Origin of the sequence: Palleronia sp. THAF1 (assembly GCF_009363795.1) — a bacterium.
In the GTDB taxonomy this organism is placed as follows: domain Bacteria; phylum Pseudomonadota; class Alphaproteobacteria; order Rhodobacterales; family Rhodobacteraceae; genus Palleronia.
In genome coordinates, this window is record NZ_CP045420.1 from 1,110,692 (window position 1) to 1,222,908 (window position 112,217).

Annotated in this window: 117 protein-coding genes, 3 tRNA genes and 2 pseudogenes (2 of these 122 running past the window's edge); 83 read left to right on the forward strand and 39 right to left on the reverse strand. The window is 63.8% G+C overall.

All coding sequences use genetic code 11. The features are described from left to right. The 8 genes and pseudogenes from FIU81_RS05560 to FIU81_RS05590 form a co-directional block, all read left to right on the forward strand. Positions 1–171: the end of an MBL fold metallo-hydrolase gene (locus tag FIU81_RS05560; protein ID WP_124112582.1), read on the forward strand. 729 nt of this gene lie to the left of the window's left edge; 171 of the gene's 900 nt are visible here — the last part of the coding sequence; its start codon lies off the left edge, out of view; it ends in the stop codon at positions 169–171. 168 nt (positions 172–339) lie between these two features. After that, positions 340–522, forward strand: a pseudogene (locus FIU81_RS17150) (GntR family transcriptional regulator); the annotation flags it as partial. Between the two features lie 3 nt (positions 523–525). Next, a complete protein-coding gene (locus FIU81_RS16940; RefSeq protein ID WP_254696011.1) occupies positions 526–858 on the forward strand; it encodes a FadR/GntR family transcriptional regulator in 333 nt (110 codons plus the stop codon). Positions 859–860: 2 nt separating this feature from the next. Beyond that, complete coding sequence (locus tag FIU81_RS05570; protein WP_172971407.1) at positions 861–1,064, forward strand: FCD domain-containing protein; 204 nt, start codon at positions 861–863, stop codon at positions 1,062–1,064. Beyond that, positions 1,061–1,942 carry an SMP-30/gluconolactonase/LRE family protein gene (locus FIU81_RS05575; RefSeq protein WP_124112584.1) on the forward strand — a complete coding sequence of 294 codons (882 nt, stop codon included), beginning with the start codon at positions 1,061–1,063 and terminating at the stop codon, positions 1,940–1,942. Before FIU81_RS05570 ends, FIU81_RS05575 begins: the two co-directional genes overlap by 4 nt. Positions 1,943–2,076: 134 nt before the next feature. Then, positions 2,077–2,877, forward strand: coding sequence for an NAD-dependent epimerase/dehydratase family protein (locus FIU81_RS05580; protein WP_172971408.1), 801 nt, complete (start codon positions 2,077–2,079; stop codon positions 2,875–2,877). A gap of 53 nt (positions 2,878–2,930) precedes the next feature. Further along, positions 2,931–4,667, forward strand: coding sequence for an L-arabinonate dehydratase (gene araD / locus FIU81_RS05585; RefSeq protein ID WP_124112585.1), 1,737 nt, complete (start codon positions 2,931–2,933; stop codon positions 4,665–4,667). Positions 4,668–4,806: 139 nt separating this feature from the next. Beyond that, entirely contained in the window at positions 4,807–5,517 is a 711-nt protein-coding gene (locus tag FIU81_RS05590) for a ribonuclease activity regulator RraA (protein ID WP_124112586.1), read from the forward strand. A 429-nt stretch (positions 5,518–5,946) separates the two neighbouring features. Here the strand turns inward: FIU81_RS05590 and FIU81_RS05595 are convergent, their stop codons facing one another. Genes FIU81_RS05595 through coxB form a run of 5 tightly spaced genes read right to left on the reverse strand, consistent with a single transcriptional unit; the run spans position 5,947 to position 11,534 of the window. Next, complete coding sequence (locus FIU81_RS05595) at positions 5,947–7,023, reverse strand: c-type cytochrome (protein WP_124112587.1); 1,077 nt, start codon at positions 7,021–7,023, stop codon at positions 5,947–5,949. Next, on the reverse strand, positions 7,020–7,586 hold the full coding sequence (locus FIU81_RS05600) for a cytochrome c oxidase assembly protein (protein WP_124112588.1): 567 nt from the start codon (positions 7,584–7,586) through the stop codon (positions 7,020–7,022). Before FIU81_RS05600 ends, FIU81_RS05595 begins: the two co-directional genes overlap by 4 nt. Beyond that, entirely contained in the window at positions 7,583–7,975 is a 393-nt protein-coding gene (locus tag FIU81_RS05605; protein ID WP_124112589.1) for a hypothetical protein, read from the reverse strand. Before FIU81_RS05605 ends, FIU81_RS05600 begins: the two co-directional genes overlap by 4 nt. After that, complete coding sequence (locus FIU81_RS05610; RefSeq protein WP_124112590.1) at positions 7,972–10,560, reverse strand: cbb3-type cytochrome c oxidase subunit I; 2,589 nt, start codon at positions 10,558–10,560, stop codon at positions 7,972–7,974. The genes FIU81_RS05605 and FIU81_RS05610 overlap by 4 nt, the downstream gene beginning before the upstream one ends. Beyond that, positions 10,557–11,534 (reverse strand): cytochrome c oxidase subunit II, encoded by a 978-nt coding sequence (gene coxB / locus FIU81_RS05615; protein ID WP_124112591.1) that lies wholly within the window; start codon positions 11,532–11,534, stop codon positions 10,557–10,559. Before coxB ends, FIU81_RS05610 begins: the two co-directional genes overlap by 4 nt. A 468-nt stretch (positions 11,535–12,002) precedes the next feature. Here coxB and urtA point away from each other — a divergent pair, with 468 nt between their 5' ends. The 6 genes and pseudogenes from urtA to FIU81_RS05645 form a co-directional block, all read left to right on the forward strand. Further along, positions 12,003–13,286, forward strand: a complete 1,284-nt coding sequence (urtA, locus tag FIU81_RS05620; RefSeq protein WP_413816224.1) for an urea ABC transporter substrate-binding protein — start codon at positions 12,003–12,005, stop codon at positions 13,284–13,286. Between the two features lie 57 nt (positions 13,287–13,343). Next, positions 13,344–15,272, forward strand: a complete 1,929-nt coding sequence (urtB, locus tag FIU81_RS05625; protein WP_124112593.1) for an urea ABC transporter permease subunit UrtB — start codon at positions 13,344–13,346, stop codon at positions 15,270–15,272. A gap of 85 nt (positions 15,273–15,357) precedes the next feature. Further along, positions 15,358–16,602, forward strand: a complete 1,245-nt coding sequence (urtC, locus tag FIU81_RS05630) for an urea ABC transporter permease subunit UrtC (protein WP_124112594.1) — start codon at positions 15,358–15,360, stop codon at positions 16,600–16,602. Further along, positions 16,599–17,330: an urea ABC transporter ATP-binding protein UrtD gene (urtD, locus tag FIU81_RS05635; protein ID WP_124112595.1), complete on the forward strand. Its 732-nt coding sequence runs from the start codon at positions 16,599–16,601 to the stop codon at positions 17,328–17,330. The genes urtC and urtD overlap by 4 nt, the downstream gene beginning before the upstream one ends. A gap of 2 nt (positions 17,331–17,332) precedes the next feature. Further along, complete coding sequence (urtE, locus tag FIU81_RS05640) at positions 17,333–18,028, forward strand: urea ABC transporter ATP-binding subunit UrtE (RefSeq protein ID WP_124112596.1); 696 nt, start codon at positions 17,333–17,335, stop codon at positions 18,026–18,028. A gap of 134 nt (positions 18,029–18,162) precedes the next feature. Continuing rightward, positions 18,163–18,343: pseudogene (locus FIU81_RS05645) on the forward strand (transposase); the annotation flags it as partial. 541 nt (positions 18,344–18,884) lie between these two features. On the opposite strand, the gene FIU81_RS05650 reads toward FIU81_RS05645, so the two are convergent. Next, a tRNA-Ile gene (locus FIU81_RS05650) sits at positions 18,885–18,961 on the reverse strand. A gap of 39 nt (positions 18,962–19,000) precedes the next feature. Next, positions 19,001–19,246, reverse strand: coding sequence for a hypothetical protein (locus FIU81_RS05655; RefSeq protein ID WP_124112597.1), 246 nt, complete (start codon positions 19,244–19,246; stop codon positions 19,001–19,003). 91 nt (positions 19,247–19,337) lie between these two features. Between FIU81_RS05655 and purM the strand changes: the two genes are divergently transcribed. The 11 genes from purM to FIU81_RS05710 all read left to right on the forward strand — a co-directional run bounded on the left by purM (position 19,338) and on the right by FIU81_RS05710 (position 29,119). Beyond that, on the forward strand, positions 19,338–20,381 hold the full coding sequence (purM, locus tag FIU81_RS05660; RefSeq protein WP_124112598.1) for a phosphoribosylformylglycinamidine cyclo-ligase: 1,044 nt from the start codon (positions 19,338–19,340) through the stop codon (positions 20,379–20,381). A gap of 57 nt (positions 20,382–20,438) precedes the next feature. Continuing rightward, positions 20,439–21,029 (forward strand): phosphoribosylglycinamide formyltransferase, encoded by a 591-nt coding sequence (purN, locus tag FIU81_RS05665; RefSeq protein WP_124112599.1) that lies wholly within the window; start codon positions 20,439–20,441, stop codon positions 21,027–21,029. 73 nt (positions 21,030–21,102) lie between these two features. Beyond that, positions 21,103–22,260, forward strand: coding sequence for a ribonuclease D (gene rnd / locus FIU81_RS05670; protein WP_124112600.1), 1,158 nt, complete (start codon positions 21,103–21,105; stop codon positions 22,258–22,260). A gap of 66 nt (positions 22,261–22,326) precedes the next feature. Beyond that, positions 22,327–24,042 (forward strand): arginine--tRNA ligase, encoded by a 1,716-nt coding sequence (gene argS / locus FIU81_RS05675; RefSeq protein WP_124112601.1) that lies wholly within the window; start codon positions 22,327–22,329, stop codon positions 24,040–24,042. A 70-nt stretch (positions 24,043–24,112) separates the two neighbouring features. Then, the gene (locus FIU81_RS05680; protein WP_124112602.1) at positions 24,113–25,072 is read left to right on the forward strand and encodes an SPOR domain-containing protein; all 960 of its coding nucleotides are present in this window, start codon (positions 24,113–24,115) and stop codon (positions 25,070–25,072) included. Beyond that, entirely contained in the window at positions 25,069–26,061 is a 993-nt protein-coding gene (locus FIU81_RS05685; protein WP_124112603.1) for a glycoside hydrolase family 3 N-terminal domain-containing protein, read from the forward strand. The genes FIU81_RS05680 and FIU81_RS05685 overlap by 4 nt, the downstream gene beginning before the upstream one ends. Continuing rightward, positions 26,054–26,833 carry a segregation and condensation protein A gene (locus FIU81_RS05690; RefSeq protein WP_124112604.1) on the forward strand — a complete coding sequence of 260 codons (780 nt, stop codon included), beginning with the start codon at positions 26,054–26,056 and terminating at the stop codon, positions 26,831–26,833. The genes FIU81_RS05685 and FIU81_RS05690 overlap by 8 nt, the downstream gene beginning before the upstream one ends. Continuing rightward, the gene (gene scpB, locus FIU81_RS05695) at positions 26,826–27,470 is read left to right on the forward strand and encodes an SMC-Scp complex subunit ScpB (RefSeq protein WP_124112605.1); all 645 of its coding nucleotides are present in this window, start codon (positions 26,826–26,828) and stop codon (positions 27,468–27,470) included. The genes FIU81_RS05690 and scpB overlap by 8 nt, the downstream gene beginning before the upstream one ends. 2 nt (positions 27,471–27,472) lie before the next feature. After that, positions 27,473–27,682: a hypothetical protein gene (locus tag FIU81_RS05700; RefSeq protein ID WP_124112606.1), complete on the forward strand. Its 210-nt coding sequence runs from the start codon at positions 27,473–27,475 to the stop codon at positions 27,680–27,682. Between the two features lie 112 nt (positions 27,683–27,794). Next, the gene (locus FIU81_RS05705; RefSeq protein ID WP_124112607.1) at positions 27,795–28,355 is read left to right on the forward strand and encodes a fasciclin domain-containing protein; all 561 of its coding nucleotides are present in this window, start codon (positions 27,795–27,797) and stop codon (positions 28,353–28,355) included. A 98-nt stretch (positions 28,356–28,453) separates the two neighbouring features. Beyond that, on the forward strand, positions 28,454–29,119 hold the full coding sequence (locus FIU81_RS05710) for a nitroreductase family protein (protein WP_254696012.1): 666 nt from the start codon (positions 28,454–28,456) through the stop codon (positions 29,117–29,119). A 114-nt stretch (positions 29,120–29,233) separates the two neighbouring features. Here FIU81_RS05710 and FIU81_RS05715 read toward each other — a convergent pair whose 3' ends face one another. After that, complete coding sequence (locus FIU81_RS05715) at positions 29,234–29,818, reverse strand: HNH endonuclease (protein ID WP_124112609.1); 585 nt, start codon at positions 29,816–29,818, stop codon at positions 29,234–29,236. Between the two features lie 182 nt (positions 29,819–30,000). Beyond that, a complete protein-coding gene (locus tag FIU81_RS05720) occupies positions 30,001–30,639 on the reverse strand; it encodes a fumarylacetoacetate hydrolase family protein (protein WP_124112610.1) in 639 nt (212 codons plus the stop codon). 171 nt (positions 30,640–30,810) lie between these two features. On the opposite strand from FIU81_RS05720, the gene rpmF reads away from it, so the two are divergent. The 10 genes from rpmF to pgi all read left to right on the forward strand — a co-directional run bounded on the left by rpmF (position 30,811) and on the right by pgi (position 39,526). Next, positions 30,811–31,017, forward strand: coding sequence for a 50S ribosomal protein L32 (gene rpmF / locus FIU81_RS05725; RefSeq protein ID WP_124112611.1), 207 nt, complete (start codon positions 30,811–30,813; stop codon positions 31,015–31,017). Between the two features lie 14 nt (positions 31,018–31,031). Then, positions 31,032–32,132 carry a phosphate acyltransferase PlsX gene (gene plsX / locus FIU81_RS05730; protein WP_124112612.1) on the forward strand — a complete coding sequence of 367 codons (1,101 nt, stop codon included), beginning with the start codon at positions 31,032–31,034 and terminating at the stop codon, positions 32,130–32,132. After that, positions 32,129–33,103 (forward strand): beta-ketoacyl-ACP synthase III, encoded by a 975-nt coding sequence (locus FIU81_RS05735; protein ID WP_124112613.1) that lies wholly within the window; start codon positions 32,129–32,131, stop codon positions 33,101–33,103. Before plsX ends, FIU81_RS05735 begins: the two co-directional genes overlap by 4 nt. A gap of 92 nt (positions 33,104–33,195) precedes the next feature. Beyond that, on the forward strand, positions 33,196–33,495 hold the full coding sequence (gene ihfA, locus FIU81_RS05740; protein ID WP_124112614.1) for an integration host factor subunit alpha: 300 nt from the start codon (positions 33,196–33,198) through the stop codon (positions 33,493–33,495). 1 nt (position 33,496) lies between these two features. Beyond that, positions 33,497–34,378, forward strand: coding sequence for a MerR family transcriptional regulator (locus FIU81_RS16945; RefSeq protein WP_254696013.1), 882 nt, complete (start codon positions 33,497–33,499; stop codon positions 34,376–34,378). A 66-nt stretch (positions 34,379–34,444) separates the two neighbouring features. Next, positions 34,445–34,521: transfer RNA gene (locus FIU81_RS05750), tRNA-Pro, on the forward strand. A 27-nt stretch (positions 34,522–34,548) separates the two neighbouring features. Further along, entirely contained in the window at positions 34,549–35,619 is a 1,071-nt protein-coding gene (locus tag FIU81_RS05755; protein ID WP_124112615.1) for a 2'-deoxycytidine 5'-triphosphate deaminase, read from the forward strand. An 86-nt stretch (positions 35,620–35,705) separates the two neighbouring features. Then, positions 35,706–37,160, forward strand: coding sequence for a glucose-6-phosphate dehydrogenase (gene zwf / locus FIU81_RS05760; RefSeq protein WP_124112616.1), 1,455 nt, complete (start codon positions 35,706–35,708; stop codon positions 37,158–37,160). Between the two features lie 74 nt (positions 37,161–37,234). Continuing rightward, a complete protein-coding gene (pgl, locus tag FIU81_RS05765; RefSeq protein WP_124112617.1) occupies positions 37,235–37,900 on the forward strand; it encodes a 6-phosphogluconolactonase in 666 nt (221 codons plus the stop codon). Between the two features lie 6 nt (positions 37,901–37,906). Then, positions 37,907–39,526: a glucose-6-phosphate isomerase gene (pgi, locus tag FIU81_RS05770; protein WP_124112618.1), complete on the forward strand. Its 1,620-nt coding sequence runs from the start codon at positions 37,907–37,909 to the stop codon at positions 39,524–39,526. Positions 39,527–39,541: 15 nt separating this feature from the next. Here pgi and FIU81_RS05775 read toward each other — a convergent pair whose 3' ends face one another. Beyond that, entirely contained in the window at positions 39,542–40,609 is a 1,068-nt protein-coding gene (locus FIU81_RS05775; protein ID WP_254696014.1) for a Hint domain-containing protein, read from the reverse strand. Between the two features lie 375 nt (positions 40,610–40,984). Between FIU81_RS05775 and FIU81_RS05780 the strand changes: the two genes are divergently transcribed. Genes FIU81_RS05780 through grxD form a run of 3 tightly spaced genes read left to right on the forward strand, consistent with a single transcriptional unit; the run spans position 40,985 to position 41,833 of the window. After that, positions 40,985–41,227, forward strand: coding sequence for a BolA/IbaG family iron-sulfur metabolism protein (locus FIU81_RS05780; protein ID WP_124112619.1), 243 nt, complete (start codon positions 40,985–40,987; stop codon positions 41,225–41,227). Beyond that, entirely contained in the window at positions 41,224–41,469 is a 246-nt protein-coding gene (locus FIU81_RS05785) for a hypothetical protein (RefSeq protein WP_124112620.1), read from the forward strand. Before FIU81_RS05780 ends, FIU81_RS05785 begins: the two co-directional genes overlap by 4 nt. Positions 41,470–41,473: 4 nt before the next feature. Continuing rightward, entirely contained in the window at positions 41,474–41,833 is a 360-nt protein-coding gene (gene grxD, locus FIU81_RS05790; protein WP_124112621.1) for a Grx4 family monothiol glutaredoxin, read from the forward strand. Between the two features lie 76 nt (positions 41,834–41,909). On the opposite strand, the gene FIU81_RS05795 is transcribed toward grxD, so the two are convergent. After that, the gene (locus tag FIU81_RS05795; RefSeq protein WP_124112622.1) at positions 41,910–42,314 is read right to left on the reverse strand and encodes a cell division protein ZapA; all 405 of its coding nucleotides are present in this window, start codon (positions 42,312–42,314) and stop codon (positions 41,910–41,912) included. Continuing rightward, entirely contained in the window at positions 42,315–42,812 is a 498-nt protein-coding gene (locus FIU81_RS05800) for a hypothetical protein (RefSeq protein ID WP_124112623.1), read from the reverse strand. Between the two features lie 180 nt (positions 42,813–42,992). Here FIU81_RS05800 and tkt point away from each other — a divergent pair, with 180 nt between their 5' ends. Beyond that, positions 42,993–45,008, forward strand: coding sequence for a transketolase (gene tkt, locus FIU81_RS05805; RefSeq protein ID WP_124112624.1), 2,016 nt, complete (start codon positions 42,993–42,995; stop codon positions 45,006–45,008). Positions 45,009–45,097: 89 nt separating this feature from the next. Here tkt and FIU81_RS05810 read toward each other — a convergent pair whose 3' ends face one another. The 5 genes from FIU81_RS05810 to FIU81_RS05830 form a co-directional block, all read right to left on the reverse strand. Beyond that, positions 45,098–46,057 carry a putative zinc-binding metallopeptidase gene (locus tag FIU81_RS05810; protein WP_124112903.1) on the reverse strand — a complete coding sequence of 320 codons (960 nt, stop codon included), beginning with the start codon at positions 46,055–46,057 and terminating at the stop codon, positions 45,098–45,100. A gap of 54 nt (positions 46,058–46,111) precedes the next feature. Beyond that, on the reverse strand, positions 46,112–46,915 hold the full coding sequence (locus FIU81_RS05815) for a crotonase/enoyl-CoA hydratase family protein (protein WP_124112625.1): 804 nt from the start codon (positions 46,913–46,915) through the stop codon (positions 46,112–46,114). A gap of 59 nt (positions 46,916–46,974) precedes the next feature. Further along, entirely contained in the window at positions 46,975–49,137 is a 2,163-nt protein-coding gene (purL, locus tag FIU81_RS05820) for a phosphoribosylformylglycinamidine synthase subunit PurL (RefSeq protein WP_124112626.1), read from the reverse strand. A 62-nt stretch (positions 49,138–49,199) separates the two neighbouring features. Beyond that, entirely contained in the window at positions 49,200–49,766 is a 567-nt protein-coding gene (locus FIU81_RS05825) for a DUF6151 family protein (protein ID WP_152460905.1), read from the reverse strand. Positions 49,767–49,957: 191 nt separating this feature from the next. Then, entirely contained in the window at positions 49,958–50,881 is a 924-nt protein-coding gene (locus FIU81_RS05830; RefSeq protein ID WP_124112628.1) for a LysR family transcriptional regulator, read from the reverse strand. Positions 50,882–51,032: 151 nt separating this feature from the next. Between FIU81_RS05830 and FIU81_RS05835 the strand changes: the two genes are divergently transcribed. The 12 genes from FIU81_RS05835 (at position 51,033) to FIU81_RS05890 (ending at position 62,843) form a co-directional block, all read left to right on the forward strand. Then, entirely contained in the window at positions 51,033–54,443 is a 3,411-nt protein-coding gene (locus FIU81_RS05835; RefSeq protein WP_124112629.1) for an indolepyruvate ferredoxin oxidoreductase family protein, read from the forward strand. A 1-nt stretch (position 54,444) separates the two neighbouring features. Beyond that, the gene (locus FIU81_RS05840) at positions 54,445–55,341 is read left to right on the forward strand and encodes a lysophospholipid acyltransferase family protein (protein ID WP_124112630.1); all 897 of its coding nucleotides are present in this window, start codon (positions 54,445–54,447) and stop codon (positions 55,339–55,341) included. After that, positions 55,319–56,131: a glutamate racemase gene (gene murI, locus FIU81_RS05845; RefSeq protein ID WP_124112631.1), complete on the forward strand. Its 813-nt coding sequence runs from the start codon at positions 55,319–55,321 to the stop codon at positions 56,129–56,131. Before FIU81_RS05840 ends, murI begins: the two co-directional genes overlap by 23 nt. Beyond that, positions 56,131–57,159 carry an N-acetyl-gamma-glutamyl-phosphate reductase gene (argC, locus tag FIU81_RS05850; RefSeq protein WP_124112632.1) on the forward strand — a complete coding sequence of 343 codons (1,029 nt, stop codon included), beginning with the start codon at positions 56,131–56,133 and terminating at the stop codon, positions 57,157–57,159. Before murI ends, argC begins: the two co-directional genes overlap by 1 nt. A gap of 7 nt (positions 57,160–57,166) precedes the next feature. After that, positions 57,167–57,625 (forward strand): cytochrome c maturation protein CcmE, encoded by a 459-nt coding sequence (ccmE, locus tag FIU81_RS05855; protein ID WP_124112633.1) that lies wholly within the window; start codon positions 57,167–57,169, stop codon positions 57,623–57,625. Positions 57,626–57,667: 42 nt separating this feature from the next. Continuing rightward, on the forward strand, positions 57,668–58,279 hold the full coding sequence (locus FIU81_RS05860) for a holin-associated N-acetylmuramidase (protein ID WP_124112634.1): 612 nt from the start codon (positions 57,668–57,670) through the stop codon (positions 58,277–58,279). Next, positions 58,270–58,755 (forward strand): holin family protein, encoded by a 486-nt coding sequence (locus FIU81_RS05865; RefSeq protein WP_124112635.1) that lies wholly within the window; start codon positions 58,270–58,272, stop codon positions 58,753–58,755. The genes FIU81_RS05860 and FIU81_RS05865 overlap by 10 nt, the downstream gene beginning before the upstream one ends. Then, a complete protein-coding gene (locus FIU81_RS05870; RefSeq protein ID WP_124112636.1) occupies positions 58,745–58,927 on the forward strand; it encodes a hypothetical protein in 183 nt (60 codons plus the stop codon). Before FIU81_RS05865 ends, FIU81_RS05870 begins: the two co-directional genes overlap by 11 nt. Before the next feature lie 136 nt (positions 58,928–59,063). After that, positions 59,064–59,477 carry a hypothetical protein gene (locus FIU81_RS05875; RefSeq protein WP_124112637.1) on the forward strand — a complete coding sequence of 138 codons (414 nt, stop codon included), beginning with the start codon at positions 59,064–59,066 and terminating at the stop codon, positions 59,475–59,477. Between the two features lie 47 nt (positions 59,478–59,524). Further along, complete coding sequence (locus tag FIU81_RS05880) at positions 59,525–61,495, forward strand: heme lyase CcmF/NrfE family subunit (protein ID WP_124112638.1); 1,971 nt, start codon at positions 59,525–59,527, stop codon at positions 61,493–61,495. Continuing rightward, entirely contained in the window at positions 61,492–61,941 is a 450-nt protein-coding gene (locus FIU81_RS05885) for a cytochrome c-type biogenesis protein (protein ID WP_124112639.1), read from the forward strand. The genes FIU81_RS05880 and FIU81_RS05885 overlap by 4 nt, the downstream gene beginning before the upstream one ends. A 125-nt stretch (positions 61,942–62,066) precedes the next feature. Continuing rightward, entirely contained in the window at positions 62,067–62,843 is a 777-nt protein-coding gene (locus FIU81_RS05890) for an enoyl-CoA hydratase-related protein (protein WP_124112640.1), read from the forward strand. Here the strand turns inward: FIU81_RS05890 and FIU81_RS05895 are convergent. Continuing rightward, positions 62,840–63,616: a transglutaminase-like domain-containing protein gene (locus tag FIU81_RS05895; protein ID WP_124112641.1), complete on the reverse strand. Its 777-nt coding sequence runs from the start codon at positions 63,614–63,616 to the stop codon at positions 62,840–62,842. The two genes, FIU81_RS05890 and FIU81_RS05895, sit on opposite strands and share 4 nt — an antisense overlap. Before the next feature lie 117 nt (positions 63,617–63,733). Between FIU81_RS05895 and FIU81_RS05900 the strand changes: the two genes are divergently transcribed. Then, a complete protein-coding gene (locus FIU81_RS05900) occupies positions 63,734–64,834 on the forward strand; it encodes an alkene reductase (protein ID WP_124112642.1) in 1,101 nt (366 codons plus the stop codon). 57 nt (positions 64,835–64,891) lie between these two features. Here FIU81_RS05900 and gltA read toward each other — a convergent pair whose 3' ends face one another. After that, positions 64,892–66,190, reverse strand: a complete 1,299-nt coding sequence (gene gltA, locus FIU81_RS05905; protein WP_124112643.1) for a citrate synthase — start codon at positions 66,188–66,190, stop codon at positions 64,892–64,894. Between the two features lie 56 nt (positions 66,191–66,246). After that, positions 66,247–67,686: a glutamate--tRNA ligase gene (gene gltX, locus FIU81_RS05910; protein WP_124112644.1), complete on the reverse strand. Its 1,440-nt coding sequence runs from the start codon at positions 67,684–67,686 to the stop codon at positions 66,247–66,249. Between the two features lie 64 nt (positions 67,687–67,750). On the opposite strand from gltX, the gene FIU81_RS05915 reads away from it, so the two are divergent. Then, positions 67,751–69,814: a ComEC/Rec2 family competence protein gene (locus FIU81_RS05915; protein WP_254696015.1), complete on the forward strand. Its 2,064-nt coding sequence runs from the start codon at positions 67,751–67,753 to the stop codon at positions 69,812–69,814. Here FIU81_RS05915 and lexA read toward each other — a convergent pair. The 5 genes from lexA to tyrS all read right to left on the reverse strand — a co-directional run bounded on the left by lexA (position 69,811) and on the right by tyrS (position 74,245). Continuing rightward, positions 69,811–70,506 (reverse strand): transcriptional repressor LexA, encoded by a 696-nt coding sequence (lexA, locus tag FIU81_RS05920; protein ID WP_124112645.1) that lies wholly within the window; start codon positions 70,504–70,506, stop codon positions 69,811–69,813. The genes FIU81_RS05915 and lexA overlap by 4 nt on opposite strands. 66 nt (positions 70,507–70,572) lie before the next feature. After that, positions 70,573–71,739, reverse strand: a complete 1,167-nt coding sequence (locus FIU81_RS05925) for a molybdopterin molybdotransferase MoeA (RefSeq protein ID WP_124112646.1) — start codon at positions 71,737–71,739, stop codon at positions 70,573–70,575. Continuing rightward, on the reverse strand, positions 71,736–72,212 hold the full coding sequence (gene moaC / locus FIU81_RS05930) for a cyclic pyranopterin monophosphate synthase MoaC (RefSeq protein ID WP_124112647.1): 477 nt from the start codon (positions 72,210–72,212) through the stop codon (positions 71,736–71,738). Before moaC ends, FIU81_RS05925 begins: the two co-directional genes overlap by 4 nt. Continuing rightward, a complete protein-coding gene (trpC, locus tag FIU81_RS05935) occupies positions 72,209–73,003 on the reverse strand; it encodes an indole-3-glycerol phosphate synthase TrpC (RefSeq protein WP_124112648.1) in 795 nt (264 codons plus the stop codon). The genes moaC and trpC overlap by 4 nt, the downstream gene beginning before the upstream one ends. Continuing rightward, entirely contained in the window at positions 73,004–74,245 is a 1,242-nt protein-coding gene (tyrS, locus tag FIU81_RS05940) for a tyrosine--tRNA ligase (protein WP_124112649.1), read from the reverse strand. 65 nt (positions 74,246–74,310) lie between these two features. Here tyrS and FIU81_RS05945 point away from each other — a divergent pair, with 65 nt between their 5' ends. Beyond that, entirely contained in the window at positions 74,311–75,435 is a 1,125-nt protein-coding gene (locus FIU81_RS05945; RefSeq protein ID WP_124112650.1) for an anhydro-N-acetylmuramic acid kinase, read from the forward strand. A gap of 93 nt (positions 75,436–75,528) precedes the next feature. Here FIU81_RS05945 and FIU81_RS05950 read toward each other — a convergent pair whose 3' ends face one another. Continuing rightward, a complete protein-coding gene (locus tag FIU81_RS05950) occupies positions 75,529–76,008 on the reverse strand; it encodes a Hint domain-containing protein (RefSeq protein ID WP_124112651.1) in 480 nt (159 codons plus the stop codon). 182 nt (positions 76,009–76,190) lie between these two features. Between FIU81_RS05950 and FIU81_RS05955 the strand changes: the two genes are divergently transcribed. Together FIU81_RS05955 and tig are read left to right on the forward strand one after the other, a co-directional pair. Then, positions 76,191–76,275 (forward strand) — tRNA-Leu (locus tag FIU81_RS05955). Positions 76,276–76,298: 23 nt separating this feature from the next. Continuing rightward, a complete protein-coding gene (tig, locus tag FIU81_RS05960) occupies positions 76,299–77,639 on the forward strand; it encodes a trigger factor (RefSeq protein WP_124112652.1) in 1,341 nt (446 codons plus the stop codon). Positions 77,640–77,744: 105 nt separating this feature from the next. On the opposite strand, the gene FIU81_RS05965 is transcribed toward tig, so the two are convergent. The 5 genes from FIU81_RS05965 to rpsF all read right to left on the reverse strand — a co-directional run bounded on the left by FIU81_RS05965 (position 77,745) and on the right by rpsF (position 81,359). Further along, on the reverse strand, positions 77,745–78,632 hold the full coding sequence (locus FIU81_RS05965; protein WP_124112653.1) for a lytic transglycosylase domain-containing protein: 888 nt from the start codon (positions 78,630–78,632) through the stop codon (positions 77,745–77,747). Positions 78,633–78,673: 41 nt separating this feature from the next. Further along, positions 78,674–79,822 (reverse strand): DcaP family trimeric outer membrane transporter, encoded by a 1,149-nt coding sequence (locus FIU81_RS05970; protein ID WP_124112654.1) that lies wholly within the window; start codon positions 79,820–79,822, stop codon positions 78,674–78,676. Positions 79,823–80,087: 265 nt separating this feature from the next. Continuing rightward, entirely contained in the window at positions 80,088–80,744 is a 657-nt protein-coding gene (gene rplI, locus FIU81_RS05975; RefSeq protein WP_124112905.1) for a 50S ribosomal protein L9, read from the reverse strand. Positions 80,745–80,762: 18 nt separating this feature from the next. Further along, positions 80,763–80,990: a 30S ribosomal protein S18 gene (gene rpsR, locus FIU81_RS05980; protein ID WP_005608650.1), complete on the reverse strand. Its 228-nt coding sequence runs from the start codon at positions 80,988–80,990 to the stop codon at positions 80,763–80,765. A gap of 12 nt (positions 80,991–81,002) precedes the next feature. Further along, a complete protein-coding gene (gene rpsF / locus FIU81_RS05985) occupies positions 81,003–81,359 on the reverse strand; it encodes a 30S ribosomal protein S6 (protein WP_124112655.1) in 357 nt (118 codons plus the stop codon). Between the two features lie 250 nt (positions 81,360–81,609). Between rpsF and FIU81_RS05990 the strand changes: the two genes are divergently transcribed. Continuing rightward, positions 81,610–82,179 carry a YceI family protein gene (locus tag FIU81_RS05990; protein WP_124112656.1) on the forward strand — a complete coding sequence of 190 codons (570 nt, stop codon included), beginning with the start codon at positions 81,610–81,612 and terminating at the stop codon, positions 82,177–82,179. A gap of 47 nt (positions 82,180–82,226) precedes the next feature. Here FIU81_RS05990 and alaE read toward each other — a convergent pair whose 3' ends face one another. Next, a complete protein-coding gene (gene alaE, locus FIU81_RS05995; protein ID WP_124112657.1) occupies positions 82,227–82,640 on the reverse strand; it encodes an L-alanine exporter AlaE in 414 nt (137 codons plus the stop codon). A gap of 46 nt (positions 82,641–82,686) precedes the next feature. Beyond that, positions 82,687–83,859, reverse strand: coding sequence for a cytochrome b/b6 domain-containing protein (locus tag FIU81_RS06000; RefSeq protein ID WP_124112658.1), 1,173 nt, complete (start codon positions 83,857–83,859; stop codon positions 82,687–82,689). 138 nt (positions 83,860–83,997) lie between these two features. Here FIU81_RS06000 and fabD point away from each other — a divergent pair, with 138 nt between their 5' ends. From fabD to FIU81_RS06015, 3 genes are all read left to right on the forward strand, one after another. Then, positions 83,998–84,936: an ACP S-malonyltransferase gene (gene fabD, locus FIU81_RS06005; RefSeq protein ID WP_124112659.1), complete on the forward strand. Its 939-nt coding sequence runs from the start codon at positions 83,998–84,000 to the stop codon at positions 84,934–84,936. Positions 84,937–84,938: 2 nt separating this feature from the next. After that, positions 84,939–85,676, forward strand: coding sequence for a 3-oxoacyl-ACP reductase FabG (gene fabG, locus FIU81_RS06010; RefSeq protein ID WP_124112660.1), 738 nt, complete (start codon positions 84,939–84,941; stop codon positions 85,674–85,676). Positions 85,677–85,850: 174 nt separating this feature from the next. Further along, positions 85,851–86,090 carry an acyl carrier protein gene (locus FIU81_RS06015; protein WP_124112661.1) on the forward strand — a complete coding sequence of 80 codons (240 nt, stop codon included), beginning with the start codon at positions 85,851–85,853 and terminating at the stop codon, positions 86,088–86,090. A gap of 59 nt (positions 86,091–86,149) precedes the next feature. Here the strand turns inward: FIU81_RS06015 and FIU81_RS06020 are convergent, their stop codons facing one another. Next, positions 86,150–86,992, reverse strand: a complete 843-nt coding sequence (locus tag FIU81_RS06020) for a PilZ domain-containing protein (protein WP_124112662.1) — start codon at positions 86,990–86,992, stop codon at positions 86,150–86,152. 128 nt (positions 86,993–87,120) lie between these two features. Between FIU81_RS06020 and fabF the strand changes: the two genes are divergently transcribed. The 19 genes from fabF to FIU81_RS06115 all read left to right on the forward strand — a co-directional run bounded on the left by fabF (position 87,121) and on the right by FIU81_RS06115 (position 104,931). Next, the gene (fabF, locus tag FIU81_RS06025; protein WP_124112663.1) at positions 87,121–88,377 is read left to right on the forward strand and encodes a beta-ketoacyl-ACP synthase II; all 1,257 of its coding nucleotides are present in this window, start codon (positions 87,121–87,123) and stop codon (positions 88,375–88,377) included. 1 nt (position 88,378) lies between these two features. Continuing rightward, positions 88,379–89,560, forward strand: a complete 1,182-nt coding sequence (gene mltG, locus FIU81_RS06030; protein ID WP_124112664.1) for an endolytic transglycosylase MltG — start codon at positions 88,379–88,381, stop codon at positions 89,558–89,560. Positions 89,561–90,013: 453 nt separating this feature from the next. Further along, a complete protein-coding gene (locus FIU81_RS06035; RefSeq protein ID WP_413816225.1) occupies positions 90,014–91,390 on the forward strand; it encodes a DNA-packaging protein in 1,377 nt (458 codons plus the stop codon). 96 nt (positions 91,391–91,486) lie between these two features. Then, entirely contained in the window at positions 91,487–92,656 is a 1,170-nt protein-coding gene (locus FIU81_RS06040; RefSeq protein ID WP_124112665.1) for a phage portal protein, read from the forward strand. Further along, positions 92,646–93,170: an HK97 family phage prohead protease gene (locus FIU81_RS06045; RefSeq protein ID WP_124112666.1), complete on the forward strand. Its 525-nt coding sequence runs from the start codon at positions 92,646–92,648 to the stop codon at positions 93,168–93,170. Before FIU81_RS06040 ends, FIU81_RS06045 begins: the two co-directional genes overlap by 11 nt. A gap of 33 nt (positions 93,171–93,203) precedes the next feature. Further along, positions 93,204–94,388 (forward strand): phage major capsid protein, encoded by a 1,185-nt coding sequence (locus FIU81_RS06050; RefSeq protein WP_124112667.1) that lies wholly within the window; start codon positions 93,204–93,206, stop codon positions 94,386–94,388. Between the two features lie 141 nt (positions 94,389–94,529). Further along, positions 94,530–95,114: a head-tail connector protein gene (locus FIU81_RS06055; RefSeq protein WP_172971409.1), complete on the forward strand. Its 585-nt coding sequence runs from the start codon at positions 94,530–94,532 to the stop codon at positions 95,112–95,114. 13 nt (positions 95,115–95,127) lie between these two features. After that, a complete protein-coding gene (locus FIU81_RS06060) occupies positions 95,128–95,463 on the forward strand; it encodes a head-tail adaptor protein (protein ID WP_124112669.1) in 336 nt (111 codons plus the stop codon). Continuing rightward, positions 95,460–95,873 carry a DUF3168 domain-containing protein gene (locus FIU81_RS06065; protein ID WP_124112670.1) on the forward strand — a complete coding sequence of 138 codons (414 nt, stop codon included), beginning with the start codon at positions 95,460–95,462 and terminating at the stop codon, positions 95,871–95,873. The genes FIU81_RS06060 and FIU81_RS06065 overlap by 4 nt, the downstream gene beginning before the upstream one ends. A 14-nt stretch (positions 95,874–95,887) precedes the next feature. Then, positions 95,888–96,307, forward strand: coding sequence for a phage major tail protein, TP901-1 family (locus tag FIU81_RS06070; RefSeq protein WP_124112671.1), 420 nt, complete (start codon positions 95,888–95,890; stop codon positions 96,305–96,307). 5 nt (positions 96,308–96,312) lie between these two features. Continuing rightward, positions 96,313–96,618, forward strand: coding sequence for a gene transfer agent family protein (locus FIU81_RS06075; protein WP_124112672.1), 306 nt, complete (start codon positions 96,313–96,315; stop codon positions 96,616–96,618). Further along, a complete protein-coding gene (locus FIU81_RS06080; protein ID WP_124112673.1) occupies positions 96,615–96,812 on the forward strand; it encodes a rcc01693 family protein in 198 nt (65 codons plus the stop codon). Before FIU81_RS06075 ends, FIU81_RS06080 begins: the two co-directional genes overlap by 4 nt. Before the next feature lie 13 nt (positions 96,813–96,825). After that, the gene (locus FIU81_RS06085; protein WP_124112674.1) at positions 96,826–97,479 is read left to right on the forward strand and encodes a phage tail tape measure protein; all 654 of its coding nucleotides are present in this window, start codon (positions 96,826–96,828) and stop codon (positions 97,477–97,479) included. Positions 97,480–97,504: 25 nt separating this feature from the next. Further along, positions 97,505–98,140: a DUF2460 domain-containing protein gene (locus FIU81_RS06090; protein ID WP_124112675.1), complete on the forward strand. Its 636-nt coding sequence runs from the start codon at positions 97,505–97,507 to the stop codon at positions 98,138–98,140. A 77-nt stretch (positions 98,141–98,217) separates the two neighbouring features. Next, complete coding sequence (locus FIU81_RS06095) at positions 98,218–99,036, forward strand: DUF2163 domain-containing protein (RefSeq protein ID WP_124112676.1); 819 nt, start codon at positions 98,218–98,220, stop codon at positions 99,034–99,036. Beyond that, positions 99,033–99,473, forward strand: coding sequence for a peptidase (locus FIU81_RS06100; RefSeq protein ID WP_124112677.1), 441 nt, complete (start codon positions 99,033–99,035; stop codon positions 99,471–99,473). The genes FIU81_RS06095 and FIU81_RS06100 overlap by 4 nt, the downstream gene beginning before the upstream one ends. A 71-nt stretch (positions 99,474–99,544) precedes the next feature. Next, positions 99,545–103,528, forward strand: a complete 3,984-nt coding sequence (locus FIU81_RS06105; protein WP_124112678.1) for a glycoside hydrolase/phage tail family protein — start codon at positions 99,545–99,547, stop codon at positions 103,526–103,528. 81 nt (positions 103,529–103,609) lie between these two features. Further along, complete coding sequence (gene cysE, locus FIU81_RS06110) at positions 103,610–104,416, forward strand: serine O-acetyltransferase (RefSeq protein ID WP_124112679.1); 807 nt, start codon at positions 103,610–103,612, stop codon at positions 104,414–104,416. A gap of 65 nt (positions 104,417–104,481) precedes the next feature. Next, complete coding sequence (locus tag FIU81_RS06115; protein ID WP_124112680.1) at positions 104,482–104,931, forward strand: globin domain-containing protein; 450 nt, start codon at positions 104,482–104,484, stop codon at positions 104,929–104,931. 149 nt (positions 104,932–105,080) lie between these two features. Here FIU81_RS06115 and FIU81_RS06120 read toward each other — a convergent pair whose 3' ends face one another. From FIU81_RS06120 to FIU81_RS06135, 4 genes are all read right to left on the reverse strand, one after another. Then, positions 105,081–105,383 (reverse strand): FtsB family cell division protein, encoded by a 303-nt coding sequence (locus tag FIU81_RS06120; protein ID WP_413816226.1) that lies wholly within the window; start codon positions 105,381–105,383, stop codon positions 105,081–105,083. Between the two features lie 132 nt (positions 105,384–105,515). Beyond that, positions 105,516–106,445 carry a class I fructose-bisphosphate aldolase gene (locus tag FIU81_RS06125; RefSeq protein ID WP_124112681.1) on the reverse strand — a complete coding sequence of 310 codons (930 nt, stop codon included), beginning with the start codon at positions 106,443–106,445 and terminating at the stop codon, positions 105,516–105,518. A 66-nt stretch (positions 106,446–106,511) separates the two neighbouring features. After that, positions 106,512–107,255 carry an SDR family NAD(P)-dependent oxidoreductase gene (locus FIU81_RS06130; RefSeq protein ID WP_172971410.1) on the reverse strand — a complete coding sequence of 248 codons (744 nt, stop codon included), beginning with the start codon at positions 107,253–107,255 and terminating at the stop codon, positions 106,512–106,514. Between the two features lie 58 nt (positions 107,256–107,313). After that, positions 107,314–108,492, reverse strand: coding sequence for a phosphoglycerate kinase (locus FIU81_RS06135; RefSeq protein ID WP_124112683.1), 1,179 nt, complete (start codon positions 108,490–108,492; stop codon positions 107,314–107,316). 157 nt (positions 108,493–108,649) lie between these two features. Between FIU81_RS06135 and FIU81_RS06140 the strand changes: the two genes are divergently transcribed. From FIU81_RS06140 to rpiB, 3 genes are all read left to right on the forward strand, one after another. Then, a complete protein-coding gene (locus tag FIU81_RS06140) occupies positions 108,650–109,156 on the forward strand; it encodes a peptidylprolyl isomerase (protein WP_124112684.1) in 507 nt (168 codons plus the stop codon). Beyond that, entirely contained in the window at positions 109,149–109,688 is a 540-nt protein-coding gene (locus FIU81_RS06145; RefSeq protein WP_124112685.1) for a peptidylprolyl isomerase, read from the forward strand. Before FIU81_RS06140 ends, FIU81_RS06145 begins: the two co-directional genes overlap by 8 nt. An 84-nt stretch (positions 109,689–109,772) precedes the next feature. Further along, positions 109,773–110,207: a ribose 5-phosphate isomerase B gene (gene rpiB, locus FIU81_RS06150; RefSeq protein WP_124112686.1), complete on the forward strand. Its 435-nt coding sequence runs from the start codon at positions 109,773–109,775 to the stop codon at positions 110,205–110,207. On the opposite strand, the gene FIU81_RS06155 is transcribed toward rpiB, so the two are convergent. Beyond that, positions 110,204–111,622: a protein adenylyltransferase SelO gene (locus FIU81_RS06155; RefSeq protein WP_124112687.1), complete on the reverse strand. Its 1,419-nt coding sequence runs from the start codon at positions 111,620–111,622 to the stop codon at positions 110,204–110,206. The genes rpiB and FIU81_RS06155 overlap by 4 nt on opposite strands. 104 nt (positions 111,623–111,726) lie before the next feature. Here FIU81_RS06155 and FIU81_RS06160 point away from each other — a divergent pair, with 104 nt between their 5' ends. Continuing rightward, positions 111,727–112,217: the 5' portion of a CBS domain-containing protein gene (locus FIU81_RS06160; RefSeq protein ID WP_124112688.1), read on the forward strand. The gene runs 49 nt beyond the window's last position; the window shows 491 of its 540 coding nt (coding positions 1–491); its start codon is at positions 111,727–111,729; the stop codon falls past the right edge of the window.

Here is a 112,217-nt window from a genome sequence, read left to right on the forward strand (position 1 = left end):
GGCGGAACGCCCGAAGACAAATACGTCGAGATCAGAGAGGCGCGGGACGCGACGCTGGGCCTGCCCAAGCAGATGCTGCACGCCTTGCAGGTCAATCTGCGCGGTGGGCGCTTGCCGAAACCCGAAGCCGACGGGAACAGCTACTTCAAGATCCCCGCGAACCGCTTCTAGGTGTCGGCGATCTAGAATTCGGCTTTGCGAAGACCAATCGGGCCAGCCAGAGCGGTCGTCGGCCTGAACGTAATCAACACATTGATGAAAATACGACGGGGCACTTCCACTTGTTTAACAACTGACCTTCACTTGTAAGGGTATTCATGGCCTTGCTAGGGTCGCACAATGAACGGTCGCGACCCATTCATCGCTGCACACTCCACCTCTCGGCCAGCCCGATTGGAGGACCGGGTATTTTCCGGCTTGTTGGATGATATCCGGCTGGGAAGGTTCAGCCTGGGTGAGAAGCTTCCCAACGAAATACAGCTTGCGGCGCAATACGATTGCTCGCGACCCGTAGTTCGGTCAACCTTGGCAAAGCTCAGGAAGACGGGGCTTATCGAGTCGCGGCAAGGGGCGGGATCTTTCGGCAACAGCGGGCCGGGGGATCGGACGTCCGGCTACGGGGCGTTGGACCCGGTCGCCAATATCTCGGGCTACTTCGTTTTCAGAAAAGTGATCGAGGCCGAGGGTGCGGCACGGGCGGCGCAAAACGTCCAGCCCGCCGACATCGACACGCTGCGCAGCATCGTGGAGGGGATCGAAACGCGGATCGAAGCGGGTCAGGCGACGGCGGCGTTGGACGCTGAGTTTCACACATCATTTCGATGTTGTCTGACAACCGCTTCCTTGGCGAAACCTTGATCATGTTGAAATCCAGCTGGCTGTTCGTGGGCAGGTTCGTCCGCTCGCTGGGACGAACCGGCTATCGGCTGGGCGGGCAGAACATGAACGCCGAGCACCGCGCCATCCTTGCGGCCCTGGAAGCACGCGATCCCAAGGCGGCCCGCGCGGCCATGATCGCCCATATCGACGGATCGGAACGGCGCGTCTTCAAGGGTGAACGATGAGCATCCAGATCACATGCGTCGCACCCACCCGCAGCCTGATCGGCGAGGGTGCCGTTTGGGACGACCGGGACCAGTGCTTGTGGTGGGTCGATATCGCGGCGGGTCTGATCCACCGCTTCGACCCTGAAACGGGTGACAATGCCACGCATGACTTCGGCGAGCCGGTGGGCTGCTTGGCGGTGCGCGAGCAGGGCGGGCTGGTGTTGGCGGCGAAGTCGGGGTTCTGGTTCTACGATCCGGACACGGACGCACGGACGCATATCGCGGACCCCGAAGCGCACTTGCCGGACAACCGCTTCAACGACGGTGGCACGGACCTTCAGGGCCGATTTTGGGCCGGCAGCATGAAGGACGGCGGCGATCCGGAAGCGCGCGGCACGTTCTACAGGCTGGACCCGGATTGCTCAATCACGGCGTGGAAAGACGGGTTCTGGACGACGAACGGCTTGGCGTTTTCCGTTGATGGGCGGCGGATGTATTGGTCCGACAGCAATCCCCGTGTGCGCACCATCTACACCGCCGAATACGACACCACCACCGGCACACCGGGACCGCCACAAGTCTTTCTGGACACGCGCGACATGCCCGGCAGACCCGATGGCGGCACCGTCGATGCCGAAGGACATTACTGGCAGGCGGGGATCGAGGGCTGGCAGTTGTATCGCATCTCTCCGGCAGGCGAGGTCGTGCAAACCATCGAGGTTCCGGTCGAAAAACCAACCAAGCCGCAGTTCGGCGGGCGTGATCTGAATACGCTCTACTTCACCTCGCTCAGTCTTGGTCTGACAGAGGGGCAGCCACAGCCCGAAGCGGGGAGCCTGTTTGCGGTGACGGGTCTTCGTATCCGTGGCACACGACAGGCTCGGTTTCGGGGGTAGGCAGATGCAGATCATCGGTCCGCGCAGTCTCATGGCTGCCGAGAGCGGCCACGCCATGGCACCCGACACGCGCAGGGCCGTGTTCGATTCCCTGCGGCCCATGCAAAACGAACAGATCAGATCATGAGGATGACATGCTGAAAAAACTGCTGATCACGGGGGCCTCGGGAAATCTTGGCGTCATGTGCCGCACCGGCCTGAAGCCGCTGGCAGAGACCATCCGCTTAAGCGACCGCGACGGCGTGACGGATGCCGCGTCCCACGAAGAGATCGTGCATTGCGATCTGGCCGACAAGGACGCGGTCGAGGCGTTGGTCGAGGGGTGCGACGGGATCGTTCATCTGGGCGGTCAATCGGTCGAAGCCCCTTGGGACACGGTGCGCAGCTCGAACATCGATGGCGTGTTCAACCTGTACGAGGCCGCGCGCAAGTCATCTGTTACGCCCCGCATCGTCTTTGCCAGTTCGAACCACGCCATCGGCTTCCACCCGCAGACAGAACGACTGGACGCCAAATCCCTGACCCGCCCGGACGGGCTTTACGGCGTGTCCAAGGTCTTCGGAGAGGCGATGGCCAGCATGTACCACGACAAGTTCGGGATAGAGACTGCCTGCATCCGTATCGGTTCGTGCTTTCCCGAACCCAAGAACCACCGGATGCTCGCGACCTGGATGAGCGACAGGGATTTCTTCGCCCTGATCGAGCGCATCTTCCTTGTGCCGAGTCTGGGCTGCCCGATCATCTACGGCGCATCGGCCAACAGCGGATCGTGGTGGGACAATCGAGAGGTCGCCTATCTTGGCTGGCAGCCGCAAGACAACGCCGAGGCGTTTCGCGCCAAGCTGGATGCGCAGATGGACCCGCCGGGCAAGGATGACCCGAACGCGGTCTATCAGGGCGGGGCCTTCTGTGCGGATGGCATCCATGAGGAATAAACCGGGGGCGGCGTGCGCGCGTGGCGAACCTATCCATTTCACGGGGTGATCCGATGCCGACCAAGAAGAACCCGAACGACCTTCGATCCTCTCGGTGGTTCGGCCCTGATGATCTGCGCAGTTTCGGGCATCGCAGCCGGATGATGCAGATGGGGTATTCCGAGGAGGAGTTTCGCGGCAAGCCGGTCATCGGCATCCTGAACACCTGGTCCGAGATCAACTCCTGCCACGGTCACTTCCGCGAACGGGCGCGGGATGTGAAGCGGGGCGTGTTCCAGGGCGGGGGCTTCGGGGTCGAGATGCCGTCGCTGTCGGTGGACGAAAGCTTCACCAAGCCGACCAGTATGCTCTACCGCAACATGCTGGCGATGGAGACGGAAGAGATGATCCGCAGCCACCCCTTCGACGGCGTGGTGTTGATGGGCGGTTGCGACAAGACCACGCCGGGGCTGGTCATGGGGGCGATCACGGCGGGCATTCCGTTCATCTACCTGCCCGCCGGGCCGATGCTGCGCGGGCATTACGCGGGCAAGATCCTGGGCTCAGGCTCTGACGCGTGGAAATACTGGGATGAACGTCGCGCGGGCAACATCACAGACGCCGAATGGCTGGGCGTGCAGGGCGGTATCGCGCGCTCGGTCGGCACCTGCATGACGATGGGGACGGCATCGACCATGACGGCGATCACCGACGCGATGGGTCTGACGCTGCCGGGCGCGTCGTCGATCCCCGCAGCCGACTCTGGCCACCAGCGCATGGGCGCCGATTGCGGCCGCCGCATCGTGGACATGGTGTGGGAGGACCTGACGCCGGACAGGATCATCACCGACGCATCCGTCAGGAACGCTGCCATCATCGCCATGGCCACGGGCTGCTCCACCAACGCCGTCGTCCACCTGATCGCCATGGCCCGCCGCGCGGGCGTTGATCTGGCGCTCGACGATCTGGACGCGCTGGGCCGCACCACCCCGCTGATCGCCAACGTCCGCCCGTCGGGCAAGGACTACCTGATGGAAGACTTCTACATGGCGGGGGGCTTGCGCGCCCTGATGAAGCAGATGGAGGAGCGGCTGGACACCAGCTGCATCACCGTCACCGGCAAGACCATGGGAGAGAACCTCGAAGGGGCCGTGGTCTACAACGACGATGTCATCCGCCCGCTGTCGAACCCGGTCTACCACGAAGGCTCTCTGGCGCTGCTGCGCGGCAACCTGTGCCCCGACGGTGCGGTGATCAAGCCCGCGGCTTGCGATCCGAAGTACCACGTCCACGAAGGCCCCGCGCTGGTCTTCGACAGCTACCCCGAGATGAAGACGGCGGTGGATGACGAAAACCTGGAGGTCACGCCCGACCATGTGATGGTGCTGCGGAACGCAGGCCCGCTGGGCGGTCCGGGCTTCCCGGAATGGGGGATGCTGCCGATCCCCAAGGCGCTGATCAAGCAGGGCCACCGCGACATGCTGCGGATCTCGGACGCGCGAATGTCGGGCACGTCCTACGGGGCCTGCGTTCTGCACGTGGCCCCCGAAAGCTTCGTGGGCGGCCCGCTGGCGCTGCTGCAGAACGGCGACATGGTGCGGATGGACCTGCCGAACCGCACGCTGGATATGCTGGTGGAGGAGGACGAATTGGAACGCCGCCGTGCCGCGTGGCAAGCGCCCGAGCCGAAGTTCCAGCGCGGCTGGGGCTACATGTTCTCCAAGCATGTGGGCCAAGCCGACACAGGCTGTGACTTCGACTTCCTAGAGCGATCCTTCGGCGAAGCCGCGGGTGAGCCGGATATCTTCTGATGGCCCATGATCCAGTCACGGTTCCGCTGATTACTGGCCGCTGACGGATGCCACGATGACGACGATTCGGACGTTCCTGTCCGAAAACGACCTGATTTGAAAGAAGCCGATATCTTTTCCAGTGTGAATAGGACCTATCATGAAAGATGAGACCCGCGAAAAGCTGATGGATGTGTCGGTCGCCACGCTGGCGACCGCGCTCTACAAGCGTGGCCTGCGCAGCCAGGTGGTCCAGGGCGCCAATCCGCTGGGCTGGAAGGGCAAGAACATGGTCGGTCCGGCCTATACTCTGCGCTACATGCCCGCCCGCGAGGATCGCAATCAACTGGTGGAGTTCCGCAATCCCGAACACCCTCAGCGTGTCGCGATCGAGCAATGCCCCGCGGGCCATGTGCTGGTGATGGACAGCCGCAAGAGCGCCGCTGCCGCCTCTGCCGGGGATATCCTGATCACTCGTCTGATGAAGCGCGGCGGGGCGGGGATCGTCACCGACGGCGGGTTCCGCGACGCCGCCGTGATCGCCGAACTGGACATCCCGGCCTACCACACGCGCCCCTCCAGCCCCACGAACCTGACCCTGAACGAGGCCATCGGCATCAATGAACCCATCGGCTGCGGCGACGCACCGGTCTTTCCGGGCGACGTCATCGTCGGCGATGCGGACTGCGTCATCGTCATTCCGCAAGACATCGCGGACGAGGTGGCCGACGAGGCCGTCGAGATGACGGCCTACGAGGACTTCGTGGTCGAGCGCGTGAAAGACGGCGAATCCATTATCGGCCTGTATCCCTGCACCAAGGACGAGCACCGCGCCGCATTCGAAGACTGGCGCAAGGAGCGTGGCCGCTGAGCGGTCTGGTCTATGATATCGTCGGCATGTGCCTTGCTTTTAAACTTGTAGGTCGCCGTGTCTGGACTTGCCCCGGCTTCGTGGAGATCGTTCAGCTAACGTCCGTTGCCTTTCGTTCGAAGGCGATGGGGGCTTTGGGAGTCGAGCGATGAATGTCGCCGAACAGGATTGTAGAAGCCATCGACAAATGCGGCGACAGCGGTTTCGGCCTGCGGGCAGGATCGCAGGGCGGCTGGCCACATCAGCTTCGACTTTAGGGTCTTGAAGACCGCGTCGACCATCGGGTTGAAGCTCCTATAGCTTTGTGTGCGCAGATGACTTTCGACAGGTCGTGCCGCAGCATCCTGATTCAAGGCTGAAGGGCCGCAAGAAAGATCAAGGAAGATTGCCTGCGCGGCAACGACAAAGTTGCGTGAGGCTACTCCGGCACTACTGAGCTGAAAGCGGCTTCGTCGGGACCTGTGTCGCGTACCAGGCCGATAGCGCGGCGATATCGTCGTCCGTCAGGTCTTGGGCCGATTTGGTCATCAGGTTCGATGTGTCGCCACCTCCACGCACCCCGCTGCGCCAGAGCCGAAGCTGCTGTGCAAGGAACGTCTCGCTTTGCCCCGCGAGGCGCGGAAAGCTGGCGGCGCGGGGCTGGTCGGCTTTCGGACCGTGGCAGGCAGTGCAGGCGGGAACGTCGCGGGTGCCGTTCGTCGCCAGTGCCTCGCCTGTGGCGATCAGGTCCGGATCGGCGGCTTCCGTTTCAGCAGACGCCGCGACGTCCTGCTCTGCGAACCAAGCGGCCAGTTCCATCAGCGCCTCTGAGCTGACGCGGGTCGCGGCGACATGCATGATGCCGCTTTCGCGCTCGCCATCAGCATAGGCCTGCAAGGTCTGTTCCAGATAGGCCTGGGGCTGGATATCGAGCCTTGGGATCAAGGGATTATTACTGAGACCGGAAACGCCATGGCACATGGCGCAATAGGGCAGATCATCCGGCGCTCCTTCGGGGGCAGGGGGATGCAGCGTCAGAGCGTCGTATTCGCCAGCGGCCATATCATCCACGCGCTGCAGGAAGGCGACGACCGGCCAGATGTCATCGGTTCGTTCGGCGGGCCAATAGGGCATACCGGACATCTTGACGCCTTCATCCACGATCCAGTGCAGTTCGTTCGGCGCCCAAGAGCCAACCGCTTCGACTATGTGGGGCGGGTGGGGGACCATGGCGGTCGGCACGGCCCAACGCTCTTCTCCTGGCCCGGCATGACAGGTCTTGCAGCCGCCATCGAAATGCTTGGCTCCCAAGGCGACCATGCCCGCTTGCGTCAGATCCGGGACCTCGCTTTGTGCGGGCGCGCGCAATTCCACCGAGTTGCGGAAGGTGGTGTGCAAAACCCACGGCGTTATCGACCAATGCCCCTCGCGCGCGGATACGTTGTAAAGCCCGCCGAACACGACAGCCGCGCCGCCAACGGCGCCCAGCGCGGCAAGCGCGGCCAAGGTCTGAAGGATACGCTTCATGCAGGTTCATCCTTGGTGAAATCCAGCGCGCCACCGACCAGCCACAGCCCGGCGATCAGGTAAACGGGCGTGCCGATGGCCAGCATCAACATGCCGCCCGTCTGCTGTTCGGCAAGCGAGCCAACGCAGCCTTGCGCGTAAAGGACGCGGGGGGCGAGCGTCAGCAGCGCGCCCAGAAGCGTCATGTGCATCGAGGTCAGCAACAACCCCCCGGCCCCGGCCAAGCCGCCCGTGCGCAGGCACCCAGCCCAGACGATCACGCCCACCAACAGGAAGGTTGCCTGCTCGACAACAAAGGCCAGCGGGCGGAAGGCGGCAGCTTCATGCAGGACCGGCATGTGAAAGCCCCACACCGCGATGAACTCCAGCACCGCCCCGATCAGTGGGGATAGCGCCAGTGGGGATACATACGCCGGAAAGCCAAGCACGATGACGGGGGCCAGGATCGCGACCAGCCCCATGTGACGCACCATATGGGCAGGGAACAAACCGACCCAATCGGCCCAGGGCAAGGCCCAGATCACGACCATCAGAGGCGGCGCAAGAAGGCACCACCGGGTCATCGGCAGGATCCGATCAGCAGGATAGGCAGCAGCACGTAGACGACACCGATGGCCGACACGACCGCCAGCAGGACCGATACGTGGCCCAAGAAGCGATCGCGGCTTTCGACATCGTCGATCCCAGGCTGTGCGCCATCTTCGCCGTAGCCGCCCTCTGTCCAACTGCGCCAGCCGATCCAGCCGCTGGCGATGATGCCGGCAAGGGCGATGCCGGTGACGAGCAGCAGGAACAGATACAGTGGGGCGACATCGCCGTCCGCTGCCAGTTTCTCGCACCAGATCGCCGCAGAGCCGTAGCAGATCACGAAGTGAAACGCCCAGATCCACGGGGCGATGGTGATCTTCATCAGGATGCCGACGCCGACACCGAACTCGTTGGGCCGGTTCATGCCATCCACCCCGGCAGCAGTCCGATGACCGCGCAGGTCACCAGCGCCTGCAGCGCAAGGAAGTGCCACATCAGCGTGACGTTGGTGATGTCAGCGTCGTAAAGTGGCGTCATCCGCCCGGCGATACTGCGGGCTAGGCAGTAGCCCTGCGAGATCAGGCCAAGGCAAAGGTGGGCCAGAAGCCAAACCGATATACCGCAGACCATGGCGGGATAGACGTGCTCGGTCGGGTTCAACTCTGCGATGGCAAGATAGACCGACGCGCCGCCCAGAACGGTGCAGGCGATGGCCCCGCCCAAAATGACCTGTGCCAGCCGGACGTTGCCATGGCGGTTAATGGAGTGGGCCGTGCGCGTGGCCGCCCACGACGCCACCAGCAGAATGGCCGCCGCAAGAACGGCGACGCCGTTGGCATGTTCAGCACCCGTTGGCGGGAAGTCGGGGCTGGCCGTCCAGTAGAAGAAGAAGCCGAAGACAAGGCTGGCGAAAGCCGTGGCGTCGCCCAGCATGGTAATCCAAACAGCCCACCACCCCGGCGCGTTGGCCCCGGACGCATAGCGCGGAAGGGTCAGACCCAACCCCACGTCGCTGACGGGCTTCTCTGGTATCTGTGCCGTGCTGGTCCATAGCCAATAGAGCACGCAGGCAATCGCGCAGGCGCCGCTGATGATCGCGGGTAAATACCAGCTGAACGTCGGGAAGATGAACGCGCCGCCGGTGAATGCCGCTGCCAGAAGTGTTATGTAGGCCGGGCCGGTCACGCGCTGAATATGCTGCGGGCGCGCGTCGAGGACCGATGTGACGATGGTTTCGCGATGGCCGTACTCTGTATCGGGCAGGTAGTAGCGCCCCGCGTCCATACGTTCGACGATATGCGGCTGATCCCAAAGGGGATAGCGCGAAGTGACGAAGGGGATGGACCGCACGCCCCACTGTTCCTCTGGCACGTTATGAGACCACTCCAGCGTGCCCGCGTTCCAGGGGTTGCGCACGGGCGGTTCCGTTGCCTTCTTGGGCCGCAACAGGTCGTAGACGAACACAAGAAAACCTGCCGCGATCACGAAGCTGGCCACGGTAGACAGCATGTTCAGCCAGCCCCAGTCGATCCCGTCTCCGTAGGTATAGACCCGTCGCGGCATCCCGATCAGGCCGGTGTAGTGCATCGGCAGGAAAGCCGCGTTGAAGCCGATGAAGATCAGCCAGAACGCCCAGCGGCCCAGCGTCTCGGACATCATCTTGCCCTTCCGGAAGAACGGGAAGAAGTAATATACGCCCGCGATCACCGGGAAGATCATGCCGCCGAACAGCGTGTAGTGCAGGTGGGCGACGATGAAGTAGCTGTCGTGGACCGCCCAGTTGAACGGAGCAATGGCCAGCATCACGCCCGTAAGCCCACCCAGCACGAAGATCGCCAGTGCGCCCGCGATCCAGAGCATCGGCAGCGACTTCTTGACCTTGCCGACCATCAACGTGGCCGCGAAGACGAAGATCTGGATCCCCGTCGGAATCACGACGGCCTCTGACGCGGCCGAGAAGAAGCCGAGCGAGATGTTCGGCAATCCGGTCGTGAACATGTGGTGGACCCACAGCCCGAACGACAGGAAGCCGACGCCCACGGCCGACAGCACGATCCACGAATAGCCCACGATGGGACGTTGCGCGACGGTGGGGATGACCATGGCGGCGATGGCGATGGAGGGCAGGAAGATGATGTAGACTTCTGGATGCCCGAAGATCCAGAACAGGTGCTGCCACAGCATCGGATCGCCGCCGCGCGTCGGATCGAAGAACGGCCAATCGAAGCTGCGCTGCATCTCGAACAGGAAGTCGCCCGCGATCAGGGGCGGGAAGGCGAACAGGATCATCCCTCCGACAACCAGCACGTACCACGCGTACAGCGGCATCAGGTTCACGCGCATTCCGGGCGGTCGACACTTCAGAACACCCACGATCAGTTCGACCGCCGCCGCGATGGAGGCCACTTCGATGAACGACAGTCCCAAGAGCCAGATGTCGGCGCCGATACCCTCGTCCAGCGTCGACAGGGGCGGATACATGAACCAGCCGCCGCGCGGTCCGCTGTCGAACAGGACCGACCCCATGACGAAGATGCCGCCGATCAGGAAACACCAGTAACCGTAGGCCGACAGACGCGGGAACGGCATGTCGCGCGCGCCAAGAAAGGCGGGCAGCACAAGGATGCTGATCGCCTCGAACATGGGCACAGCGAAGAGGAACATCATGGCAGAGCCATGCATCGTGAAGAACTGGTTGTAGCGATCCGCATCGAGGAACGTGTTGTCCGGCACCGCCAACTGCACACGCATCAGCAGAGCCAACACACCCGCGGCCAGCATGAAGAACAGCGCGGTCAGCGAGTACCACGCCCCGACCTTGTCGTTATTGACGGCTGTAAAATAGAAGATGCCCTTGGGTTCGACCCAAGCCTTGCGCAAGCGATCCGCGTTCGCGGCCTGCCGCTCGTCGTCGACGGGCTGAGACAGCATTTCCTCCGTCGGGGGGAACGGCCCCTTGGGTTGCGGGCGGTTGGTGCCGGAATAGGGGGCGAACGGGTCGTCGGTCATTTCAGCCCCTCCAGATAGGTGGCGAGCGCCGTAAGATCGGCTTCCGGCAGATCGTCGTAGGCTGGCATGTCGACCTCTGGTTTCAGATCGCCCGTGTGGTCGATCCAGGCCGCGAAGTTCTCTGCCGTTGGGGCAAGGATCCCCGCCCCGATGCTTAGGCGGCTTCCCACGTGGGTCAGGTCCGGGCCGACCTGGCCAACAGCGGGCGTGCCCCGAACGGCATGACACGCGCCGCAACCTTGTTCGGCGAAGACTATTGCGCCCCGCGTCGCAGCGGCTCCGTCGGGCGCTACCGCGGGCGCTGCCTGTTCTTCCAACCAAGCTGCGAAATCATCCGGCTCCATCGTCACCACTTCGAACGCCATCAGCGCGTGCGAGGCGCCGCAGAACTCGGCGCATTGACCGCGGAAGGTGCCGGGCTGTGTCGGCTCTAGCGTCAGTATGGTTTCGCGACCGGGAAACATGTCCATCTTGCCGCCTAAGGCGGGGATCCAGAACGAATGGATCACTTCTGCGCTGCTCAGCTGGAACGTCGTGCGCTGGCCGACCGGCAGGCGTATCTCATTGGCAGAGATCACGGGCGCGTCGGCACCTTCGGGCAGGTAGGCGACACGCCACCACCACTGCTCTCCCATCACCTCGACCCGCAATCCCGATCCCGGAGCGCGCTGGTCGGGCATCATCGACAAGCCCCATGCCAAGAGCGCGGCGATCACCACCGTGGGAAACACGATCCCGCCGCCGACGATCAGCTTGCGAGCGATCCCTTCGTCGTAGTGGCGAGGGCTGAGATGGTGGAAGAACAGCATCATCCCGTTGACCAGCAACCAGATGACGACAAGACCGACGAGCATGACCCAGAACAGCGTCAGCAGCGAGGTCGAGTCTGCGCCGGCGGGGGCAAGAACGGACTGTCGGCCACTGCACCCCGATAGAAGAATGCCAGCAGCAGCCGAAAGGATCAGCCGCTTCATAGAACGCCTTCGCCCAAGGCAATGCGGTATCCGGACCAACTCATGGCACTGTTCTCTCTTCACTCGGCCGTGATATAGGACCATCGCTGCTGCCGACGACTTTTTTTAGTTGCCAACCTTTCCCACCTCCCGTCAACGCAGTTTGAGGTGGCGTTCGGCGGTGTTGGTCGCCACGGAGCACGGTGCCACCGTCGGGCGTGGCAGCCGTGATCGCCTTGAACTGCGTCAATCATCACTTCGATAGATTAATATTTGAGCACCTGCGACCTGCGCTCGGAAATTCACCTATCCAAGAATGACTCCCCAAAGTGCCCCGCGCAGCCTGTGCGGGCCGCGGGGACATGCGGCTCGCCTCTTCGATCAGCGGCAATTCCTTAAGTTGTCGCGTCGCTCATTTCGCGCAGGGTGCCCGGCTGTTCGGGCGGGCCGTCACCAGCGGATTTCCTGCGCCAGAACCAAGGACTTCTGATGATGTCGAAAAATCTTCTGATCACCACCGCCCTATGCGTCGCCGGTTTGCCAGCGCTCGCCCAAGACACGGAATGCCCGGTGAAGGTCGGCGTGCTGCACTCCCTGTCGGGCACGATGGCCATTTCCGAGACGACGCTGAAAGACGCCATGCTGATGCTGGTGGAAAAGCAGAATGCCGATGGCGGTCTGCTAGGGTGTCAGATCGAGACGGTCGTCGTCGATCCGGCGTCCGACTGGCCGCGCTTTGCCGAACTGGGCCGCCAGCTTCTGACCGAGGATGAGGTTGACGTGATCTTCGGATCGTGGACCAGCGTCAGCCGCAAATCGGTTCTTCCGGTTCTGGAAGAACTGAACGGATTGATGTTCTACCCTGTGCAGTACGAAGGCGAAGAGTCGTCCAAGAACGTCTTCTATACAGGCGCCGCGCCCAACCAGCAGGCCATCCCGGCGGTGGACTATTTTCTGGAAGAATTGGGCGTCGAGAAATTCGCCCTGCTGGGCACCGATTACGTCTACCCGCGCACGACGAACAACATCCTCGAATCCTACCTGCAAGAGCAGGGCATCGCCGAGGAAGACATCTTCGTGAACTACACCCCCTTCGGCCACTCTGACTGGTCGACCATCGTGTCCGACGTGATCGAGCTGGGATCGGACGGCAGCCAGGTCGGCGTGATTTCGACCATCAACGGCGATGCGAACGTGGGCTTCTACAAAGAGTTGGCCGCGCAGGACGTCAGCGCCGACGACATTCCCGTCGTCGCCTTCTCGGTGGGCGAAGAAGAACTGTCCGGCCTCGACACCTCGAACCTCGTCGGTCACCTTGCCGCGTGGAACTACTTCCAGTCCGCTGAATCACCTGAGAATGAAGAGTTCATCGCCTCGTGGAAAGAGTTCATCGGTGACGAGAACCGCGTGACCAACGACCCGATGGAAGCCCACTACATCGGCTTCAACATGTGGGTGAACGCGGTCGAAGAGGCTGGAACCACCGACGTGGACGCCGTGCGCGAGGCGATGTGGGGGCAGGAATATCCGAACCTGACCGGCGGCACCGCTGTCATGGGCACCAACCACCACCTCGCCAAGCCCGTGCTGATCGGTGAGATCACCGAGGACGGCCAGTTCGACATCATCTCGGAGACCGATCCGGTGCCGGGCGATGCCTGGACCGACTTCCTGCCAGACAGCGCGGTGCTGGAGTCCGATTGGTCCGAACTGGATTGCGGCATGTACAACACCGAGACCGAAAGCTGCGTGCAGCAGACCTCGAACTACTGATCGCATGACCTTGGGGGGCGCGGTCTGCGCGCTCCCCCTCCCAATCTCGGTGACCCGATGCTGCGCCTTCTTCTCGCTCTCGCACTGACCTGCCTTGCGGCCCCAGTCGCCGCGCAGGACGATCTTCAGTCGATCTTGCAGATCCACGCGGAAGAGGTCGCCTCTCCCGGTCGCCGCAGCGTTGGTGTGGTGGTCGAGGACCTGCTCGCCTCCGGCCTTCCCTCGGTGCCGATCTTCTTGGAGGCGTGGCAGGACCGCGACATCGTGCAGAACACCGAAGACGGTTTGTTCTACGTCGAAGGGGACGAACAGGATGGCACGGTAACGCTTCTGGATATCGCCTCGCGCGAACCCGCCGCGACCGCCCCCGAAGATGCCGTTGAAGAAGTGCGCCCCAACGGCGGCGTGCGCCGCGTCATCGGGGCTGCCTTGGTACAGTTCCGTCTGTCCGACCCCGATCCAGACGCCCGCCGCGATGCACTCGCCTCCATCGCGCGGCGCCCCGACGCCGACCAGATCGACCCGCTGCGTGGCTCTATCGAAGGCGAGGAAAATGCCCGCATTCGGTCCGAGAAAGAGCGCCTGCTGAACATCCTCGTCGCCCGCTACGGCGCGACGACCGAAGCCCGCGTCGAAGCCATCGAAGCTCTGTCGGGCGTCATCACCTCCGACGCGCGGGCGGCCCTGTCGCAAATACTGGAAACCGAAGACTGGGTGTCGGCGGACGCCCCGGGTGGCAACGTCGCAGGCCCGCTGACCCTGCCGCGCGCCGAGGCCTACGCCCGGCTGGTCGATGCGGACTTGGCCCCGCCCATCGTCACCCCCGCGGCCATTCGCGACGCGCTGCTCGCGAACGTCGAGGGCGACTCGGTCGCTGGTACACCGCTGGTCACCCTGAACACCGACGCCGCCCGCCGCGCCGCCTACGACCGGCTGGCCGCCGATGGCCGCGCCGATCCCTTCGTCACCGACGCGCAGATCGACGACAGCATCGCCGCGCATCGCTTCGATACGGTCTACGCCGAGGCCGACACTGCCGTTACCGCCGCTGCCTTGCAGACCCTGCAATCGGTGGACCGGCAGGTGACGCTGAACCAGACGGCGGACCTGACGCTGGACGCGCTCAGCCTTGCCTCGATCTACTTTCTCGCCGCCATCGGCCTTGCCATCACCTTCGGCGTCATGGGCGTTATCAACATGGCCCATGGAGAGTTCATCATGATGGGCGCCTACACCGGCTACGTCGTCCAGCAATTCGTGACCGACTACACGCTGTCGCTGGTCATTGCGCTACCGCTCGCCTTCGTCGTGACCGCCGTCGCCGGGATCGCGATGGAACGGCTGGTCATCCGCCACCTCTACCACCGCCCGCTGGAGACGCTTCTGGCGACCTTCGGCATTTCCATCGCGCTGCAACAATTGGCCAAGAACATCTTCGGCACGCAGGCCCGCCCCCTGACCAGCCCCGACTGGCTCAGCGGTCAGCTGGTCATCAATGAACTCGTATCGATCAGCTACATCCGCATCGCGATTTTCGTGCTGGCGCTGGGCTTTCTGGGCCTGCTGCTCTTCATCCTGAACCGCACGCGTCTTGGACTAGAGGTTCGCGCCGTCACCCAGAACCCGGGCATGGCGTCGTCCATGGGGATCGACCCCGACCGCATCAACATGCTGACCTTCGGCCTCGGCTCCGGCATCGCGGGGATCGCGGGCGTGGCCATCGGTCTCTACGCGCAGGTCACGTCAGAGATGGGCGCGAACTACATCGTGCAAAGCTTCATGACCGTGGTGGTCGGTGGCGTCGGCAACGTCTGGGGCACGCTCGCCGGCGCTGGACTGATCGGCGTGCTGCAAAAACTGATCGAAGGGTTCAACCCGTCGAACACGCTCGCCGCCCAAACCTACATGATCCTCTTCATCATCCTGTTCATTCAATTCCGGCCACGCGGCATCGTCGCGCTTAAGGGCCGGGCCGCAGAGGGCTGAGGATGTTTCTTCATCGTTCAGAAAATACCTCGGGGAGCGCGAGGGGCTGGCCCCTCGCTCCTCGCCTTCAATCAGGTGCCACCCCATGACCGACGCCGCCCTTCCGACCCGCACCGGCAAACCGCCGATCAAGGCGACCTCCACGGTGATCTTCCTGGCCGCTCTGGCGATCTTCGTGGCGCTCATCACGGTCCTTGCCGGGGCGGACTTGATCTCGACCTCCTTCGTCAAGCTTTTGGGAAAGACGCTTTGTCTGGCTCTGGCAGCCGTCGCGATGGACGTGGTCTGGGGCTACACGGGCATCCTGAGCCTTGGTCATATGGCCTTCTTCGGCCTCGGCGGCTACGCCATCGGCATGTGGCTGATGTGGGCGCGGACGGAAGCCATCGTGCAGGCCAACCTTGCTTCCCAGATCCTGCCGGCGACCCCGCAGGAGCTGCGCGATGCCATCGGCACGCAGATCTTCGGGGTGGTCGGCACGTCGGACATTCCGCTGGTCTGGATGTTCGCCCATTCCCTGCCGCTGCAACTTCTGATGATCGTCCTGATCCCTGGCCTTCTGGCACTGGTTTTCGGCTGGCTGGCGTTCCGCAGCCGGGTCACGGGCGTGTATCTGTCGATCCTGACGCAGGCGATGACCTTGGCGCTGTCGCTCTACTTGTTCCAGAACGACAGCGGTTTGCGGGGCAACAACGGCTTGTCGGGCCTGCAGAACATCCCCGGCTTCGACGGCTCTTCCCAAGCCGCTATCTCGCTCGCCTTCTTCTGGGCCTCGGCCCTTGCGCTGGCCCTCGGCTATCTGCTGTTCGCCTGGGTCGTCTCTGGCCGTATGGGCAGCGTTCTGCGCGCCATCCGCGACGACGAGGCGCGCGTGCGCTTCCTTGGCTACCACGTCGAGTCGTTCAAGCTCTTCGCCTTCACCCTGACAGCCATCGTCACCGGTATCGCGGGCGCGCTCTATTATCCGCAGGCGGGCATCATCAATCCGGGAGAGATCGCGCCTATCGCGTCGATTTACCTTGCCGTTTGGGTGGCCATCGGCGGGCGCGGGCGGCTCTACGGCGCGGCCATCGGCGCCATTGCGGTGTCGCTTTTGTCCAACTGGTTCACCTCTGGCGGCGCGCCCGACATCGACCTTGGCATTTACGAGGTTCGCTGGACCGAATGGTGGCTGGTGCTGCTGGGCGTCAGCTTCGTCTGCGTCACGCTCTTCGCCCCAAAGGGTCTCGGCGGGCTGGTGGACCTGTGGACCGACCGCCGTCGCGCGGACCGGCAGGGCGACTACGGCCCCAACGACGGCGCGAAACGCAATGTGGAGGGTGCGGAATGACCCTGCTGGAAGTCGATGGCATCTCTGTCTCTTTCGACGGGTTTCAGGCCATCAACGGCCTGTCCTTCGTAATCGGAGAGCCGGAGCTGCGCGCCGTTATCGGCCCCAATGGCGCGGGTAAGACCACCTTCATGGATATCGTCACCGGCAAAACCCGTCCTGATGCGGGCAAGGTTCTTTGGGGGGATGAGAACACGAACCTCATAGGCCGGTCCGAATCCGACATCGCGCGGGCGGGCATCGGGCGGAAATTCCAGAAGCCAACGGTCTTCGAGGATCAAACTGTCCGTGAAAACCTCGCCATGGCGCTGAAAGACCGGCGTGGCCCCTTCGCGGTGTTGTTCGGCGACGGCGGCAACACCGAGCGGCTGATGGAGGTCGCGATTGAGGTCGGTCTGGACGGGCAGATCGACCGACCTGCCGGTGCGCTCAGCCACGGGCAGAAGCAATGGCTGGAGATCGGGATGCTGCTGGCGCAAGAGCCGCGCCTGCTGCTTGTGGACGAACCCGCCGCTGGGATGACGCCGGCGGAGCGTGAGCACACGACCGATCTGCTGAAGCGTCTGGCCAAGCGCCATGCCGTTGTAGTGGTCGAACACGACATGGAGTTCGTGCGCCGTCTCGATTGCCGGGTCACCGTGCTGCACGAGGGGCGCGTGCTGGCCGAAGGCAGTCTTGATCACGTCACGCAAAATCAGGACGTCATCGACGTTTATCTGGGGCGATAGCCATGTTGGAAGTCCAAAACCTGACCCTGCGCTATGGCCAAAGCCAGGTACTTCACGGCATCGACCTGACCGCGAAGGTCGGAGAGGTCACCGCCATCATGGGCATGAACGGCGTGGGCAAAACATCCCTGATGAAAGCCATCGCCGGTCGCCATCCGTTCAGCGGCGGCACGATCCTGCTGGACGGCGCCGATCTGGGCCATCCCAACGCGGCGCAGGCCGCTAAGGCGGGCATCGCCTACGTCCCACAGGGCCGCGAAATCTTCCCGCGCCTGACCGTGACCGAGAACATCGAGACCGCCTTCGCCTGCCTGCCCCGTTCCGAACGCACGATCCCCGACCGCATCTATGAGCTGTTCCCGGTCTTGGCCGAGATGCGTGCGCGACGCGGCGGCGATCTGTCGGGCGGGCAGCAACAGCAACTCGCCATCGCCCGCGCGCTTGTCACACGCCCGCGCGTTCTGTTGCTCGACGAGCCTACGGAGGGGATCCAGCCCTCTGTCATCAAGGACATTGGCCGCGTCATCGCGGCCTTGCGCGACGAAGGCGAAATGGCTGTCGTTCTGGTCGAACAGTTTTTCGACTTCGCGGTGGCAGCCGCCGATGAAATGTATGCCGTGCGCGGTGGTCGGGTCGTACTGCAAGAGCACGCGTCCGACTTGGACCGCGAGACGCTTCTCCAAGAGATTTCGCTTTAGGACTTCTCGGGGTAAAGCATACGATCGATAGAAGAGGCCGTCTGTCGCAATTGATCCGTGGCGTGGTTCAGACGCTAGGGTCAGACCCCACTGATTTCCGCAAACGAGCGGTAAACATGACTGAGCTTTTCTGACTGACGGATGCGCAGACGGCGCGTCTGGTACCTTTCTTCCCCAAGTCCCACGGCAAACCACGTGTTGATGACAGGCGCGAACTGAGTGGGATCGGTTTCATCAATTGCAATGGCTTGCTGGCGCCACGGACCCGTCGCTTTCGGCCCACACAAGACGCTGCACGCCCGGTGGAAGCGCTGGCGACGGGTCACGACACGCTATGACCGCTGTCCAAAGGTCTTCCTGTACGCAATCGCCCTAGGTGCACTCTTCATTTACGGGCTATGAATACTGACACCAAGGCGCACGAGCGACCGTTATTGTCTTTCCGAACTGGTAGGGGTCGCAATGTAGGTCCTGGTGACGCGTACCAAGGTGTAGTCATCTTTCTTAATCGGAAATCTCCTGAGGATTGACAGATCTGGGCTGCCTTGCTGGTGAGGCACCCGCAGAGAGTGACTGCCGACACTCTCCGGAGGTACGGGCCTCATGGCTGGACGGTGGTCCATTGGCCGTGTCGACCCCCCCTGAGCACAGTCAGGCACGTCGGGCGTGGCAGGCGCGAGCCGGAAGAACGTAGCGTCCGATTCTGTCCCTGTTCGAAGAAGATGACAGCCGACAAAACGATTGTCCGAAATCCGGTGGGGTAGCAGGCAGGCCAACGCATCGACGTCATTTAAGCGAGAGATTGCCCCCTGTGGGGCAATCAAATGCAGAAATATCAATATGTTAGGGTGATTTCTGGTAGGCCCGGCAGGACTTGAACCCGCAACCAAAGCGTTATGAGCGCTCTGCTCTAACCAATTGAGCTACAGGCCCGACAACGTCCGTCTAGCAAAGCGTGCGCCGGGGGAAAAGTCATTCCGGCACAGGAAGCTCTGCATCGAGGCCAAGAAGTTGGCCGAGGATTGCGAACTTCATCTGTTCGTCTTCGGTGAAGGTGTCGGGGTCGCCATCGATCTCTGCCAATGCGCGCAGTTGTTCGGGATTTTCTACGACAAGGGGCGCGTCATCGAGGCCTTCACCGGGATGATCGTGGTCGTCATGTGTATTCTGCGCCCAAAGGGCGGTCGGAAACAGGATAAGGGCGATGAGGCGATACATATGCATGACCTAGCGCGGTGAGGACCGGCTTGCCAGTTGCCCATGTGCCGTCCCTGCGGTAACGCGCCGGTACGCGGATGCGGAGGGCACGATGACCGACAAAAAATCAGGGATGAGCTACGCCGAGGCGGGAGTCGATATCGACGCGGGTAACGCGCTGGTGGATCGCATCAAGCCAGCTGCCAAGCGCACCGCACGATCCGGCGTGATGTCGGGGCTGGGCGGGTTCGGTGCGCTATTCGATTTGAAGGCCGCTGGCTACGCGGATCCGGTGCTGGTCGCCGCGACGGACGGCGTGGGCACCAAGCTGCGCATCGCCATCGACACGGGAGAGGTCGGCGGCGTCGGCATCGACCTTGTCGCCATGTGCGTGAACGATCTGGTCTGCCAAGGGGCAGAGCCGCTGTTTTTCTTGGACTATTTCGCTACGGGCAAGTTGGAGATCGAGGCGGCGGCACAGGTGATCGAGGGGATCGCCACGGGCTGCGAACGCGCGGGCTGCGCGCTGATCGGGGGTGAGACCGCCGAGATGCCGGGCATGTACGACGGCGCGGATTTCGACCTTGCGGGCTTTGCCGTCGGCGCCATGGAACGTGGCGGGGCGCTGCCCGATGGCGTGGCTGAGGGCGACGTGCTGCTGGGCATCGCCTCGGACGGCGTGCATTCCAACGGCTACTCGCTGGTGCGGCGGATCGTCGAGCGGTCTGGCCTGGGCTGGGGCGATCCATGCCCGTGGTCGGACGACACGCTGGGCGCGGCGCTGCTGACGCCGACGGCGCTTTATGTGAAGGGCGCGCTGGCCGCGATGGGGCAGGGCGCGCGGGCCTTCGCGCATATCACCGGCGGTGGTCTGACCGAGAATCTGCCGCGCGTGCTGCCAGAGGGGCTGGGCGCGGACATCGACCTGAAATCATGGACCTTGCCGCCGGTCTTCGCGTGGCTGCGCGACGCGGGCGGGCTGGACGCGACCGAGATGCTCAAGACGTTCAACTGCGGCATCGGCTTCGTTGCCGTGGTGCCAGAGGACGCCGTGGATGCAGCCGCGGCGGCGTTTGCCGAAGCCGGGCATGATGTCGTGCAGATCGGCAGGATCACCAAGGGCGAAGGCGTGCGGTATCGCGGTACGCTGGCGTGACGCCGCTTTGAGTGCATGGCTCTTGAGTATTTGTGAAAACAAAGAAGGGGCGCGGGAATGAATCGGGTGGCGATCCTGATTTCGGGCGGCGGGTCGAACATGCTGCGCCTGGTCGAAAGCATGGCGGGAGATCACCCGGCGCGGCCCTGTCTTGTGCTGTCCAACGACCCGGGGGCAGGCGGTTTGGCGCGCGCGGCGGAGATGGGCATTCCCGTGGCGGCGGTGGATCACCGTCCCTTCAAGGGCGACCGCACGGCATTCGAGGTGGCGCTGGTGGAGCCGTTGGAGGCCGCGAAGCCGGATATCGTGTGTCTTGCGGGCTTCATGCGCATCCTGACGGCACCGTTCATTGAGCGGTTTCAGGGGCGGATGCTGAACATTCACCCTTCGCTTCTGCCAAGGTATCGTGGGCTGAAGACTCACGCACGCGCCATCGAGGCAGGCGAGGTCGAGGCTGGCTGCACCGTGCACGAGGTTACCCCCGCGCTGGATGACGGCCCGATTCTGGGGCAGGCGCGGGTGCCTGTAATGTCGGGCGATACGCCGGATGCCTTGGCCGCGCGTGTGCTGGAGATGGAACATCGGCTTTACCCGGCAGTACTGCGCAGGTTTGCCGAAGGGGACCGGACGCCGATTTCGCTGCCCTAAGCGCCCCTTTCCATATGGTCGCCAGCGGAATATCACCGGCGGACCCTGATCTGGCCCCGACCCGAGGACCTTTATGATAACGATCACCGACACCGCCGCATTGGCCGATTTCTGCACCCGTGCACGGGCGCATCCCTATGTGACGGTCGATACCGAGTTCCTGCGCGAGCGGACCTATTATTCCAGGCTGTGCCTGATCCAGATGGCCGTTCCCGGCGACGCCGAGGAAGACGCCGTGCTGGTCGACCCTTTGGCCGAGGGGCTGTCTCTCGATCCGCTGTACGAGCTGTATCAGGACGAAAGCGTGGTAAAGGTCTTCCACGCCGCGCGGCAGGACGTGGAAATCTTCGTGCATGATCGGGGCATCGTGCCGACGCCGCTGTTCGACACGCAGGTCGCCGCCATGGTCTGCGGGTTCGGCGAGCAAGTCGGCTATGAGACGTTGGTGCGCAAGATCGCCAGGGCGCAGATCGACAAGTCGTCGCGCTTCACAGACTGGTCGCGGCGTCCGCTGACGGATGCCCAGAAGACCTATGCTTTGGCCGACGTGACGCATTTGCGCGATGTTTACGAGTATCTTGCCGCCGAATTGAAGAAGTCGGGCCGCACCGAATGGGTCGAGGAAGAGGTGCAGGTTCTGACCGATCCGGCCACCTACATCGTAACCCCGGAAGAGGCATGGCGGCGGGTCAAGACGCGCACCCAGTCGGGCAAGTTCATGGCAATCGTGCGCGAGTTGGCCGCCTTCCGCGAAAGCTATGCGCAAGAGCATAACGTACCGCGCACGCGGGTCTACAAGGACGACGCGCTGGTGGAACTGGCATCAACCAAGCCGCAGTCCGAGAAGGATCTGGGCCGCTCGCGTTTGCTGCTGCGTGAGGCCCGCAAGGGCGAGATCGCGGATGGCATCCTTGCCGCGATCCAGCACGGGATGGCCGTCGATCCGAAGAATTACCCGGCCAGCAAAGATCCGCGCGACCAGTTGCAGGTGAACCCCGCGTTGGCTGATCTGCTGCGCGTATTGCTCAAGGCCAAGGCCGATACGGCGGGCGTGGCGCAGAAGCTGATCGCGACGAGTTCCGAGTTGGACCAGATTGCCGCCGGAGAAACCGACGTGGCCGCCCTGACTGGCTGGCGCAAGACGGTGTTCGGCGCCGACGCGCTGCGGCTGATGGCCGGAGAAGTGGGCTTGCGCGCCGATGGGCGCGACGTGGTGGTCTTCGATATCTAGCGCGCGTTGACGGCTGCCGGACGGGGGCGTAGGTCGCGGGGTGTTATTCAGCCTGGAGCCGCCCCCATGAACCTTTTCGCCGACATGCGCACCCACGTGATTGCTGCCCTCGACGACATGGTGCGCGCGGGGCAATTGCCAGAGGGGCTGTCGTTCGACAATGTCGCGGTCGAACCTCCGCGCGAAGCCGCCCATGGCGACATGGCCACGAACGCCGCGATGGTGCTGGCGAAACCTGCGGACATGAAGCCACGTGATCTGGCGCAGAACCTCGCCGCGCGGCTTGGATCGCTGAACGTCGTGGAAAGCGCGGACGTGGCCGGGCCGGGGTTCCTGAACCTGCGGCTGTCGTCGGCGCTGTGGTCCGATGTTGTCAGTCGCGCGCAAGAGGCCGGTTTCGGTGCGTCGAAGCTGGGGGCCGGGGCGAAGGTCAACGTGGAATACGTGTCGGCCAACCCCACCGGGCCCTTGCACGTGGGCCACACGCGCGGTGCCGTCTTCGGGGATGCGCTGGCGAACCTGCTGGCCTTCGCGGGCTACGACGTCACGCGGGAATACTACATCAACGATGGGGGCGCGCAGGTCGATGTGCTCGCCCGGTCCGTCTACCTGCGGTATCTGGAGGCGCACGGGCAGGAGGTGAGCTTCCCCGATGGCACCTATCCCGGCGACTATCTGAAGGACGTGGGTGAGGGGCTGAAGGCACGCGTGGGCGACGCCTACGTCGGCCAGCCAGAGGATGCGTGGCTCGCCGATGTGCGGGAGTTCGCAACCGAAGCGATGATGACCCTGATCCGCAATGATCTGGCGTCTCTCGGCGTGAAGATGGATGTCTTCTATTCCGAAAAGTCCCTGTATGGCACGGGCCGGATCGAAGAGGCTCTGAAGGAACTGGACGGCAAGGGGCTTATCTACAAAGGCACGCTGGAGCCGCCTAAAGGCAAACTGCCTGACGATTGGGAGCCGCGCGAACAGACTCTGTTCCGCTCGACCGCCTACGGCGATGACGTGGACCGGCCCGTGATGAAATCGGACGGCGCGTGGACCTATTTCGCGCCCGATATCGCCTACCACTGGGACAAGATCGACCGGGGCTTCGACCAGCTGATCGATGTTTTCGGCGCCGATCACGGCGGCTACGTCAAGCGGATGAAAGCGGCTGTGGCTGCCTTGTCGGATGAGCGGGTGCCGCTGGACGTCAAGCTGTGCCAGCTTGTGCGCCTGTACGACAAGGGCGAGCCGTTCAAGATGTCCAAGCGCGCGGGCACCTTCGTGATGCTGTCGGACGTGGTCGAGCGGGTCGGCAAGGATGTCGTCCGCTTCCTGATGTTGACGCGCAAGAACGACGCGCCGCTGGACTTCGACTTGGCGAAAGCGGTCGAGGAAAGCCGCGACAATCCGGTGTGGTACGTGCAATACACCCATGCCCGTATCCGGTCGGTGATGCGCAAGGCGGACGGCATGGGTGTGGCCCCCGGTACGCCGAACCTGACCCATCCGGCCGAGATCGAGGTTGCCAAGAAGCTGGCCGAGTTCCCCCGGATCGTCGAGATCGCAGCCAAGGCGCACGAGCCGCACCGCATCGCTTTCTACCTTGGCGAACTGGCGCAAGTGTTCAACTCGCTGTGGAATGCGGGCGACGGCGACCATGCGATCCGCTTCCTGCACGATAGTGACTCCGATGCGACAGCGGGCAAGATTCCTCTGCCGCTGGCCGTTTCCGTTGTGATTGCGGCAGGATTGGGTATCCTTGGCGTCGATCCGGTGGAAGAGATGCGCTGAGCGCACGGGACCGGACAGAGGCAGAGCAACAGACGCGGCGCAGCGAACGACGTCGCGGATCGAGGCAGGCATGACGGAATATGGTTACGACACGGGCGAGTATCGCTCGGCCGGAGGTATCGGTGGCGCCGCTAGGGCCCAGACTTTGGTCAACGTCACGGGGGCTGCCGTTTCGGCGGCGCTGGTGATTGGCATGGGTGTGTGGGGCTACAAGCTAATGGTGCGCGACGTCAGCGGTGTGCCGGTGATCGAGGCGATAGAGGGCGCGTTCCGCACCCAGCCCGATGATCCCGGTGGCATGACCGCCCCGCATCAGGGCCTTCAGGTGAACGAAATCGCGGCCGTCGGTACGGCTGCCGGTCCGGTGGACGAAGTGCGGCTGGCGCCCGAAGTTGCGACCTTGGCCGAAGATGACGCACCGTGGGGCGACCTGATCGGACGGGCGCGCGTGGCAGAGGCCGAAGCCGCAAAGGATGATGCGCCTGACGTGCTGGTCGTGGAGGAGACAGACGATCGGGACGGGTCAAATGGAGCGTTGGAAATCGTGGATGCCGCCCCCCTCGACGACCGCCCGGAAGACGCCGATCCTATCGACATCGCCATTGCCGAAGCGTTGACGGCAAACGACGCGCCGCCGTTGGTCGAGGATGCGCCCTTTGTCGCGCTGCGCCCCGCGCCGCGCCCCGAGTGGAACACCATCGCCCAGACGACCCCGGTATCGGTGACGAATGCCGTTCAGACCAGCGCCACGGCGGAAGTCTCGATCGACGAGCTGCCGAAGGGGACGCGTCTGGTGCAGTTGGGTGCCTATGCGTCGACCGATGTGGCCCGCTCTGAGTGGGCGCGGATCGGTGGCAAGTTCACCGACTTCTTCGCCGGCAAGCGCATGGTGATCCAGGAAGCGGTATCGGGCGGCAAGACCTTCTTCCGGCTGCGCGCCGAAGGGTTCCAGGACTTGGCTGAAGCGCGTCGTTTTTGTTCGGCCCTGACGGCGGCACAGGCCGACTGTATCCCGGTCGAAGTGCGGTGACGTCCGCCGCGATCCTTGGCTGCGCGGGCACGACGCTCGGGCGCGGGGAAGCGGCCTTCTTTGCCGAGGCGGACCCGTGGGGCTTCATCCTGTTCGGGCGCAATGTCGAAGATCCCGACCAGCTGTTGCGTCTGACCGATGCCTTGCGGGATGCGGTTGGCTGGCGTGCGCCGATCCTGATCGATCAAGAGGGCGGGCGCGTGCAGCGGCTGAAGGCGCCGCGATGGCGCAGCTGGCCGCCGCCTTTGACCCACGCCGATACCGCCGCAGATCCCGTCCGCGCCATGTGGTTACGCGCGCGGCTTCAGGCGATGGAGCTGCAGGCCGTCGGTATCGACGTGAACTGCGCACCCACCTGTGACGTGGCGCGGCCCGAGACTCATCCCTTCCTGCGCAACCGCTGCTTCGGGCGCGACCCAGAGACTGTTACTGCCAACGCCCGTGCCACCGCCGAAGGACTGCTGGCGGGCGGTGTGTTGCCCGTGATGAAGCATATGCCCGGTCATGGCCGCGCGCAGGTCGACAGCCACAAGGACCTGCCGCGCGTCGATGCCGACAAGACCGCGCTAGAGGCTGATTTCGCGCCATTCCGCGCGCTCTCCGACCTGCCCATGGGGATGACCGCGCATATCACCTACACCGCGCTGGGTGGCAAACCCGCCACGCAGGACGCTGGGCTGATCTGGCTGATCCGTGAGGAAATCGGCTTCGACGGTCTGCTGATGACCGACGATATCTCGATGGAAGCGCTGGGTGGCTCTATCCCCGACCGCGCCGCCGCGTCGATCGAGGCCGGCTGCGACGTGGTTCTGCATTGCAACGGCAACCGCGCAGAGATGGAAGGCTGCATCGACGCGTGTGGCCCGATGACAGACGCCGCCGCGCGCCGCGCAGAGGCCGCCTTGGCCCGCCGCCGTCTGCCGGAACTCGCCGATCCAGAGCGGCTGGCGTTCGAGTTGAGCGAGCTGGACGGGAACCTGAGTGGCTGAGGTCGAGCACCTCGCCACCCATGTGGCCGAGCGCGTCGCGGCAGAGGCGCTTATCGTCGATGTGGATGGGTTCGAAGGCCCGCTGGACTTGCTTCTGACCCTCTCTCGCACGCAAAAGGTCGATCTGCGCCAGATCAGCGTTCTGGCCTTGGCGCGGCAGTATCTGGCCTTCGTCGAAAAGGCGAAAGAACTGCGGATCGAACTGGCTGCCGACTATCTGGTCATGGCCGCATGGCTCGCCTTTCTGAAATCCCGCCTGCTGCTGCCCCCCGATCCGGCGGACGAAGGGCCATCGGGCGAAGATCTTGCTGCGCACCTTGCTTTCCAGTTGGAACGGCTGGAAGCGATGCGCGACGTTGCCGCCAAGCTGATGGCCCGCGACCAGAAGGGCCGCGACTTCTTTCCGCGCGGCATCCCTGAACGGGTCGAGCGGGTGCGGAACGTGACTTACACCGCGACGCTGATGGACCTGATGCAAGCCTATGCCCGCATCCGCACAAAGGACGAGTTCCGCCCCTTCGTCATGGACCGCGACCGCGTGATGACGATGGAAGAGGCGCTGGACCGGATGCGTGGCCTGATTGGCTTCGCGGGCGCGTGGACGGACCTGTCCAGCTACATGCCCGACGGTTGGGATGCCGATCCGGTGCGCCGACGCTCTGCCACGGCGGCGAACTTCGCGGCCTCGCTGGAACTGGTGAAGGCCGGCAAGATCGCCATCCGACAGGGCGAAACCTTCGCCCCCATCCAGATTAAGCGCCGCGATGACTGACGAACGCCCCCTTTTCGACGCGCCGGAACTGGCCGAGCAGGAGCGCATGGTCGAAGCGATCCTCTTTGCCTCGTCCGACCCTGTGACGGTCGCCGACATGAACGCCCGGATGCCCCACGGCTGTGACGCCGCCGCCGCGCTTGAGCAGATCCGCAAGCGCTACGAAGGGCGCGGCGTGCAGGTGGTGCGTGTGGGAGAAGCCTGGGCCATTCGCACTGCGCCAGATTTGGGTTTCCTGATGGCGCGCGAGACGACCGAAACGCGCAAGCTGTCGCGCGCGGCCATCGAAACATTGGCCATCGTCGCCTACCACCAGCCGTGCACCCGTGCCGAAATCGAAGAGATCCGCGGCGTGGCCGTGTCGCGCGGAACGCTGGACCAACTGCTGGAACTGGAATGGATTCGCTTCGGCAGGCGTCGTCAGACCCCCGGTCGGCCTGTGACCTTCGTGGTCACGCAGTCCTTCCTGGACCATTTCGGCCTGGAAACCGCGCGCGACTTGCCGGGCCTGAAGGACCTGCGCGCCGCCGGACTGTTGGAAAACCGTCCTTCGCCGGATACCGCCCCAGAGGGGGATGACACGGAGGCCGAGCAGACCGATATGTTCGTTGACCCCGATGCGGAGGATGCACCTTGAACATGAACTCGATCATTTCGATGGCAGGACGGATGCTGGTCCGCACCCTGATGAAGCGCGGCATCAATGCCGGGCTGAACAAAACGCTGGGACCGGGCAATGCGCCTGACCAGATGACGCCGGAGGACCGCGCAAAACGTCAGCAATCGGCGCAAAACGTGAAGCGCGCCCGCAAGGGGATGCGCATCGCGAGACGCTTCGGGCGGTTCTGAGCTTGGTTCGGCGAACCTGCGCTGATCACAGCACCGTGTCCTTCATGTGATGAAACAATCCGTCTACTGACACGTGACTCCTTCAGGCAACCAAGCCAACTGGGAGAGAACTATGTTTATCAAGTCACTTACCGCCGCAGCCGCCATCGCCGTTGCAGGCACCGCCTACGCGCAAGACAACCCGATGGTCGGAGGCGCAGAAATGATGCCCGACATGACCATCGCCGAAAACGCATCGAACGCGAATAACCTGACCACGCTGGTGGCCGCCGCCGCGCAGGCCGGGCTGGTAGAGACGCTGGGCAGCGAAGGTCCCTTCACCGTCTTCGCGCCGACCGATGACGCGTTCGGCATGCTTTCCGATGAATCGCTCGAGCAATTGATGATGGACGAAAATCAGGATCAGCTTGCACAGATCCTCACATGCCATGTGGTTTCGACCAATGCCGATTCGACGGCCATCATGGGGATGATCTCCGACGACGGTGGCGAGCATCCCGTGGAAACCGTGGGTGGCTGCACGCTGACGGCCTACATGGAAGGTGACACCCTGATGCTGCGCGATGAGAACGGGCGCGAGGCCAGCGTCATTCAAGCTGACGTCACGCAATCGAACGGTGTCGTTCATGTGATCGACCGGGTCCTTCTCCCGGCTGGCCAAGCGGCTAACTAAAGACCAAGATCACTGATTTCCCTCATGATCGGGCAGGGGCCGTCCTTCGGGGCGGCCTTTGCCTTGCGCAGGCGGCCGATCCGGGGATGATCGCGGCCATGAGCTATATTCCAGAACCTCTACCCGTCCGCGATCGCCCCGCTGATCCAGTCTCTGCGTTGGAGGATCTACGTGACCTGATGTCCAAGCGCCGAACCGTACGCGACTTTTCGGACCGCGCAGTGCCGCGGGACGCTATCGAGCAGGCCATCGCCATCGCGGGCACGGCGCCTTCGGGGGCCAATCACCAACCTTGGCATTTCGTGGCGATCCAGAACGCTGATCTGAAAGCGCGTATCCGGCAGGCGGCGGAAGAGGAAGAGCGCGCCTTTTACGACGGGGCTGCAGGCGACGCATGGCTGGACGCGCTGGCCCCCATCGGCACCGACGCCGACAAGCCGCATCTGACAGATGCCGCTTGGCTTATCGTCGTCTTCGCGCAGCGCTACGGGATCGACGCGACGGGTGAGCGGTTCAAGCACTACTACGTTCCCGAAAGCACGGGCATCGCCTGCGGCTTCCTGATCGCGGCGTTACATCAGGCGGGGCTGGATTGTTTGACGCACACGCCTGCTCCCATGGGGTTCCTGCGCGAGATTTGCGAGCGGCCCGAGCATGAGAAGCCGATCATGATTCTCGCTGTGGGCTATGCGGCAGACAATGCGCAGGTCCCGAAGCACGCGGGCCAGAAGAAGCCTTTGGGCGAGATTTTGACGGTGCGGTAGGGGGCTTGTTTTGACGCGCGACAACATCTTTTTTTCGTAGTTGAAAAAGTCAGCTACGAAAAAAAGATGTTAATGGGCCGATGAGCCATCCAACATCGGGCACTCCGTCGGACTTCAAGCTTCTAGTTCCGCATCCCAATACAGGAAGTCCATCCAGCTGTCGTGCAGGTGGTTGGGCGGGAAGCGTCGGCCCATGTTCTTCAGCTCTTCCGCGCCGGGAACGCGCGGGGCCTTTCGCAGCGATAGGCCAGAATCGCGCAGGTTCTTGGAGCCTTTGGACAGGTTGCACCGCGAACAGGCGGCGACCACGTTCTCCCAGCTTGTCCGCCCGCCGCGTGCGCGCGGCACCACATGGTCGAAGGTCAAATCGCCGGTAGAGCCGCAGTATTGGCAGCGGAATTCGTCGCGCAGGAACAGATTGAACCTAGTGAAGGCGACGCGCTTCTGCGGTTTCACGTAGTCTTTCAGCACCACGACGGACGGGATGCGCAGCGTGGTCGTTGGCGACCGCACCACCGCGTCGTATTCGGCAACGATATCCACCCGGTCGAGGAACGCGGCCTTCACGGCGTCCTGCCATGGCCAGAGTGACAGGGGATAGTAGCTGAGCGGACGGTAATCGGCGTTGAGCACAAGGGCAGGGTGGTGCCTAAGGCTGTTGGGTTCGCGAACGAAGCTCGTCCTGAAGTCTGGGCCCATGCAATATGTTCCTCGCCTCGTAACCTGCCGGTCCGGGGCGGAGGATCCGCCCCACGCTTGGCTCGACTATATGTGCGACTTGAAACCGCGCAAGGCCTATATGGTGTGGCATGTCGAGCAGGTTGAGGATCGCACGTCTGCATGACGTATATGTGACGACATGATGCGCGGCAGGGCGCTCTTTAGACGACCGTGATCTGCAAGTCCGGCAGTCCGTCGATCCGCCCTGTCAGCCGGTCGCCACGCACCACGGGGCCAACCCCTGATGGTGTGCCGGTCATCACCAGATCGCCCGGGCCAAGTTTGTATAGCGCCCCCAGATACGACAGAATCGCTGGGATCGGTTGGATCAGGTCGCGCGTGTTGCCGGACTGGCGCGCCTCTCCGTTCACGTCGAGTGCGATATCCAGCGCATCCAGATCATCCACCACGCGCATCGGCGCAAGAATCGCCGCGCCCTCGAAATCTTTTGCCACGTCCCACGGGTGACGCTTGTCCTTGCAGGTGGCCTGCAAATCGCGGCGCGTCATGTCGAGCCCGACGCCCGCTGCGAGTACGCCAGAGCCGCCCATGGCGATCACCAACTCGACCTCGTGATGCACATCGCCGGATCCGGGCGGGTAGCGCCAGTCGCCGGGATGCACGGCGTGGGCGGGGGATTTGGTGAAGAAGAAGGGGTTCTCCTGGTCCACCACATTGCCCATTTCAGCGGCGTGGGCGGCGTAGTTGCGTCCGATGCAGAATATACGGCGGACGGGATAGGCGCCGCGCCCCTCGACCGGTAGAACGAACGGGGTAGGGGCATCGAACAGAAGGGCCATGGCGGTGTCTTTCCTGGACTGCGGTTGATGAAGCGTAACGCTCGGCTGCCCTGTGCAAAAGCCCGCGCGGCAGGGCTTGATCCCTCCCGTGGTTAGGCGTATTGCGCGGCCTCAATCCGTTTTCCCTGCAGGGCCGCAACGCGCCCCTCCCAGACCTGCGAAGGACCTGTCATGGCAGTCCCCAAGAGTAAGATCACCAAGTCGCGCCGCGGTATGCGCCAGTCCCACGACGCCTTGGTTGCGGCCAACCCGGCCGAATGCCCGAACTGTGGCGAGCTGAAGCGCCCGCACCACGTTTGCGGCGCCTGCGGTCACTACGCCGAGCGTGAGATCATCGCGCAGGCCGACGAGATCGATCTCGACGACGACGCAGCGTAAGGCCGGCGCAGCCGATGGCTGACGTCGCCTCTCAAGCATCCAGATTTGACGGGGTCGGGGATCGCACCGGCCCCATAGTGCTGTCCGTCGATGCGATGGGCGGTGATCAGGGGCCGGCCGTAGTTGTGGCCGGGCTTGAGAAATCGGCTGACAAAAATCCCGACATCCGCTTCCTGTTGCACGGTCCCGCCGATGTGCTGGAGCCGTTGGTGAAGAAGCGCAAGCTGACCGACCGGGTCGAGCTGCGCGATTGCCCCGACACCGTGTCCATGACCGACAAGCCGTCGAACGTGCTGCGTAACGGGCAGAACACGTCCATGTGGTCTTGCATCGAAGCGGTGAAGAACGGTGAAGCCGCCGTTGCTGTGTCTTGCGGGAACACCGGCGCGTTGATGCTGCTGTCGATCATGCGCTTGCGCAAGCTGCCGGGTGTGCATCGTCCTGCGATCGCCTGTCTCTGGCCCTCTCGAAATCCGTCGGGCTTCAACGTGATGCTGGACGTGGGGGCCGACATCAAGGCCGACCCCCGCGACCTGCTGCAATACGCCCTGATGGGCGCGTCCTACGCGCGCAACGGGCAAGAGCTCGACCGTCCGCGCGTCGGTCTGCTGAACAACGGCACCGAAGAGCACAAGGGCCGGACGGAGATGAAGGAGGCGCATGCGCTTCTGGCCGAACACGCGGGCAACGCGGATTATGACTTCGTGGGGTTCGTCGAAGGCGGCGACATCCCGTCCGACCGCGTCGATGTGATCGTCACCGACGGTTTCACCGGCAACATCGCGCTGAAGACGGGCGAGGGGACGGCGGCCCTGATCCGCGACCTGCTGCGCGAGGCGTTCAATTACTCGCCGCTGTCGAAGCTGGCCGCTCTTCTGGCACTCACCTCTCTGAAGCGTTTGCAAAAGCGGATCGACCCGCGTCGGGTGAATGGCGGTGTGTTTCTTGGCCTGAATGGCACGGTCGTGAAAAGCCATGGGTCGGCAGATGCCACGGGCGTGTCGGCGGCGATCAAGTTGGCGTTCCGGCTGGCGCAGCGCGACTTCAACAGCCGCTTGGCTGCACGAATCGCGGCCGTGTCGACACCAACAAAAACGGGTGGGTCGGCCGAATGAGTGTGACACGCGCGCGAATTATCGGTGTCGGCCACTACCTGCCAGAACGGGTGGTCGCGAACGCCGAGTTCGAACAGTGGGTCGAGACCAGCGACGAGTGGATTCGCTCACGCTCTGGCATTGAACGCCGTCATTTCGCCGCGGACGAAGAGATGACATCCGACCTTGCCGCCCACGCCGCGCGGGCCGCTTTGGCCGATGCGGGGCTAGAGGCCGACGCGGTGGACGCGATCGTGGTCGCGACCTCGACCGCCGATCTTACCTTTCCCTCTGCCGCGACCATGGTGCAGGCCAAACTTGGCATGACGCAGGGCTTCGCCTTTGACATACAAGCCGTCTGCGCGGGCTTCGTTTTCGCGCTGTCCACCGCCAACGCGCTGATCGTGGCGGGACAGGCGCGGCGTGTTCTGGTCATCGGCGCAGAGACATTCAGCCGAATCCTCGACTGGAGCGACCGCAGCACCTGCGTGCTGTTCGGTGACGGCGCGGGCGCTGTTGTGCTGGAAGCGGGTGAGGGCGAGGGTACCAGCGACGACCGGGGCATCCTGGCAGCCGATCTGAACTCTGACGGGCGGCACCGCGATATTCTGTATGTCGATGGCGGCATCACCACCCAGAGTACCGGCTTTCTGCGGATGGAGGGCAAGGAAGTCTTCCGCCACGCCGTCGAAAAGCTGGCGGCGACGGCCCATACCGCTTTGGACAAGGCCGGTCTGGGCGCAGATGATGTGACATGGGTCGTGCCGCATCAGGCGAATATCCGCATCATCAAGTCGACCGCCCAGCGGATGGGCGTTGGCATGGACCGTGTGGTCGTTACCGTTCAAGATCACGGCAACACCTCTGCAGCGTCGATTCCGCTGGCTCTGTCGGTCGCGTATGCTGAAGGCAGATTGAAGCGTGGCGATCTGATCGTGACCGAAGCGATCGGCGGCGGACTGGCTTGGGGCTCTGTCGTCCTGCGCTGGTAAGCTAAGCTTTCACCTCAACCGTCACGCGCAAGTCGTTGGATTGACTTGGCATAGACCCTGCGGCATCCTGATCCCGAAATCGGGGGATTGAAATGTCGAAGACGTTGACGCGGATGGATCTGTCCGAAGCCGTGCATAGTGAAGTCGGGCTAAGCCGCAACGAAAGCGCGCAGCTTGTCGAATCGGTTCTGGGCCATGTGTCCGACGCATTGGCGAGTGGCCAGTCGGTCAAGATTTCGTCCTTCGGCACCTTCGCGTTGCGCGACAAGGCCGCGCGCGTGGGCCGCAATCCGAAGACCGGAGAAGAGGTGCCGATCTCTCCGCGTCGCGTGCTGTCCTTCCGTCCGTCTCATCTGATGCGCGACCGGATCGCTGCCGGTAACAAGGCCTAGAATGCCCAAATCTCCCGACGCTTTCCGCACCATCAGTGAGGTCGCGGAATGGCTGGACGTCCCGACCCATGTCCTGCGCTTCTGGGAAAGTCGCTTCACGCAGGTGAAGCCGGTCAAGCGTGCGGGCGGTCGGCGGTACTATCGCCCCGCCGACATGGAACTGCTGGGTGGCATCAAACGCTTGCTTCACGATGAAGGCCTGACAATTCGCGGTGTGCAGAAGCTGCTGCGCGAAGAAGGCGTGCGGCACGTCTCGGCCCTGTCCCCGGCGTTGGACAGCGATCTGGCAGAGGTGAGTGGCAAGGTCATCACCCTGGTGCCGAATACCGGCAACGGCGGACAGGTGCACGAGTGGAAGCCGGACGACGCCGCCGCAGAAGCGGTCCAGACGTTGACCGGCCAGATCGAAGGTGAGACGTCGGAACGCGAAGCGGCTGAATCTGTGATAGACGGGCCGCCTGCTTCGGCGGTGGCAGACAACGCCGACGATGCTGAGCCTGCGGTTCAGAAACAGGAAGAGAGCCCCGTGTCGCCCTCCGAAGGCGCGGATGTCACGGGCGACGGGTCGCTTCCGGAGATTGTGGACACCGAAGCACCGCTCGACCCCGCTTCCGAGGCACCCGCGCCAGTCGAAACGAATCCACCGCCGGGCGAGACCAGTGTCGATGTGCCGATCCCGGTTGTCGCAGAGGGGGATGATGTGGCTGGGTCGAAGCTGGCCGATATCCCCATGCCCGACCTCGACGCCCTGCCAAATCAGCCGTTGTGCATCGCGCCGCTGATCGCAAAAGGGCGCGTTGCCCGCCAGCGAGAGGCCGAGACATTCGCCCCCATTGCCGCGCGCGCCAAGGCTTTGCTGCGTGATCTTAACGTTCGGATGTAGAGGGCGATGAAAATGCCCCGCGCCCCCTTGCCCCTGCTGTGCATATCGGTAGAACGCAGGTCTAGTCGGGCTATGGCGCAGCCTGGTAGCGCGTCCGTCTGGGGGACGGAAGGTCGCAGGTTCGAGTCCTGCTAGCCCGACCAGCTACCGGCGATCAGAAGGGAACCACCATGCAAGGCGTGCTCCCATCACAGGCAATCGAAGGCCTGATCGCCGATGGCATCCTGACAGCCGATCCCCCCATCATTCCCGAACAGATCCAGCCCGCATCGCTGGACCTGCGTCTGGGTCATGTGGCCCACCGCGTGCGTGCCTCTTTCCTGCCAGGTCGCGGCAAAAAGGTCGCTGATCGGCTGACGGAATTCTCGATGCACCGTGTCGATCTGTCGGAGGGTGCGGTGCTGGAGAAGGGCTGTGTTTACCTTGTGCCACTGATGGAGCGCCTGACCCTGCCGTTGGGTCTGCGGGCTGTGGCGAACGCCAAAAGCTCCACCGGACGACTGGACCTTCTGACGCGCGTCGTGACTGACGACGGAACAGAGTTCGACCGGATCCCCGACGGCTACGATGGCCCGCTCTACGCCGAAATCTGCCCGCGTTCGTTTTCGGTTCTGGTCCGGCCCGGCATGCGGCTAAATCAGGTGCGATTCCGGCAGGGCGATGCCGTGCTGGATGATGACGCCCTGCGCGCTCTCCACGCCGATCAGCCGTTGGTCGATGGCGAGGCGGTCATTGATGCCGGGTTGGGCTTTTCCGTCGATCTGCGTCCCGCAAAAGGCGATCTGGTCGGTTACCGCGCCAAGCCCCATACCGGGGTTATCGACCTTGATCTGATCGGGGCCTACCCCGCGCAGGAGTTCTGGGAAGATATCCGCACTACCGAAGGCCGTATCATCCTTGATCCCGGGGCATTCTACATCCTCGTCAGCCGAGAGGCTGTGACGATCCCGCCCGCCTATGCCGCCGAAATGGCGCCCTATCTGGCGATGGTCGGCGAATTCAGAGTCCACTACGCTGGCTTTTTCGATCCCGGTTTCGGTCATTCGGACGCTGGCGGGGCAGGGGCGCGCGGCGTGCTGGAGGTGCGCTGCCACGAGGCGCCGTTCGTGTTGGAACACGGGCAGGTCGTCGGACGGCTGCTGTATGAGCGCATGTCCGAAGAGCCGCAGCGCCTGTACGGACGAGAGATCGCGTCGAACTACCAGGGCCAGGGGCTGAAGCTGGCCAAACACTTCCGGTAGACCATACGCGTGTTAGCGCATGACATTGGCCTTGACGCGCGGCGCTTGTAGGGCAACTGAAGGCGCGAACCGCAAAGGAGCAGTCCATGGTCTCTCGCGTCATTCCCGTCGATCCGTTCGACCTGACCATCTTCGGCGGCACCGGCGATCTTGCCCGCCGCAAGATCCTGCCGGGCCTGTTCCGCCGCTTTCGCGCAGGCCAAATCCCCGAGGGCAGCCAGATCATCGGCGCGGCCCGCACCGATCACACGGATGCCGAGTTCCGCGACGAGGTGAAGACCGCGTTGGAAGAGTTCGTGGACGCTGACAAGCTGGACGACAACTCCGTCGCGGGCTTTTTGGAAATGATCCGCTATGTCTCGATCGACGCGAAGGGCACCAAGGGTTGGTCCGAGCTGAAAGAGCACATCCGCGACGACCACATCAGCGCCTTCTACTTCTCTGTCGCGCCGTCGCTGTTCGGTGATCTGGCAGAGCGTCTGCATTCCAACGGCATCGCAGATGACAGCACGCGCATCGTCGTGGAAAAGCCCTTCGGTCGCGATTTGGAAAGCGCCAAGGCGCTGAACGCCACGCTGGCCGAGCATTTCGACGAGACGCAGATCTACCGGATCGACCATTATCTGGGCAAGGAAACGGTCCAGAATCTGATGGCCCTGCGCTTCGGCAATGTATTGTTCGAGCCGCTGTGGAACGCGCAGTACGTGGACCACATTCAGATCACCGTGGCCGAAACCGTGGGTGTCGGCGGGCGCGGCGAATACTATGACAAGTCCGGCGCGATGCGGGACATGGTGCAAAACCACCTGATGCAGCTTCTGTGCCTGATCGCCATGGAGCCGCCGTCGCAATTCGAGCCCGATTCGGTGCGCGACGAGAAGCTGAAGGTTATCCGCGCGCTCGACCCCGTGGCCCCCGACGACATCGTGCGCGGTCAGTACGAGGCCGGCAAGAACACAGACTCCTACCACGCCGATGTGGAAGACGACGAAAGCCGTACCGAAAGCTTCATCGCCATGAAGCTCAACATCTCGAACTGGCGGTGGGCGGGCACTCCGTTCTACCTGCGCACGGGCAAGCGCCTGAAGGCGCGGCAGTCCGAGATCGCGGTGGTCTTCAAGGACGCGCCACACTCGATCTTCGGCGCGGAAGCCGGGCGACACCGTAATATCCTGACGATCCGTTTGCAGCCGAATGAGGGCATGACGCTGGGCGTGACGATCAAGGAGCCGGGACCGGGCGGTATGCGCCTGATCGACGTGCCGCTGGACATGACATTCGCGGACGCTCTGGGGGCCGACAACGACAACGTGACCGAAGCCTATGAGCGATTGGTGATGGACGTGATCCGCGGCAACCAGACCTTGTTCATGCGTGGCGACGAGGTCGAAGCGGCGTGGGCTTGGACCGATCCGATCATCGAACGCTGGCAGGACAAGGGCGACAAGCCCTGCGCCTACGATCCAGGCAGTGCCGGGCCGGAGGAGTCGGCCATGTTGCTGCATCGCGAGAACCGCCGCTGGCGTGAGATCAAGGCGTAGGGCGCGCGTCGGTTGGTTGCGGTCGCCGTTGCGGTGCCGCACCCTATGTGACGGCACGAACCCGGAGGTTGGCCATGGACTTTATCGAATATCCCGACAGCGATCTGATGATGATGGAGTTGGCAGACCGGCTGACATCCGAGATCTCGAATTGTCTGGCCGCGCATGACCACGCCTCTCTGGCCGTGCCGGGTGGCACGACGCCGGGGCCGATCTTCGACATTCTGTCGGGCGCCAGGCTGCATTGGGACCGCGTGCACGTCATGCTGACCGATGAGCGTAAGGTGGCACCGGACCATGAGCGCTCTAACGAACGGCTGTTACGTGAGCGGTTGTTGAAGGAGCACGCAGCGAAGGCACACTTCGTGCGGCTGGTGCCGGGGCCGGGCGTCGGGATGGACGATTTGCAAAAGCGCATCGCGCCCGAATTGCCGCTGTCGATCCTTCTGCTGGGCATGGGCGCGGATATGCACTGCGCCTCGCTCTTCCCCGGCGCGCCGCAGCTGGCCGACGCGCTGGACCAGCGCGCGCCGTCGGTGATGGAGGTCGACGCACCAGAGGGGCTGGAACCACGGATCACGCTGACCGGCCCGGTGCTGCGCGGCGCGATGTCGACCCACGTTCTGATCATCGGCGACGCCAAGCGCGAGGCGCTGGAACGCGCGCAATCCATGAAACCCGAAGACGCGCCCATCGCACTGGTCCTGAAAGAAGCGACCGTGCACTGGGCCAAGGAGTAGCCCCGAATGCCCGCAGACAAAGCCGTGACCAAAGCCGATTGGAAGGCCCTTCAGGACCGAGCGAACTCCGTGGCCGACCGGTCGATCATGGACCTGATGACAGAGGGTCGCGCGGACGATTTCAGCGTCGATGCTCTGGGCATGCGATTCGATTACGCCAAGACGAACATCGACGCGGACACGCGCGACATGCTGTTGGGCCTGTGTGACGCCGCCGATCTGGCCGCGCGGCGCGACGCGATGTTCACGGGCCAACGCATCAACGAGACAGAGGGCCGCGCCGTCCTGCACACCGCGTTGCGCAACCTGGATGGTCGGCGGATCATGGTGGATGGCGAAGACCAGATGCCCCCCGTCATGGGCACTCTGGCCCGTATGGAAGGCTTCGCCCGCTCGGTGCGTGAGGGCAATTTCCGTGGCGCGGGCGGCGATATCACCGACGTCGTCAACATTGGCATCGGCGGCTCGGACCTTGGCCCCGCCATGGCGACGCTGGCCCTGGCCCCCTTTCACGATGGACCGCGCGTGCATTTCGTGTCGAACGTGGACGGCGCGCATATCCATGACGTGTTGCAGGGGCTCGATCCGACGACCACGCTGGTGATCGTCGCCTCGAAGACCTTCACCACTATCGAGACGATGACGAATGCCGAAACCGCGCGTGCGTGGATGGCGGAAAAGGTGCGCGACCCGGCGGCGCAATTCGCGGCGCTGTCGTCCGCCACCGACAAGACCGCCGATTTCGGCATCGCCGAGACCCGTGTGTTCGGGTTCGAAGACTGGGTCGGCGGGCGTTATTCCATGTGGGGACCGATCGGCCTGTCGCTGATGATCGCCATCGCCCCCCGCAACTTCCGCGCCTTCTTGCGCGGCGCACAGGCCATGGATCAGCACTTCCGCGAGGCCAAAGGCGCGATGAACATGCCCGTGATGCTGGCGCTGACCGGCATCTGGCACAACCAGGGCTGCGGCTACGCCACCCGCGCCGTGCTGCCATATGAGCAACGCTTGTTGCGCCTGCCCGCCTATCTTCAGCAGCTGGAGATGGAGAGCAACGGCAAGCGCGTGTCGATGGACGGCGAAGACTTGCCTGTCGACAGCGGCCCGGTGGTCTGGGGAGAGCCGGGGACGAACGGCCAGCACGCCTTCTACCAGCTTATCCACCAAGGCACCCGCGTCGTGCCGTGCGAGTTCATGGTGGGTCGACACGGGCATGAAGAGGGGTTGGAGCATCAGCACCGTCTGCTGATCGCCAACTGCTTGGCACAGTCCGAAGCCCTTCTGCGCGGCCGCGATCTGGATGCCGCACGAGAGTCCGTGAAATCGAAGTTTTCCGGCGACGAACTGGAGCGGCAGGCGCTCCATCGGGTGTTCCCTGGCAATCGTCCGTCGACGACTCTGCTCTACGACCGGCTGGACCCGGAAACGCTGGGAAAGATCGTGGCGCTGTATGAGCATCGCGTCTTCGTGGAAGGCGTTCTGCTGGGAATAAATTCCTTCGACCAATGGGGCGTGGAGCTTGGCAAGGAATTGGCCGTGGCATTGGAGCCGGTGATCGCCGGGGAAGAAAGCGTGGAGGGCAAGGATGCCTCGACCGCCGCGCTTGTGGGGTGGCTGCGCCGGTAGGGCATTCGCTTGCCGTCAGTGCAACTGGTGCGCGCAGAGGGCCATGTCGTTCTTCGCATGACGCTCGATCAAGCGACGGCCCTTGGCGCCTTCGGCGAAGGTGCGTGCGCCAATCGCGCGGTAGTCGATGTCGTTCAATTCGGGAAAGAGCGTCCTGATCTCACAGATCGCGTCAGCGGGCAGTGATTTCAGGGCCTCCGGGCCGGTATGCAGGCTTTCCGCCTCGCACCCGTTCGCAAAAACAATCTCATGGCGGTCGAACAGGATATGGTAGTAGACGACGCCGGTGATTGTGCTCTTCGCGTCGACGCTCACGCCATCCAGCCCCAGCAGAAATTTAGCGGGCAAAAGCACTTCTTCCTCGCCATACATACGGCTCGCGATCCGCGACCGGACCATGACGCGGTGCTGCGGTGAGACGACCAGATCGTCTTCCGGCTGCCCGTCGCCCAGGCTGCCGCGCGCGATCCGGATCGGCTGCAGGTGCGGGTGGTCGACAAGGTCTTGACCGGTCATCTTGCGGCAGCCGATCCAGCGCACTTCCTGCAATCTGTGATCGGCCGTCTGAACCAGATCACCGTGAGCCATTCGTTCGACGGGCGTTTGCACTCCATTCGGGCCTTCGATCAGGGTTCCGGCGGCGAAACAGACGGTCTGCACATTGTTGTTTGTCGTGCCGATCACAGCGGCATCACTACCGCCGACGTTCTGGATCCCGCCGGTACGCACGGCTTGAACGTTCATGTCGCCGAACCTGTCGTTCGGGATGATGAAGCGACGCGTGGTTCCACCGCTTGATACGATCAGAAAGACGACGTCGAGGTTGCTTTCCGAACCGGGGCTGAAAGTGGTTTGTGTATTGTCGCCTTCTAGGAAAAAACCGTTCGAAGACGGTTCTCCGATGGCGTCGATCCTGTAATTGACGCCCTGAATGTTCATAAAGTCGCCGACATCGAACTCACCATCGTCCAGTGAGGTGCCGAAGGCCCCGTCCACGACGCCCAACACGTTTCCGTTGGCCGTAGAGTAAGTGGTGTTAGAAGCGATCGAGGTAACCTCGATCATATCATAGATCGTTGCCATGTTCGCCTGCGGAGGGCAACACTACTCGCCCTGCCTCCTGTTTACCTTAATTCTTCAGCTTTAATTTAAAAATGGGCCGTATTGTGACGATGATTGGGGAATAAGTCGGGCTGACCGCCGATGTCCTTTCGACGTTGTATGCAAAATCTATGAAGCAACGCTTAATGAAAGCTTCTTCTTAGAATTTTTCTGCGTGTCCGCGGGGCCTTTACCTTCTGTTGGCGATTTCCGAGCGCCTTGCCCATAACTTTTCTTTTCGAACGAAGCGCTGTGATTTTGCGGCGTTCGGTCCAGGCGCCGGTACGGAACAAGGACGCCTTGCGCGCAGGGCGTCGCGCTCTTACGTTCGTTGTGCCCACGCAGACGAGGACGCCCATGCCCATCGAAGCCCGCGAGATCGAGGATTTGATCCGCGCCTCTTTTCCGGACGCGCAGATTACCATCACGGACCTGGCCGGCGACGGAAACCACTACGCCGCAGAAGTCGTGGACCCCAGTTTCGTGGGTAAGAACCGGGTGCAGCAGCAGCGCGCCGTCTATGCCGCGCTGAAAGAGAAGATGCAGGGCAGCCATGGCGATCTGCACGCGCTGGCGCTGACGACGCGAGCGCCTGAATGACCTGGCTGATGGTCGGACTGGTCGCGGCCATCGCCGGTCTTGTCGTCTGGCAAGCCCTGCGCGTCATGCGCGCCGAGGCCGACGCCGAGCGCGGCAGCCTGCCCGGCAGCGGCCATCATACCCTGCGGTCCGAGTATTTCTCGGGCGGTGGGGGTGGCGGAAACGCCAGTGAATACACCGTACCGAAGGACCCGCAGGCCTATGCGCGGCTTTTCGTACCCAAGGACAAATCGAAGGATTAACGCGATGAGCGCCGAAGAGCAGATCAAGAAGACCGTGACCGGCAACGATGTTGTGCTGTTTATGAAAGGCACCAAGTCCATGCCGCAGTGTGGCTTTTCCAGCCGCGTGGCAGGGGTGCTGAACTTTATGGGCGTGGATTATGCCGATGTGAACGTGCTTGAGGACGAGGACGTGCGTCAGGGCATCAAGGACTACTCCGACTGGCCCACGATCCCGCAGCTTTACGTGAAAGGCGAATTCGTCGGCGGCTGCGATATCATAACCGAGATGACGCTATCGGGCGAGTTGGACCAGATGTTCGAAAAAGAAGGCATCGCCTTCGACAAGGATGCCGCCAACAAGATCCGGGAAGCCAACGGCTGATCTAAGCCGCTTGCGACGCGGGCGTGTCGCACTGAGTTGAAGGAAGGGGACGCGATGATGCGTCCCCTTTTTACGTTCAGCCCGTGGCGTCTTTCTGCGCGCGGGATTCCGTCTCGTCCGCGAGCGCCTCGGCCCGGTCGGCGAACTGCGCGAGTTGATCCAGCACGGCGTTGGGGATCACGGGCACTTCGACTCGTTCGGTCTGCGCGGGCGCGCTGCGCAGATGAGCGATCGTGCGCTCCAGCTCTGCCACGCGGCTTTCGGCGACGCGCAGCTGTTCTTCGATCCCGGCAGTCTTGTCGGCCAGCATCAGGCCCGCCATCAACAGCATCCGCGTTTCTGGCATACGCCCGATCTGGGACAGAAGCGTCTGCGCCTCGGCGTCGATCAGGCTGGCGGCGGAGTGCAGGAAATGCTCCTCGCCGGGCTGGCAGGAAACTTCGTAAGAGCGTCCGCCGATGGTGATTTCTTCATCGGGCATCTAGCGTCCCCCTTCGTCGGTGGCGTCGCCGATCATGGCCACGATGGCTTCCAGTTCGGCCCGGTCAGAGGCGCGCATGGCATGGAGCGCCTCGATCTCTGTCGCCATTGCGGTGTTGATCAGATCGCTGTCACCCAAGCCTTCCTCATTGGCTGTGCGCAGCGCTTCGCAGGTGTCGCGCAAGGCCGTCAGCATGGCCTTTAGGCGCACGCGGTCGGCTTCGATTTCTGCCAGCTGATCCTGCGCGGTTTGCAGGTCGCTTTCGACTTCGGCGATGCGGGCATCCGCACGTTCCCGGCTGGTTTTCAGCCGTTCCTGAAGCTGCGCGGTCACTTCGCGTTCCGACGCAAGCTCTGCCTCCAGCTCGGCGGGATCGGGGCCTTCGGGTTGGGGCGGAACCTCTGGTTCGGTCTGCAGCGGGCCCAGATCGGACAGGCCGCGCCCGATCCGTGTCAAAGCCGCGTCCAGCCGATCCTGAAGCGTGTTGATGTCTTGCATGCGCTCGATCCGGTATCCTGCGGGCAGGGCAACATGATTCGCGCCCTTTGCGTCAGTAAATCGCAATCGGGCGCATAATTCAGCCCCTCGATTTACCAAGGGCCGTGCACGGCCTGCGTTGACCTTGGCCGGGGGGCTGGTATCACGCCTTCAACGCATGTTTTCCGAAGGATTTGCCCCATGGACATCGCCACCCTGCGCGAGCGCGACCCCGATCATTGGATGCGCTCTACCGCGATCCGCACCCTGACGCTGGACGCTGTGGCGGCCGCCAATTCGGGCCACTCCGGAATGCCCATGGGCATGGCCGATATCGCGACGGTCCTGTGGTCCAAGCACCTGAAGTTCGACGCCAGTGCCCCCAATTGGGCCGACCGGGATCGCTTCGTCGTGTCGAACGGTCATGGCTCTATGCTGCTCTATTCGCTGCTGTACCTGACCGGGTACGAGGATATGACGCTGCAACAGCTGCGCAATTTTCGTCAATGGGGCAGCAAGACGGCGGGCCACCCGGAAGCGGGCCACGCGGGCGGGATCGAGACGACGACCGGCCCGCTGGGGCAGGGTCTGGCAACCGCCGTGGGCATGGCTATTGCCGAGGAATCGCTGCGTGCGCGCTTCGGCAAAAAGGTCGTGGATCACCACACCTACGTCTTCGCCGGTGACGGCTGCTTAATGGAAGGCGTCAGCCATGAGGCCATCGCCATGGCCGGGCACCTGAAACTGTCGAACCTGATCGTCTTCTTCGACGACAACGGCATTTCCATCGACGGCGATATCTCCAAGACAGACAGCACCGATCAGGTGAAGCGTTTCGACGCCTGCGGGTGGCATACGCAAGAAATTGACGGCCACGACGCCGATGCCATCGACGCCGCGATCGAAGCTGCGAAGAAGGCGGGCAAACCGTCGATGATCGCCTGCAAGACGCACATCGCTCTGGGCTCCAGTGCTCAGGATACGGGTAAGGGCCACGGCGCGTTGACCGACGCCACGCTGATGGCGGACACGCGCACGGCCTACGGCTGGAAGCATGAGGCCTTCCATATTCCGCCCGAGATCAAATCTTGGTGGGAAGAGGTTGGCGCGCGCGGTGCCGCCGAGCGTGAGGCCTGGAACGAACGGGTCGAGCAGCTGGGCGCTGGTAAGCGCAAGCAGTTCGATGCCGCGATGACGGGCGAGATGCCGAAGAAGCTGTCTTCGACCATCCGCGCGTTCAAGAAGCAGATGAGCGAGAGCGCCCCCAAACTGGCGACGCGAGCCTCGTCCGAGAAGACGCTGGAAGTGCTGAACCCCATCGTGAAGGAAACGCTGGGCGGATCGGCGGACCTGACGGGTTCGAACAACACGTTGACGCCCGATCTGGGCATCTTCGACGCCGACAACCGTGACGGGCGGTACATCCACTACGGCATCCGAGAGCACGGCATGGCCGCGGCGATGAACGGCATGGCGCTGCACGGCGGCATCCGTCCCTACGGCGGCACGTTCTTCGTGTTTACCGACTACGCGCGTCCCGCCGTTCGCCTGTCGGCGCTGATGGGTGCGCCGGTGATCTACGTGATGACCCACGACTCCATCGGTCTGGGCGAAGACGGCCCGACGCACCAGCCGGTCGAGCATCTGGCGATGATGCGTGCCACGCCCAACGTGCAGGTGATCCGTCCCGCCGATACGATCGAGACGGCAGAGGCTTGGGAAGTCGCACTGAACACGACCCACGCGCCGACCTTCCTCGTCCTCACGCGCCAAGGCCTGCCGACTGTGCGCACCAAGCATCAGAACAAGAACATGGTTTCTCAGGGGGCGTATGTTCTGGCCGAGGCCGAGGGCAAGCGTCAGGCCGTTCTCATGGCGACCGGGTCCGAAGTGTCGCTGGCGATGGAGGCCAAGGCCACGTTGGAAGCGGAAGGCATCGGTACGCGCGTCGTCTCTATGCCCTCGTTCGAGCTGTTCGCGCAGCAGGACGAAGCCTACCGCCGCCGGGTGCTGCCCGCCGGAGCCGTGCGCGTGGGCATCGAAGCCGCCGCGCGTCAGCCGTGGGACCGTTGGCTTCTGGGCGAGCGGGGCCGTGAGGCGAAGGCCGGTTTCGTCGGCATGGACAGCTTCGGCGCGTCCGCACCTGCTGGAGAGCTGTTCAAGCAGTTCGGCATTACCGCGGACGCGGTGGTCAGCAAGGTGAAGTCCCTGCTGTAGCAAGCGCTATGCCGGGCCGCGATAGCGGTCCGGTGAGTATCTTAGACAAGATGAAGACGGGGGCGGGGGAGAACTCCCGCGCCCGTTTTTCATATGCGCCGCATGTGGCCGTGGGCGAAGGACAGCTTTTCCCGCACAGGTCCCGTCAGCACGAAGGGATACAGGTCCGGAAGATCCATAGCACGGTTCACGTGGTTGGCGCGGATCGAGACATCGACGGCAAGGCCAAGCAGGCGGTGGGGATCGCTCTCTTGATAGGCATCATAGCCGGGCGCGTAGCCATCGGGGATCGACAGTTGCGCCGCCGCCGCGCTGTCGAGCAGGTCGGTCAGGTGCAGAAGATGGGCGATGGTCTCGGCCCAATCTTCGTGCGGGTGGGCGGTCGCGTAGCTGGTGACGTGGCTTTCGCTGGCGGGTGAGGGCGCGGCATAGTGCTTCTTCAAAGCCTCTCCGTAGTCGGCGCGTTCGTCGCCGAATAGGTCGCGGAAACCAGCCAGGAATTCGGCATCTTCGGACAGACGCAGATGCAGGAAATGCGCCATCTCGTGGCGCATGTGGCCCAGCATCGTGCGGTAAAGCTCTCCCATGTTGTCGCGGCGGCGCGTCCGCTCGGCCTCTGACGCCTCAGACACGTTGATGGTGATCAGGCCAGAGGCGTGACCCATCACGACCTTCGCGTTGCCAAGGGACGTATGCTCGGACAGCATCCGAAACGAAGGGCGGTCACCGGGGTCAGAGGGGCCGAACCAGCCCCAGCGCGCCAATCCCGCCAGCATCCAGCGTTTGGCCGCCTCTGTCTGGATCCAAAGCTGCAGGTTTTCGTCCGAGCCAAGGTCGGGCACCGTGCGCGTCATCGCGCAGGACCGGCACCAGCCGTCGGCACTCTCGGCCATCCAGTTGCAGGAGATACGTTCGCGGTTGCGGCACGGCGTGGCGTCGGTGCGCATAGCCTGCGCGTCGGGATCGAATTGCACGGGCTGACCGCAGCGGCAGGCGGTGTTGTGCAGGTAGAGCGGGCGGTCGCAGGCGGGGCAGCGGAAGACTTGCATGATACTCACGATAAGCAGGCCATGGGAAACCCGCTACGCCCAGTCAGGTTCCGCCTAGTCTTGCTGCGGACGGATGCGCGGGCCGGACTTGTCGGCAAAGGCGGCCAGTCGCGCACGGGCGTCCGGCTGCGTGTTCACGACACCTGCGACGCAAGCCTCTGCATAAGCCGCGTCCAGCGCGCTCATGTTGCTCATGTGGCTGACGGCAGAGCAGATGGCGAAGTTGGTCAGCGGCAGATTCTCGGCGATCTTGTGGGCCAGGTCCATGGCATGGGCGCGGCTGTCGTCGGCGAGGTACTGCGCAAGGCCAAGGTCGATCGCCTCTTGCCCCTGATAGACGCGGCCGGTCAGCATCATGTCGATCATGCGCGCCTTGCCGACCAGATCGGTGACGCGGATCGTGGCGCCGCCGCCGGTGAACAGGCCGCGCTGGCCTTCGGGCAGGGCGAAGTAGGTGGATTGGTCCGCAACGCGGATGTGCGCGGCACTGGCCAGTTCCAATCCGCCGCCCACGACAGCGCCGGTCAGCGCGCAGATAACCGGGACGCCACCGTATTCCATTTTGTTGAACGCTTCGTGCCAGCGCAGGCAGACCTGCCAGAACTCTGCCGGGGAACGGTCTGCCTTGTGATGCTCGACCAGATCGAGCCCTGCGCAGAAGTGATCCCCGGCGCCCGACAGCACGACAGCGCGCGCGTCTTCCCGTGGAGCGGCAGTGAAGAGGTCGATCAGCGCGTCGACCGTGTCGAGGTTCAGAGCATTGCGCTTTTCGGGACGCGACAGGACCACATCCCAGATGCCGTCGTCGGTGACGGTGACGGAGAGGTTGGTGAAGCGGTGGGAATCGGCTGTGGTCATCGTGTCCTCCCTGACGGTCCGGCGCACCCTGCGGCACGCCGAAGCGTTTGCAAAGAGGGTCAGCCCAGAGATTTTTCGAAGCTGGTGCGGTAGATGTCGAACAGCTCTTCGGCGGGGGCGCTTGCGGTGCCCAGCGTGATTTCATCGCCGCCGAACTTGCCGACGAGCGCGACGGTGAGGCCCGCATTGTTGGCCTGCAGCATAAGGAATTCGCACAGGTCGAATCGGCAAGCGATCAGGTAGCGTCCCTGGTCTTCGCCGAACAGGCTGGCGGTTTTCTTCTTGCGGTCGATGCAGACGCCGATTCCGGCGGCTTCCGCCATCTCGAAAGCGGCCAGCGCCAAGCCGCCGTCGGACAGGTCGGTACAGGCGCTTAGATGCTCGGCGTGTTCCAGGATGAACGCACCGTTCTTGCGTTCGACCTCCAGATCGACGGGCGGCGGGGTTCCCTCATCGCGGTCGAAGACCACCGATAGCAGTGCGGAGCGGCCCAGATGCCCCTTGGTGGCACCGATCACCAGCGCGATATCACCGGGCTGGGCGGTGCCGGTGATGGCGTTGTTCAGGTCGTCGATCAAGCCGACCGCGCCGATGGTGGGAGTGGGCAGGATGCCGGTGCCGTCGGTCTCGTTGTACAGAGACACGTTGCCGGAGACGATAGGCATGTCGAGCGCGGCGCAGGCCTGACCGATGCCGTTTATCGCGCCGACGATCTGGCCCATGATCCGGGGCTTTTCGGGATTGCCGAAGTTCAGATTGTCGGTCGTGGCAAGGGGACGCGCGCCGACGGATACGAGGTTGCGATAGGCTTCCGCGACCGCTTGCTTGCCGCCCTCGACGGGGTCGGCGAAAACGTAGCGGGGGGTCACGTCGGACGTAAAGGCCAGCGCCTTGTCGGTGCCGTGAACCCGCACGATGCCCGCACCTGCGCCGGGGGCGCGGACGGTGTCGGCCATGACTTGGCTGTCGTATTGTTCATAGACCCACTTCTTCGACGCGTAAGCAGGGTGAGAGATCAGGGCCTTCAGCCCCTCGATCGGGTTCATCCGTGGCGCGTTTTCCAGCGGCGCGGGGGCGGGGGTCGGCTCCCACGGGCGGTCGTATTCGGGGGCGGCGCCGGACAAGGTAGAGAGCGGCAGGTTCGCCACCTCTTCGCCCTTGTGCATTACGATGAAGCGGTCTTCCGCAATGGTCTCGCCCACGATGGCGAAGTCCAGGTCCCACTTGTCGAACACGGCGCGGGCCTCGGTCTCTTTCGACGGGTCCAGCACCATCAGCATGCGCTCTTGCGACTCGGACAGCATCATCTCGTAGGCGGTCATGTTGGTTTCGCGCTGGGGCACGTCATCCAGCGTCAGTTTCACGCCCAGCCCGCCCTTGTCGCCCATTTCGACGGCGGAACATGTCAGACCAGCGGCCCCCATGTCCTGGATCGCGATGACAGCGCCGGTTTGCATCAGTTCCAGACAGGCTTCCATCAGACGCTTTTCGGTGAACGGGTCGCCGACCTGAACGGTGGGGCGTTTGTCCTCGATGGTGTCGTCGAATTCGGCGCTGGCCATGGTGGCACCGCCGACGCCGTCGCGGCCGGTTTTCGCGCCCAGATAGACGACCGGGCGACCGACGCCAGAAGCTGCCGAGTAGAAGATATTGTCGGCGTCGGCCAAGCCCGCCGCGAAGGCGTTCACAAGGCAGTTGCCGTTGTAGGACGGGTCGAACCGCACTTCGCCGCCGACGGTCGGTACGCCGAAGGAATTGCCGTAGCCGCCAACGCCGGCCACGACGCCGTGGACCAGCTGGCGCGTCTTGGCATGGTCAACGTCACCGAAGGACAGCGCGTTCATCGCCGCGATAGGGCGCGCCCCCATGGTGAACACATCGCGCAGGATGCCGCCCACGCCTGTGGCAGCGCCCTGGTAGGGTTCGATGTACGACGGGTGGTTGTGGCTTTCCATCTTGAAGACCACGGCCTGACCGTCGCCGATATCCACCACGCCCGCGTTCTCTCCGGGGCCGCAGATCACTTGCGGGCCGGTCGTGGGCAGGGTGCGCAGCCACTTCTTCGATGACTTGTAAGAGCAATGCTCGTTCCACATCGCCGAGAAAATGCCCAGTTCGGTAAAGCTTGGGGTCCGCCCGATGATATCGAGGATGCGCTGGTATTCGTCAGGCTTCAGGCCGTGCGCATCAATGAGTTCGGGCGTGATCTGCGGCTGTGTCATGTCGGTCCCCCGTCCGGTTGGGCGGCGTCATACGGTATCGCTGGCACGCGTGGAAGGGGCAGTCAGCCGGGGCGCGCGGCGGCGCGTTCTTCGCGCGTCAGAACTGTTGGCGTCGCGATGGGTGAGCCGTCGGGTGTCACGAAAGGCGATCGGCGATGCGCGCCCGCGATCCGTCCCAGAAGGGCGCGGCGTAGAACGCCAAGCCCGGCCCGGGCCATACCATACGTTTCCACGGGCCTTTTGGCGGACTCGGTAAAGGCGCGGGCGGTGACCTTGCCGAAGTCTTGTGTCTCTGGCGGCAGAACGAGTCCGACGAACGGAATGCCTGGTCGGGGCAGTGTATTGGCCACCGGCGTGCGGCAGCAGGTCGTATACCAGCGCATCAGTGCCTTCGGGGACAGGCGCAGGCAGCCAAGGTTTTCGGTACCCTTCAGGAAAGTCACATGGTCCGGCAGTGTCTGCAGGAGATGGGTGCCGCCTGCGGGATCGGTCGGCACTTGATCAGGTGAGAGATGGGTGGCGAAGGTCTGGCAGTCCGCGCAATGACAAACCACGTGCGTGCCTCCGGCGGTATTGATCACCCACTCCGTTTCACCGCATCGGCAGGTCAGCGTCCGGTCATCGGTCATGCGCGCATCCGTTGTTTTCAGGATCATATCACGCCTGCAGACGTGCGAATGAAAAAAAGGCCGGGCACAAAGGCCCGGCCAGTCCAACAGGGAGGTAAAGCGACGGACGCATGTCAACGCCGCTTCACGATCGACTTAGTGCTCGAATATCGGGCATTCAATAAAGATCGCGGCGCGACAGCGCACACCCGCTATGCGCCCTGTGCAACCCTCTGGCTTTCAACGGCGCTGATGCTTTTCGCCGTTTCCGACAGTTCGCGCAGCACGAAGTCGCGGAAGGCGGCGATGCGTTGGGAGTGACGCAATTCCTCGGGGTAGGCGAGGTAGACGGGGATCTGTGCGGATTCCACGTCAGGCAAGACGCGTTCCATCGTGGGCGTGTCTGCGACAAGGTAGTCGGGCAGTACGCCGATCCCCAGCCCCGATTTCACGCCCTGCAGCACACCGAAGTAGTTATTCACCGTCAGGGTTGACGGAATGCCGACCGACAGCAGGCTTTCGATCAGAGACTGTCCCGATGACACCTGATGCGCCGTCACCGCCTGACTGATGAGGCGGTGGTTCGGCAGATCCTGGATGGATTGCGGGCGCCCGTGCGCTTCCAGATATTCCGGCATCGCGTAAAGGCGCATCCGCACGGTGTTCAGGCGCTTGCGTACCAGATCGGCTTGGCTGGGTTCCTTCATGCGGATCGCCACGTCGGCTTCGCGCATGGGCAGGTCGAGCACGCGCTCTTCCAGCATCAGGTCGATCTTGAGGTTGGGGTATTCCTCGTAAAGCTTGGCCAGACGGGGGACCAGCCACAGCGTGCCGAAGCCGGTGGTGGTCGTCACGCGCAGGTCGCCGAACACTTCCTCTCGGCTGTCGCGGATGCGCGCCGATGCTGTATCCAACCGCTTGTTCATGGCCGCCGTCGCGTCGTGCAGCAACTCGCCTTGCTCGGTCAGTATCAAGCCGCGCGCGTGACGGTGGAACAGCACCGTCTCCAAGCTTTCTTCCAGCCCGCGGATCTGGCGCGACACGGCGGATTGCGACAGGTGGAGCGATTCGCCCGCCGCCGTCAGCGATCCAGCTTCTGCCACCGCGTGAAAAACCCGCAGTTTGTCCCAGTCCATGATCGTGCCTCTGTTTCTTGGTATGTCTTACGCCGACAATAGATCACGTAAGCATACATTCCCTGTTCTCATAGCAGGAGAGAACGAAAGAATTGTGAATTGTTGCTTCCGTCGTTTCCGTTAGGCTCTTTGGAAAGCACGGAGCTTACAAATGTCGCGTCAAGATGTTCGCCTGTCCGATAAATACGATCTGGATGCCTCGCCCGTTCTGTTGAACGGCACGCAGGCGCTGGTGCGGCTGATGCTGATGCAAAAGGCGCGGGATCGGGCCGCTGGATTGAACACCGCAGGCCATGTGACCGGCTATCGCGGCTCCCCGCTGGGGGCCGTGGACATGAACATGGCCAAGGCCGACAAGCTTCTGTCGCAGAACGATATCCTTTTCCAGCCTGGATTGAACGAAGACCTGTCGGCCACCGCGATCTGGGGCGCGCAGCAGGCCGGTCTGCGCGGCGATGGCAAGTTCGATGGCGTGTTCTCGCTCTGGTATGGCAAGGGGCCGGGCGTCGATCGCTCTGGCGACGTGATGCGCCACGCCAACATGGCAGGCTCTGCGCGCTTCGGTGGGGCGATCATGGCGATGGGCGACGATCACACCGGCGAGTCCTCGACCACCTGCCACCAGTCCGACTGGGCGATGGTGGACGCGTACATGCCCGTCTTGTCGCCCGCGGGTGTGCAGGAAATTCTGGACTACGGCCTCTATGGCTTTGCGCTAAGCCGGTTCGCGGGCGTCTGGGCCGGGCTGAAGCTGATGAAGGATACCGTAGAGGTCACATCCGTCGTGGACGGCAGCGTGGGGCGCATGCAGTTCGCGACGCCCGATTTCCCGATGCCGGAGGGCGGCGTGAACATCCGGCTGGGCGATCACTGGGTCGCGCAGGAAGCCCGGATGATCGACTACAAACGCTTCGCGGCAGAGGCGTTTTCACGAGCCAACGGCATGGACAGGCGCGTTTGGGGCAAGCCGGGGGCCAAGATCGGTTTCGTCGCCGCGGGCAAGAACTGGCTGGATCTGGTCCACGCGCTGTCCTTGCTGGGGATTGACGAAAGCCGGGCCGAAGCACTGGGTATCACCACCTACAAGGTCGGCCAGACCTTCCCGCTGGACATGCAGGGCTTCCACGATTGGGCCGAGGGCGTCGAACTGATCGTCGTGGTCGAGGAAAAGCGCAAGCTGATCGAGGTGCAGATCAAAGAGGCGATCTTCGATGACCGCCACGGCCGCCGCGTCTACGGCTGGTACAAAGGCGGAGCGGGCCAACTGCACAAGGAAGAGCTGTTCCCCACCAAGATGTCTCTCGACCCCGTGTTCATCGCCGAGCGTCTGGGTGAGATTCTGGTGGAAGAGGGGCGCGGGTCCGAGGAACTGGAAGGCCGCCTGCGAAAGCTGGCAGAGACGCGCCGCGCCGACAACGTGGAAGAAATCGCGGTGCGTACGCCCTATTTCTGCGCCGGGTGCCCGCACAACAGCTCTACCGTCGTGCCGGACGGCTCTCGCGCCTATGCCGGGATCGGGTGCCACATCATGGCGATGTGGATGGACCGAGAGACCAGCGGCTACACCCATATGGGCGCGGAGGGCGCGAACTGGGTCGGCGAAGCGCCGTTTTCCACCACGCCGCACGTCTTCCAGAACATCGGGGACGGGACGTACAACCATTCTGGCCTGCTGGCGATTCGCGCGGCGCTGAGTGCGGGAACGAACATCACCTACAAGATCCTGTATAACGATGCCGTCGCCATGACCGGGGGGCAGACAAACGAAGGCGGACTGGGCCCCGACCGCATCGCGCAGGAACTGGCGGCGATGGGCGTGAATGCGATCGAGGTCGTCTACGATCCCAAGGAAGAGCCGATCCGGGACGGGTTCCCGAAGTCTGTGGGCTGGCATGAGCGGAGTGATCTGCCGCAGGTCATGGAGCGACTGAAGACGGTGCAGGGCGTTTCCGCCATCATCTTCGTGCAGACCTGTGCCGCCGAAAAGCGTCGCCGCCGCAAGCGTGGCACCTTCCCGGACCCCGAAGAGCGCATCTTCATCAATACCGATGTCTGCGAAGGCTGCGGCGACTGCGGTGTGCAGTCGAACTGCGTCGCTATCGTCCCGGTGGAAACCGAGCTGGGCCGCAAACGCGCCATCGACCAATCCACCTGCAACAAGGACTACTCTTGTGTAAAAGGGTTTTGCCCGTCCTTCGTGACCGTCACCGGTGGCACGATCCGCAAGGAGGCGACGGCTCAGGTGGACACGGGCGACCTGCCTAACCCCGATCTGCCGTCCATCGACGGCACGTGGAACGTGGTCATCACCGGCGTCGGCGGCACCGGCGTTGTGACCATCGGCGCGGTTCTGGCGATGGCCGCGCATCTGGACGGGCGCGGGGCGGGCATGATGGAGATGGCTGGTCTGGCGCAGAAGGGCGGGGCGGTCGCGGTGCATTGCCGGATCGGAAAGACGCCCGGCGACATCAGCGCGATCCGCGTCGCGACCGGAGAGGCCGACGCCATCATCGGCGGTGATCTGGTGGTCAGCGCCGGCGCCAAGACCATCGGGTTGATGGCGCAAGGGCGCACCGGCGCGGTGGTCAACAGCCACGACATCGTCACCGGTGACTTCACGCGCAACACAGAGTTCCGCATTCCATCGGAAGACCTGTCGCTAGCGCTGAAACGGCGTTTGCGCGACCGCCTGGTCCTGTTCGACGCGACCGATCTGGCGCGCGCCGTCATGGGCGACACGATCTTTTCCAACATGATCACCTTCGGCGCGGCGTGGCAGGCGGGGTTGATCCCGGTCACGCTGGACGCTTTGCAACAGGCGATCTCGCTGAACGGTGCCGCCGTCGACGCCAACCTGCGCGCGTTCGAGATCGGGCGCTGGGCGGTTCACGCACCGGACGACGCCGCCCGTGCCGCAGAGCCGCGCATCGTGCAAAAACCGCGCAGCCTGGATGAAAAGATCGCCTTCCGCGCCGATCATCTGACGCAGTATCAGGGTAAGCGACTGGCGAAACGGTATCGCAAGCTGGTGGATGGTATCGAAGACACCGACCTGAAACTTGCGGTGGCCGAGGGTTATCACAAGCTATTGTCCTACAAGGACGAATATGAGGTCGCGCGCCTTTTGAAACAGACCCGAGACAGGGCGTCCGAGACGTTCGATGGCGACCTGACGCTGACCTACCACCTTGCGCCGCCGACGCTGACCAAGACCGAAGGGCGGCCCGACAAGAAGCAGTTCGGGCAATGGGTGGAACATTTCTATCCGATGCTGGCAAAAGGGCGGGTTCTGCGGGGCACGGTGTTCGATCCGTTCGGACGGTCCGCGGAACGCCGCATGGAGCGGGCGCTGATTACGCAGTATGAAGCGGATATGAAGGATGCGATTCCAAAACTGGATCAGGCCCGCGATGCGGTGATCGCCTTGGCGCGTTTGCCGTTGGACATCCGCGGTTTCGGCCCGGTGAAGCAGGCGAATGCCGAGAAGGCTGCCAAACGTCGCGAGGAATTTCTGGCCGCGATTCGCAGCGGTCCCAGTGCAACTGCGCAGGCGGCGGAATAGCATGACCCGAGAGATCACGCGCGATATCTCTTACGCCAGCTCGGCCAGCTCACGGTCTGGTCGCGCGTTGATTCGCGTGATGGAGAACGCGACGGGCCGCCTGTCGCTGATCCGCCGTGCGGCCGGCTACGACGCCGAAGTGGGGCAGGGGCGTGAATTTTGGGAAGTGATGGTCGAACGCTATGGCCTGACGCTGGACCTGATCGCCGGATCGCTGGATCACATCCCGCGCGAGGGGCCGCTGATCGTCGTCGCGAACCATCCATACGGTATCTTGGACGGGCTGACGCTGGGGCATATCCTGTCCACCCGGCGCGGCGACTTCCGCATCCTTGCCAATTCCGTCTTCCGGCGCGCGGAAGAGTTGAACCGCATCGTGCTGCCGGTGTCTTTCGATGATACGAAAGAGGCCATTCAGCAGAACATCGAGACGCGAAAGACGGCGCTCGCCTATCTGAACGAAGGCGGGGCTATCGGGGTCTTTCCCGGCGGCACGGTCGCCACCGCGCCCAAGCCGTTTGGTAAACCCTTCGATCCGCAATGGCGCGGCTTTACCGCCAAGATGATCGCGAAGTCCAAGGCCACTGTCGTGCCGATCTTCTTCGAAGGCCATAACTCGCGCCTGTTCCAACTGGCCAGCCACCTGCACGTGACCCTGCGCATGGCGCTTTTGATCAAGGAATTCGGCAAGCGCGTCGATGCGCCCGTCCGGCTTGCGGTGGGCGCGCCCATTGCGCCCGAAGAGATGCGCCCCCACGCCCACGACCCCCGCGCGCTGATGGACTTCCTGCGCGCGACGACCTATGCGCTGTCCCCAAGGCCGCTGGGCGATATCGCCTACGGCTACGAGTTTGAGGACAGGTACAGGGCACAAGATGGCGGTCGGCGTATTCGATAGCGGGCTGGGCGGGCTGACCGTCTTGAGGGCCCTGGAAAAGCGGCTTCCGGACGTGCCGTTCGTCTATTTCGCCGACAGCGCCCACGCGCCCTACGGCGTGCGGACTGCGGACGACATCTACAACCTGACCTGCGCTGCCGTCGAACGCCTGTGGGAAGAGGGCTGCGATCTGGTCATTCTGGCCTGCAACACTGCTTCTGCGGCGGCTCTACGTCGGATGCAGGAGTCTTGGCTGCCCAAGGACAAGCGCGTATTGGGCGTTTTCGTGCCGCTGATAGAGGCGCTGACCGAACGGGAATGGGGCGACAACTCTCCGCCGCGCGAAGTTGCCGTGAAACACGTGGCGCTGTTCGCGACGCCGGCCACTGTGTCGTCCCGCGCGTTCCAACGTGAGTTGGCGTTCCGCGCCATCGGTGTCGATGTCGAGGCGCAGGCCTGCGGCGGTGTCGTCGACGCGATCGAGGATGGCGATATGATACTGGCCGAAGCGCTCGTGCGCAGCCATGTCGATGCGCTCAAGCGCAAGATGCCCGATCCACAGGCCGCGATCCTTGGCTGCACGCACTACCCGTTGATGGAAGAGACGTTCCAGGACGCGCTGGGCGAGGGGGTCGAGGTTTACTCTCAAGCGAATCTGGTCGCGGAAAGCATGGCCTTCTACTTGGATCGCCACCCCGAGATGCGCGGTAGCGGGACCGAAGCCAAGTTCCTGACCACAGGCGATCCGCGCAAGGTGTCGGGTCGGTCGATCCCCTTCATGAAGCGTGATCTGCAGTTCGAGAAAGCCTGATGCCCAAGAAAATCGCTATCCTCGGTGCGTCCGGCTACACCGGCGCCGAACTGATCCGCATTATCGCCACGCATCCTTCGTTGGAAATCGCCGCGCTGTCGGGTGAACGCCGCGCGGGCGATCCGGTGGCCGCCGTCTTTCCCCACCTGCGCCACCTGAACCTGCCCGATCTGGTGAAGATCGACGACATCGACTTCACCGGCATCGATCTGGCCTTCTGCGCGCTGCCCCACGCCACCAGCCAGCGCGTCATCGCCGCCCTGCCGCGCGATCTGAAGGTCGTGGACCTGAGCGCTGACTTCCGCCTGCGCGACGCTGCCGACTACGAGACGTGGTATGGCCAACCCCACGCGGCGACCGATCTGCAGGCCGAGGCCGTCTATGGCCTGACCGAGTTCTACCGCGACGACATCCGCAGCGCGCGATTGGTCGCTGGCACCGGGTGCAATGCCGCCACGGGGCAGTTCGTGTTGCGTCCGTTGATCTCTGCCGGGGTGATCGACCTTGATGAGATCATTCTTGACCTGAAATGCGGTGTTTCCGGCGCGGGGCGGGCGCTGAAGGAAAACCTGCTGCACGCAGAGCTGTCCGAGGGCTATCAGGCCTACGCCGTCGGTGGAATCCACCGGCATCTGGGTGAGTTCGATCAGGAGTTCAGCGCGCTCGCCGGTCGTCCCGTGCAGGTGCAGTTCACGCCGCATCTGATCCCCGCCAATCGCGGTATCCTTGCCACCACCTACGTCCGGGGTGACGCGACCGCGATCCACGCAACGCTGGCAGAGACCTATGCGCAAGAGCCCTTCATCGAAGTGCTGCCCATGGGAGAAACGCCCAGCACTCACCATGTGCGCGGCTCTAACTTCTGTCATATCGGCGTGGTGCAAGACCGGCGCGACGGGCGGGCCATCGTGGTCGGTGCGCTGGACAATCTGACGAAGGGTTCATCTGGCCAAGCTGTGCAAAACGCCAATCTCATGCTAGATATAGCAGAGACAGAGGGGCTGATGCTGGCTCCGGTTTTCCCATGAGGACTGCATGAAGGGCCTGAAGAAGAAACGCCGTATACAAGTCATCGCGGTTGCGGCGGTGGCGTTGACCCTTTCTACCGCGCTGATCGGCTATGCCATGCGCGACGGCATCAATTTCTTCCGCTCTCCCAGCCAAGTCGTCGCCGAAGCGCCCATGCCGAACGAGGTGTTCCGCATCGGCGGGCTGGTCGAAGACGGCAGCCTGACGCGCGGGCAGGGAGAGACGATCACCTTCCGGGTCACCGACGGCGCGGCCTCTGTTCCGGTGTCCTACGCGGGCGTCCTGCCCGACCTGTTCGGTGAAGGCGAGGGCATGGTCGGCACGGGCCGTTTCATCGACGGCACGTTTCAGGCCAGCGAAATCCTGGCCAAGCATGACGAATCCTATATGCCGAAGGAAGTCGTTGATGCGCTGAAAGAGCAGGGCGTTTACCAACCTGCGAACGATGACATCTCAATGAATTAACGCTTTGCGCGGACCTTCCGGGGAACACACCGGAGGGTTCCCATGCACAGCGTCCGCCAAATCGCCACCCAGATCGTCGCCCGTGAAGGCGGCTTCGTGAACGACCCCGACGACCCCGGCGGGGCGACCAAACACGGCGTGACCATAGGCACGCTGCGCAGCCTTGGTCTGGACTTGGACGGGGATGGCGACGTCGATGTGGACGATGTCCGCCGCGTAGATCGTAAGACCGCGACCGACCTGTTCCTGCGCCACTATTTCGAAGCTCCGGGCATCGGGCGTCTGCCGCAAGCGTTGCAGCCTTCGGTCTTCGATATGCAGGTGAACGCGGGTGCGAATGCCGTGAAGATCCTGCAACGGCTGGTGCGCGACATGGGGCACGCCGTCGCGGTGGACGGCATTATCGGCCCGCAGACCGTCGCCGCGGTCGAGGCTGCGCATAACGCCGCCCCAAGGCACATCGTGGACGCCTACGGTATCGCACGGCGCAACTACTACTACCGTCTGGGCGACGCGCGTCCGGCCTTGCGCAAGTTCGCCTGCGCCCGCTCTGGCGACAAGGGCGGCTGGATCAAGCGGGCGGAAGAATTCATCTCGGCGCGCTATCATCTGACGGACGCCGAACATGAGGCGCGGGTGGCGGCATGGGATTGATTGACCGCACGATGAACGTGCTGTTCGGCGGGCGGAACATCGTCGCCGAAACAGCCGAAGTGTTCCGCGAGAACGCCGAGAACCGCGCGGAACGGGGGGCGTCCTTGCAAACCGGCGCGCTGGAGCAGTTCGCGTCCGAGTTCGCCCACCGCGACCGCTGCGCCTTCGATCGCTTCATGGATGGCGTCAACCGCATCCCACGCCCGGCGATGGCGCTTGGCACGCTGGGGCTGTTCACCGCCGCGATGGTCGATCCGGTGTGGTTCGCCGCCCGGATGCAGGGCTTGGCCTACGTGCCAGAGCCGCTGTGGTGGCTGCTTGGGGCCATCGTCGGCTTCTATTTCGGCGCACGCCACCAGGCAAAGGGCCAAGAATTTCGGCGTCAGATGGTGGCGGCACAGATCGCGCCGAAGCGTACGGTATCTGCTGCCAGCGACAACCCCGCTCTGGACGATTGGCGCGCCGATGGCCGGTGATCTGATTCTGAAAATCGTGTCGGAAGACGGGCCGTGGGTGATGCTGGTCTTCTACCTTCTGTGGCGCGACAGCCAGAAGGACGCAGCGACCCGAGAGGTTCTGAACAAGAACACCGCCGTCCTGATCGAGATGGCGACACTTGTGCGCCACGGAATGGGATACCCCCGATGACGTGGCTGATCCGTCTGCTGACCGGCCGCCGCCTGTCCCGCGATCTGGAGCGTAATCGACAAGCCGCCGACGCGCTCGACCTTGCCGTGAAGAAGGTATTGAACCGATGAAATTCCCTTTGACGTGTGCTGCGGCAATGTTCTTGTTTCTGTGCACATTGCAATTCGGCGCGGGACTCGATGGAACATATCGTCTGGCCTACGGAACGCTTGGCCTCATGTCCTGCGCCATCTCGGGCACGTTCTTATGGTTGTGGCGGATCAACGCGACGCCATTGGCAACTGGGATGGTTCTGTCCTGGGCCGGCGGGGGCGGCATGCTGGGTTGGTGGTGGTGTTATGCACTGCTGGATGGACCCCTATGGATGAGCCGCCATCCCGCGCTCCTTGCATTTGCCTCTGTCTACCTAGTCGGGGCGGGTCTGCATTTCGCGGTGATCGGGTCGGGCTTCGGCTTTCCGAAGTGGAGCTGGATGCTGGTCGTCGCCGTCGCACTCGGCCTTGCACTGACAATCACGGTCCTGACGGGCCTGGCATTCTCACCGATGTGACGAAGGGGGCCATTGGCGCGCGCGATCAGGCGCGATAGACCAAGGCCATGATTATAGAACTCGGTCACTTCGCCCTTATCCTCGCCCTCATCATGGCGGCGCTGCAATGCGTTCTGCCGCTTGTCGGAGCGCAGAAAGGGTGGAGCGGCTTCATGGCCGCCGCCGCGCCCGCCGCACAGGCGCAGTTCCTGTTCCTCGGCTTCTCTTTCGCGGTACTGACATGGGCGTTCGTGGCGTCGGACTTCTCGCTTGCAGTGGTGACCGCCAATTCGCACACGGCGAAACCCCTGATCTACAAGATCAGCGGCGTGTGGGGGAACCACGAAGGCTCTATGCTGCTGTGGTGCGTGATCCTTGCGTTCTACAGCGCGCTGGCCGCGTGGTTCGGCGGCAACCTGTCAGAGACATTGCGCGCCCGCGTGCTGGGCGTGCAGGGCGCGATCTGCGTTGCCTTCCTTGCGTTCCTGATCTTCACATCCAATCCGTTCTGGCGGCTGGAAGTGCCCCCGCTGAATGGACAAGACCTGAACCCGCTGTTGCAGGACCCCGGCTTGGCCTTCCACCCGCCGTTCTTGTACCTTGGTTACGTCGGCCTCTCGATGGCGTTTTCCTTCGCCGTTGCCGCGCTGATCGAAGGCCGGGTGGACGCCGCATGGGGCCGTTGGGTCCGCCCATGGACACTGGTGGCCTGGGTGTTCCTGACCATCGGCATCGCGCTCGGCTCATGGTGGGCCTATTATGAGCTTGGCTGGGGCGGCTTCTGGTTCTGGGATCCGGTCGAAAACGCGTCCTTCATGCCGTGGCTGATCGCGGCCGCCCTGCTGCACTCGTCCATCGTGGTCGAAAAGAGAGAGGCGCTGAAGTCCTGGACCATCCTGCTGGCGATCCTCGCCTTTGGGTTCAGCCTGATCGGCGCGTTCATCGTGCGATCCGGCGTGCTCACCAGCGTTCACGCTTTCGCCAACGACCCAGAGCGCGGCGTCTATCTGCTGGCAATCACCGGCATCTTCATGGGTGGCGCGCTGACACTTTACGCCGCCCGTGCCGCGTCGCTGGAAGCGAAGGGCGTCTTTGCCCTGGTCAGCCGCGAGTCGGCACTGGTCGCGAACAACATCCTGTTGGCGGTGTCGGCCTTCGTCGTCTTCGTCGGCACCGTCTGGCCGCTGGTGGCAGAGATGATCTGGGACCGGAAGCTTTCAGTCGGCGCGCCGTTCTTCGACGCGGCCTTCACGCCGTTCATGGTCGTTCTCGCCGCATTACTGCCCATCGGCGGCCTGATGCCGTGGAAGCGCGCGCGGATGGACCGCTTGGCGCAACCCTTGATCGGGGCGCTGGCCCTGTCGATCGCACTCGGGGCGCTGGTCTGGGTTATGCAGACGGGCGGCTCGATGTTGGCGCCTATCGGAGCCGTACTGGCGGCATGGGTCGTTCTGGGTGCGGTCGTCGATCTGAACCTGCGAACGGGGCGCGACTGGAGCACCAAACTCGCGCGCCTGCGCAAGTTGCCGCGCGCGGACTGGGGCAAGACCGTCTCGCACGCGGGCTTCGGCGTCACGATCTTCGGTGTCGCTGCCCTGACCGCCTGGCAGGTCGAGGATATCCGCGTCGCGCAAGAAGGCGAAAGTTTTGCGGTCGGTCCCTACGAGATCACGCTGGACAGCGTGCGCGAAGAGCGTGTCGCCAACTACCTGACGACGATCGCCACGATGCAGGTGACCCGCGGCGGCGATCCGGTCGCGACCCTTCAGCCCGAAAAACGCTTCTACCCCGTGGCGCAGATGCCCACGACCGAAGCGGCCATCGACAACGGCGTGCTGCGCGATCTCTATCTGGTAATCGGCGATCCGCAGGACGCCGGGGGCTGGGCCGTACGCACCTACATCAAGCCCTTCGCCAACTGGATCTGGGCGGGCTGCATCATCATGGCGCTGGGGGGCGGGTTGTCGTTGACCGACCGTCGCCACCGGGTCGCTGCCGGGGCCGCCAAGACCCCACGTCGCGCGGTGCCAGCGGAATGAAACGGCTGCTCCTGATCCTGTCGCTGCTGGCCGCACCGGCCTATGCCGTCCAGCCCGACGAAATCCTGGACGATCCGCGCCTGGAGGAGCGGGCACGCGACCTGTCGACGGGTCTGCGTTGCCTTGTTTGCCGCAACGAAAACATCGACGAATCGAACGCCGATCTGGCGCGCGATTTACGCCTTGCCGTGCGCGAACGGTTGGTGGCGGGCGACACCGACGATCAGGTGATCGATTACCTCGTGAACCGCTACGGCGAATACGTCCTGCTGCGCCCCACCGTGGACGGCGCGAATCTGATCCTGTGGCTGGCCGGGCCTGCCATGCTTCTGGGCGGTCTGGCTGTCGCCGCATTGGCCCTACGCCGTCGCCCTACGGCAGAGCCTCGGGACGCGACCCTCAGCGTGGACGAACAAGCGCGCCTCGACGCGCTTTTGAAGGACTGACCGACCCCTTCTTTGTTTCCGAAAATACTCATGTCGACCGGCCCGATCCGCGCGTGACGAAGGGTCGGACTTCCCACGCCCGCCTCCCGGTGCCACAGTCCGGCCAACCAGATCGGAGGCCCGCCATGAATTATGAAGCTATCAGATACGCCGTGCGCGAAGATATCGCGATCCTGACGCTGAACCGTCCCGACCGGAAGAATGCGTTGAACACCCAGATGCGGGCCGAGATCACGCATGCGGTGAAGGCCGCCGGGACAGAGGCGCGCGTACTGGTGATGACCGGCGCAGGCGATGCGTTTTGCTCGGGGCAGGACCTGTCGGACGGTGGCAACGCGGCGAACCTCGATCTGGAGCGCACGTTGCGTGACGAATACGAGCCGATGCTGAATGCCATCGTCGACTGCCCGATCCCCACGATCTCTGCCGTAAAAGGCGCAGCGGCGGGGGCAGGGGCGAACTTGGCGCTTGGCGCGGATGTGGTGATCGCGTCCGAGTCGGCAGTGTTCCTGCAGGCCTTCACCCGCATCGGCCTTATTCCGGACGCCGGTGGCACGCATTGGTTGCCGCGCCAGATGGGTTTGGCCAAGGCCATGGGGGCGGCCCTGTTCGCCGAACCGATCTCTGCCAAGCAGGCAGAGTCCTGGGGCATGATCTGGGAGGTCGTTCCCGATGAGAGCTTCGCGGATCATTGGTGGCGGCGCGCGTTGCATCTGGCGAATGGCCCGACAGAGGCTTACCGCGGCGTCAAGGAAGCCCTGCGCCAGTCCTTCGCCAACGATCTGGGCCAGCAGTTGGAGCTGGAGGCCCGGATTCAGGGCCGCATGGGAAAGACGCGCGACTTCCGGGAAGGCGTGATGGCGTTCCTTGAAAAGCGCGCGCCGAAGTACGAAGGGCGTTAGACCTCTTCGACGCGCACCTGTTGATTTTGAAGCGTGACCCAGCCGTAGCTGGTCAGGAACGCGATGTCGGCGGCATCGCGGCCGACACCGATGATCGCCGTGCGGTCGGGCGATGACATGCCGGTGGGGTCCACCAAATGCCAGCGCCCGTCCAGCCAGACCTCTGCCATGGCGTGGAAGTCCTGCGGGCTGACCTCGGGGCCATAGCAGCTGACCATGCGCGCGGGGATCGCTTTGGCGCGCGCAAGCGTGATCAGCACATGGGCGAAGTCCCTACAGATGCCGCGCCGCTGCACGAATGTCTCCAGCGCGGTGGTCCCCGGTCCCGATGCGCCGGGCGAGTAGGTAAAGCGCTCCTTGATCCAATTCGCCATCTCGACGATGCAGGCGCCGCCCTCCACATGGGCAAACTCTGCTCCAACGAAGCTGACGAATTCGTCGGACGGACAGTAACGTGAGGCCATCAAGTAGCGCACGGCCTCGTGCGGCAGCTTGTGAACCTGCTCGGCGGGGATTTTGCTGATGTCCTCCGCTGTGCGCGTGATCTCGATCTCAGCGGTGTAGTTCACGTCCAGCTCGTCTTCGACGTTCATCCAGACGCGCGTGCCGATGCTGTCTTCCGCAGCGATGCGCGAGAGATAGGTCGTATTTCCCGCATCCAGCCGTTCCCGAATGATCTTCTGCATCGGCATGGCCGCCGTCTCGATCTGAAGAAGGATGTCGGTGGGGGTCTCGATGGCGTACTCGACATCGACATTGATCTTCATTTTCATCGCAAACCTTTCGGGGGCAATCGTGAACGCAGGCTGTGCGCTCATACACGGCGCAGGCAGGGAACGCGATGGGGCGCTGTTTGTTCGGGGTGTGATACATAGAAAAGGACAATCACAATGGCCGATCACGCCACACTCTTCACGCCGATCCAGATGGGCCCCGTCACGCTTCCCAATCGCATCCTGATGGCTCCGCTGACCCGCAACCGTGCTCATGACGATGGCACCCCGTGGGAGGTCGCGCAGACCTATTACGCCCAGCGGGCCAGTGCCGGGATGATCCTGTCGGAAGCCACGCAGGTCACGCCGCTGGGCAAGGGCTATATCAAGACGCCCGGCATCCACGCGCCGGAACATGTCACCGCCTGGAAAAAGATCACAGACGCCGTGCACGCGAACGGTGGCCGCATCTACATGCAGCTCTGGCATGTGGGTCGGATCAGCCACAACTCCCTGCTGCCCGAGGGCGAAACGCCGCAGGCCCCGTCGGCCATCCGGGCAGAGACGCAGACTTTCACGCACAACGGGTTCGAGGATTGCTCGGAGCCGCACGCCGTGACCAAGGAAGAGATCGCCACGCTGATTGAGGATTACCGCAAGGGCGCGCAGAACGCCAAGGATGCGGGCTTCGACGGTGTCGAGATTCATGCCGCGAACGGCTACCTGATCGACCAGTTCTTGCAGGACGGATCGAACAAGCGCGATGACGAGTACGGCGGATCGGTTGAGAACCGGATGCGCTTCCTGCGTGAAGTGATCGACGCCGTGACAAGCGTCTGGGACCGTGACCGCGTCGGTGTTCGCCTGTCGCCGCTCAGCCAGGCGAATGCGATTTCCGAGTCGGATCCCGAGGGCACGTTCAGCGAAGTCTACAAGATGCTGTCGGACCAGAAGCTGGCCTATCTGCACGTCGTCGAAAGCTTCTACGGCGCCGAAACGAAGACCGACGAGGAAGAGCGTTTGAAGCGTATGCGCAAGCTATACGACGGGTTCTACATCGCGAATGGTGACCTGAACGCGGATCGCCTGACACAGGCGATCGAGAGTGGTCACGCCGACGCGGGCACCATCGGTCGGCCCTTCATTGCCAACCCGGACCTGCCGCAGCGCATGCGCCTGGGTGCCGATCTGAACGCGCAGGATCAGGACACCTTCTACGGCGGGGATGAGAAGGGGTATATCGACTACCCGTTCCTGGACCAGATCAAGCCGGTCTAAGCGGCCAAAATCCACGAAGCAGAAGGGGCGAAGTCTTCCGACTTCGCCCCTTTTTCGTTAGCCGCGCTTTTCGACGTCCACGTAGTCGCGCGTCGTCTCGCCCAGATACAACTGTCGCGGACGACCGATCTTGTGCTGCGGATCGGAAATCTGCTCTTTCCACTGGCTGATCCAACCGACGGTGCGCGCCACGGCGAAGATCGGCGTGAACATGGCGGTCGGGAAACCCATCGCGTCGAGGATGATGCCCGAGTAGAAATCCACGTTCGGAAACAGTTTCTTCTCGGCGAAATAGGGATCGGCCAAGGCGACACGCTCCAGTTCCTTGGCGACCTGCAGCGTCGGGTTATTCTCGATTCCCAAGAGGTCCAACACCTCGTCGGCAGACTCTTTCATCACCGTCGCGCGGGGGTCGTGGTTCTTGTAGACGCGGTGCCCGAAGCCCATCAGGCGGAACGGATCATCCTTGTCCTTGGCGCGGGCGATGTATTCGGGGATACGGTCGACCGTGCCGATCTCGCGCAGCATTTCCAGACAGGCCTGGTTCGCACCACCATGGGCCGGACCCCAGAGGCAGGCGATGCCGGCGGCGATGCAGGCGAAGGGGTTGGCACCAGAGCTAGAGGCCAGACGCACCGTCGAGGTCGAAGCGTTTTGCTCGTGGTCCGCGTGCAGCGTGAAGATGCGGTCCATTGCGCGGGACAGGATCGGGTTGGCGACGTAGTCCTCTGCGGGAACGCTGAAGCACATGCGCAGGAAGTTCGATGCGTAGTCCAGGTCGTTGCGCGGATAGACGAAGGGCTGGCCGACGGAATACTTGTAGGCCCATGCGGCGATCGTCGGCATCTTCGCGATCAGGCGGATGGATGCGACCTCACGCTCCCACGCGTCGTTCACGTTGGTCGAGTCGTGGTAGAACGCCGACATCGCACCGACGACGCCGACCATGATCGCCATGGGGTGCGCGTCGCGGCGGAAGCCACGGAAGAAGTTCATCATCTGCTCGTGCAGCATCGTGTGGTTGGTCACACGGAACTCGAAGTCTTCCAACTGCGCGGCGGTCGGCAATTCGCCGTAAAGCAGCAGGTAGCAGACTTCCAGGAAGTGGGATTTGCTGGCGAGCTGGTCGATGGGATAGCCGCGGTGCAGCAATTCGCCCTTGTCGCCGTCGATGAAGGTGATCGTGGAATCGCAGGCAGCGGTAGAAGTGAAGCCCGGATCGTAGGTGAACACGCCGGCCTGGGCGTACAGCTTGCGGATGTCGATCACGTCGGGCCCGGCGGTGGGCGTGTGGACCGGCAGGTCGTAGTCCTTCCCGTCAATCGTCAGCTTGGCGGTCTTTTTGTCCTCGGCCATCGGTGCGAACCCTCTTTCCCGTTGAAATACTAGCCACTACGGGCTTGCAGGTATTGCTAGACGGATGCGTGTCGAGGCCCGGCCTCTATCGCATCCGTTATCCGGGCCAGTGTTTCGTCCCGGCCCAGGACCATCATCATGTCGAAGACGCTTGGGGTGGCCGTCCGACCGGCCAAAGATGCCCGCAGGGGGGCGGCAATCTTGCCCAGTCCCAGCCCGCGTTCCTCGGCGATCCGGGCCGCCACGGCCTCGAGCGCATCGCGATCCCAGCTAGCATTATGCAGGTGCGGCGTCAATTCGCCCAAGATCTCCAGCGCCGTAGCGTCAAGCGCCTTGGTGGCCTTCGGTTCGGGCACGATTGGGCGGGAGGTCATCGCGAAATGCGCCTTGTCCAGCAGATCGCCCAGTTTCTTCACGCTGCCCTTGATGATCGGCAGAGCGGCTTCCAGCCCGTCGGCCTCGGCATCCTGCAATGGCGCAAGCCCCGCCGCAACACGCCACTGAGACACCGCGACCATCAAATCGCCATCCGGCATCTGCGCGATGTGCTGGCCCGACACATGGTCCAGCTTCTTGAAGTCCAGCCGTGCGGGTGACTTGCCGATTCCCGGCAGGTCGAACCACTCCAGCGCCTGATCGGTGTCGAAGACCTCGTCATCGCCGTGGCTCCAACCCAGCCGGGCCAGATAGTTGCGCATGGCAGTGGCGGGGTAGCCCATGGCCACGTAGTCCTCGACCCCCAGCGCGCCGTGCCGCTTGGACAACTTCTTGCCGTCCTCCCCATGGATCAGAGGGATATGAGCGTAGACGGGCAGGGGCCAGCCCATCGCGCGGTACACCAGCATCTGCCGCGCGGCATTGTTCAGGTGATCGTCGCCCCGGATCACATGGGTCACGCCCATGTCGTGATCGTCCACGACAACGGCCAGCATATAGGTCGGTGTCCCGTCAGAGCGCAGCACGATCATGTCGTCGAGCTGATCGTTGCGGACCGTCACGTCGCCCTGAACTTCGTCCTTTATGACCGTCTCACCGTCCAGCGGTGCCTTCACACGGATGGCGTAGGGCGCATTGGGATGGGTTTCGGGATCGGCGTCGCGCCAAGGAGAGCGAAACAGGGTGGAGCGTCCCTCGGCCCGCGCCGCTTCGCGGAAGGCTTCTATTTCCTCTTGCGTTGCGAAGCACTTATAGGCCGAACCTGATGCAAGCATCGCCTGTGCCACTTCGGCATGGCGGTCGGCCTGTTCAGCTTGACTGACGATTTCACCGTCGTGGTCCAGTCCCAGCCACGCCATGCCTGCCACGATGGCGTCGGTGGCGGCCTGGGTCGAACGTGCCTTGTCGGTATCTTCGATCCGGATCAGGAACCGCCCCCCGCGCCCCCGCGCGTACAGCCAGTTGAACAGCGCGGTGCGCGCGGTGCCGACGTGCATGAAGCCGGTCGGCGATGGCGCGATCCGCGTCACGACCGGCGCGGAAACGAGGGCGTTAACCATTGTGTAACCAGTCTTTGGGATCAATCGACGCGAGGTTTAGGCAACTGGCGCAGGGGAGACAAGGGTGGAGCGGCTGGCATCCATGGCGCGGCTGGACCACCAGCGCGGGGCGCTGTTTCCATGGGTGCCTGTGTGCCTGGGGATTGGCATTGGGGGCTACTTCACGCTGCCTGTAGAGCCGTCGTCGATGGCGTGGGCGGGGCTTGCCGTTGTCTTGGCTTTGGGGATTGGCGCGCTGTGCCTGGGCGCATGGCGCTGGCCGTGGATTGCGGCCTTGGTCCTGATCGGGACTGGCGCGGGCCTTGGCGGGATACGCACCGCGACGGTCGAAGCGCCGGTGCTGGCGTTCCGATACTACGGCCCCGTCGAGGGGCGCATCGTCAAGATCGACCGATCCGGATCGGACGCCGTGCGGCTAACGCTCGACCGCGTGGTGCTGGAACGCACGGTGCCCGAACGCGTACCGGACCGCGTGCGCATCTCATTGCATGGCGACGAGCAGTGGCTGGACCCGGCCCCCGGCCAGATCATCGGCATCACCGGGCATCTATCGGCCCCTGATGGCCCGATAGAGCCCGGCGGCTTCGATTTCCGGCGCATGGCCTGGTTCGACCGGATCGGGGCGGTCGGGTACTCTCGCACGCCCGCTGTCCTGTTGGAGCCGCCAGGCTCGGCGCTTCCCATCGCGCGGCTGCGTGCGCGCATCGCGACCGGCGTTCGTGCTGCATTGCCGGGGGACACCGGCGCTTTCGCAGCGGGGATCACCACTGGCGACCGATCCGGCATCGCGGCAGAGACTTTGGACGCGCTGCGCGTGTCCAACCTTGCGCATCTGTTGGCGATCTCAGGGCTTCACATGGGCCTTTTGACCAGCGTTGTCTTCGGCCTTTTGCGATTTTTGCTAGCGCTGCCGTCGAGCATCGCCCTCAACTGGCCCATCAAGTCCATCGCGGCAGGCGGCGCTCTTGCGGCAGGCGCGTTCTATCTGGCGTTGTCCGGAGGCAATGTGGCCACCCAGCGAGCTTTCGTCATGGCGGCGGTCATCCTTGTCGCCGTAATGCTGGGCCGCCGTGCGATGACCCTGCGCGCTGTGGCGGTCGCGGCGACCCTGATCTTGGTGTGGCGACCGGAAGCGATGTCCGAGCCAGGCTTCCAGATGTCGTTCTCCGCCACCGTGGCCCTGGTCTGGGTGTTCCGCCTGCTGCGCGACAAGGGCCTTGGCAGCGGCGTGGTGCGCTGGGTCGCAACCCTTGTGATTTCCTCTGCAATTGCAGGTGCGGCGACGGCTCCTTTCGGAGCGGCACACTTCAACCAGCTTTCGCAATACGGGCTGATCGCGAACATTCTCTCGGTGCCGCTGATGGGAATCGTGGTCATGCCGGGCGCAGTACTGGCCGCGGTATTGGCACCCTTCGGATTGGCCTGGGTCGGCTTGGCAGTTATGGCCCCCGCGATCGACTGGATCCTGAGTGTCGCCATCTGGGTCGCTGCGCTGGAAGGCGCTGCGATCCCGATTATCGCCCCCGGTCCGTGGGTGCTGCCGCTATTGGCCGTGGGAGCGCTTTTCGTGATCTTATGGCGCGGACAGGCGCGCTGGATCGGTTTGACCCCGGTGGCGCTGGCTTTCCTGCTATGGTCCGACGTCGAGCGTCCGGCAGTGCTGATCGACTCGCAGGGGGCATTGGTTGGCGTCATGACATCCGAAGGCCGTGCGCTGTCCAAGCCACGCGGCGGCAGCTTTGCTGCGCGTGTTTGGCTGGAAAATGACGGTGACAGGGTCGACCAACTGACGGCGGCAAATCGCTGGGTTGATGGTATCGGACTCTTCGCAAATGGTATGGCAGCAACCCAAAGGACAACACTCGCGACAAACAAGATCGAAGGGGAGCTGACAGTCTTGCATATCCACGGTCGCGACAATGCTGCACGTGCGCTTGCGGCTTGCCATGAGGGCTATATCGTCGTCACGTCGGCGGAACTGGGCGAAAGACAGAAGAGAGACTGTTTGTTATTCGACCGCACCGTTCTGGCTCGAACGGGAGCGATTTCTATCGGTAGTCAAAACGGGCGGACAACCGTTCACACCGTCTCGGACCAATCGGGCCAACGCCCTTGGACGCACCCTTAATAGGTGCGAATCAATCCGACGAGCTTGCCCTGAACCGATACCTGATCCTCTCGGAAAACGCGCGTCTCGAAGGCGGCATTTGCGGCTTCCAGCGCGATCGAGCTGCCCTGACGGCGGAAGGTCTTCAGCGTCGCCTCGTAGCCTTCGACCACGGCTACTACCACATCGCCATTCTCAGCCACGGAGGTTTCGCGGATCACCACGACATCGCCATCATTGATGCCAGCGTCGATCATCGACTCGCCTTTAACTTCCAGCGCATAATGTTGGCCGCGTCCAGACAACATCTGTGACGGCACCGCGACGTTGTGAGATACATCAGAGATAGCCTCAATCGGCAGACCGGCGGCGATACGGCCCACTAGCGGCAACTCTGTCGCCTGAACTTCTACCTGCCGTGCAGCAGACGGAGGAGGAGTATCCGGAAGATCGCCATCGATAACGCGTGGTGAGAAACCTGTTTGTTGCTTCTCCAAGCTCTCTGGCAATTTGACGATTTCGATTGCGCGGGCACGATGGGCTAGGCGGCGAATGAACCCACGCTCTTCCAGGGCTGTGATCAATCGGTGGATTCCGGACTTGGATCGCAGATCCAGCGCCTCTTTCATTTCGTCGAACGATGGCGGAACGCCGTCACGCTGTAGCCGTTTGTTGATGAACGACAGAAGTTCCAGTTGCTTGCGCGTCAACATCGAGACTTGCCCTCCAAGGCCTTTTCCCGATGTGTTCTACGCCTGTTCCCCTTACGTGTCAAGTCGTCACAGCGCGATAATTCGTACCTTATCCCCGATCTTTCGTTCCGGATCATGGGGTTGGCGTACAATTAGGACATCGGCCCGTGCGAGCAGGCCCAAGCGCGCGCTGTCTTGGCTGTCGAAGGCCGCCACACCGCCATCGATCCGGTGGCCTCGCATGTAGTGGGCGCGCGGCCCATTGGTGGGCAGAGGGCTGGCAAGTGTCGCGGTTTCGACTGCCGTCGATGTCGGCTGGCCCAGCATGGCGCGGATCATTGGCAGGATGAAGATCGTTCCGCAGACCATTGAAGATACCGGGTTTCCGGGAAGTCCAATCATTGGGGTTCCGCCGATGCGGCCTGCCATCAAAGGCTTGCCAGGGCGCATTGCGATCTTGTAGAACGCGCGGTCCATGCCCCGATCTTCGGCCACTTTAGCGACCAAATCGTGGTCGCCCACAGACGCGCCGCCGATCGTGACGATCAGGTCCGCACCCGCTGCCAAGTCGAAGGCTGTGGCGAGCGAGCTTTCGGTATCCCGCGCCACCGGCAAGCATCGTGCGACGCCGCCCTCGGCCTCGATCATCGCGGCCAGTCCAAAGGTGTTGGAGGTCACGATCTGATCCGCGTTCGGCGTTTCACCCGGCATGACGAGCTCGTCGCCCGTTGCGATCAGTGCGACCACGGGGCGACGGCGAACCAGAAGCTCGGAATGGTTCATCGCGGCCAGCAAGGCGATGTCTGCGGGTCGCAACGGGCCAGCAGGAGCGAAGCTTGTACCTTTGGTGAAATCCGTTCCGGCAGCACGGATGTGGGTGGCGGCGTCCATGTTCTGGCCGCACGTGATTACATCGCCATCGCGTGACACGTCTTCCTGAATGATGACGCGGACCGCACCATCGGGCACTGGCGCGCCGGTGAAGATGCGTACGGCTTGTCCGCAGCCTACAGCGCCTGAAAATCCATGCCCTGCAGCGCTTTCGCCGATCACTGTTAAGGTGTCGCCTGGTTGTGGATCTTGAGCGACCGCGTAACCGTCCATCGCGGCTGCCGGAAAGGGGGGCTGGTCGCGCCGGGCGACGCAAGGCTCGGCAAGGATGCGGCCCGCTGCCTGTCGAAGCGGAACGCATTCGGCGCCCAACGGGCCAACCAAAGCGAGGACCTTTTCCAGCGCCTCGGCGACTGTGATCACGGTTGCGCCTCGAATCGCCCGGACTTACCGCCATCTTTGTAAATCAGACGGATACCGCCGATTTCCATATCCTTCTGAACCGCCTTGACCATGTCGTAGACGGTCAGGCAGGCGGTCGTAACGGCCGTCAGCGCTTCCATCTCGACGCCGGTCTGGCCAGCGGTCTTGACTGTGGCAGAGATACGCAAGCCGGGCAGTTCGGCGTCCGGCTCGATAGTGACGGCGACCTTGGTGATCGGCAGGGGATGACACAACGGGATCAGATCGGCGGTGCGCTTTGCGCCCATGATCCCGGCAAGCCGTGCGACGCCTGCAACGTCACCTTTCTTCGCGCGGCCTTCGGTAATCATCTCAAGCGTTTGCGAAGACATCTTTACGTAACCTTCGGCACGCGCCTCACGGGCGGTCGATGCCTTGTCAGATACATCGACCATATGGGCATGACCGTCGGAATCGAAGTGGGTCAGGCTCATGCGGCGTGTCCAAGGATGGCGCGTGTTGCGGCGGCCACATCATCCTGCCGCATCAGACTCTCGCCGATCAAAAAGCGACGGACGCCATGGTCGGCCATGGCTGCCAAGTCATCCGGGGTGAAGAGGCCAGATTCCGAGACGACGACCCGACCGCTTTCGACCCGTTTCGCCAGCGTTCGAGTGATGTCGAGAGAGGTGGAGAAATCGTGAAGATTGCGGTTGTTGATGCCGATCAGGGGGCTGCGCAGGCGGTGTGCGCGGTCCAGTTCCTCGGCGTCGTGAACCTCGATCAGCGCATCCATACCCCAGTGGGTCGCGGCATCTTCGAGCTCCGCCGCCAATGTGTCATCGACCGAGGCCATGATGATCAGAATGCAATCAGCGCTAAGCGCGCGGGTCTCTGCGACTTGCCACGGATCGTAGAGGAAATCTTTACGAAGCACGGGTAGCGTACAAGCGGACCGTGCGGCGCGGAGGTAGTCTTCGTGGCCTTGAAAGCTTGGCGCGTCGGTCAGGACAGATAGGCAAGCGGCGCCACCAGCCTCATACGCCGCAGCGATGGAGGAAGGATCGAAATCTTCGCGGATCAAACCCTTGGAGGGGCTGGCTTTCTTGACCTCGGCAATCAGGCCGAAGGCGTCCTGCGCGTGGGTCGTCAATGCAGCGCCGAAAGGCCGGACAGGATCGGCGGTCTTGGCATCGGCTTCAACGGCAGAGAAAGGGTGCGCGGATTTCCGGGCCGCGATTTCCTCCAGCTTGTAGGCTTTGATGCGTTCCAGAACTGTGGCCATTCAGCTTTCCACCGTGACACGTGCATGGCGTTTGCGGCCCGCAGACAGTTTGATGGGCAAGGCGTCCGCGCCGACCATAAGACCTGCGTCGGTGACTGGGTCGTCATTCAGCTTGGCGCCGCCCTCTGCGATCAGGCGTTTGGCTTCCTTGCCGGATCCCGACAGGCCCGCGCGCACAAATAGCTGCACGATGGACACACCGCCGGCGGCCTCTACCGCCGTCAGCGCGACGGTGGGCAGGTCATCGCCAGTGCCGCCTTCTTCAAATACCTTGCGCGCGGTTTCGCGGGCGGCTTCGGCTGCGGCGCGGCCGTGGCATAGCGCAGTGACCTCGTCGGCGAGGATCGCTTTGGCCTCGTTGATCTCGGCCCCTTCCAGCGCGCCCAGGCGGTCGCATTCGTCCACCGGCAGCTCTGTGTATAGTTTGGCGAAGCGGCCCACGTCGGCGTCGGTGGTGTTGCGCCAAAATTGCCAGAACTCGTAGGGCGACAGCATGTCGGCGTTCAGCCAGATCGCGCCTTGCGCCGACTTGCCCATCTTGCGCCCGTCGCTGGTGGTCAGCAGTGGAGAGGTCAGACCGAAGATTTCTGTCTCGGCGACGCGGCGCGTAAGGTCGATACCGTTGACGATGTTGCCCCACTGATCCGAGCCGCCCATTTGCAACATGCAACCGTAGCGACGGTTCAACTCAAGAAAATCGTAGGCCTGCAGAATCATGTAGTTGAATTCGAGAAACGACAGTGACTGTTCGCGGTCGAGCCTCGACTTCACACTCTCGAACGCCAACATCCGGTTGACGCTGAAATGCCGCCCAATGTCACGAAGGAAATCGAGGTAGTTGAGACCGTCGAGCCATTCGGCGTTGTTCAGCATTAGGGCAGCATCATCGCCGTAGTCGATGTACTTGGCGAAGACGGCCTGAATCCCTGCGATATTGGAATCGATCTGTTCGGGGCCGAGAAGCGGGCGCTCGTCGGACCGGAAGCTGGGATCGCCGACTTTCGTGGTGCCGCCGCCCATCAGCGTGATCGGCTGACCGCCGGTCTTCTGCAGCCAACGCAGCATCATGATTTGGATGAGCGAGCCGACGTGCAGCGACGTCGCGGTCGCGTCGAAGCCGATGTAAGCGGGCATCCGGCCTTTCAGCAAAGCTTCGTCCAGCCCTTGCAGATCGGTGCATCCGTGGACAAAGCCCCGTTCGAGCATGATGTGCAGGAAGTCCGATTTTGGCTGGTAGGTCATCGGTGTTTGTGGTCCTTTTTCGGCGCGTGTCCCGCTATAGCGGTGCGGTTCAGGAGTGAAAACCCATGTTGAAAGAGGCGCTGAAGCGCGGCCCCGTCTGGGCGCTTGGCACGATGTCGGGCACGTCGCTCGATGGTGTGGATGCAGCGATGGTTCTGACGGACGGCGCCGATGTGTTCGGGTTCGGTGAAACGGCGTACCGCGCTTATTCTGAAAAGGAGCGGGATGTTTTAGCCGCTGCTTTGGGCCAATGGGACGATCTGGAGGCAGCATCGCAGGTCGTCGAGGGCGCGCATGCCGAGGTCTTGTCCGATATCGCGGGCGCAGACGTGATCGGGTTCCATGGGCAGACGACGGCGCATGATCCGGGCGGTCGTGGGACCTGCCAGATCGGTGACGGTCGCCTGCTGGCCCATGTGCTCGACACGCCGGTCGTTTGGGATTTTCGGTCCGCAGACGTGGCAATGGGCGGGCAGGGTGCGCCCTTGGCGCCGTTCTTTCACCATGCCGCGCTACGGTTTGTGGGCGTGACCGAGCCATCGGTCGTGCTGAATCTTGGTGGGGTCGGGAACCTGACGTTCGTGAACCCAAGCATTGCGGTGCCTTCGGAGGCGGGGGCGTGCTTGGCCTTCGATACGGGCCCGGCAAACGCGCCGTTGAACGATTTGATGCAGGTTCGGCTAAAGCGCGGATACGATGAGGATGGCGCGTTGGCCGCAAGAGGTATGCCGGGCGAAGCCGTTTTGGAGCGTCTCGCCAAGCAGGCCTTCTTTCGCAAGATCCCGCCGAAGTCGCTGGACAGGGATGATTTCGCTTGGCTGAATGAGGCTGTCGCGCCGCTTCCGGATGCGGATGCCGCGGCGACCCTCACGGCGGCGGTGGCAGTCAGCGTTGCTTTGGCGATGGAACATCTGCCTGCGGCTCCTGCGCGCATTCTGGTGACCGGGGGCGGACGCAAGAATACGGTGATGATGGATATGATCGCGAAGCGGACCGGGCTTTCGACGGTGCCAATCGAAGAGGTCGGCTTAAATGGCGATATGCTGGAGGCGCAGGCGTTTGCGTATCTGGCGGTGCGCGCCTTGCGGGGCTGGCCGACCAGCGGACCCGGCACGACTGGCGTGCCAGCGGCGGTCGGTGGCGGCGTCGTCAGTTATCCGGGTGACATTCTGGATCTTGCGGCTGGTTAGAAGCTCTGAGGCGATGACGCCCGGCCAACGCCCCCGACTCGCCCACGAAAAAGGGCGCCGCAGCGCCCTGTTCGGTTCCGATGATCCGGAGGGTCAGTCCACCATTTCCACAGTGGTTTCCATCGGCAGTTCGCAACCTTCAGCGTAGATGACCTGCGGGGTGTCGAAGACCAGCGCGAAGGTGCGCAGGTTGGCGGTCGTCTTGGCGGCGATGTATTCGCCATCGGCCAAACGCTTGGCGGGAATGATGGCCTGATCTGCACCGTATAGTGCCTGAGCACGCCAGTCACGCAGCAAAAGCGGCTGGTCGGCGGCCATCGTGATGTCTTCCTCGGGGCGGTCGTGTCCGAGGGCAGAGGCCTTGATGGTGACGGCTTCGACGCCTTCACGCTCGACCATGTGGATGCCGCGCAGGGGGCGGACGCCTTGGCGGGTGATGATGCGATCCCCAGGCTGCAGGAATTCCACCGCGATCTGTCCATCCAACGTCATGACGCGGGTGCCGGCGGCCAGACCCGTCTGGGTGCGGGTGCGGGCGGTGCCTTGGACGGTCTTCGGTGCGATCTGGGTCATCGGGGTGTCTCCGTTGCGTTGCATCCTGTCTTACCCCCGAATGTGTCAAAAATGGGTTACCGATGGTCCCATTTCCGGGCCGCGTCTTCTTTTCGCTGCCGCTTTTTCCGCTCGCATCCCCCAAACCCCTTTGCTAGAGAGGCGCAGAATTTTCGGGGGCGCGGTCGCGCCCTTGTAGTTATGCGGATGTGGCGGAACTGGTAGACGCACTTGGTTTAGGTCCAAGCGCCGCAAGGCGTGGGGGTTCGAGTCCCTTCATCCGCACCAAAGACGACAGGAAAGAGGGCGACATGCAGGTCACCGAGACCCAGAACGACGGGCTGAAGCGCAGCTACCACATCACCGTGACGGCCGACGAGCTGGACGCGAAGGTCAACGAAAAGCTGGCCGAAGCGCAGCCCGATATCGAGATGAAGGGTTTCCGCAAAGGCAAGGTGCCGATGCCGCTGCTGAAGAAGCAGTTCGGCGAGCGGCTGATGGGCGAGGCCATGCAAGAAGCCGTGGATGGCGCGATGTCGTCTCACTTTGAGCAGACCGGCGACCGCCCGGCCATGCAGCCCGACGTCAAGATGTCGAATGAAAACTGGAAGCCGGGTGACGACGTTGAAGTCGACCTGAGCTATGAAGCACTGCCCGAGATCCCTGAACTCGACGCATCCGACGTTAAGCTGGAAAAGATGGTCGTCGAGGCTGACGATTCTGCCGTTGATGACGCGCTGAAGTCGCTGGCCGAGAACGCCAAGGCTTATGAGGCCAAGGACGGCGCATCCGAGGACGGCGATCAGGTCGTGATCGACTTCGTCGGTTCGGTCGACGGTGAGGAATTCGAAGGCGGCAAGGCGGAAGACTACCCGCTGGTGCTGGGCTCCAACAGCTTCATCCCCGGCTTCGAAGAGCAGTTGGTCGGCGTGACGGCAGGCGACGAGAAAGAGGTGAAGGTCTCTTTCCCCGAGGATTACCAAGCCGCGCATCTTGCTGGCAAGGAAGCCTCTTTCGCCTGCACGATCAAAGAGGTGAAGGCCCCGAAAGCCGCCGAGATCGACGACGAGATGGCGAAGAACTACGGCGCCGAGGATCTTGAGGCCCTCAAGGTTCAGATTCGTGAGCGTTTGGGTGCCGAATACGGTCAGGCCGCCCGCGCGGTGATGAAGCGCAAGCTTCTGGACGTGCTGGACGAGAAAGTATCGTTCGAACTGCCGCCGACCCTGGTGAAGGCAGAGGCCGACCAGATTGCGCACCAGCTGTGGCACGAAGAGAACCCCGAGGTTCAGGGTCACGACCACCCGCAAATCGAAGCGACCGACGAGCATAAATCGCTGGCCGAGCGCCGTGTGAAGCTGGGCCTTCTACTGGCCGAGCTGGGTCGTCAGAACAAGATCCAGGTCTCGGACGCCGAGATGACGCAAGCGGTGATGAACCAGGCGCGCCAGTATCCCGGTCAGGAACGCCAGTTCTTCGAGTTCGTGCAACAGAACGAGCAGATGCGTCAGCAGATTCAGGCACCGCTGTTCGAAGACAAGGTCGTCGACCACATCTTTGAGCAGGCCGACATCACGGAAAAGACCGTGACGAAGGAAGAGCTTGAGAAGGCCGTGGCCACCTTGGAAGAAGACGAGGCGACTGCAGCGTAAGCGCGGCATTCAGAACAGGCGCGGCTGCGGTCGCGCCAAGGCGGGGTTGTCGGGAGGAGGCGGCCCCGCCTTTCTTTTTGGCGGGTCCGTTTTTCGAGCCGCGTATCAGGTGCCCGGCCCGGTCACCTTGCAATAGGCGCGCTGGCGCTGAAGCTGGCGGCATAGATCGCGGGCATCATCGCCGTCGGCGGCCTTGATGACGGCGGCAAGGCGAGCGCGACGACCGAAACCGGGGATCTGCTCTTCGGTGATTTCGACCGTGCGATCGCCGATGATCCAGCCGTATTGTCCTTCGACTTGGGCTGCGAATCTCTCGACCGTGGCGCGGCGGCGACCGGCGGCGACCACGACGCCCCAGTCGGGCGGTGGCGGTGTGAAGCTGCGGATGCCGCGGGATGCGGCTTGTTCGGTGCAGGCGGTCTTGAATGACACGTCCGGTGCCAATGCGTAGTCCACACTCTCCGGCGCGTCGTCTCGCCATGTGCGCGCAGTATGTCCCGTGATGATCTGGACATAGGCCCACGTCTCGCCCGGGAGGGGGCGATCATCCGCCGCGAAATCCCCGGCGCGCGCTTCTCCCGCATTGTAGGCTGCGGCGGCCAGGCCCAAATTGCCGAAGCGGTCGCTCAGGTCTGACAGGTAGTGAGCCGAGGCCTGGATCGCGTCTACGGGGTTGAACGGGTCGGCAAGGCCGCGCAAAGCGGCGGTTCCGGGCATGAATTGCGCAATCCCTTGCGCGCCTGCGGGACTGATGGCGGCGGGGTCGAACAGGCTTTCCTGCCAGAGAAGCCGCGCAAAGAAGGCCGGATCCAGCCCATGCTTCGCGGCTGATTCCTCGATCACGCGGCACACGTCATCCGTGAAGCTGGCCAGCCGGATGCAGTCCGATCCATCCGCCGCGCAGCGTTCGGCTACGGGCCGGGGGCGGGGGCGGTCCTGCGCCGGGACGGGCAGGGCGATGGTCAGCGAGAGAAGAAGGGCAGGGGCGCGCATGGCCTGCACCTAGGCCAAGACGCGCCCTGCCGCTAGTGGGATCAGAAGCTGTACTGCACAGACGCCTGCACGCGGTCGACGTCAAAGTCGTTGCCGGCGAAGTCGTCCTTGGTGCCGCGGAAGTACTCGATACCGACGGTCGCGTTCTCCACAAACTCGTATTGTGCGTTCAGGTGCAGGGTCGTCAGTGTCTCGAAGTCCGTGCCCGCGATGGGGTTCGGTGTGTTGTCATGACGGTAGCCGTAGATCGCGCGCAGGGTCAGTTTCTCTCCCACAGTCTGAGACAGGCCAACGTAAGCGGAGTGATTCTCTACGGCGTTGCCTGCGGCATCGATGTCGTTGCCGAGGAACACGAGGTAGGACGAGATGCCTTCGCCGTAGGTAACTGCGGCATCCAGGGTCAATCCTTCGCGCAGCTTTGCTGTCGTCGACAGGTTGACACCGTATGCATCCACCGTCTGACCGGTCGCGTTTTCAGCCTCACCCGCGATGAGCGAGCCACGCACCAGAAGCGGATCGGTGTCGTAGGCCAAAGCGGCGACATACATCGGCGAGTCGACGAGCGAATTGTTCGATTCTTCGATGGCCAGATCGAGCACGAAGTCGGTCGCAACGTCTTGGGTGTAGCGGATCTGCGGCCGGCGGGCGAATGGGATGCCGCCGACGCCCTGAAAGTCCAGAGTAATCGGGTAGGACGACAGCGGCATGAACGTGGTCCAGTCCTTACCGACAGACACGGGACCAAGGCCCACCTTGGCGATACGAGGACGCTCTTCGTAGTTGTCGCCGGTCGCGAAATCCGCGCCGTCGCCGTAGAGGTCGTATTCCAGATTGGTCGTGAAATCGCCGAAGTCTGTCGGCGTCCAAGTGCGGAAGCCAAGACGCGTCTGGGCCAGCGTAGAGTTGGTGAAATCACCCTCTTCGCTGCCGTCTGACAGGCCGACGAGACCGAAAGTGGTGTTGCCCAGCTCGTAGCCGAAGTCGCGGACCAGATCGAGTTTGACGTAGCCGTAAACTTCGACGGTCGTGCCGCCGATACCGAAGGTCAGATCTTCGTTTGACTGACGCTCTGCGAGTTCTGAAAGGCGGCTTTGGCGGTCATAGCCCTGAGCGCTGACGAGGCCGGTGGTCGATAGAAGCGCGACGGCGGTGACAGCGACTTTGGCAGAAAAAACTCGGAAACTCGACATGGCGGACCTAAGCGTTGGAAAGATGACTTCCTCTTCGGTGGGGGAGAGTGAGGGTAGCTTCAATCGACCCAAGCCAAGACGGGGATGACCGTTGCGAAAAGCGCACAGGTGTTTTGGCGCAATTGTGCAAATCTTCGCCGATTTCGAGTCTGAAAAGACTTTTTGCTTGTCGTAGGGAGCGCGATCACGCGGATCGGCTACACCGAACAGTGAAAAGGCCCCGCGGTTGGCGGGGCCTTTCGGTTCGTGATTCGGTGACGCCCGATCAGTTGTCGTCGCGGTCCAGCTTTTCGTCCAGTGTCGACTTCTCCTGCGTGGCAGGTTGGTCGGTGCGCTGTTCGTCGGCAGTCTCCAGCTCGTCGAGCTGTGCGGCGCCGATGTCGTCGAACAGTTCCTGGATCTCGAACTCGGCGGCGGCTTCTTCTTCCGCAGCCAGTTCCTGGATCGACTTGCCTTGCGCCTGAAGCTCGGCTTCTTCGGGCGAACGGGCGATGTTCAGCTCGATGGTCACTTCGACTTCGGGGTGCAGGGTGATCAGCGCCTCGTGGACGCCCAGATACTTGATCGGAGCGGACAGCGACACCTGCCGACGATCCACTTCGAACCCTTCGGCTTGCGCCGCATCGGCGATGTCGCGGGTCGAGACGGAACCGTAAAGCGCACCACCGTCAGAGGCAGCACGGATCACGACGAACTGCTGACCCTCCAGACGCTCCGCCAGCTTCGACGCTTCTTCACGCGTCTCGGCGTTGCGGGCTTCCAGGTCGGACTTCTGCTGCTCGAAGGCGGCGACGTTGGCGTCGGACGCCCACAAAGCCTTTTTCTGTGGCAGCAGGTAGTTGCGGGCGTAGCCCTCCTTGACGGAGACCACTTCGCCCATCTGGCCGAGCTTTGCGACTCGTTCCAGCAGGATGACGTTCATAGCCATTGGGTGATCTCCTTACTTCACGGCGTAGGGCAGAAGGGCAAGGAAGCGGGCGCGCTTGATGGCGCGGGCCAGTTCACGTTGCTTCTTCGCCGACACGGCGGTGATGCGGCTGGGGACGATCTTGCCACGCTCTGAAATGTAGCGCTGCAGAAGGCGGGTGTCCTTGTAGTCGATCTTGGGTGCGTTCTCTCCCGAGAAGGGGCACACCTTACGACGGCGGAAAAACGGTTTTGCGGCCATTGTCAGGTCTCCTTACGGGCGGCGCGGACGGCGGTCTTCGCGCTCGTCCCGCTTTTGCATCTGGATCGACGGGCCATCTTCGTGGCTGTCCACCTTGATCGTCAGAACGCGCATGACATCGTCATGCAGGCGCATCAGACGCTCCATCTCTTGCACGGCCTCTGACGGGGCATCGGTGCGCAGATAGGCGTAGTGACCCTTGCGGTTCTTGTTGATCTTGTAGGCCATCGTCTTGACGCCCCAGTATTCCTGCTCGACCAGCTTACCGCCGTTGTCGGCCAGAATGGCGCCGAAATGTTCGATCAATCCCTCGGCCTGCGTGTTCGACAGGTCCTGACGGGAAATGAAGACATGCTCGTACAGAGCCATGAGCTTCCCTTTTCTGTTCAGGGCGCATTTCAAAGACCGGGGATGAGACTTCCGCGTCCCGGTCACGAGAGGCTGCGCCGTTCGTTATGCGTGCGGAAGTTGGCGGGCCATAGCTGAGGTGTCGGCGCGGTGCAAGGGCGAGTGTTCGCCAGCGCGCGGATGCTGTTCGCGCAGTTGTGTGTCGCTGTAACGTCACGGGTTCTATGTAACGCTCCGTGACGAACTTCAGACCAACCCCAAAGGATCTTCCATGACCCGTTTTCTGACCGCCACCGCACTGACCCTGTCGCTGGGCACCGTCGCCACAGCCGAGCCCATGCCCTACACGATCGACCCCGCGCACAGCGAGCTGGTCGCGTCCTGGACCCACGGCGGTTTCTCGACCACCCGCGCCGTCGTCTTCGATATCACGGGCGACGTCATGTACGACGAAGCCGATCCGGCGAATTCCAGCGTGTCGGTCGAAATCCCGACCACCGCCATCATGGTCACGCCCGAGTTCACCGACCACCTGATGAGCGCCGACTTCTTCGAGGCCGAGGCGAACCCGACCGTGACGTTCGAGTCGACGAGCATCGAGGTGACGGGCGACACCACCGCGCAGATCACCGGCGATTTTACCGCCAACGGCATCACCAACCCGGTGACGCTGGACGCGGAATTGGTGAAGTCCGGCGAAGGCCCCCAGGGCGGCACCATCGTCGGCTTCGCGGCAACGACCACGATCCTGCGCTCGGATTACGACATGGGCATGTTCGCGCCCTTCGTGTCCGATGAGGTGGAAGTCGTGCTGAACATCGAGACGTCGCCCGCCGAGTGATCGGTGCGCTTTGACGGCAAAGGCCGCTCCTTCGGGGGCGGCCTTTTTTATGCGTGGGTCGGGGCGGTGTCTGCCATGCGGCGCACCTTGTCCAGAAACAGGCCGAACGGACGACCCGTTACTGCCATCAGGAATGTCGCAGAGCCAAGGGCGAGGGCGATCTGGCGGACGCTCGCGCCCGACAGAAGCAGCGTCGCGGCGTAGATTGGAACCTGGAAAGACAGGAAGCCGATGGTGTCGGTGATCAGTCGTGCCGCCGGGCTGTGGGGTTTGATCCGGGCGATCAGCCAGTCGCGCCACAGGCCATAGGGGCGGGCGGTCAGCACCATGATCGGCACCATCACCAATCGGGCTGTCAGGACTTGCGTCGGCGACATGCCCGCGACAAACAGCTCTGTCGCCGCCGCCAGTACGGTGAAGAAGGCGATGGTCGCCACGGTATCGACGATGAATGCGCGCATCTCTGTGGGCTATTCGGTCGTCGCTGAGCCGGCAAGGGGCAAGTCGCTACTCCGCCCGCGTTGCCGTCAGTTCGATCCGCACCGGCACCTCGATCCCCAAAGAATTGGCGCTCTGCCCCTCGCCGATTCCGAAACTCTCGCGGCTTAGAGTGACGCTGCCGTCCATGCTGGCGGTGTCGCCGTCGATCATTAGCGTAAAGGGCAGCGTCACGTCAGAGGTCTGACCCGACAACTCCAGCGTTCCGGTCGCCACATAGGCGTCACCGTCAGGGTTGATGTTGCCTTCGAAGATTGCGGTGGGATGCTCTTCGGCGGCGAAATACTGTGCGCCGAGCGCTTCCTGCGTGACCGATCCTAACGTCAGAGAGCCGACGTCGATCTGGGTGCGGACCGTTCCGGTGCCGGTCGCCTCGTCGAAGACGATGTCCGCCGTCCAGTCGTTGAAGACGCCTTGTATCGGGCTGCCGAGCTGGACGACCTCGAACCCGATTTCGCCGGATTGCACCGCCCAATTGCCGCCGCCTGCGGCTTGGACTTGCGCGTCGGCCTGTTCCTCTGGCGCGCCCATGAGGGCCAGCACCACGATAGCGCTGCCGGCCCAGATGACGGCGGCGACGGGCAGGGCAGGGCCAAGTCCGTGGCCTGTGCCGCGGCCCGCTTCCGTGTCGCCGAACCACATGCGCTTGAGCGTCGAATCGCGGTCCCACAGGGCGTGTTTTAATGCGCCCGCGATGTGGGCGACCAAGGCGACAAACAGAACCTTCGTCGCGACGTGGTGCGCCGTCTTCATCCAGTCGGCGACGGTCGTACTGTCCACCAGTCCGGGCAGGTTCTGCGGGAAGGGCCACAGGATCGGCGCGAAGCCTTCGCTAGCCGCGTGGTAGATCCAGCCGGTCAGGGGTACGATGACCAAAGCGCCGTAGAGGATCCAGTGCGCCAGATCGGCGGCGAAGGTCTCCAGCCGCCGTTCGGGGTGCAAGGGCACGGGTTTGGGCTGGCTGATGGCCCAGAGGATGCGCGCCAGCGCCACGAAAAAGATCGCCACACCGATGGTTTTATGGGCCGAGTAGATATCCGCCTTTAGCGCCAGGTTCGTCTCTGCCGAGATGCGTTCGCCGATCTGCGATAGCACGATGTTCGCGATCAGCAGCACGGCGATGGACCAGTGAAAGGCCTTGTGGATCGACCCGTAGCGGGTGGCTGTGTTGGTCAGTTGCATGGCGCACTCCGGGCAAATCCGTCGCGCAGATGGTAGCCCCATTGCCGATCCGCGCCAACGCGCAAAGGCTGTGCATGGTTTGCCATGTGTCGCAGGGGCTTATATGCCGGGGGCGACAGGCAATTAGGGAGGTGCCGCATGGCGCTGGCATTGGTGTTTCCGGGGCAGGGGGCGCAGACGATCGGGATGGGTCGGGATCTGGCCGACAGCTATCCCGCCGCGAAAGCGGTGTTCGATGAGGTGGACGCGGCTTTGGATGAGGCGCTTTCGACCCTGATCTGGGAGGGCGACGCCGACGCGCTGACCCTGACTGCCAACGCGCAACCCGCGCTGATGGCAACATCGTTGGCGGCCTTTGCGGCGTTGAAGGCGGAGGGGTTCGACATCTCTCGCGCGGCAATGGTCGCGGGGCATTCCTTGGGCGAGTATTCCGCTTTGGCGGCGGCCGGTGCGCTGACGATCACCGATGCGGCCCGTCTTTTGCGTCTGCGCGGGCAGGCCATGCAAGAGGCCGTTCCGGTGGGCGAAGGCGCGATGGCGGCCCTTCTGGGGCTGGACTTCGAGACTGCGCAAAAGGTGGCCGGTGACGCCGCGCAAGGGCAGGTCTGTCAGGCGGCGAACGACAATGATCCGTCGCAGGTGGTCGTTTCTGGCCACAAGGCCGCCGTCGAGCGGGCGTTGGAGCTGGCGAAAGAGGCCGGGGCCAAGCGCGCGATCCTGTTGCCGGTGTCCGCGCCGTTCCACTGTGCGCTGATGCAGCCCGCAGCCGACCGGATGGCGGACGCTTTGGCCGATGTGGAGCTGAACGCGCCTGCTGTGCCGGTGGTGGCGAATGTGACGGCAGCGCCGGTCAGCGACCCGGCAGAGATCAAGCGACTGCTGGTGGAGCAGGTCACGGGATCGGTGCGCTGGCGCGAAAGCGTGCAGGCCATGGGAGCCGCGGGCGTCGATGAAATCTGGGAGGTTGGCGCAGGCAAGGCGCTGTCCGGTATGGTGAAACGGATCGACCGGGGGATCGCCACGCGGGCCGTCGGGACGGCGGCGGACGTTCGTGCCGCCATGGATAAAGGGGAATGAGCATGTTCGATCTAAGCGACAAGGCGGCACTGGTAACGGGCGCGTCCGGCGGCATCGGCGGAGAGATCGCCCGCGCGCTGTATGCTCAGGGGGCAACCGTCGGACTATCAGGCACCCGAGAAGAGCCTTTGAATGCCTTGGCCGAAGAGCTGGGCGAACGCGCCCACGTGCTGCCGTGCAATCTGGGCGACGCAGAGGCCCTGAAAGAGCTGCCCAAGCGCGCGGCAGAGGCGATGGGATCACTGGATATTCTGGTAAACAACGCCGGGATCACCCGCGACGGGCTGATGATGCGGATGTCGGGCGATGACTGGCAGGACGTGATCGACGTGAACCTGACGGCGGTGGCCAAGCTGTCCCAAGCCTGCCTGCGCGGCATGATGAAGGCCAAGTGGGGGCGGATCATCAACATCTCCAGCATCGTCGGCGCGACGGGTAATCCGGGGCAGGCCAATTATGCTGCGGCAAAGGCCGGTATGGTGGGCTTTTCCAAGGCGCTTGCACAGGAAATAGCGTCACGTGGCGTGACGGTGAACTGCGTCGCTCCGGGCTTCATCGCCACGGCCATGACCGATAAGCTGAACGACGAACAGAAAGATGGTTTGCTGGGCAAGATCCCGGTCGGTCGCATGGGCGAAGCGCATGAAATCGCTGCCGCCGTTGCCTACCTTGCCAGCAAGGAAGCGGCCTATATCACAGGAGAAACCTTGCACGTGAATGGCGGTATGGCCATGTTATAGCACGGTTGCGCGATTCCGTTTGCGCGACCTCGACGCTGTGCTATAGGCGGCGCACAATTTTTCGCCGGGCGGGTGTCGCCCCCCGACCGGCGCCCTTACAGGCGGGCGACAATCGAACAAGACCCCTGCCGGGGTCACCATCAAGCGGGCAAGCCCGTCGGAGAAGGAAAGACCATGAGCGAAGCCGAGATCGAACAGCGCGTCCGGAACAAAGTCGTCGAGCACCTCGGCGTCGAAGAAGACAAGGTGACCGAGAACGCCTCTTTCATCGATGATCTGGGTGCGGACAGCCTCGACACCGTCGAACTGGTCATGGCCTTCGAGGAAGAGTTCGGGATCGAAATCCCCGACGACGCCGCCGAGAACATCCAGACGTTCGGCGATGCGGTCAACTACATCAAGGGTGCCGTCTGAACGGACCCTTCGATGATGTGATCTGGGAAAGGCGCGGTCCGCAGGGGCCGCGCCTTTTTCTATGGCGGAGGTTTTCGGATCAACCGTCGAAGGCGTTTTGCGTCCAGGATAACTTTGAAACGCAAGCCTGACGTGCTGCCACTTTGCCAGATTGCCGCCGCCGTGACCTTGCCGTCCGGGAGTTGGATGACAAGCGCGTCGGCTGGATCGAGTTGGACTGCGTCTTGCGACTGCAGTTGGCAGCCCGATTGGGACAAATCGCGAATGGTGCCCGAATACACGCGGCCATCGGCGTCAATCGAAACTGCAATCTGACAGGGGTAACGCCGGGACCGTCGGGCGTTGTTGGTCTCTCGACGGATAAGAGCGACCAACACGCAGAGGAACCCGACCGTGCCACCGAACCATGGCAGCCGGGTCGAGATCATGCCGGGCAGGCTTGGCGCACCCTTCGCAGGCACGCCACGCGCTTGTTGTGCTGTACGGACCGCGACAGACGGTGGCGGGTCCCAGCCGCCGAAGGTTCCCACCGATTGCTCATAGGGTGGGCTTTCGCTGTCCGCGCAGAACGGCGGAAGGCGAAGCGCGGCCATGCTGCGGTGTAGATCGACCGAGACTGTATGCGGCGGTTCGCGTGATGCGATGACGAACAGGCGAACGGTCTGCGCGGTCTGGTCTGACATGAATGGCATCAAACCACCAAGCGCGCGGCGCCATTCGTCGGTGGCGAACAGAACGGCCAGGCGCTGCGACCGGGCCAGCGGGGTGGGGATGTCATGCGCCGCCCGCAACGCGTTCAGCCAGCCCACGTCGCGGCAGCTCATGCGCGTCGGGGCCGCCATCGCACCGCGCGTCGCGGCGAAAAGGACGACGATCACAAGAATCAGGCGCAGGACAATCATTGCCGATCAGCCTAGCGGTGCTGGCTTAACGGCGGGTTGATGCCGCGCACCTCTTTCCCCGGCGGCGGCACACGTGTATCAGGCGCGGCGAACCGAAACGGATGCGGTTACTGATACGGGAGAGTGCCATGCGGCGAGTCGTCATCACCGGAATGGGCATGGTCACGCCACTTGGCGCGACGATGGATTCGAGCTGGAAAGCAGCACTTGCAGGGCAGAGCGGTGCGGGCACCATTCAACAGTTCGACGCCAGCGGGCTGACGACGAACTATGCCTGTGAAGTGCCATCCACCGGCGACGCCGCGTTCAATGCCGATGACTTCATGGAGCCGAAGGAGCAGCGTAAGGTCGACCGCTTCATTCAGTTCGGTGTTGCGGCGGCGCAGCAGGCGATCGAGGACGCCAACCTGGGTGGCGAAAGCGAGGAAGAGCTGGAGCGCATCGGCGTGATGATCGGTTCTGGCATCGGCGGTCTGCAATCCATTGCCGAGACGGCGCTGTTGATCCGGGACAAGGGTGCGCGGCGGGTGTCGCCGTTCTTCATTCCGGGTTCGCTGATCAACCTGATCTCCGGGCAGGTCTCTATCCGCTACGGCTACAAGGGCCCGAACCACGCGGTCGTCACGGCTTGTTCGACGGGTGCACATGCCATCGGCGACGCGACGCGGCTGATCCAGCTGGGCGATGCGGATGTGATGGTCGCAGGCGGTGCAGAGGCCGCGATCTGTGAAATTGGCATTGCGGGTTTCAATGCCTGCAAAGCATTGTCGACGCAGCATAAGGACGACCCCACCAAGGCCAGCCGCCCGTGGGACGCCGACCGTGACGGTTTCGTCATGGGCGAGGGCGCGGGCGTCGTCGTGCTGGAAGACTATGACCGGGCGAAAGCGCGCGGGGCCACGATCTATGCCGAGGTCATCGGCTACGGTCTGTCCGGCGACGCGCATCACATCACTGCACCGCCCCCCGATCACGAGGGCGCAGAACGGGCCATGCGCGCCGCCGTCAAGCGGGCCGGCATCGAGCCCAGCGCCATCGACTATGTGAATGCACACGGCACCAGCACCATGGCCGATACCATCGAGATGGGCGCGGTGCAGCGCTTGTTGGGCGATGCGGCGAGCAAGGCGACGATGTCATCCACCAAGTCGATGACCGGGCACTTGTTGGGGGCCGCTGGCGCCATCGAGGCGATCTTCAGCGTGCTGGCAATCCGCGATCAGGTCGCGCCGCCAACCATCAATCTGGACACGCCGCCAGAGGATGCGGTGATCGACCTTGCACCCAACGCCAAGGTCGAGCGCAAGATCGACATCGCGTTGTCGAACTCTTTCGGGTTCGGCGGCACGAACGCGGCGCTCTTGATGAAGAAAGTGGACGCTTAGCATGTGGAAACACGTCGCCGCCAATGGGATCACATTGTTGATCGTGGCGCTGGTCGCTGTCGCTGGCCTGATCGGCTGGGGTGTGAACCAGTATCGCGATGCGGGGCCGTTGGCGCAGGCGATCTGCCTGCGGGTGGCGCCCGGCAGCACGATGTCGGCGGTATCATCTGATCTGGAGTCGCAGAACGCCGTTTCAAACGCCCGCCTGTTTCGGATGGGCGCCGACTACACCGACAAGTCCGGCGCGTTGAAGGCAGGGTCTTTTCTGGTGCCCGAGCAGGCGTCGATGGAAGAGATCGTGGACATCGTCACCCAAGGTGGCCAGTCCACCTGCGGCACAGAGATCGTCTACCGGATCGGCGTACGCGGCCAAGAGGTGCAGGTGCGCGAACTCGACCCCGCGACCAATCGCTTCTCGGAGCGCGCGGCCTTCGATCCCGCAACCGAAGATGCGCCGGACGTCTACGCCGAGATGCGAGACCGGTCGGACACCCGCTACCGCATTGCCGTGGCCGAGGGCGTCACGTCTTGGCAGATCGTCGAGGCGCTGAAGGCAGCTGATTTCATGGAAGGCACCGTCGATGGCGTGCCGGGAGAGGGACGGCTTGCGCCCGACAGCTATGAGGTTTCCATCGGGGACACGCGCGAGAACCTGTTGTCGCGCATGGAAGCGCGGCAGGACGAGCGGCTGGCGAACGCGTGGGAGGATCGCGCGTCGAATCTGCCCTATGACACGCCTGAAGAGGCATTGATCATGGCTTCCATCGTCGAAAAGGAAACGGGCTTGGCGGATGAACGTCCGCAGGTCGCCGCCGTCTTCGTGAACCGTCTGGAGCAGGGGATGCGGCTGCAGACCGACCCGACGGTGATCTACGGTATCACCAACGGTGAAGGCGTACTTGGCCGGGGTCTGCGCCGCTCTGAGTTGGACGCGACGACGCCTTACAACACCTACCAGATAGACGGTTTGCCACCGACGCCCATCGCCAATCCAGGTCTGGACGCGATCGAGGCGGCTTTGAACCCCGACAGCCATGACTACATCTTCTTTGTGGCGGATGGCACGGGTGGTCACGCCTTTGCCGAGACCTTGGCCGAGCACAACGAGAACGTTGCTCGCTGGCGGCAGATCGAAGCCGAGGCGGCAGCAGACGCCGAAGCCGAAGCCGAAGCGGGCCAATAGGCTATCCGGGAACGGGCCAGGGGCTCTGCCCCGCCCGACCTGCGGTCGGACTCCCCGGAGTATTTTCAAAAACGAAGACGTGTGAGCGCGCGGGCGGAGGGCGTCCGCGCGCCCCATCGTGCGGTGCGTTTGCGCCCTCCTAACCCCTGTGCCGCTAGACAGTATCCAAGCCGATGATCCCGCGGTGCATTTGCCGCGCTTCGATCTTGGCAGGGCGAGGGTGAGGTATGGCAGCAGATGGCGAAGACGAAAACAACGCGGGCAGACCAGTCCCCACCGTCGCGGATATCGCGAAGGCGCAGTTCGAGCGCGCTCTGCGGCTGTTCTCAGCTTGGGTGGACAGTGTGGAGCGCCAGGCGATCGAGGCGGGGCCAGATGAGGTGGACGGCCCCAAGCGGATGAAGCTGGTGACCGCCGCGATGCAGACGATGTTGGAAGAGAATGGACGTCTTCATGGAACACTCGACAAACGTGGATACGGTGGAGGAGTCGTTCTCGACCTTGACGCCGCTCGGGCAGAGATCGCCGGCCGACTGGATCGCCTCCGCCGGACTGGAAACCAAGTTTCTGGAGGGGATGGATGACGGCACGCTGGCCGCACTGCCCTATATCTTCGACATCTGGGCCATGACCCACCAGCGACCGCCTGCCGGTGACTGGACCAACTGGGTGATCCTGGGGGGGCGTGGCGCAGGCAAGACGCGGGCGGGGGCCGAGTGGGTCCGTTCCATGGTGGAAGGCGCGCGACCGACCGATCCCGGTCGTGCATCGCGGGTCGCACTTGTGGGCGAGACCTTCGATCAGGTCCGCGATGTGATGATTTTTGGCGAAAGCGGCATCATTGCCTGCTGCCCGCCCGACCGCGTGCCCGAATGGCAAGCGACGCGTCGGCGGCTGGTCTGGCCCAACGGGGCGACCGCGACGGCTTACAGCGCGCATGAGCCAGAGGCCCTGCGCGGGCCGCAGTTCGATGCCGCCTGGGTGGATGAACTGGCGAAATGGCGCAAGGCGCAGGACGCTTGGGACATGCTGCAGTTCTGCCTGCGTCTGGGCGATCACCCACGCAGTTGTATCACTACGACGCCGCGGTCGATCCCTTTGTTGCGTCGACTTTTGGCGCAAAGCAGCACGGTCAGTACCCATGCGCCGACGCAGGCCAACAGTGCCAACCTTGCGCCGTCGTTCCTGACCGAAGTGCGGGAACGCTACGGCAACACCCGGCTGGCGCAGCAAGAGTTACAGGGCGTGCTGCTGGACGACATCGAGGGCGCGTTGTGGTCCGTCGGGCAGTTGGCCGAGGCGCGGATCGAGACGCTGCCGGTCGTGTCGCGCATTGTCGTGGCAGTTGATCCGCCCGTGACGGGGGGCAAGAACGCCGACACCTGCGGGATCGTCGTGGCCGGTCTGACGACCGAGGGGCAGGGCGTGGTGATCGAGGATGCCAGCATCAAGGGATCGCCCTTGCAGTGGGCGCGTGCTGTGATCGACGCCTACCATCGCCATGCAGCCGACCGGGTGATTGCGGAAACCAACCAGGGCGGCGATCTGATCGAATCTTTGCTGCGCCAAGTGGACCGTACGGTGCCTTACCGGAGTGTTCATGCGTCGAAGGGTAAGGTCATTCGTGCCGAGCCTGTCGCCGCTCTCTACGAGCAGGACAAGGTGCGGCACCTGGGCGAGTGGCCCGAGCTGGAAAGTCAGATGGCGCAGATGACGTCGACAGGCTTTCGCGGTGCCGGGTCGCCCGACCGGGTCGATGCGCTGGTCTGGGCGCTGAGCGAGCTGATGTTGAGCAAGAGACGCGCCAATCCGGGCGTGCGCGGTCTGTAGACACCGCGAGACACGATCCATTCGAGAGAGCCGTACTGACCGGGACCCCGTGGTCCTGGATCGGGAAAGATGTGCCTGCCTGACAAGGAGACGACGATGTTGCAGTTCCTAAAGCGAAGCGGGCCAGTGCCGGAGGCCAAGGCGAGTGCGGCAGGCGGTTTGGGTGCATCCCGGATCGCCGCGGGTGGCGTGGGCCGTGTTGCGTGGACACCGCGCGATACCGCGTCACTGACGCGATCCGGGTTTCAGGGCAATCCGATCGTCTTCCGTTGCGTCAAGCTGATCTCTGAGGCCGCTGCCGCCTTGCCGGTGGTCTTGGAGCAGGACGGTGCGCGGCTGGACGTGCATCCCGTGCTGTCCCTGCTGGCGCGACCGAACGGGGCGCAGGGCCGCGCGGAATTGCTGGAGGCGCTGTATGGGCAGCTTCTGCTGACGGGCGATGGTTATGTCGAAGCCGTGGGAGAGGGCGATCTGCCCGCGGAACTGCATGTGCTGCGATCGGAACGGATGGCGGTGGTGCCCGGTGCCGATGGCTGGCCGGTGGCCTACGACTACGCCGTGGCGGGTCGCAAGCACCGCTTTCCGGCCGCCGCGATCTGTCATGTGAAGTCGTTTCACCCGCAGGATGACCACTATGGCCTGTCCCCGATGCAGGCCGTGGCGCAGGCGATGGACGTGCATTCGTCAGCCTCGCGCTGGTCGAAGGCGCTGCTGGACAACGCCGCGCGTCCCTCTGGTGCCATCATCTATGGGGGTGGAGAGGGCATGCTGGAGCCGGATCAGTACGACCGCCTCGTGGCCGAGCTGGAGATGCACCACCAGGGCGCGCGCAATGCCGGTCGGCCCATGTTGCTGGAAGGGGGCCTGGACTGGAAGCCAATGGGGTTCAGCCCTTCGGACATGGAGTTCCAGAAGACCAAGGAGAGTGCCGCGCGCGAGATCGCGACCGCCTTCGGGGTGCCGCCCATGCTGTTGGGCATCCCCGGAGACGCGACCTACGCCAATTACGCCGAGGCGCATCGGGCCTTCTACCGCCTGACCGTTCTGCCCATGGCGCAGCGCGTTACAGCAAGCCTGGCGCAGTGGCTGGAGCCCTTTGCGGGCGAACCGCTGGCCTTCCGTATCGACCACGATCAGGTGCCCGCCCTGTCTGCCGAACGCGATGCGCACTGGGCCCGTGTCGCTGCCGCAGACTTCCTGACTGACGCCGAGAAGCGCGCGCTTCTGGGCCTGACTCGCCCGGAGGATGCAGATCATGACCTATGAAACGAAGTTCATCGCCCCCGGCGAGGTGACCTTGGCCGACGGAACGTTGATCGAGGGCTATGCGTCCCTGTTCAATCGCACTGACAGGGGGGGCGACATCGTCCGCCAGGGCGCCTTTGCCCAATCGCTTGCCTTGTTGAAAGCGCAGGGGCGCACGGTGAAGATGCTGTGGCAGCACGATCCCGGTCAGCCCATCGGCGTCTGGGAAGAAATCGTCGAGGACTCGCGTGGCCTGAAGGTGCGCGGACGGATCCTGGACGACGTGGGAAAGGGTCGCGACGCCGCGGCTCTGGTGGCTGGCGGAGCGATCGACGGGCTGTCGATCGGCTATCGCACCAAGAAGGCCACGAAGGACAGACAGGGTCGGCGTATCCTGCAAGAGCTGGAACTGTGGGAGGTGTCGCTGGTGACCTTTCCCATGCTTCCCGACGCGCGAGTGGGACGCAAGCGCGATCCCTTGCGTGACCTGGCCGCGGCGATCCGTGTCGCACGCCTTCACCTGACGGGTGGCTGACCCCCCGGACCCCTTCAACCAAAGGACATGCCCATGAGCACGACCGACAAGACCGCCCCGGCGGACGGCAGCCCCATGCCCGAAGTCACGACCGATGCCGCTGCCGAAGTGACCCAGGCGATGACGGATTTCGTCAACGATCTGAAGTCCTTCCGTTCCGATCTTGAGACCAAGCACCAACAGAAACAGGACCGCCCCATGACCCAGACCATGACTCGCCCGGCACTGGCCGTCAGCGCCGAGATCGAAGCGCCGCACCAGAAGGCGTTCGAAGATTACATCCGTTCCGGCGACGACGACGCGCTGCGCGGCCTGTCGCTGGAGGGCAAGGGCCTGTCCACGGCCGTCAACGGCGACGGCGGCTACCTGGTCGATCCGCAAACCTCCGATACCGTGCGCGCCGTGCTGACCTCGACCGCGTCGATCCGTCAGGTGGCGACGGTGGTGAACGTGGAAGCCACGTCCTACGATGTGCTGATCGACACCGCCGACATGGGCGCGGGCTGGGCCAACGAGCTGTCCGCCACCGCCGAGACCGCGACCTCGAAGATCGAACGCATCACGATCCCGCTACACGAACTGTCCGCGCTGCCCAAGGCCAGCCAGCGCCTGCTGGATGATAGCGCTTTCGACATCGAAGCCTGGCTTGCAGGTCGGATCGCCGACACTTTTGCCCGGTCCGAAGCGGCGGCTTTCATCTTGGGCGACGGGTCCGATAAACCGCGCGGCTTCCTGACCCACGACATCGTGGACGAGCAGACGTGGGAGTGGGGCAAGCTGGGTTACGTGGCGTCGGGCGCTGATGGCGCTTTCGCGGACGCCGATGCGGTGATCGATCTGATCTACGCCCTGGGCGCGCAGTATCGGGCCAATGCGTCCTTCGTCATGAACTCGAAGACCGCCGGTGTCGTGCGTCGCCTGAAGGATGCCGATGGCCGTTTCCTGTGGTCCGACGGAATGCAACAGGGCGAGCCCGCGCGGCTGATGGGCTACCCGGTGCTGATCGCTGAAGACATGCCCGACATCGCGTCGGACAACTGCGCCATCGCTTTCGGTGACTTCGCGGCGGGCTACACAGTCGCCGAGCGCCCGGACCTGCGCATCCTACGCGATCCGTTCTCGGCCAAGCCCCACGTCCTGTTCTACGCGACCAAGCGCGTGGGTGGCGACGTCAGCGACTTCGCGGCGATCAAGCTGCTGAAGTTCTCTGCGATCTGATCCAGCGCGTGACGGGGGCGGGCCGATCCGGGCCCGTCCCACCCGATGCACCCAGCGATGCCGGTCCGCCTGTCCCCTGCCGAACTGTGCAAAGCCAATTCCAGCGATCCAAGGGACCGCGGTGACAAAGGATTTAGCCCCATGTTTCTTGTCGAGCAATCGCCCGTAGGCATCGATGCGTTGCCCCTGTCCGATCTGCGGGCGCATCTTCGCCTTGGCACCGGTTTTGCCGATGACAGCGTTCAGGACAGCGCCTTGGCCGGGGCCTTGAAGGCAGCCATCGCGCAGATCGAGGCGCTGACCGGCAAGGCGATCCTGCGACGCGGCTTTGTCTATACCGTGAATGCGTGGCGTGGCGTGGGCCGTCAGGTTCTGCCCCGCGCGCCATTGGGCGCTGTAACGGAAATCGCGATCATCCGGTCCGATGGCAGCCGACAGGTGCTGGAGCCGGTCGCCGTGCATGTCCAGCACGACACGCATTGCCCCAGCATCGTCGCAAAGAGCTTCGCGCTACCCTCTATCCCCGTGGGTGGCCGGGCCGAGATCACCTTCACCGCCGGATTCGCCGACGATTGGCAGGACGTGCCGTCGGACCTGAGCCTTGCCGTGCTGTCGCTGGCCGCCGCGCTCTATGAGGATCGCGCCCGCCCCGGTGAGATGCCGCGCGGCATCCGAGCGCTGATTTCCCCCTACCGCCAGCCGCGCTTCCTGCGCGCCTTCGGTTGAGAAGGAGCATCCCATGCAGCCGAACCTGACACGCCCGCTGACGCTGGAAGCCCCGACCGAAACCGCCGATGGCGCAGGCGGGCTGGCTCAGGGCTGGACCGCTTTGGGCCAGCTATGGGCCGAGATGCGCCCCCGCGCAGGTTCCGAGACAAGCGGGCAGGAGGCCGCGCTTAGCCGCGCTCGCTGGACGATCATCACGCGCGCCGCGCCCTTCGGCGCGCCCTCGCGCCCTGCGCCGGGCCAGCGGTTTCGGGATGGCGCGCGCCTGTTCGACATCCTGACGGTCGCCGAGGCCGACCCGCAGGCCCGTTATCTGACCATTTCCGCTGAAGAGGAGCGCATCCGATGAGCTATGCCACCGCATCCGCGCTTCAGGCCGCGCTCTATGATCGCCTTACGGGAGACGTCGCCGTCACCGGGCTGGTCGGAACAGATATCTACGATGGCATCCCCGCCGGTACGATCCCGCCCCTGTATCTTAGCCTTGGCGAAGAGACCGTGGCCGACCGATCCGACAAGGACGGGCCGGGCGCGCGGCACGACGTGACGCTGACCATCGTCACGCAGGCCAACGGCTTCGCGACCGCCAAGGCGCTGGCCGGTGCCGTGTCCGACGCGCTCCTGGCCACGCCGCTGATCCTGTCACGCGGGCATTTGGCGGGGCTGTGGTTCCGCGGGGCCACAGCCAAGCGCGTCCAGAAAAGCGGCACCCGCCGAATCGACCTGCGTTTTCGCGCGCAAATCCACGACACCCTTTAACAGGAGATTTTTCCATGGCGGCCCAGAACGGCAAGGACCTTCTTATCAAGCTCGACATGACGAACGAAGGCTTCTTCGAGACCATCGCGGGCCTGCGCGCCACGCGGATCAGCTTCAACGCCGAACAGGTGGATGCAACCTCGCTCGACTCGCCCGGTGGCTGGCGGGAAACGCTGGCGGGGGCGGGCGTGAAATCCGCGTCGATCTCAGGCTCTGGTGTGTTCAAGGATGCGGGCACTGACGAGCGGGCGCGGCAGGTGTTCTTCGACGGGCTGACTCCTGCGTTTCAGGTGATCATCCCCGATTTCGGCATCGTCGAAGGCCCGTTCCAGATCACGTCCATCGAATACGCGGGCACCCACGACGGCGAAGCGACGTATGAGCTGTCGCTCGCCTCCGCCGGTGCGCTGCTGTTCACGGCGCTGGAGGCCTAGCGGCCATGGCCAATCCTCACGCAGGCGAGGTGGACATCACGCTCGACGGCACGCTGCACACCGCGCGGCTGACGTTGGGCGCGCTGGCGGAACTGGAAGCCTCGATGCAGGCCGACAGTCTGGTGGCGCTGGTCGCCCGGTTCGAAGGGGCGAGCTACACCACGCGCGACGTGATTGCGCTGCTTGTCGCAGGACTACGGGGCGGCGGGTGGCATGGTACGACGCGCGATCTGCTGCACGCCCGGATAGACGGTGGGCCGCTTGAAGCCGCCCGCGCCGCCGCCCTTCTGCTGGGGCGGGCCTTCGGATGAGCGATCCCGCACCCTTCGACTGGCCGGCGCTGATGCAGGCCGGGATCGGCGGACTGGGTCTGAAGCCGTCCGAATTCTGGGCGCTGACCCCCGCCGAATTGCACCTGATGCTGGGCCCCGCTGGCCCGGCCCCGGCCACGCGCGCCACGTTGGACGCGCTGGCCCAAGCCTATCCCGACACGCCGCACCCCTGAACGGAGACGCCCCATGTCCGATCCCGATGACCTGACTGCCGAGCTTGAGCGGTTCGAGACCTCTGTCGGCGGTGCCCGCGCCGTGCTGTCCGCCTTCGATGGCGAGTTGCGCGCGATGCAGGCCACCGTGACCGACACGGGCCGCGAGGTGAACGCCCTGTCGCGCGGGATCAGCCGCGGACTGAAATCCTCGTTCGAGGGGTTGGTCTTCGACGGCATGAAGCTGTCGGACGCGCTGAAAGGCGTGGCGCAATCCATGGTTAACGCCGCCTACAACGCCGCGATCAATCCGGTGATGAAACATGCAGGCGGCGTGCTGGCGACCGGCGTGCAGGGCCTGATGAGCGGCATGATGCCCTTCGCCCATGGCGGCGCGTTCACGCAAGGGCGGGTGATGCCCTTCGCCAAGGGCGGCGTTGTATCCAGCGCGCAGGCCTTCCCCATGAAGGGCGGCACCGGCCTGATGGGCGAGGCTGGGCCAGAGGCGATCATGCCGCTGGCGCGCGGGCCGGACGGCGCGCTTGGCGTGCGGGCGGGCGGTGGCGCGGCCTCTGTTCAGGTCACGATGAACATCACCACGCCCGATGTCGAAGGCTTCCGCCGCTCGCAAAGCCAGATCGCCGCGCAGATGGGCCGGGCGCTGTCGCGCGGCCAGCGCAACCGCTGATCCCCCAGATTTGAAAGGTCTGCTCATGTCCTTCCACGATGTCACCTTTCCCACGCGTCTAAGCCTTGGGGCCACCGGCGGTCCGGAACGGCGCACCCGCGTCGTCACGCTCGCCTCCGGCCATGAAGAGCGGAACACGCCCTGGCAACATTCTCGCCGCCGCTATGACGCGGGCACGGGAATGCAGAGCCAAGCCGATATCGCCACGCTCGTCGCGTTCTACGAGGCACGGCGCGGGATGCTGCATGGGTTCCGATGGCGCGACTGGGCCGACTACTCCAGCGCCGTGCCCGGTCAGCAGGCCGACTATCAGGATCAGCTGATCGCCACCGCCGACGGGGCGACCTACACATTCCAACTGACCAAAACCTACGGGCAAGGGACGGACGCCTACGTGCGGCCCATCACCAAGCCGGTGCCGGGCACCGTGTCCATCGGTGTCACAGGCGATCCGTTGGAAGAGGGGCCAGACTTCACCGTCGATCATGCGACCGGCCTTGTCACGCTGACCGATCTGCCCGTGGCGGGCGCGCTGATCACCGCAGGGTTTGAGTTCGACGTGCCCGTGCGGTTCGACACCGACCGTCTGGACGTGGCGCTCGACGCGCCCGGTACGGCGCAGATCCCCGACGTGCCGGTGGTAGAGCTGCGATTGGACTGACCCACCGCACGCTGGCTTCCGCCCGCCTTAACCCTTTCGCCCGCATCCTGCCGCGACCCGAACCGGAAGGCCGCCCCATGACCACGACGACCCTGTGCCGCTGCTGGCGGCTGACCCGCGCCGATGGCCGCGTCTTCGCCTTCACCGATCACGACACGGCGATCACCGTGGACGGCACCGCCTTCCACCCATCCGAAGCGCTGACCGCGCGCGCGCTGGAACAGACTACCGGATTGTCGGTCGATAACTCCGAGGCGATGGGCGCGCTGTCGGACGCGGGCCTGACCGAGGAAGATATCCTGGCCGGCCGCTTCGACGCCGCTACCATCGAGATATTCGAGGTCGACTGGTCCGCTCCCGACAACCGCCGCTTGTTGTTCACCGGCGAAATGGGAGAGATCGAGCGCGCAGGCGGGGCCTTCAAGGCGGAACTGCGCGGCCTGACAGAGCGGCTGAACGTGCCGCACGGCAAGCTGTACCAGCGCCCCTGCCGCGCGGCGCTGGGCGACGACGACTGTCGCGTTGATCTGGACGCCTCGGCCTACACGACCGAGACGACTGTTCTGGCCGTCGATGGTGCCGCACTGACGCTGCCCGCTATGGCGGCGGCGGACGGCTGGTTCGCCCACGGCACGCTGCGGGTGCTGGACGAGGCCGCGACTGGTCTTGTGCGGCGAATCCGGACAGACGATGCCAGCGGTGCGGATCGATGCATCGTTCTGACAGAGGCGATAGGCGCGGGCCTGTCCCCCGGCGATGCGGTGCAGATCAGCGCCGGTTGCGACAAGCGCGCCGCAACCTGCCGCGCCAAGTTCGACAACATGGTCAACTTCCGCGGCTGCCCGCATCTGCCCAGCGAAGACTGGCTTTTCGCTTACCCGCAGAAATCGTCATGAACGCGCGGGCAGATCAGATCGTCGCCATCGCGCGCAGTTGGATCGGCACGCCGTATCAGCACCAGTGCGCCAAGCGCGGGGCAGGGGCCGATTGCCTTGGGCTGGTGCGTGGGGTCTGGACAGAGCTGTTCGATCGGCCCGCCCCGATCGTTCCGGCCTACACACCCGACTGGAACGAGCCGCAGGGCCGCGAAGACCTGCTGCGCGCGGCGCGGCTTCTGCTGGTCGAGCGCCACGGTGCGCCGGTTCCGGGGCAGGTGCTGATGTTCCGTATGAAGCCCGGCAGTATCGCGAAGCACCTTGGCATCGTCAGCGCGCCGGATCGTTTCATCCACGCTTACGACGGCCACGGAACCTGCGAAAGCACCTTGTCTGGCCCGTGGCGACAGCGCATCGCCGCGCATTTCGATTTCCCGGACCGGCCCGGCGCGTCCTAGCCGCACCGAACACCTAACCTTCGGTCGGGGCCCACCCCCACCGCCCATCGACCCAACGCGGAGTCTTTCCCATGGCGACCATCCTTCTCTCGGCTGTCGGCGGCGCCATCGGTGCCAGCCTTGGTGGCGGCGTTCTGGGCCTGTCCTCCGTCGTCATCGGGCGAGCCATCGGTGCCACGGTCGGGCGCGCCATCGACCAGGCGGTCATGGGACCGGGTGCCCAAACGGTCGAGCACGGGCGGCTGGATCGCCTGCGTCTGACCACCGCCGGAGAGGGCACGCCGATCCCACGCATCTGGGGCCGCATGCGCGTTCCGGCCCACGTGCTCTGGGCCAGCGACTTCAAGGAAAACGTCAGCACCTCTGGCGGAGGTGGCGGCAAGGGTGGCCCACCGAAGCCGAAGGTGCGCGAGTACAGCTACTCGATCTCTCTGGCGCTGGGCCTGTGCGAAGGCCCCATCGCGGGGATCGGTCGTATCTGGGCGGATGGGCAGGAAATCTTGCCCGCCGATATCGACCTGCGCGTCTATGAGGGCACGGACGACCAACTGCCCGATCCGCTGATGGAAGCGACCGAGGGCGCGGGGCAGGTCCCGGCCTATCGCGGTCTGGCCTATGTGGTAATGGAGAACCTGTCGCTCACCGCCTTCGGCAACCGCGTGCCGCAATTCAGCTTCGAGGTGATCCGCAACGACGCCGAGGGAGCATTGTCGCGCACCGTGACCGGCGTGGCGATGATGCCGGGTACGGGCGAATATACGCTCGCCACCACCCCGGTTCGCTACGAAGACCAGCCGGGCGAGGGGGTCTACGTCAACGTCAACACACGGGCCGCCGCAACGGACTTCTCGGCCTCACTGCAATCCATGCGCACCGAACTGCCGAACGCCCGCGCCGCGTCGCTGATCGTCTCGTGGTTCGGCGACGATCTGCGCGCCGGTGAATGCCTTTTGAAGCCCAAGGTCGAGGATAATAGCCGCGACGGGGCCGAGATGCGCTGGTTCGCGGGCGGTATCGATCGCGGCGATGCGGAAGAGGTGCCCCGGGATGTAGAGGGCCGCTCTATCTACGGCGGCACGCCGGCGGACCGGGCGGTGATCGAAGCGATCCGCGCCATGACTGTGGCTGGGCAAGAGGTGATGTTCTATCCCTTCATCCTGATGGAGCAGCAGGCGGGCAATGGTCTGCCCGATCCTTGGGGCGGTGCCGAACAGGCGCGTCTGCCTTGGCGGGGACGGATTACCACCGCCATGGCACCGGGGCAGGCCGGTACGACGGATGGGACGTCCGATGCGGACGCCGAGGTCTCTGCCTTCTTCGGAACCGTGCAACCGGACGATTTCATTGCCGTGGCCTTCGACGAAGGAATAGACGACCCGGATGACGGGAACACCGGCAGTGAGGGTGGCTTTCGCTTTCCGCGCAACATCTTCAATCGGGGGTCGGTGCGTAGCAAATTCATCACCTACCGGGGCCCCGATGAATGGACCTACCGTCGCTTCATCCTGCACTACGCCCATCTTTGTGCGGCAGCAGGCGGGGTGGAATCGTTCTGCATCGGCTCTGAAATGCGCAGCCTGACGCAGATCAGGGGCGCCAACGGCTTTCCTGCGGTCGATGCCCTGCGCCAACTCGCCGCCGACGTGGCGACGATCCTGCCCGACGCGAAGATCAGCTACGCCGCCGACTGGTCGGAATACTTCGGCTATGCGCCGCAAGACGGCTCGGGCGATCTGTATTTCCACCTCGATCCGCTGTGGGCCGATCCGAACATCCATTTCGTCGGGATCGACAACTACATGCCGTTGTCCGATTGGCGCGATGGCCCGGACCACGCCGATGCCCATTGGCCGCGCCTCCACGACCTTGGCTACTTGCAGTCCAATATCCTAGGCGGTGAAGGCTACAACTGGTATTACGCAGGCGCAGAGGCCCGTGACTTGCAGATCCGCACGCCCATCACCGATGGTGCGCATGATGAGCCGTGGGTCTACCGCTACAAGGATCTGCCGAATTGGTGGGGTAACACGCACCACGAACGACGCGGCGATGCGCGCTCGGTTCAGCCGACCGACTGGGTCGCTGGCATGAAGCCTATACGTTTCACCGAACTGGGCTGTGCCGCCATCGACAAGGCGACGAACCAGCCCAACCGCTTCCTTGACCCGAAAAGCAGTGAAAGCGGCCTGCCGCATTACTCAGATGGACGACAGGATGCCTTCATTCAGCTGCAATATCACCGCGCCATGCACGCGTTCTGGACGGATCCTGCGCACAACCCGGTCTCTGCCATCTACGGCGCGCCGATGCTGGACATGGATCGCGCCTACGCCTGGGCCTGGGACGCGCGACCGTTCCCGCAATTTCCGGGCCTGCCTGACACGTGGTCGGACGCCGCGAACCACGCGCGCGGCCATTGGCTGACGGGCCGGGCTGGGCAGCGGACTCTGACTTCTGTCGTGCAGGAAATCTGCGCGCGGACGGGCGTGACCGACATCGACACCGACGACCTGACCCGCACCCTGCGCGGTTACGGTGTGTCCGAGGTCGGCGACGCGCGTGCCGCCCTGCAGCCCTTGATGCTGGCCTACGGGTTCGACGCAATCGAGCGTGACGGCCAACTGATCTTCCGCACCCGTCGTGCGGCGCCCGCCATCCCGATCGACTCCTCCCGTGTCGTCGCGCAGGAAGAAGGCGACATTCAAACCGTCCGCGCCCCACAGGCCGAGGAAACGGGCCGCGTGTCGCTGGGCTTCGTCGGCGCCGGCGGGGACTACACCGCCGCCACCGTCGAGGCGCAAATCCCGGATGAGCAGAACCCGGCCCTGTCGCGCACAGAAGTGAATCTTGTTCTGTCGCACGGAGAGGCGCGTGCCATCACGCAACGCTGGCTGTCGGAAGCGCGGATCGCGCGGGACAAACTGCGGCTGGCGCTGCCGCCCTCGGCGCATCCCATCGGCGCGGGGGATACTGTATCGCTGGAAGGACGCTTCTACCGGATCGACCGCTCCGAGGTCGGCGACTTCGCCACGCTGGACGCAACGCGGGTAGAGCCGGGGGCCTATCTGTCGGTGGACGTAGACGACGCCACCGGCGAGGGGTCGATCATCCCGGTGATATCAGCGCCCCCCGTGCTGGCACAGTTCCTAGACCTGCCGCTTCTGCGCGGGGACGAGGTTCCGCACGCCCCGCATATCGCCGCCGCATCGCGGCCGTGGCCGGGCGAGGTGGCGCTCATGTCGTCGGTCGAGGATTCGGGCTACGCGCTGAACACTTTAATCGCGCAACCCGCGACCATGGGCGTGACGGATAGCGACCTGTCCGCAGCCGACCCGTCCCGTGTCGACCGGGGCGTTGCGCTGCACGTCAGCCTGTTGTCTGGCACCCTGTCTTCCGTCGGGGACCTGTCGCTTCTGGCGGGGGCGAACGCGGTGGCCATCGGGTCAGGTGCGGACGACGTTTGGGAGGTCTTCCAGTTCCGCGACGCTGTTCTGACCGGCCCGCGCAGCTACGCGCTGACCCATCGTCTGCGCGGACAGGCGGGAACCGATGGTATCATGCCCGCCGTCTGGCCTGCTGGCTCGCGGGTCGTCTTGTTGGATGCGGCTGTGCCGCAGATCACCCTGCCGCGCAACGCCCGCACCTTGCCGCGCCATTACCGTATCGGCCCCGCGTCGCAGGCCATGGACGCGCCGTCCTGGCAGTACGCAGAGCTTGGGTTTCAGGGTATCGGCCTACGCCCCTACGCCGTTGCACATCTGCGCGCGCGCCGTGCGGGGGGCGATCTAACAGTCGAATGGACCCGACGTACGCGGATCGACGGCGATGGCTGGGAAAGCGCGGATGTGCCACTGGGAGAGGAGGCCGAACGCTACGAGGTGATCGTGTCGCAGGGCGAAACGGTGAAAAGACGGGAAACGGTCGCGGCCCCCTACTGGACCTACCCAGCCACAGCCCGCGTATCCGATGGACCCGGTTGCACCGTCTCGGTCGCGCAACTTTCGACGATCTTCGGTCCAGGCCCCGCGCGTGTGCTGATGTTGCCGGACCCGTGATCGCCTGACGCCGGGGGTTTTGTTCCTGCGCTCCGCCGTCCTATATCGGACGAACAGGACCGGAGTGCAGGAGCGTCGGACATGAGCATGACCGCCCAGAAGCTGAACCAGATCGATCCGGTCTGGCATCGCATCCGCGCCGAAGCGAGCGCGGCGACAGAGACCGCACCGCTGATGGCCGGCATGTTCCACACATCAATCCTGCACCATTCCACGCTGGAACGCGCGCTGAGCTACCGTATGGCCATGAAGCTGTCCGATGGCGAAATGCCGGAACAGATCCTGCGAGAGATCGTCGATTCCGCCTACATCGCCGACGATAGCCTTGGCACCGCCGCCCGCGCGGATCTGGTTGCGACGTTCGAGCGTGATCCCGTCTGCCATCGCCTGATCGAGCCTTTGCTGTTCTTCAAAGGCTTTCAGGCCGTCCAAGCCTACCGCATCGCGCACTGGCTGTGGTCCAACGACCGTCGCGATCTGGCGCTGTTCTTCCAGATGCGCAGCTCCGAGGTCTTCGGCGTCGACATCCAGCCCGGTGCCCGGCTGGGCAAGGGCATCATGATCGATCACGCCCATTCCGTCGTGATCGGAGAGACGGCGGTCGTGGGTGACAACGTCTCCATGCTGCATTCGGTCACGCTGGGCGGCACCGGCAAGGAGACAGAGGATCGCCACCCCAAAATCGGCGACGGCGTGATGATCGGGGCCGGGGCCAAGGTGCTGGGCAACATCCGCGTCGGCCATTGCAGCCGCATCGCGGCAGGCTCGGTTGTGCTGGAAGACGTGCCGCCCATGAAAACGGTCGCTGGCATCCCTGCCCGAATCGTTGGCGAGGCGGGCTGCGCGCAGCCGTCCCTGACGATGGATCAGCTGTTCGGGTCTGTCTGACCCCCGGCAACTCTTCTTTCATTCTTGCATGATATTCCGGCACCGAACCAACCGGAGCCGGGGGCATGAATACTGATTTAATCACATCCAGCTACACACGTGTTTTCAACAAGCGTGGAACGGTGTCCCGAAGTTTTTACGACAAGCTCTTCACCGACGCTCCGGAACTGAGAGCCCTGTTCCCGCCGGACATGCAGCGTCAGCGGGACAAGTTCGACAAATTGCTGATGTTGATTGTCGCTCAACTTTCCAAACCCGACAGGATGATAGCCACAATCGAAGACCTTGGCCGCCGCCACTATCATTACGGAGCGCAGCGCGCGCATATCCCATTGGTCGGCGCCACCCTGATCGCAGCATTGCGCGCCAGTGTGCCGGGCGGATTGTCGGTTACCGAGGAAGCCGCGTGGGGCGATCTTTATCTTCGTTTGGCTGACGCATTCGTGGTCGGCCTTGACGCCGCAGAGGCCGAAGATCAGCTTGCCGGAAGGGTGACGCTGGAACGACCTTTTTGAGTTCGTCCGCGCCTGTCAATTCTCGCTGTTTCAGAGCTGTGGAATGAACCGGAAGCTGCGGGAAGACGCGCGAACCACACGAGGCGTCTCGTGGTCCGCGCTGCGACACCCAAAGCGCCGGGCCGCCATCGCTTCCCGAACGGGGACAATCAACGGATCACGATCTCGTCGCCGCGTACGTAGCCCAAGACGCTGCGCGCCTGTTCGTCGAGCAGGTCCAGATCAAGATAGCCGTCCGATAGCCGCCGCGTCTTGTTCTTGAGCGCTGCGACTTCCAGATTCAGCGCGTCACGTTCCTCGCGCAGGGCGCGTGCTTCAGCCTCGATCTCGATCCGGCGCATCAGGCCGTAGTCACCCTGAACCGAGGCAAAGGTGAAATAGCCGCCCAGCACGATCGTCAGCACGACATAAAGTGCCAAACCCCACGGGGCGCGTTTCATCTGTTGGGTCATGTCCGGCCTCTGCTCCACCGCTTTGCGGGTGTTCATCGGCACTATGCCAGTCCGGATGCGCCCTGTCAGGAGGTGATTCGCCGAAGCGAATCACCTACGGTGCGGGTGTGGCAAAAGGGTCGGGCGTAGAGCTTACTCGGCGCCCTTGTAAATCGCCACCAGCTTGTCGAACATCGCCATTGCCTCGGCCCGGTCGCGCTGGAACGAGTTGCGACCGATGATCGATCCGTTGCCGCCTCCATCGCGGATGGCGCGGGCGTCGTCGTAGACCGACTCTTCGCCCTTCTTGGCACCGCCAGAGAACACCATGATCCGACGCCCGTCGAAGGCAGAGCGCATGCACTCGGCCACCCGCGCGGCCTGGGTCGAGATGTCGATCTTCTGCTCCTCGAAGACTTTCCTGGCCTCCGGCACCTCCAGATGATTGGTCGACAGTTTGATCTTGATGATATGCGCACCGATCAGCGCCGCGATCTGCGCGGCATAGGCGGCCACGTCGATCGCCGTCTCGCCGTCCTTGCTGATCGCCTCACCACGTGGGTAGGACCAGATGACGGTGGGAATGCCGACCGAAGCGGCCTCGCGGCGCAGTTCCACGATCTCTTCGAACATGTTCAGCTGTTGGTCAGAGCCGGGGTAGATCGTGAAGCCGATGGCCGATGCGCCGATCCGCAGCGCGTCATCGACGCTGGCCGTCACCGCCTGATCCTTGCCCGCCGTGTCGCTCATGAGCGAATTGGAAGAGTTCATTTTCAGGATCGTCGGCATCTGGCCCGCGAAGGTATCCGCACCCGCTTCCAGCATCCCAAGGGGAGCTGCAAAGGCGTTCAGGCCCGCGTCGATGGCCAGCTGATAGTGATAATGCGGATCGTAGGCGGGTGCGTTGGGGGCATAGGTGCGCGCGGGGCCATGTTCGAAGCCTTGATCCACGGGAAGGATGATCATCTTGCCGGTGCCCTTCAGACGCCCATGCATCAGCATCTGGCACAGCTTGCCCTTTGTGCCGGGGTTGTCGCCCTCGTAGTTGGACAGGATCTTGCGGACTTTTTGCGACGCTTTCATCTGGCTCTCCCTCATGCGTTTGGCACAGGGATAGGCGGGCGAACTCCCTCTGGCAACGTTTCGACGCTAACGGGGCCGATGGTTCAGCGCTTTGGCAGCGATCGCCAGCGCCAGACGGCGGGGCAGGTGGGTCGCCGCGATTGCGATGGCCTTGGGGCCAACGCCTGGGATCACCATGCGTCGTCCGCGCATCATGCCATCCCATCCGGCCTGCGCGACGGTGGCGGCGTCCATCATGTCACGTCCACCGCGCAGCCCGCCGGCATCGAAGAACGCGGTATCCACCGGGCCGGGGCACAGCGCGGTAACGGTCACGCCGCGCCCGCGCGCCTCTTGCCACAACGCCTCTGACAGAGACCGCAGGTAGGCCTTGGTTGCGAAGTAGATGGCCATGTTCGGGCCGGGTAGGTAACCGGCCAAAGAGGCCACGTTCAGGATGCGCCCGTCGCCGCGCGGGATCATCTGGCCCATCGCCAGCTTGGCCAGCCGCGTCGCGGCCAGCAGGTTCACGTCCAGCATCGCGCGCTCGCGGTCCCAGTCGGAGGCGGCGAAATCGCCAGAGCCACCCAATCCCGCGTTGTTGATCAGCACATCGACTCGGCCCGCATCGCGCCACATCGCGTCCAGCGCCGCGCCGTCAGCCAGATCGCACACCAGCACTGCCGCCCGCGATCCCAACTCAGCCGCAAGCGCCTCCAGATCCCCCTGATCCCGTGCGACCAGAAACACCTCATGCCCCGCGTCATGGGCGATCCGCGCAAAGGCCGCCCCCAGCCCCCGAGAGGCTCCGGTGATCAGAACGCGCGCCACTAACGACTCTTTGCTTTTGCAAATACCCCGGCACGACGCTCGCCAGCGGAAAAACCACTCATCCCAGCGCCGCGACGCCCGGAAGGGTCTTGCCCTCCATCCATTCCAGGAACGCGCCCCCGGCGGAGGAGATATAGGTAAAGTCCTCTGCCGCGCCCGCCTTGTTCAGCGCGGCCACGGTATCACCGCCGCCCGCGACCGAGATCAGCGACCCCTCGCGCGTCAGCCGCGCGGCTTCTGCCGCCGCTGCATTCGTTGCGACGTCGAAGGGTGCGATCTCGAAGGCACCGAGCGGGCCGTTCCAGATCAGCGTCTTGCAGCCCGCCATCGCCGTCTTGATCCGCGTGACGCTGTCGGGGCCGGTGTCCAGGATCATTGCATCAGCGGGGCAGGCGTCGGCGGCGACGATCTCGCTGTCGGCCCCGGCCTTGAACTCGCGCGCAACGACAACGTCGTGGGGCAGGATGATCTCGCACCCGGCCTCATCCGCGCTTTTCAGGATGTCGCGGGCGGTGTCGGTCATGTCATGCTCGGCCAGCGATTTGCCCACGTCGATGCCCTGCGCGGCCAGGAAAGTATTCGCCATGCCGCCGCCGATCACCAGATGGTTCACCTTGCGCACCAGGTTCGACAGCAAGTCCAGCTTGGTCGAGACCTTCGCTCCGCCCACAACGGCCATCAGCGGGCGGTCCGGCTGGCCCAGGGCCGCTTCCAGAGCGCGCAACTCTTCCGCCATCAGCAGACCGGCAGCCGATGGCAGGCGGCGCGCAAGCCCCTCGGTCGAGGCATGGGCGCGGTGCGCGGCGGAAAAGGCATCATTCACGTAAACATCGCCCAGTGCGGCCATGGCGTCGGCCAGCTCGGCGTCGTTCTTCTCTTCGCCCGCGTGGAAGCGGGTGTTCTCCAAGAGCACCACGCCGCCTTTCGCAATCGCATCGCGCGCCGCGTCGCCGATGCAGTCCTCGGCAAAGGTTACATCCCGGCCCAAGTGCTCGGACAGGGCCGGCACGATCTGCGACAGGCTCATGTCATCCACCCGCTTGCCCTTTGGGCGGCCAAAGTGCGCCAGCAGGATCGGTTGCCCGCCCGCGTCCAAGATCGCGTTGACCGTAGGCACGATCCGCTCGATCCGGGTGGCGTCGGTGACGCGGCCATCCTCGATCGGCACGTTCAGATCGACGCGGGTCAGTACGCGCTTGTCGGCAAGGTCTAGGTTGGAAAGGGCGGTCCAGCTCATGGTGGTCTCCTGCGGTGGTTGGTCCGGTGATGCCCCGCTGGTGGGAACGGCGCAAGTCCGACCGCTGCGCATCGCCCCCGCACGGAACTGCCGCAGCCCTTTCCCAACCGGCCCCGACGCCTTATGTCGCCTGCAACGCAATCTGAAAGGATACTCCGTGGCCGAGATCAAAGACCCCGAGAACACCATCATCGTCGAACTGAAGGACGGCCCCGTCACCATCGAACTGCTGCCCGACGTGGCACCCCAGCACGTTGAGCGGATGAAAACGCTGGCCCGCGCCGGTGCCTACGACAACGTGGTCTTCCACCGCGTCATCGACGGCTTCATGGCGCAGACCGGTGACGTGTCGAACGGCAACGCCGAAAAGGACTTCAACATCCGTCTTGCGGGCACCGGCGGCTCCGAACATCCGGACGTTCCGGCAGAATTCTCCAAGCTGCCGCATGACCGGGGCACCATCGGGGCGGCGCGCTCGTCAAACCCGAACTCGGCCAACAGCCAGTTCTTCATCAACTTCTCGGACAACCACTTCCTGAATGGTCAGTACACCGTCTACGGCCGCGTCATCGAGGGCATGGATCTGGTGGACAAGATCACCCGTGGCGAGCCTCCGATGAACCCCGACCGGATGCTGTCGGTGAAGGTGGCCGCCGATGCGTAGCCTTGCGATCTTGGCGGCGATCTGCGCCGCACCTGCCTTCGCGACCGGGATTGACCTGACCATCGCCGACAAGGGCACCGTGTCCATCGACCTGTTCGAGGATGTGGCCCCCAACCACGTGGACCGGATCACCGCCCTGGCGCGGAACGGCGCCTATGATGGCGTGGTCTTCCACCGCGTGATCGACGGCTTCATGGCTCAGACCGGCGACGTGCAGTTCGGCCGTGCCGACTTGGACACGAGCAACGCGGGCATGGGCGGCTCCGATATGCCCGATCTCGCGCAAGAGTTCAGCGACCGCCCGTTCGAGCGTGGCACGGTGGGCATGGCCCGCTCCGGCAACTCGGTCGACAGTGCGAATTCCCAATTCTTCATCATGTTCCAGCCAGCGCCGCACCTGAACGGGCAATATACCGTGGTGGGGCAAGTGACGGACGGTATGGACGTCGTGCATGGCATCACGCGCGGACAGGGCCGTGGCGGCTCTGTGGCCGACCCGGACGTCATCGAAAGCGTGACCGTCACCGAGTGATCGGTGGGAATTGAGTATTTGTGAAAACAAAGAACGGGGCGGCGGGGATGACCTTGGCCGCCCTTCTTGCGGGAAGGATGGAATATGGCTGACAGGATCGTGGTCGCGTCGGATCACGCGGCGGTAGAGATGCGGCAGGCGGTCGTCGCGCATCTGAAAGAGCGCGGGATCGACGTGGTGGAGATGGGTCTCGCCATTGGCGAGCGCACCGATTATCCCAAGCAGGGGCGCGCTGCGGCAGAGCGGGTCGCGTCGGGCGACTGCACCTCCGGCATCCTGCTATGTGGCACCGGGCAGGGCATCATGATGGCGGCCAACAAGGTGCCGGGCATCCGCTGCGGCGTATGCGGAGACACGTTCTCTGCCGCGATGATCCGCGCGCATAACGACGCGAACATGCTGTCACTGGGCGCGCGGGTGATAGGCGAGGGGTTGGCCCTGCGCATCGTGGATGCGTTCCTAGACACCGCATTCGAGGGTGGCCGCCACGCCGACCGGGTGTCGATGATCGAAGGTTAGGTGCCGCAGAAGGTCGCTTGCACCTCTTCCCCCGGCTCTGGTGCCGCGCCGAACAACGGGTGTGGCGTGAAGGGTTCGGTGGTCGCTTCGTGCATGGCATGAAACAGGTCCATGTCACCCGCGACAGCCGCCGCGATCACCGCCTCGACATGGTGGTTGCGCGGAATGACCGCCGGGTTCGAGCGGTTCATCAGGGCGATCTGCGCCTTTTCACCCGCGCCATCGCGGCGCAAGCGCCCGATCCACATCTGGTGCCATTGGTCGAAGGCGGGACGGTCGGTCACGTGATCCTGCGCCGATCCGTCCGACAGGCCCCGGAACACCAGCGTGAAGTCGTCGCGGTTGGTGGCAAGGATGTCCAGAAGACGCTGGATCAGGTCCGCGTCGTCCTCTTCCATCGTGCTCAGGCCGATTTTCGCGCCGAACAGGGTCAGCCATTCGGATTGGTAATGCGTCGCGAAACCGTTGACCGTTTCCGTAAAGCTGGCTACCGCCGCTTCGCGATCCTTCATCAGGGGCAGCAGGCCCGTCGCCAGCTGCGCAAGGTTCCAGACCGCGATCTGCGGTTGGTTGGCGTAGGCGTAGCGCCCGTGCCGGTCGATGGATGAAAATACCGTGTCGGGGTGATAGCCATCCAAGAAGGCGCAGGGGCCGTAGTCGATGGTTTCCGCCGCCAGTCCCATGTTATCGGTGTTCATCACCCCGTGAATGAAGCCAAGCGACATCCACCGAGCGATCAGCTTGGCCTGCGCTTGCACGACGGCTTCGAGCAACTCCGCCGGGCCATCCGCGTCCGGATGGTGGCGGGCGCGCACGTGGTCGACCAGGAGGCCAAGCGCTTCGGTGTCCTGACGCGCGTAGAAATACTGGAAGGTGCCGACGCGGATGTGGCTGCTGGCCACGCGGGTCAGGATCGCACCGGGCACTATCGTATCGCGAAACACCTCCTCTCCGGTCGCGACAGCGGCCAGCGCGCGGGTGGTGGGCACGCCCATCGCGGCCATGGCTTCGGACACCAGATACTCACGCAGCACCGGCCCGAGCCATGCGCGCCCGTCGCCGCCCCGGCTGAAAGGCGTGCGGCCCGCGCCTTTCAGCTGGATGTCACGGCGACCTTCGCGGCCGATGACCTCTCCCAGCAGTACCGCTCGCCCGTCGCCCAGTTGCGGCACCCAGCCGCCGAATTGATGACCTGCATAGGCTTGCGAGATTGGCGTGGCCCCTTCGGGCACCGCGTTCCCGGCGAACATCGCAAGGCCTTCGCCGGTGCGAAGCGCATTTGGGTCCAGCCCCAAATCGCGCGCCAGACCGTCGTTCAGCGCCAGAAGGCGCGGCGCGGCCACCGGGGTCGGCGATTGCGCGGCAAAAAAGCGGGGCGGCAGGGCGGCATAGCTGTTGTCGAACGGTATGTGCATGCAGCCCATGTGGGGCGCGCCACCCGGTTTGGCCAGCCCTTTGCGCCGCCCCGTGGTGCGCTACGTCTTTTCCCTAACCATGACAGCTAACAGGAGGGACAGCCATGCAAGCCGAACAACGCAGCGGGATGCGGATCAAGGATCGGGCCGAGTTCAAGTCGAAGCCGAAGCCCTTGACGATGAAGAAAGAGCAACTGGTCTCGGACGCCGTCGCCGCGATGTGCGAGAAGAACTACGGTTCCGTGATGATCGTGGATGACGCGGAAAAGGTGATCGGGGTCGTGACCGAGCGCGACATCATGCGCAAGATCGTGAACCAGAACCGCACCGCGCCAGAGACGAAGCTGGAAGAGATCATGACCGTAGAGCCGCGGCTGGCCCGCGAAGACGACGACGTGGTCGACTGGCTGCGCATCATGTCGAACGAGCGGTTCCGCCGTCTGCCGGTCGTAGATGCCGAGGGCAAAATCAAGGCCGTGTTCACCCAAGGTGACTTTGTCAGCTACACGTGGCCCGACCTGATGAACCAGGCAAGACAGATGGGCCGCGCGGCCATCACGCGCAACTTCCCGACCGTGCTGATCGGCGGCGGGAT

Coding starts and splice junctions, on each gene's coding strand:
- ihfA (WP_124112614.1), top strand. CDS start 33,196: ATGTCGAAGACGTTGACGCGGATGGATCTGTCCGAAGCCGTGCATAGT.
- coxB (WP_124112591.1), bottom strand. CDS start 11,534: ATGAAGCGGCTGATCCTTTCGGCTGCTGCTGGCATTCTTCTATCGGGG.
- FIU81_RS05950 (WP_124112651.1), bottom strand. CDS start 76,008: ATGACCCAGATCGCACCGAAGACCGTCCAAGGCACCGCCCGCACCCGC.
- argC (WP_124112632.1), top strand. CDS start 56,131: ATGCCCAAGAAAATCGCTATCCTCGGTGCGTCCGGCTACACCGGCGCC.
- FIU81_RS05970 (WP_124112654.1), bottom strand. CDS start 79,822: ATGTCGAGTTTCCGAGTTTTTTCTGCCAAAGTCGCTGTCACCGCCGTC.
- rpsF (WP_124112655.1), bottom strand. CDS start 81,359: ATGGCTCTGTACGAGCATGTCTTCATTTCCCGTCAGGACCTGTCGAAC.
- pgi (WP_124112618.1), top strand. CDS start 37,907: ATGCCCGCAGACAAAGCCGTGACCAAAGCCGATTGGAAGGCCCTTCAG.
- FIU81_RS06085 (WP_124112674.1), top strand. CDS start 96,826: ATGTCCGATCCCGATGACCTGACTGCCGAGCTTGAGCGGTTCGAGACC.
- FIU81_RS06040 (WP_124112665.1), top strand. CDS start 91,487: ATGTTGCAGTTCCTAAAGCGAAGCGGGCCAGTGCCGGAGGCCAAGGCG.
- FIU81_RS06155 (WP_124112687.1), bottom strand. CDS start 111,622: ATGCACATACCGTTCGACAACAGCTATGCCGCCCTGCCGCCCCGCTTT.
- FIU81_RS06035 (WP_413816225.1), top strand. CDS start 90,014: ATGGAACACTCGACAAACGTGGATACGGTGGAGGAGTCGTTCTCGACC.
- FIU81_RS05885 (WP_124112639.1), top strand. CDS start 61,492: ATGAAACGGCTGCTCCTGATCCTGTCGCTGCTGGCCGCACCGGCCTAT.
- mltG (WP_124112664.1), top strand. CDS start 88,379: ATGTGGAAACACGTCGCCGCCAATGGGATCACATTGTTGATCGTGGCG.
- rpmF (WP_124112611.1), top strand. CDS start 30,811: ATGGCAGTCCCCAAGAGTAAGATCACCAAGTCGCGCCGCGGTATGCGC.
- FIU81_RS05755 (WP_124112615.1), top strand. CDS start 34,549: ATGCAAGGCGTGCTCCCATCACAGGCAATCGAAGGCCTGATCGCCGAT.
- FIU81_RS05865 (WP_124112635.1), top strand. CDS start 58,270: ATGGGATTGATTGACCGCACGATGAACGTGCTGTTCGGCGGGCGGAAC.
- FIU81_RS05830 (WP_124112628.1), bottom strand. CDS start 50,881: ATGGACTGGGACAAACTGCGGGTTTTTCACGCGGTGGCAGAAGCTGGA.
- FIU81_RS05580 (WP_172971408.1), top strand. CDS start 2,077: ATGCTGAAAAAACTGCTGATCACGGGGGCCTCGGGAAATCTTGGCGTC.
- FIU81_RS05895 (WP_124112641.1), bottom strand. CDS start 63,616: ATGAAAATGAAGATCAATGTCGATGTCGAGTACGCCATCGAGACCCCC.
- fabD (WP_124112659.1), top strand. CDS start 83,998: ATGGCGCTGGCATTGGTGTTTCCGGGGCAGGGGGCGCAGACGATCGGG.
- zwf (WP_124112616.1), top strand. CDS start 35,706: ATGGTCTCTCGCGTCATTCCCGTCGATCCGTTCGACCTGACCATCTTC.
- urtA (WP_413816224.1), top strand. CDS start 12,003: ATGATGTCGAAAAATCTTCTGATCACCACCGCCCTATGCGTCGCCGGT.
- FIU81_RS05595 (WP_124112587.1), bottom strand. CDS start 7,023: ATGAAGCGTATCCTTCAGACCTTGGCCGCGCTTGCCGCGCTGGGCGCC.
- FIU81_RS05835 (WP_124112629.1), top strand. CDS start 51,033: ATGTCGCGTCAAGATGTTCGCCTGTCCGATAAATACGATCTGGATGCC.
- FIU81_RS05945 (WP_124112650.1), top strand. CDS start 74,311: ATGTTGAAAGAGGCGCTGAAGCGCGGCCCCGTCTGGGCGCTTGGCACG.
- FIU81_RS06095 (WP_124112676.1), top strand. CDS start 98,218: ATGACCACGACGACCCTGTGCCGCTGCTGGCGGCTGACCCGCGCCGAT.
- FIU81_RS06080 (WP_124112673.1), top strand. CDS start 96,615: ATGAGCGATCCCGCACCCTTCGACTGGCCGGCGCTGATGCAGGCCGGG.
- FIU81_RS05860 (WP_124112634.1), top strand. CDS start 57,668: ATGCACAGCGTCCGCCAAATCGCCACCCAGATCGTCGCCCGTGAAGGC.
- FIU81_RS05600 (WP_124112588.1), bottom strand. CDS start 7,586: ATGACCCGGTGGTGCCTTCTTGCGCCGCCTCTGATGGTCGTGATCTGG.
- grxD (WP_124112621.1), top strand. CDS start 41,474: ATGAGCGCCGAAGAGCAGATCAAGAAGACCGTGACCGGCAACGATGTT.
- ccmE (WP_124112633.1), top strand. CDS start 57,167: ATGAAGGGCCTGAAGAAGAAACGCCGTATACAAGTCATCGCGGTTGCG.
- FIU81_RS06055 (WP_172971409.1), top strand. CDS start 94,530: ATGTTTCTTGTCGAGCAATCGCCCGTAGGCATCGATGCGTTGCCCCTG.
- FIU81_RS06045 (WP_124112666.1), top strand. CDS start 92,646: ATGACCTATGAAACGAAGTTCATCGCCCCCGGCGAGGTGACCTTGGCC.
- FIU81_RS06065 (WP_124112670.1), top strand. CDS start 95,460: ATGAGCTATGCCACCGCATCCGCGCTTCAGGCCGCGCTCTATGATCGC.
- FIU81_RS05890 (WP_124112640.1), top strand. CDS start 62,067: ATGAATTATGAAGCTATCAGATACGCCGTGCGCGAAGATATCGCGATC.
- FIU81_RS05605 (WP_124112589.1), bottom strand. CDS start 7,975: ATGAACCGGCCCAACGAGTTCGGTGTCGGCGTCGGCATCCTGATGAAG.
- tyrS (WP_124112649.1), bottom strand. CDS start 74,245: ATGACCTACCAGCCAAAATCGGACTTCCTGCACATCATGCTCGAACGG.
- FIU81_RS06120 (WP_413816226.1), bottom strand. CDS start 105,383: ATGACCCAACAGATGAAACGCGCCCCGTGGGGTTTGGCACTTTATGTC.
- FIU81_RS06075 (WP_124112672.1), top strand. CDS start 96,313: ATGGCCAATCCTCACGCAGGCGAGGTGGACATCACGCTCGACGGCACG.
- argS (WP_124112601.1), top strand. CDS start 22,327: ATGAACCTTTTCGCCGACATGCGCACCCACGTGATTGCTGCCCTCGAC.
- purL (WP_124112626.1), bottom strand. CDS start 49,137: ATGACACAGCCGCAGATCACGCCCGAACTCATTGATGCGCACGGCCTG.
- fabF (WP_124112663.1), top strand. CDS start 87,121: ATGCGGCGAGTCGTCATCACCGGAATGGGCATGGTCACGCCACTTGGC.
- FIU81_RS05810 (WP_124112903.1), bottom strand. CDS start 46,057: ATGCAAGTCTTCCGCTGCCCCGCCTGCGACCGCCCGCTCTACCTGCAC.
- FIU81_RS05840 (WP_124112630.1), top strand. CDS start 54,445: ATGACCCGAGAGATCACGCGCGATATCTCTTACGCCAGCTCGGCCAGC.
- rpsR (WP_005608650.1), bottom strand. CDS start 80,990: ATGGCCGCAAAACCGTTTTTCCGCCGTCGTAAGGTGTGCCCCTTCTCG.
- FIU81_RS06020 (WP_124112662.1), bottom strand. CDS start 86,992: ATGATTGTCCTGCGCCTGATTCTTGTGATCGTCGTCCTTTTCGCCGCG.
- FIU81_RS05825 (WP_152460905.1), bottom strand. CDS start 49,766: ATGACCGATGACCGGACGCTGACCTGCCGATGCGGTGAAACGGAGTGG.
- tkt (WP_124112624.1), top strand. CDS start 42,993: ATGGACATCGCCACCCTGCGCGAGCGCGACCCCGATCATTGGATGCGC.
- FIU81_RS05735 (WP_124112613.1), top strand. CDS start 32,129: ATGAGTGTGACACGCGCGCGAATTATCGGTGTCGGCCACTACCTGCCA.
- FIU81_RS05870 (WP_124112636.1), top strand. CDS start 58,745: ATGGCCGGTGATCTGATTCTGAAAATCGTGTCGGAAGACGGGCCGTGG.
- alaE (WP_124112657.1), bottom strand. CDS start 82,640: ATGCGCGCATTCATCGTCGATACCGTGGCGACCATCGCCTTCTTCACC.
- fabG (WP_124112660.1), top strand. CDS start 84,939: ATGTTCGATCTAAGCGACAAGGCGGCACTGGTAACGGGCGCGTCCGGC.
- plsX (WP_124112612.1), top strand. CDS start 31,032: ATGGCTGACGTCGCCTCTCAAGCATCCAGATTTGACGGGGTCGGGGAT.
- purN (WP_124112599.1), top strand. CDS start 20,439: ATGAATCGGGTGGCGATCCTGATTTCGGGCGGCGGGTCGAACATGCTG.
- FIU81_RS05815 (WP_124112625.1), bottom strand. CDS start 46,915: ATGACCACAGCCGATTCCCACCGCTTCACCAACCTCTCCGTCACCGTC.
- urtD (WP_124112595.1), top strand. CDS start 16,599: ATGACCCTGCTGGAAGTCGATGGCATCTCTGTCTCTTTCGACGGGTTT.
- pgl (WP_124112617.1), top strand. CDS start 37,235: ATGGACTTTATCGAATATCCCGACAGCGATCTGATGATGATGGAGTTG.
- rnd (WP_124112600.1), top strand. CDS start 21,103: ATGATAACGATCACCGACACCGCCGCATTGGCCGATTTCTGCACCCGT.
- murI (WP_124112631.1), top strand. CDS start 55,319: ATGGCGGTCGGCGTATTCGATAGCGGGCTGGGCGGGCTGACCGTCTTG.
- FIU81_RS05610 (WP_124112590.1), bottom strand. CDS start 10,560: ATGACCGACGACCCGTTCGCCCCCTATTCCGGCACCAACCGCCCGCAA.
- FIU81_RS06125 (WP_124112681.1), bottom strand. CDS start 106,445: ATGAAAGCGTCGCAAAAAGTCCGCAAGATCCTGTCCAACTACGAGGGC.
- FIU81_RS05800 (WP_124112623.1), bottom strand. CDS start 42,812: ATGCAAGACATCAACACGCTTCAGGATCGGCTGGACGCGGCTTTGACA.
- FIU81_RS05590 (WP_124112586.1), top strand. CDS start 4,807: ATGAAAGATGAGACCCGCGAAAAGCTGATGGATGTGTCGGTCGCCACG.
- FIU81_RS05575 (WP_124112584.1), top strand. CDS start 1,061: ATGAGCATCCAGATCACATGCGTCGCACCCACCCGCAGCCTGATCGGC.
- FIU81_RS05720 (WP_124112610.1), bottom strand. CDS start 30,639: ATGGCCCTTCTGTTCGATGCCCCTACCCCGTTCGTTCTACCGGTCGAG.
- FIU81_RS05880 (WP_124112638.1), top strand. CDS start 59,525: ATGATTATAGAACTCGGTCACTTCGCCCTTATCCTCGCCCTCATCATG.
- lexA (WP_124112645.1), bottom strand. CDS start 70,506: ATGTTGACGCGCAAGCAACTGGAACTTCTGTCGTTCATCAACAAACGG.
- urtC (WP_124112594.1), top strand. CDS start 15,358: ATGACCGACGCCGCCCTTCCGACCCGCACCGGCAAACCGCCGATCAAG.
- FIU81_RS05990 (WP_124112656.1), top strand. CDS start 81,610: ATGACCCGTTTTCTGACCGCCACCGCACTGACCCTGTCGCTGGGCACC.
- moaC (WP_124112647.1), bottom strand. CDS start 72,212: ATGAGCCTGACCCACTTCGATTCCGACGGTCATGCCCATATGGTCGAT.
- FIU81_RS06000 (WP_124112658.1), bottom strand. CDS start 83,859: ATGCAACTGACCAACACAGCCACCCGCTACGGGTCGATCCACAAGGCC.
- FIU81_RS05715 (WP_124112609.1), bottom strand. CDS start 29,818: ATGGGCCCAGACTTCAGGACGAGCTTCGTTCGCGAACCCAACAGCCTT.
- araD (WP_124112585.1), top strand. CDS start 2,931: ATGCCGACCAAGAAGAACCCGAACGACCTTCGATCCTCTCGGTGGTTC.
- FIU81_RS05710 (WP_254696012.1), top strand. CDS start 28,454: ATGAGCTATATTCCAGAACCTCTACCCGTCCGCGATCGCCCCGCTGAT.
- scpB (WP_124112605.1), top strand. CDS start 26,826: ATGACTGACGAACGCCCCCTTTTCGACGCGCCGGAACTGGCCGAGCAG.
- FIU81_RS05705 (WP_124112607.1), top strand. CDS start 27,795: ATGTTTATCAAGTCACTTACCGCCGCAGCCGCCATCGCCGTTGCAGGC.
- gltX (WP_124112644.1), bottom strand. CDS start 67,686: ATGGTTAACGCCCTCGTTTCCGCGCCGGTCGTGACGCGGATCGCGCCA.
- FIU81_RS06105 (WP_124112678.1), top strand. CDS start 99,545: ATGGCGACCATCCTTCTCTCGGCTGTCGGCGGCGCCATCGGTGCCAGC.
- FIU81_RS05900 (WP_124112642.1), top strand. CDS start 63,734: ATGGCCGATCACGCCACACTCTTCACGCCGATCCAGATGGGCCCCGTC.
- FIU81_RS06070 (WP_124112671.1), top strand. CDS start 95,888: ATGGCGGCCCAGAACGGCAAGGACCTTCTTATCAAGCTCGACATGACG.
- urtB (WP_124112593.1), top strand. CDS start 13,344: ATGCTGCGCCTTCTTCTCGCTCTCGCACTGACCTGCCTTGCGGCCCCA.
- FIU81_RS05780 (WP_124112619.1), top strand. CDS start 40,985: ATGCCCATCGAAGCCCGCGAGATCGAGGATTTGATCCGCGCCTCTTTT.
- gltA (WP_124112643.1), bottom strand. CDS start 66,190: ATGGCCGAGGACAAAAAGACCGCCAAGCTGACGATTGACGGGAAGGAC.
- purM (WP_124112598.1), top strand. CDS start 19,338: ATGACCGACAAAAAATCAGGGATGAGCTACGCCGAGGCGGGAGTCGAT.
- FIU81_RS06060 (WP_124112669.1), top strand. CDS start 95,128: ATGCAGCCGAACCTGACACGCCCGCTGACGCTGGAAGCCCCGACCGAA.
- FIU81_RS06090 (WP_124112675.1), top strand. CDS start 97,505: ATGTCCTTCCACGATGTCACCTTTCCCACGCGTCTAAGCCTTGGGGCC.
- FIU81_RS06115 (WP_124112680.1), top strand. CDS start 104,482: ATGAATACTGATTTAATCACATCCAGCTACACACGTGTTTTCAACAAG.
- FIU81_RS05775 (WP_254696014.1), bottom strand. CDS start 40,609: ATGGCAACGATCTATGATATGATCGAGGTTACCTCGATCGCTTCTAAC.
- FIU81_RS06100 (WP_124112677.1), top strand. CDS start 99,033: ATGAACGCGCGGGCAGATCAGATCGTCGCCATCGCGCGCAGTTGGATC.
- FIU81_RS05785 (WP_124112620.1), top strand. CDS start 41,224: ATGACCTGGCTGATGGTCGGACTGGTCGCGGCCATCGCCGGTCTTGTC.
- FIU81_RS05965 (WP_124112653.1), bottom strand. CDS start 78,632: ATGCGCGCCCCTGCCCTTCTTCTCTCGCTGACCATCGCCCTGCCCGTC.
- FIU81_RS05875 (WP_124112637.1), top strand. CDS start 59,064: ATGTTCTTGTTTCTGTGCACATTGCAATTCGGCGCGGGACTCGATGGA.
- FIU81_RS06135 (WP_124112683.1), bottom strand. CDS start 108,492: ATGAGCTGGACCGCCCTTTCCAACCTAGACCTTGCCGACAAGCGCGTA.
- FIU81_RS06145 (WP_124112685.1), top strand. CDS start 109,149: ATGCGTAGCCTTGCGATCTTGGCGGCGATCTGCGCCGCACCTGCCTTC.
- FIU81_RS06050 (WP_124112667.1), top strand. CDS start 93,204: ATGAGCACGACCGACAAGACCGCCCCGGCGGACGGCAGCCCCATGCCC.
- FIU81_RS06015 (WP_124112661.1), top strand. CDS start 85,851: ATGAGCGAAGCCGAGATCGAACAGCGCGTCCGGAACAAAGTCGTCGAG.
- FIU81_RS05680 (WP_124112602.1), top strand. CDS start 24,113: ATGACGGAATATGGTTACGACACGGGCGAGTATCGCTCGGCCGGAGGT.
- cysE (WP_124112679.1), top strand. CDS start 103,610: ATGAGCATGACCGCCCAGAAGCTGAACCAGATCGATCCGGTCTGGCAT.
- FIU81_RS05570 (WP_172971407.1), top strand. CDS start 861: ATGTTGAAATCCAGCTGGCTGTTCGTGGGCAGGTTCGTCCGCTCGCTG.
- FIU81_RS05700 (WP_124112606.1), top strand. CDS start 27,473: ATGAACTCGATCATTTCGATGGCAGGACGGATGCTGGTCCGCACCCTG.
- FIU81_RS05655 (WP_124112597.1), bottom strand. CDS start 19,246: ATGTATCGCCTCATCGCCCTTATCCTGTTTCCGACCGCCCTTTGGGCG.
- tig (WP_124112652.1), top strand. CDS start 76,299: ATGCAGGTCACCGAGACCCAGAACGACGGGCTGAAGCGCAGCTACCAC.
- rpiB (WP_124112686.1), top strand. CDS start 109,773: ATGGCTGACAGGATCGTGGTCGCGTCGGATCACGCGGCGGTAGAGATG.
- FIU81_RS05795 (WP_124112622.1), bottom strand. CDS start 42,314: ATGCCCGATGAAGAAATCACCATCGGCGGACGCTCTTACGAAGTTTCC.
- rplI (WP_124112905.1), bottom strand. CDS start 80,744: ATGAACGTCATCCTGCTGGAACGAGTCGCAAAGCTCGGCCAGATGGGC.
- trpC (WP_124112648.1), bottom strand. CDS start 73,003: ATGGCCACAGTTCTGGAACGCATCAAAGCCTACAAGCTGGAGGAAATC.
- FIU81_RS16945 (WP_254696013.1), top strand. CDS start 33,497: ATGCCCAAATCTCCCGACGCTTTCCGCACCATCAGTGAGGTCGCGGAA.
- urtE (WP_124112596.1), top strand. CDS start 17,333: ATGTTGGAAGTCCAAAACCTGACCCTGCGCTATGGCCAAAGCCAGGTA.